We start from the raw sequence: 87933 nt of genomic DNA on the forward strand, positions 1-87933 counted from the left end.
TGCCGAACTCAGCAGTGAAACCGCTCAGCGCCGATGGTAGTGTGGGGTCTCCCCATGCGAGAGTAGGTCATCGTCAGGCACTTCTTCAGAGAAAACCCCGAGCACATCCGTGTTCGGGGTTTTTTCATTTCCGCTCGATGGATTTCCGAGGCTGCACGAGTTCCGATAGAATGTGGACTTTTCCCGTCTGGGGCATGCGCATGACCATCGGTGATCTGATCCGCCTGCTGAGCGATGGCGAGTTCCATTCCGGCGAGCAGCTGGGCGAGCGCCTGGGCGTGTCGCGAGCGGCAGTGTGGAAACAGTTGAGGAAGCTCGAATCGCTGGGGATCCCCATGGAGGCGGTGAAGGGGCAGGGCTATCGCCTGGCGGAGCCGCTGGAGCTGCTCGATGGTGGCGAGATCGTGGCGGGGCTGTCGCGGGATGCGCGACAGCACCTGACGCGCCTGTTCGTCGAGGAAACGCTGCCGTCCAGCAACGCCTTCATCCACGAGCGCTTCGAGCAGGGTGCCGGTCATGGCGAGGTCTGCCTGGTGGAACAGCAGAGTGAGGGCCGCGGGCGTCGCGGGCGCGCCTGGACGACGCCCTGGGGGCGATCGCTGATGCTGTCGTTGGGGTGGCGCTTCGAGTCGGGAGTCGCGGTGCTGGAGGGGCTGAGCCTGGCCATCGGCGTGGTATTGGCCAGGGTGCTGGAAAGCCGCGGGGCAAGGCCGCTGCTGAAGTGGCCCAATGATGTGCTGCTGGAATCGCCGCAGGGGGAGTTAGGCAAGCTGGCCGGCATCCTGGTGGAGATCAGTGGCGATGCGGCCGGCCCCTGTGAGGTGGTGGTCGGCATGGGCATCAATATCGACCTGCCTGCCGACTTCCGGGCCGGCATCGACCAGCCGGTGGCGGCGCTGCGCGACCAGGCGCCACAGGTTTCGCGCAATGCGCTGGCGGTGGAGCTGCTCGAGGGCCTGCTGCCGCTGATGGCGAGCTTCGAGCAGCGGGGCTTCGCCGTCTGGCAGGAGGAGTGGAATGCTCGCCACGCTTTTGCCGGCCACGAGGTGGATATCCTGCGGGGTGGAGGGCGCGAGGCGGCGATCGCCGAGGGGGTCGACGAGTCCGGCAACCTCTGGGTTCGGCAGGGCCAGCAGCGCCTGCGCCTGGCAGGAGGGGAAGTCAGCGTGCGTGGTCGCCCATGATCCTGGATCTCGATATCGGCAATACCCTGTCCAAGTGGCGATTGAAGGATGCCGACAGTAGCGAGATTCGCTCGCGCGGCGCCGTCTGGACCCGCGAGGAGTGGCGCCCCGGCTCGGACATTCCGGACCTGGACGTGGTGGAGGCGGTGCGCATCTCCAGCGTGGCGCGCAAGGTGGTGCTCGAGGAGACCGTGACACTGCTGCGTCGGCGGGTCGGCGCGGTCCATGTGGCGCGCTCCACCCCCGAGGCCCTTGGCGTCACCAATGGCTACGAGGAGCCCGGCCGGCTGGGGGTGGATCGCTGGATGGGGGCGCTGGCCGGCTACCAGCTGGCCGGTGGATGCTGCAGCGTCGACTGCGGTAGCGCCATCACCGTCGACTTCGTGCTGCCGGGTGGGCGGCACCTCGGGGGCTACATCCTTCCCGGGCTGCGCCTGATGAAGGAGAGCCTCAAGCTCGGCACGCGCAACGTGGCCATCGACCCGGACAGCGAGGCCGAGGAGCTGCTGGTGCCGGGTACACGCACGGTGGAAGCTGTTAATCACGGCATCTACATGGCCGCGGTCAGCGCGGTGAATCGTATCTACAGCGAAGTGTGCGACCGGGAGGGGGTGCCCCTGCCCATGTTGCTCACGGGGGGCGATGCGCGGGTGATTTCGCGCGGCATCCAGGTGCCCCATGCGGTCTGGCCGGACATGGTCTACGCCGGGCTCGAGGCCTGTTTCCCTTTGACCGCCGCCGAGCGGGCGGGAAAGCTGTCCGGGGCGCCAGGTGTGCCGTCACCGGTTTCGCTGGAAAAGATACGTGCCGGGCTTGCATTCTCGATGCTGCTTTGACACAATGCGCCGCGTTCCGAAGCGAAGAGGAAGCGCTGAAAGGCTGGGTTCCTCGGTCAGGATAACTGAGAAAACAGTGGCTTGACATCGGGCATGAAGGTGGTAGGATATGCCGCCAGCTGGAGGGGTTCCCGAGTGGCCAAAGGGAGCAGACTGTAAATCTGCCGCGAAAGCTTCGAAGGTTCGAATCCTTCCCCCTCCACCAGAATTCGCCGGCACCGGTTCGATCGGGTGGTGGCAGCAAGAGTGGGTAGGCGGGCATAGTTCAATGGTAGAACCTCAGCCTTCCAAGCTGATGATGCGGGTTCGATCCCCGCTGCCCGCTCCAGGCATCGAGCGTCATGTGATGTCGAAGGGTTGCGCTCATGTAGCTCAGGGGTAGAGCACACCCTTGGTAAGGGTGAGGTCGACGGTTCAAATCCGTCCATGAGCTCCATATCGAAAAGGCGAGCCGCGGCTCGCCTTTTCTCTTTCTTTCCTGTGTCAGCAGGGAAGGGGTTGCCAGGTAGAGCGGCTTTCGCTATCATGGCGCCCGCTGTCGTGCAGGCCGCTCGCAAAGGGCGGTTGCGGAGCAGGTACAGGCCAGTAGCTCAATTGGCAGAGCAGCGGTCTCCAAAACCGCAGGTTGGGGGTTCGATTCCCTCCTGGCCTGCCAGCCTTCCCCAGGCTGGCGTTATTTCATATACTTTCATGTTTCGATTGCCGCGCCCTGAGGAGTCTCGTTTTCATGAAGCATAGCGCCGAGGTGCAGGAGTCGCGCCACGACGGGCTCAAGTGGGCGGTTGTCGTCACTCTGCTGGTCCTGGCCGTTGTCGGCAATACCTACTTCGCCGATCTGGCACTCCTCTACCGCGTGCTGGGTGTCGTCGCCCTGAGCATCGTGGCGGCGCTGGTCGCCCTGACCACGACCCGGGGGCGCGAGCTCACCGAGCTGGCCAAGAGCGCGAAGAAGGAGATCCAGCGCGTGGTATGGCCGACGCGCCCCGAGACCGTGCAGACCACGGGTATCGTGCTGGTGGCCGTGCTGGTGGTCGGTCTGATGCTGTGGCTGATCGACACCCTTCTTGGCTGGGCGATGTCCGGCGTCATTGGTTAGGAGTTTCCATGTCCAAGCGTTGGTACGTCGTGCACGCCTACTCCGGCTTCGAGAAGCATGTCATGCGCTCGCTGATCGAGCGCGTGAAGATGCATGGCATGGAGGAGCGCTTCGGCGAGATCCTGGTGCCGACCGAAGAAGTCGTCGAGATGCGTGATGGCAAGCGCCGCAAGAGCGAGCGCAAGTTCTATCCCGGCTACGTGCTGGTCGAGATGGAGATGGACGATGCGACCTGGCATCTGGTCAACGAGACCCCGCGCGTCATGGGGTTCATCGGTGGGACCAAGGAGAAGCCGGCGCCGATCACCCAGAAGGAGGCCGATGCCATCCTGCGTCGGGTGAAGGACGGCACCGACAAGCCGCGTCCCAAGACCCTGTTCGAGCCGGGTCAGTCCGTGCGCGTGGTCGATGGGCCCTTCGCCGACTTCAACGGCGTGGTGGAAGAGGTCAACTACGACAAGAGTCGCCTGCAGGTCAGCGTGCTGATCTTCGGTCGCGCGACCCCTGTCGAACTGGAATTCGCGCAGGTCGAGAAGGAATAGCCTCTCGGCCTGACGTCTGCGATGCGGCCCCGGGCGGGCCGCGTAACCCGGGGAGCCGCAAGGGGGCGCTGAACAAACTGGCGAGCGGGATGAAGCGCAAGGCGCACGCAGCGCAGACACCGGAGCCTATGCGGTACTAGGTGAGGATGTCGAGCAGCGCGCAACGCAGCGATTCGCCCGCGCAGACATTTGAGCAGTGTTTCCCGAGGCGCTACTACCCAACTGGAGTCAATCATGGCCAAGAAAGTACAGGCTTACATCAAGCTGCAGGTCGCAGCTGGCAAGGCCAATCCGAGTCCCCCCGTGGGCCCCGCGCTGGGTCAGCACGGTGTCAACATCATGGAGTTCTGCAAGGCCTTCAACGCGGCCACCCAGGACATCGAGCCGGGTCTGCCGACTCCCGTGGTCATCACCGTCTACTCCGACCGCAGCTTCACCTTCGTCACCAAGACCCCGCCCGCCGCGGTCCTGCTGAAGAAGGCGGCTGGCATCAAGTCCGGCTCCGGTGAGCCGAACAAGAAGAAGGTCGGTACCGTGACCCGCGAGCAGCTCGAGGAGATCGCCAAGACCAAGGAGCCGGACCTGACGGCTGCCGATCTCGACGCAGCGGTGCGTACCATTGCCGGTAGTGCCCGCAGCATGGGCCTGAACGTGGAGGGTCTCTGATCATGGCCAAGCTTACCAAGCGTGCGAAGATGATTCGCGAGAAGGTCGATCCGACCAAGGCCTACTCCCTGGAAGAGGCCGTGGCGCTGCTCGCCGAGCTGTCCACCGTCAACTTCAAGGAGTCCCTGGACGTCGCCATCAACCTGGGCGTCGATCCGCGCAAGTCCGACCAGGTCGTGCGTGGGGCTACCGTCATGCCCAACGGTACCGGCAAGGACGTGCGTGTCGCCGTCTTCACCCAGGGTGCCAACGCCGATGCCGCCAAGGAAGCCGGTGCCGATATCGTCGGCATGGACGACCTGGCCGAGCAGGTCAAGAAGGGTCAGCTCGACTTCGACGTGGTCATCGCCTCGCCGGACGCCATGCGCGTGGTCGGCCAGCTGGGCCAGATCCTCGGCCCGCGCGGCCTGATGCCGAACCCCAAGGTCGGCACCGTGACCCCGGATGTCGCCACCGCGGTGAAGAACGCCAAGGCCGGCCAGGTGCGCTTCCGTACCGACAAGAACGGCATCATCCACACCACCCTTGGCAAGGTCGACTTCGACGCCGCCGCCATCCAGGGCAACCTGGAAGCGCTGGTCGCCGACCTGAAGCGGCTCAAGCCCAGCACCTCCAAGGGTATCTATTTCAAGAAGATGACCCTGTCCACCACCATGGGGCCGGGCATCACCGTCGACCACTCCGCGCTGGTCTGAGCGGCGGTTCGACGGCAACAGGCAAGAACTTTGCGGTCCCCGTGCATGGTTGCCGAACGTGCCGGCGGGGCACCGTCAAAGACCGCAGGCGCCGCCCCTCCTCGTGAAGGGCGGCTTAATCTTCCACCGGGAGGCCTGCGCAGATGGTGTGCCGCCAGATATCTGGTGAGCACCATCACCCAGGACTCCCGCCCCGACGCTCGAGCGCCGGGGCGGGAGAGATGGTAACCACCGGAGCCCTCGTTCGAGGTTCCGGCACGAAGGAGTGATCACTGTGCCACTAGCACTCGAAGGCAAGAAGGCGATTGTTGCCGAGGTCAGTGCAGCCGCCAAGGACGCTCTCTCCGTCGTAGTTGCCGACTCTCGTGGCGTCGCGGTCAGCGCGATGACCGACCTGCGCAAGCAGGCCCGCGAGAATGGCGTGCAGATCCGTGTTGTCCGCAACACCCTGGCACGCCGCGCCCTGTCCGGAACTCCCTGGGAGATTCTGGACGAGACCTTCTCCGGTCCGACCATGCTGGCCTTCTCCTACGAGCACCCGGGCGCTGCCGCCCGCCTGTTCAAGGAGTTCGCCAAGGGTGAGAAGGACTTTGAAGTCAAGGCGCTGGCCTACGAAGGTGAGCTGATTCCGGCAAGCGACATCGACCGCCTGGCAACGCTGCCGACCTACGATGAGGCGATCGCCAAGCTGATGTCCGTCATGAAGGAAGCTTCTGCCGGCAAGCTGGTTCGTACCCTCGCCGCGCTGCGCGACCAGAAGCAGGAAGCCGCCGCCTGATCAGGCGAACTCCTGCGCGCAGTCCGAATCGAATATTGAATCCTCGAGCTCTCGGCCGACCGAGGCTCCCGCAAAGTTAGGAACCTGAAAATGGCACTGACCAAAGAAGACATCATCAACGCCGTCGCCGACATGTCCGTCATGGAAGTCGTCGACCTGATCGAAGCCATGGAAGAGAAGTTCGGTGTCTCTGCCGCTGCCGCCGTCGTGGCCGGCCCGGGTGGTGGTGAAGCTGAAGCCGCTGAAGAGCAGACCGAGTTCGACCTGGTGCTGACCGCTGTCGGCGAGAAGAAGGTCAACGTGATCAAGGTCGTCCGCGAGATTACCGGCCTGGGCCTGAAGGAAGCCAAGGGTGCCGTCGACGGCGCACCGGCGACCATCAAGGAAGCCCTGTCCAAGGACGATGCCGAAGCGGCCAAGGCCAAGCTGGAAGAAGCCGGCGCGAGCGTGGAGCTCAAGTAATCCTTGTGCCCATGGCTTCACGCGCTGCGTAAGCTTCCACGGCTGGTGGCGGGACACCCGCTGCCGGCCTTTTTCTGTTGTCACTGGCCTCTGCATGAGCAGAGCCGCCAGCCGAATTCCGAAGGCGAGCAACCCGACGCGGTGCTTGCCTTCATCGCCTGACGGAGCCGCTCCCGTCGGGTGGCGCCGACCACGCATCGGTCACCCATGGTGAACAAGCTGGGGAATACAGATGGCTTACTCATACACTGAGAAAAAACGCATCCGCAAGGATTTCGGCAAACTGCCCCAAGTGATGGATGTGCCCTACCTGCTGGCCATCCAGCTTGATTCCTACTACGACTTTCTCCAGCAGGACCGCTCTCCCGAGGAGCGCCTCGAGATCGGTCTGCATGCGGCCTTCAAGTCCGTGTTCCCGATCGAGAGCTTCTCCGGCAACGCCGCCCTGGAGTACGTCAGCTACCGCTTCGGCACCCCGGCTTTCGACGTCAAGGAGTGCCAGCTGCGTGGCGTCACCTATTCGGCTCCGCTGCGTGTCAAGGTTCGCCTGATCATCTACGACAAGGAGTCGGCACACAAGGCCATCAAGGACATCAAGGAGCAGGAAGTCTACATGGGGGAGATCCCCCTGATGACCGAGAACGGCACCTTCGTCGTCAATGGCACCGAGCGGGTCATCGTCTCCCAGCTGCACCGTTCACCCGGCGTGTTCTTCGACCATGACAAGGGCAAGAGCCACTCTTCCGGCAAGCTGCTCTATTCCGCCCGGGTGATCCCCTACCGCGGCTCCTGGCTGGACTTCGAGTTCGACCCCAAGGACAGCGTCTTCGTGCGCATCGACCGTCGCCGCAAGCTGCCGGCCACGGTGCTGATGCGTGCGCTCGGCATGAGCGCCGAGGAGATCCTCGACGAGTTCTTCGAGACCAGCACCTTCCACATCGAGCAGTCCGGCTTCTCCGTGGAGCTGGTGCCGTCGCGGCTGCGTGGCGAGACCGCCACCTTCGACATCAAGGATGGCGAGGGCAACCTGATCGTCGAGGAAGGCCGCCGGATCACCCAGAAGCACATCCGCCAGCTGGAGAAGGCCGGTCTCGAGCGCCTCGAGGTGCCGATGGAGTACCTGTTCGGCAAGACCCTGGGCAAGGACCAGGTCGACCCGAACACCGGCGAGCTGATCTGCTCCTGCAACAGCGAGATCACCCCGGAGCTGCTCGAGAAGCTCGGCCAGGCCGGCATCACTACCCTCGAGACGCTCTACACCAACGATCTCGACTGTGGCCCCTTCATCTCCGACACCCTCAAGCTGGACACCACCGGGTCCCAGCTCGAGGCGCTGGTCGAGATCTACCGCATGATGCGCCCCGGCGAGCCGCCCACCAAGGAAGCCGCCGAGACCCTGTTCCACAACCTGTTCTTCACCGAGGACCGCTACGACCTCTCCGGCGTCGGCCGCATGAAGTTCAACCGTCGCCTGCGCCGCGACGCCGATACCGGCTCCGGCGTGCTCGACCAGCGCGACATCCTCGACGTGCTCAAGGAGCTGATCAACATCCGTAACGGCTTCGGTGAAGTCGACGATATCGATCACCTGGGCAACCGTCGTATCCGCTGCGTCGGCGAGATGGCCGAGAACCAGTTCCGTGTGGGCCTGGTGCGCGTCGAGCGTGCGGTCAAGGAGCGTCTCTCCATGGCCGAGAGCGAGGGCCTGATGCCCCAGGACCTGATCAACGCCAAGCCGGTGGCGGCGGCGGTCAAGGAGTTCTTCGGCTCCAGCCAGCTCTCCCAGTTCATGGACCAGAACAACCCGCTCTCCGAGGTCACCCACAAGCGCCGCGTCTCCGCGCTCGGCCCGGGTGGCCTGACCCGCGAGCGCGCCGGCTTCGAGGTGCGTGACGTCCACGCCACCCACTACGGTCGCCTGTGCCCGATCGAGACCCCGGAGGGGCCGAACATCGGCTTGATCAACTCGCTCGCCACCTACAGCCACACCAACAGCTACGGTTTCCTCGAGACCCCGTACCGCAAGGTGGTGGATCGCCAGGTGACCGACGAGGTGGTGCACCTCTCGGCCATCGAGGAGGGCGACTTCATCATCGCCCAGGCCTCGGCCACCGTGGACGAGTCGGGCAAGCTGGTCGACGACCTGGTGCAGGTCCGCCACAAGGGCGAGACCACCTTCATGCGCCCCGAGCAGGTCACCCTGATGGACGTCTCGCCGCGCCAGGTGGTCTCCGTGGCGGCGGCGCTGATCCCGTTCCTCGAGCACGACGACGCCAACCGCGCCCTGATGGGCTCCAACATGCAGCGTCAGGCGGTGCCGACCCTGCGTGCCGAGAAGCCCCTGGTGGGGACCGGCATGGAGCGCTTCGTGGCGCGTGACTCCGGCGTCTGCGCCGTGGCGCGCCGCGGCGGCGTGATCGACTCGGTCGACGCCAAGCGCATCGTGGTGCGCATCAACGAGGACGAGATCATCGGCGGCGAGGCCGGCGTCGATATCTACAACCTCACCAAGTACGTGCGCTCCAACCAGAACACCTGCATGAACCAGCGCCCCATCGTGCGCCCCGGCGACGAGGTGGCGCGTGGCGATATCCTGGCCGACGGCCCCTCCGTCGACATGGGCGACCTGGCGCTGGGCCAGAACATGCGCATCGCCTTCATGCCCTGGAACGGCTACAACTTCGAGGACTCCATCCTGCTCTCCGAGCGGGTGGTCCAGGAAGACCGCTTCACCACCATCCACATCCAGGAGCTGACCTGCGTGTCCCGCGACACCAAGCTGGGGTCGGAGGAGATCACCTCCGACATCCCCAACGTCGGTGAGTCGGCGCTGGCCAAGCTCGACGAGGCGGGTGTCGTGTATATCGGGGCGGAAGTCGGACCGGGCGATATCCTGGTCGGCAAGGTCACACCCAAGGGCGAGACCCAGCTGACCCCGGAAGAGAAGCTGCTGCGGGCGATCTTCGGCGAGAAGGCCTCCGACGTGAAGGACACCTCGCTGCGCGCCCCGACCGGCATGCGCGGTACCGTCATCGACGTCCAGGTGTTCACCCGCGACGGTGTGGAGAAGGACTCCCGGGCGCTGGCCATCGAGCAGATGCAGCTCGACGAAGTGCGCAAGGACCTGCAGGAGACCTACCGCATAGCCGAGGACGCCACCTTCGAGCGCCTCAAGCGCACCCTGTCCGGCCAGCCGGTCAATGGTGGCCCCGGGCTGAAGAAGGGCGACATCCTCTCCGACGACTACCTCGAGGAGCTGCCGCGCCAGCAGTGGTTCAAGCTGCGCCTGCAGGACGAGGCGCTCAACGAGCTGCTCGCCCAGGCCGACGAACAGCTCGAGAACCGTCGCAAGGAAATGGACGAGCGTTTCGAGGACAAGAAGCGCAAGCTGACCCAGGGCGACGACCTGGCGCCGGGCGTGCTGAAGATCGTCAAGGTCTACATGGCGGTCAAGCGGCGCATCCAGCCGGGTGACAAGATGGCCGGCCGCCACGGCAACAAGGGCGTCATCTCGGCGATCATGCCGATCGAGGACATGCCCTTCGACGACAACGGCGAGCCGGTCGACGTGGTGCTCAACCCGCTGGGCGTGCCGTCGCGGATGAACGTCGGGCAGATCCTCGAGACCCACCTGGGCCTGGCGGCCCGCGGCCTCGGGGTGAAGATCGAGGCCATGCTGCGCGAGGCACGCGACCAGCAGGTCGGCCAGCTCCGCGAGTTCCTGGGGCAGATATACAACACCGAGGGCACCCGCATCGAGGACCTCGACTCGCTGACCGACGACGAGGTGATCGCCCTGGCGAAGAACCTCCAGGGCGGCGTGCCGATGGCCTCGCCGGTCTTCGATGGCGCCAAGGAGGGCGAGATCAAGCATCTGCTCAAGCTGGCGGACCTGCCGGATTCCGGCCAGATGACCCTCTACGACGGCCGCTCCGGCGACGCCTTCGACCGGTCGGTGACCGTCGGCTACATGTACATGCTGAAGCTCAACCACCTGGTGGACGACAAGATGCACGCGCGTTCGACCGGCTCCTACTCGCTGGTCACCCAGCAGCCGCTGGGCGGCAAGGCGCAGTTCGGCGGCCAGCGCTTCGGCGAGATGGAGGTCTGGGCCCTGGAAGCCTACGGCGCGGCCTACACCCTCCAGGAGATGCTCACGGTCAAGTCCGACGACGTGGAAGGGCGTACCAAGATGTACAAGAGCATCGTGGACGGCGACCACACCATGCAGGCGGGCATGCCGGAATCCTTCAACGTGCTGGTGAAGGAGATCCGTTCGCTGGGCATCGATATCGAGTTAGAGAGCTAGGAGCCTCCCAATGAAAGATTTGGTGAAAGTCCTCAAATCGCAGTCTCAGTCCGACGAGTTCGACGCGATCAAGATCACGCTCGCGTCGCCGGACATGATTCGCTCCTGGTCCTTCGGCGAGGTGAAGAAGCCCGAGACCATCAACTACCGCACCTTCAAGCCGGAGCGTGACGGCCTGTTCTGCGCCAAGATCTTCGGTCCGGTGAAGGACTACGAGTGCCTGTGCGGCAAGTACAAGCGCATGAAGCACCGCGGGATCATCTGCGAGAAGTGCGGCGTCGAGGTGACCAAGGCGGCGGTGCGCCGCGAGCGCATGGGCCACATCGAGCTGGCCTCGCCGGTCGCCCACATCTGGTTCCTCAAGTCGCTGCCGTCGCGTATCGGCATGTTCCTGGACATGACCCTGCGCGACATCGAGCGCGTGCTCTACTTCGAGAGCTTCGTGGTCATCGATCCGGGCATGACCACGCTCGAGCGCGGCCAGTTGCTCAACGACGAGCAGTACTTCGAGGCCCTCGAGGAGTTCGGTGACGACTTCGACGCCCGCATGGGGGCCGAGGCCGTCCAGGCGCTGCTCAAGGACATCGACCTCGAGGAGGAGATCGACCGCCTGCGCGAGGAGATCCCCCAGACCAACTCCGAGACCAAGATCAAGAAGCTCTCCAAGCGGCTCAAGCTGCTGGAGGCCTTCTACAACTCGGGCAACGCCCCGGCGTGGATGGTCATGGAGGTGCTGCCGGTGCTGCCGCCGGACCTGCGTCCGCTGGTGCCGCTGGACGGCGGGCGCTTCGCGACCTCCGACCTCAACGACCTCTACCGTCGCGTGATCAACCGCAACAACCGCCTCAAGCGGCTGCTCGACCTCAATGCGCCAGACATCATCGTGCGCAACGAGAAGCGCATGCTGCAGGAGGCGGTGGACGCCCTGCTCGACAATGGCCGCCGCGGCCGGGCCATCACCGGTTCCAACAAGCGCCCGCTGAAGTCGCTCGCCGACATGATCAAGGGCAAGCAGGGGCGCTTCCGTCAGAACCTGCTGGGCAAGCGCGTCGACTACTCCGGGCGCAGCGTGATCACCGTGGGCCCGACCCTGCGCCTGCACCAGTGCGGCCTGCCCAAGAAGATGGCGCTGGAGCTGTTCAAGCCGTTCATCTACTCCAAGCTGCAGAGCCTCGGCCACGCCTCCACCATCAAGGCCGCCAAGAAGATGGTCGAGCGCGAGCTGCCCGAGGTGTGGGACATCCTCGCCGATGTCATCCGCGAGCACCCGGTGCTGCTCAACCGCGCCCCGACCCTGCACCGCCTGGGCATCCAGGCCTTCGAGCCGCTGCTGATCGAGGGCAAGGCGATCCAGTTGCACCCGCTGGTGTGTGCCGCCTACAACGCCGACTTCGACGGTGACCAGATGGCGGTCCACGTGCCGCTGACCCTGGAAGCCCAGCTCGAGGCCCGCGCGCTGATGATGGCCACCAACAACGTGCTGTCACCGGCCAACGGCGAGCCGATCATCGTGCCGTCCCAGGACGTGGTGCTGGGTCTTTACTACATGACCCGCGAGCGCATCAACGCCAAGGGCGAGGGCATGGTGTTCGCCAACCTCAACGAGGTCGAGCGCGCCTTCGGCACCCAGCACGTCGAGCTGCACGCCCGCGTCAAGGTGCGTCTGACCGAGGTTGAGTTCGACGAGGAGACCGGCGAGCGCAGCGAGCATCGCCGGCTGTACGACACCACCGTGGGGCGTGCGCTCCTGTTCCGCATCCTGCCCGAGGGCGTGCCCTTCGAACTGGTCGACCAGTCGATGAAGAAGAAGGCGATCTCGAAGCTGATCAACGAGGTGTATCGCCGTGCCGGCCTCAAGCCGGCGGTGATCTTCGCCGACCAGCTGATGTACACCGGCTTCCGCCTGGCGACCTGGTCCGGTGCCTCCATCGGCGTCAACGACTTCGTCATCCCCGGGGCCAAGGCCGAGATCATCGAGGCCGCCGAGGAGGAAGTGAAGGAGATCGAGGACCAGTTCTCCTCCGGTCTCGTCACCGCCGGCGAGAAGTACAACAAGGTCATCGACATCTGGTCCAAGGCCAACGACAAGGTGGCCAAGGCGATGATGGCGGGCATCTCCAAGGAGACCGTGACCGACCGCGACGGCCAGCAGGTCGAGCAGGACTCGTTCAACAGCGTCTTCATCATGGCTGACTCCGGCGCCCGGGGTAGTGCCGCCCAGATCCGCCAGCTGGCGGGGATGCGGGGCCTGATGGCCAAGCCGGACGGCTCGATCATCGAGACGCCGATCGTCGCCAACTTCCGTGAAGGCCTGAACGTCCTGCAGTACTTCATCTCGACCCACGGCGCGCGGAAGGGCCTCGCGGACACGGCACTCAAGACCGCCAACTCCGGTTACCTGACCCGTCGCCTGGTCGACGTGGCCCAGGACATGGTGATCACCGAGTCGGACTGCGGCACCGAGAACGGCCTGACCCTGCACCCGGTGATCGAGGGTGGCGACATCATCGTCTCCCTGGCGCAGCGCGTGCTGGGCCGCGTGGTGGCCCAGGACGTCATCGATCCGGCCTCCGAGGACGTGCTGATCCCGCGCGGCACCCTGCTCGACGAGGCCTGGTGTGCCGAGCTCGACACCATGGGCGTCGACGAGATCGTGGTGCGCAGTGCGATCAGCTGCGAGACCTCCCACGGCGTCTGCGCGGCCTGTTACGGCCGCGACCTGGCGCGTGGCCATCAGGTCAACATCGGCGAGGCGGTGGGGGTCATCGCCGCCCAGTCGATCGGCGAGCCGGGCACCCAGCTGACCATGCGGACCTTCCACATCGGCGGTGCGGCATCGCGCGCCTCGGCGGTGGACAGCGTCCAGGTCAAGCACGGCGGCCGCGTGCGCCTGCACAACATCAAGCACGTCGAGCGCGCCGACGGCAAGCTGGTGGTGGTGTCCCGCTCCAGCGCCCTGGCGGTGGCCGACGATCATGGCCGCGAGCGCGAGTACTACAAGCTGCCCTACGGTGCCGAGCTCTCGGTCAAGGACGGTGACGTTGTGGAGGCGGGCCAGGCCGTGGCCAAGTGGGACCCGCACACCCACCCGATCGTCGCCGAGGCCGAGGGTACCGTGCAGTACGCCGACATGGACGAGGGCCTGACCATCCACCGCAGCGTGGACGAGATGACCGGCCTCTCCTCCATCGAGGTGATCGAGGCCGCCGCGCGCCCCATGGCCGGCCGCGACAAGCGTCCGATGATCCTGCTGTCCGACGAGGCCGGCAAGTCGGTGACCGTGACCGGCTCCGACACCCCGGTGCAGTACCTGCTGCCGGGCAAGGCGATCGTCACCGCCGACAACGGCTCGAAGATCGGCGTCGGCGAGATCGTCGCGCGGATCCCGGTGGAGGCGTCCGCCAACAAGGACATCACCGGGGGTCTGCCGCGGGTGGCCGACCTGTTCGAGGCGCGCAAGCCGAAGGAGCCGGCGATACTGGCCGAGATCAGCGGCGTGATCAGCTTCGGCAAGGAGACCAAGGGCAAGCGTCGCCTCACCATCACCCCCGAGGGCGGTGGCGACCCGTTCGAGATGCTGATCCCGAAGTGGCGCCAGATCGCGGTCTTCGAGGGCGAGAGCGTCGAGAAGGGCGAGGTGATTTCCGACGGGCCGAGCAACCCCCACGACATCCTGCGCCTGCTGGGCGTGGCGGAGCTGGCCAAGTACATCACCGCCGAGATCCAGGACGTCTACCGGCTGCAGGGCGTGGGCATCAACGACAAGCACATCGAAGTGATCGTTCGTCAGATGCTGCGCAAGGTGGAGATCACCGACTCCGGGGACTCGGACTTCATTCCGGGCGACCAGGTCGAGCTGGTCCGGGTGCTCGAGCAGAACGCCCGTCTCGAGAAGGCGGAGAAATTCCCGGCCAAGTACCAGCGGGTGCTGCTGGGTATCACCAAGGCCAGCCTGGCCACCGAGTCGTTCATCTCCGCGGCCTCCTTCCAGGAGACCACGCGGGTGCTGACCGAGGCGGCGGTCACCGGCAAGCGCGACTACCTGCGCGGCCTGAAGGAAAACGTGGTGGTGGGACGCCTGATCCCGGCCGGTACCGGCCTGACCCACCACGCGGAGCGCAAGCGCAAGCGTGAGGACGCCGACCGCCTGCTCCACCCGTCGGCCTTCGATGTCGAGCAGGAGTTGGGCGCCCAGCTCACTGCGCTCGACTCGGATGACGACGAGATTTGACGACGGGCGATGCCACCTGGCGCCTCCCCCCGGCGGGGGAGGCGCCATGCTTGACGGCCAGCCTCGTCAGCCATTAGAATGCGCAGCCTTTAACAGTGGGGTGGGTGCGCCCGCGCCCGCTGGAAAAGGCAAGGCAACCCATTGGAGTCAGCTACACACCATGGCAACGATCAATCAGCTCGTGCGCAAGCCGCGCAAGCGCCAGGCCGCCAAGAGCGACGTGCCGGCGCTGCAGGCCTGCCCGCAGAAGCGCGGGGTCTGCACCCGCGTCTACACTACTACCCCGAAGAAGCCGAACTCGGCACTGCGGAAAGTCTGCCGCGTGCGCCTGACCAACGGCTACGAGGTCTCCTCGTACATCGGTGGTGAGGGCCACAACCTTCAGGAGCACTCCGTGGTCCTGATCCGCGGCGGCCGTGTCAAGGACCTTCCCGGTGTGCGCTATCACACCGTGCGTGGCGCCCTGGACACCTCCGGCGTGCAGAACCGCAAGCAGGGGCGCTCCAAGTACGGTACCAAGCGTCCCAAGGTGTAATCGGGTGGCTCACGCCAACCCCACTGAATACATGGCATCGGTCTGATAAGAGTAAGGTCGAGCACCGCCGTCGGTGGTCGTCTCGGGTTTACCTGAAGGACCCTTTACAGAGGGCTTATCATGCCTAGAAGAAGAGTTGCGGCTAAGCGCGAGATCCTGCCGGATCCCAAGTTCGGAAGCGAGCGCCTGGCGAAGTTCATGAACCACCTGATGGTCAGCGGCAAGAAGTCCGTAGCTGAGCGCATCGTCTATGGTGCGCTGGACAGGGTTGCCGAGCGTAGCAAGGAAGAGCCGCTGGAGATCTTCGACAAGGCGCTGGAAGCCATCCAGCCCATGGTCGAGGTCAAGTCACGCCGCGTCGGCGGCGCGACCTATCAGGTGCCGGTCGAGGTGCGTCCTTCGCGCCGTCAGGCGCTGGCCATGCGCTGGCTGGTGGATGCCGCCCGCCGTCGTGGCGAGAAGACCATGGTGCAGCGCCTGGCCGGCGAGATGCTGGATGCCGCCGAAGGCAAGGGCTCGGCCGTCAAGAAGCGTGAGGACGTGCATCGCATGGCAGAGGCCAACAAGGCCTTCTCGCACTATCGTTTCTAAGTGCAGCGCTTCTAACGCATCGCCAACCAACGGGGAGTTCCAACGTGGCTCGCAAGACTCCGCTAAATCGTTACCGCAATATCGGTATCGTTGCACACGTCGACGCCGGCAAGACCACCACGACCGAGCGTGTCCTGTTCTACACCGGCCTGTCCCACAAGGTCGGCGAGGTCCATGAGGGCGCCGCCACCATGGACTGGATGGAGCAGGAGCAGGAGCGTGGCATCACCATCACCTCCGCGGCGACCACCTGCTTCTGGCAGGGCATGAACAAGCAGTTCGATGAGCACCGCATCAACATCATCGACACCCCCGGGCACGTCGACTTCACCATCGAGGTCGAGCGTTCCCTGCGCGTGCTCGACGGTGCCGTCGTCGTGCTGTGCGGCTCCTCCGGCGTGCAGCCCCAGACCGAGACCGTCTGGCGTCAGGCCAACAAGTACGAAGTCCCGCGCATGGTGTTCGTCAACAAGATGGACCGTACCGGCGCCGACTTCTTCATGGTGGTCGAGCAGCTCAAGGAGCGTCTCGGCGCCAACGCCGTGCCGATCCAGATCAACTGGGGCACCGAGGACGAGTTCAAGGGCGTCATCGACCTGATCACGATGAAGGCCATCCTCTGGGATGAGGCCAACTTCGGCATGAAGTACGACTTGGTGGACATTCCCGCCGAGCTGCAGGAAACCGCCGAGAAGTATCGCGAGGAGATGGTCGAGGCGGCCGCCGAGGCCTCCGAGGAGCTGATGGACAAGTACCTCGAGGAGGGCGAGCTTACTCCCGAGGAGATCAAGGCCGGCCTGCGTCGTCGTACCCTGGACAACGAGATCGTGCTGGTCACCTGCGGCTCGGCGTTCAAGAACAAGGGCGTGCAGGCGGTGCTGGACGGCGTCATCGAGTACATGCCGTCGCCCACCGAGGTCAAGGCCATCGAGGGTGAGCTGGACGACAAGGACGGCACCATCGCCACGCGCGAGGCGGACGACAGCGCGCCCTTCTCGGCGCTGGCGTTCAAGATCGCCACCGACCCCTTCGTCGGCACCCTGACCTTCATCCGCGTCTATTCGGGTGTGCTGAAGTCGGGCGACAGCGTCTACAACTCGGTCAAGCAGAAGAAGGAGCGCGTGGGGCGTATCGTGCAGATGCACGCCAACTCCCGCGAGGAGATCAAGGAAGTGCTCGCCGGCGACATCGCCGCCTGCATTGGCCTCAAGGACGTCACCACCGGTGACACCCTGTGCGACCTGAACGACAAGATCGTTCTCGAGCGCATGGAGTTCCCGGACCCGGTGATCTCCGTGGCCGTCGAGCCGAAGTCCAAGGCCGACCAGGAGAAGATGGGCGTGGCGCTGGGCAAGCTGGCCCAGGAAGATCCCTCCTTCCAGGTCAAGACCGACGAAGAGACCGGCCAGACCATCATCTCCGGCATGGGCGAGCTGCATCTCGACATCCTCGTCGATCGCATGCGTCGCGAGTTCAAGGTCGAGGCCAACATCGGCAAGCCGCAGGTGGCCTATCGCGAGACCATCCGCAAGAGTGTCGAGCAGGAAGGCAAGTTCGTTCGCCAGTCCGGCGGTCGCGGCCAGTATGGCCACGTCTATCTTCGCATCGAGCCTCTCACCGCAGAGGACAAGGGCGAAGACGAGGACATGCACTTCAAGTTCGCCTCGGAGATCGTTGGCGGCGTGGTTCCCAAGGAATACGTGCCGGCCGTCGAGAAAGGGGCCTACGAGCAGCTGCAGAACGGTGTCATCGCGGGCTACCCGATGATTGACGTCAAGGTCACGCTGTTCGACGGTTCCTACCATGACGTGGACTCGAACGAGACCGCGTTCAAGGTTGCCTCTTCCATGGCGATCAAGGAAGGTGCCAAGAAGGCGAAGGCCGTGCTCCTGGAGCCGGTGATGAAGGTCGAGGTCGTGACCCCCGAGGACTTCATGGGTGACGTCATGGGCGACCTGAACCGCCGTCGTGGCCTCGTTCAGGGCATGGATGACTCCTCTTCCGGCAAGGTCATCCGCGCCACGGTACCGCTGGCTGAGATGTTCGGTTATGCGACCGACCTGCGTTCTCAGACCCAGGGCCGCGCAAGCTACACCATGGAGTTTGCGAGTTACGAAGAGGCGCCGTCCAGCGTCGTTGAAGCCGTCATCAACCAGAACGGTTAACCGTTAGCTAACGTAAAGAGGTTATAGCAGTGGCTAAGGAAAAATTCGAACGTTCCAAACCGCACGTCAACGTCGGCACCATCGGTCACGTCGACCACGGCAAGACCACCCTGACTGCGGCCCTGACCCGTGTCTCCGCCGAGGTGTTCGGTGGCGACTGGCGTGAGTTCGACTCCATCGACAACGCCCCGGAAGAGCGTGAGCGCGGCATCACCATCGCCACCTCTCACGTGGAATACCAGTCCGAGCAGCGCCACTACGCGCACGTCGACTGCCCGGGGCACGCCGACTACGTCAAGAACATGATCACCGGTGCGGCCCAGATGGATGGCGCCATCCTGGTGGTGTCCGCCGCCGACGGTCCCATGCCGCAGACCCGCGAGCACATCCTGCTCTCCCGTCAGGTCGGCGTGCCGTACATCGTCGTGTTCCTGAACAAGGCCGACATGGTCGACGACGAAGAGCTGCTCGAGCTGGTCGAGATGGAAGTGCGTGAACTCCTGAGCGAGTACGACTTCCCGGGTGACGACACCCCGATCATCACCGGGTCCGCCCTGATGGCCCTGGAAGGCAAAGACGACAACGGCATGGGTACCACCGCCGTTGCCAACCTGATCAAGGCCCTGGACGACTACATCCCGGAGCCGGAGCGCGCCATCGACCAGCCGTTCCTGATGCCGATCGAGGACGTCTTCTCCATCTCCGGCCGCGGCACCGTGGTGACCGGGCGTATCGAGCGCGGCATCATCAAGGCCGGCGAAGAGATCGAGATCGTCGGCATCAAGGACACCACCAAGACCGTCGTCACCGGTGTCGAGATGTTCCGCAAGCTGCTCGACGAAGGTCGTGCGGGCGAGAACGTCGGCGCCCTGCTGCGCGGCACCAAGCGCGACGACGTCGAGCGTGGTCAGGTCCTGGCCAAGCCGGGCACCATCACCCCGCACACCGTCTTCGAGGCCGAAGTCTACGTGCTGTCCAAGGAAGAGGGTGGTCGTCATACCCCGTTCTTCAAGGGTTACCGTCCGCAGTTCTACTTCCGTACCACCGACATCACCGGTACCTGTGAACTGCCGGAAGGCGTCGAGATGGTCATGCCGGGCGACAACGTCAAGATGGTTGTCACCCTGATCGCCCCGATCGCCATGGACGAGGGCCTGCGTTTCGCCATCCGCGAAGGCGGTCGTACCGTCGGCGCCGGCGTCGTGGCCAAGATCGTTCAGTAAGTCTCCGGACTGCTGGATCGATCGAAGGGGGCTCCGTGAGGGGCCCCCTTTCTGCGCACCGCGGCGAGTGATTGACACTCGTTGCCGGCGTGCCTATAATGCGCATCCTTTGAATGCGTGGGTGGACGGCTCGCGCCGTCGAGATCCATTGGAGTTTAGGGCAAATGCAGAACCAGAAGATTCGCATTCGGTTGAAGGCTTTCGACCATCGCCTGATCGACCAGTCCGCTGCGGAGATCGTTGAGACCGCCAAGCGTACCGGCGCCCAGGTTCGTGGTCCGATTCCCTTGCCGACCAATCGCGAGCGGTACACCGTGCTGATCTCGCCGCACGTCAACAAGGACGCGCGCGACCAGTACGAGATTCGTACCCACAAGCGTGTGCTCGACATCGTCGAACCCACGGAAAAGACCGTTGATGCCCTGATGAAGCTCGACCTCGCCGCCGGCGTGGACGTGCAGATCAAGCTCGACTGAGACCACACTAGACACTCGCGGCCCAGCGCTCGTCCGCCCCGGAAAGGCCGGCATGAGCAGCAGCCGCCACGCCGTGATGGCGTCACACAACGTGCTAGTGGAATGCTCTGGAAAGGGCAGCCATAGCGGGTGACAGCCCCGTACACTAAAGGAGACTGAGAATGACTATCGGTTTGGTCGGTAGGAAGGCCGGGATGACCCGCGTCTTCACCGAGGATGGCGCATCCGTGCCCGTGACCGTGATCGAGGTTGAGCCCAACCGCGTGACTCGCGTCAAGTCCGTCGAGAGCGACGGCTACTCCGCGGTTCAGGTGACAACCGGCTCCCGCAAGGCCAAGCACCTGTCGAAAGCCCAGGCCGGGCTGTTCGCCAAGGCAGGTGTCGAGGCCGGTCGTTCGCTGATGGAGTTTCGCCTTCCCGAAGGCTTTGATGCTCCGGAAGTGGGCGGCGAACTCACCGTATCCCTCTTCGAAGCTGGTCAGATGATCGACGTGACCGGCACCTCCAAGGGCAAGGGCTTCCAGGGCGCCGTCAAGCGCTGGAACTTCCGCACCCAGGACAACACCCACGGTAACTCCCTGTCGCATCGCGCGCCGGGTTCCATCGGCATGTGCCAGACGCCGGGCCGCGTGTTCAAGGGCAAGAAGATGGCCGGCCAGATGGGCAACGTCCGTTGCACCGTGCAGAGCCTCGAAGTCGTCCGCGTCGACGCCGAACGCAACCTGTTGCTGGTCAAGGGTGCCGTACCCGGCGCCACCGGCAGTGATGTCATCGTGCGCAGCGCCGTCAAAGCAGGCTGAAGGGGAACTTACCGATGAATCTGAATCTTGCAGGTGCAGGCGCCGGTACCGTCGAAGTATCCGATGCCACCTTTGGCAAAGAATTCAATGAAGCGCTCGTGCACCAGGTCGTCACCGCCTATCTGGCCGGTGGTCGCCAGGGCACCCGTGCCCAGAAGAACCGTTCCGACGTGCGCGGCGGCGGCAAGAAGCCGTGGCGTCAGAAGGGCACCGGCCGTGCCCGTGCCGGTACCATTCGCTCGCCGATCTGGCGCAGCGGCGGCGTGACCTTCGCGGCCCGTCCGCAGGACCACTCCCAGAAGGTCAACCGCAAGATGTACCGCGCGGCCATGCGCTCGATCCTCTCCGAGCTGGTGCGTCAGGAGCGTCTGGTCGCCGTCGACGAGATCACCGTCGAGGCGCCCAAGACCAAGCAGCTGGTGGCCAAGCTCAAGGAGCTCGACCTGGAGAAGGTGCTGATCGTCACCGAGGAAGTCGACGAGAAGCTCTACCTCGCCGCCCGCAACATCCCCAATGTGGATGTGGTGGATGTGGCTGCCGCCGACCCGGTGAGCCTGGTCGCCTTCGACAAGGTGCTGGTCACCGTCTCCGCCCTGCGCAAATTCGAGGAGAAGCTGGCATGAACCAAGAGCGTGTATTCAAGGTTCTGCTCGGTCCGCACGTGACCGAGAAGGCCGCCATGGCCGCCGAACGCAACCAGTACGTGTTCAAGGTGGCCAGCGACGCGACCAAGCCCGAGATCAAGAAGGCCGTGCAGGTCCTGTTCGGCAAGAAGGTCGACCGCGTTCAGGTGCTGAACATGAAGGGCAAGACCAAGCGCACCGCGCAGGGTCTGGGTCATCGCCAGGGGTATCGCAAGGCCTACGTGACACTGGCCGCCGGCGAAACCCTTGAAGACTTCTCTGGCGCCGAATAAGGGCAGGAGTACGGATCATGGCAATCGTCAAGACTAAACCCACATCCGCCGGTCGTCGCCACGTCGTCAAGATCGTCGGTGACGAGCTGCACAAGGGCCGGCCCTATGCGCCGCTGCTCGAGAGGCAGACACGCAGCGGTGGGCGCAACAACAACGGCCGCATCACCACCCGTCATGTGGGCGGTGGTCACCGTCAGCACTACCGGCTCATCGACTTCAAGCGTACCAAGGATGGCGTCCCCGCCGTCGTCGAGCGCCTGGAGTACGATCCGAACCGCAGCGCGCACATCGCGTTGCTGAAGTACCTCGACGGCGAGCGTCGCTACATCATCGCGCCCAAGGGCGTGAGCGCGGGCGACCGTCTCGAGTCCGGCGTCAACGCGGCGATCAAGAAGGGTAACGCCCTGCCGCTGCGCAACATTCCGCTGGGTTCCACCGTGCACTGCATCGAGCTCAAGCCCGGCAAGGGCGCCCAGCTTGTCCGCAGCGCCGGCACCAGCGCCCAGCTGGTCGCCCGTGAGGGCAACTACGCCACCCTGCGCCTGCGCTCCGGCGAGATGCGCAAGGTGCTGGCCGAGTGCCGCGCGACCCTGGGTGAAGTGAGCAACTCCGAGCACAGCCTGCGTCAGCTTGGCAAGGCCGGTGCGAAGCGCTGGAGAGGTGTGCGTCCGACCGTTCGCGGCGTGGTCATGAACCCGGTGGACCACCCGCACGGTGGCGGTGAAGGCCGCACCAGCGGTGGTCGTCACCCGGTGACCCCGTGGGGTATCCCCACCAAGGGCCACAAGACCCGCAAGAACAAGCGCACCGACAAGCTGATCGTCCGTCGCCGCAAGGCACGGAACTGAGAACTTACGCCAAGACATTAAGAGGTAACGGCTGTGCCACGTTCACTGAAGAAAGGTCCCTTCATTGACCTTCATCTGCTGAAGAAGGTTGAGGCTGCAGTGGAGAAGAGCGACCGCAAACCGATCAAGACCTGGTCGCGTCGCTCCATGATCCTGCCCAACATGGTCGGGCTCACCATTGCAGTCCATAACGGTCGCCAGCACGTCCCGGTGCATGTCTCCGAGGAAATGGTTGGCCACAAGCTGGGCGAATTCGCTGCCACCCGCACCTATCGCGGTCACGCGGCGGACAAGAAAGCCAAACGGTAAGCCAGAGAGGATTGAGAGATGGAAGTCACAGCTAAGCTGCGTGGCGCTCGTTTATCCGCCCAGAAGGCCCGTTTGGTGGCTGACCAGGTGCGCGATAAGCCGGTCGCCGAAGCGCTGGACCTGCTGACCTTCTCGCCGAAGAAGGCTGCCAAGCTGGTCAAGAAGGTGCTTCAGTCCGCCATCGCGAACGCGGAAGAAAACAACGGCATGGATATCGACGAGCTGCGTGTCTCGACCATCTGCGTCGATGAGGGCATGACGCTCAAGCGCATCCGTCCGCGCGCCAAGGGCCGTGCGGATCGCATTCTGAAGCGCACCTGCCACATCACCGTCAAGGTAGCCGAGAAGTAGGAGTCGACCAGATGGGTCAGAAAGTCAATCCAACAGGCATCCGGCTGGGTATCGTCAAGGACCATACCTCCGTCTGGTATGCCGAGCGCGGCGCCTATGCCGACAAGCTCAACAACGACCTCGAAGTGCGTCGCTTCCTCGAGGAGCGCCTGAAGAACGCTTCCGTGAGCCGCATTCACATCGAGCGTCCGGCCAACAACGCCCGCATCACCATTCACACTGCCCGTCCGGGCATCGTGATCGGCAAGAAGGGCGAGGACGTCGATCGTCTGCGCCGCGAGGTCACCGCGATGATGGGCGTGCCCGTGCACGTCAACATCGAGGAAGTCCGCAAGCCGGAGCTGGATGCCAAGCTCGTCGCGCAGAACATCGCCGGCCAGCTCGAGCGTCGCGTGATGTTCCGTCGCGCCATGAAGCGTGCCGTGCAGAACGCCATGCGTCTGGGCGCCGGCGGCATCAAGGTGCAGCTCTCCGGCCGCCTCGGCGGTGCGGAAATCGCCCGCACCGAGTGGTACCGGGAAGGTCGCGTTCCGCTGCACACCCTGCGTGCGGACATCGACTACGCCACCTACGAAGCCAAGACCACCTACGGCATCATCGGTGTCAAGGTCTGGGTCTTCAAGGGTGAAATCCTCGGGGGCATCGAAGAGGTCCGCGCCAAGGCGAAACAGCCGCAGGCCGCGCCCTCCAAGAAGAAAGGTTCCAGGTAAGGGGAGAGCGAGTCGATGTTACAGCCCAAGCGTATGAAGTTCCGCAAGATGATGAAGGGCCGCAACCGTGGCCTGGCGCATCGCGGAAGCAAGGTGAGCTTCGGGGAATACGGCCTCAAGGCTACCGGTCGCGGCCGCATCACGGCGCGCCAGATCGAAGCCGGCCGTCGTGCGATCACCCGTCACGTCAAGCGTGGCGGCAAGATCTGGATCCGCGTCTTCCCCGACAAGCCGATTTCCAAGAAGCCGCTCGAAGTCCGTATGGGTAAGGGCAAGGGCTCCGTCGAGTACTGGGTCGCGCAGATCCAGCCGGGTCGGGTCCTGTACGAGATCGAAGGCGTTCCCGAGGAGCTGGCCCGTGAAGCCTTCTCCCTGGCCGCCCAGAAGATGCCCCTGTCCACCACCTTTGTGAAACGGACGGTGATGTGATGAAAGCCCAGGAAATTCGTGAAAAATCAGTCGAGCAGCTCCAGGAGCAGCTCTTCGAACTCCTCCGCGAGCAGTTCAACCTGCGCATGCAGAAGGCCACCGGCCAGCTGAGCCAGACTCATCTGCTCAAGCAGGTTCGTCGGGATATCGCCCGGGTGAAGACTGTGCTCAACGAGAAGGCAGGTGACTGAGATGGCCGAAGAAAAGAAAGCCCGTACGCTCACCGGCAAGGTGGTGAGCGACAAGATGGACAAGTCCATCGTCGTGATGATCGAGCGCCGTGAGCGTCACCCGATCTATGGCAAATACGTTAAGCGCTCCACCAAGCTGCACGCCCATGACGAGGCGAACCAGGCGAAGGCCGGCGACACCGTCTCCATCCAGGAGTGCCGTCCGCTGTCCAAGAAGAAGGCCTGGACGCTGGTCGAGGTGGTCGAGCAGGCCAAGGGCTGAGCTCGGCGAGAGCAGTCAGATTAGGTTTGGAGAAAACCGATGATTCAGACTCAGACAATGCTGGATGTCGCCGACAACAGCGGAGCGCGCCGGGTGCAGTGCATCAAGGTGCTCGGCGGTTCACACCGCCGTTACGCCCGCGTCGGTGACATCATCAAGGTCACGGTGAAGGAAGCCATCCCGCGTGGCAAGGTCAAGAAGGGCCAGGTCCTCAAGGCGGTGGTGGTTCGCACCCGCAGTGGCGTTCGTCGTCCCGACGGTTCGCTGATCCGCTTCGACGGAAATGCGGCGGTTCTGTTGAACAACACCAACGAACAGCCGATCGGAACCCGTATCTTCGGGCCGGTAACTCGTGAGCTTCGGAACGAGAAGTTCATGAAGATCATTTCCCTGGCGCCCGAAGTGCTGTAAGGAGCGAGGCGGATATGCAAAAGATCAAACGTGACGATGAAGTGGTCGTCATCGCCGGCAAGGACAAGGGCAAGCGTGGCACGGTCAAGCGCGTCCTCAAGGACGAACGCTTCGTCGTGTCCGGTGTGAACATGATCAAGCGTCACACCAAGCCCAACCCCATGGCGGGTAAGCAGGGCGGTATCGTCGAGCGCGAGGCTCCGATTCACGCGTCCAATGTTGCCATCTTCAATCAGGAGACCGGTAAGGCGGATCGCGTCGGCTTCCAGGTGAAGGAAGACGGTACCAAGGTACGTATCTACAAGTCGACGCAGACGCAGATCGACGCCTAACGCGAGTCGGGTAGCAAAATGGCGAACTTGAAAGAACGTTATCAGAACGAGGTGGTGGCTCAACTCAAAGAGCAGTTCAGCTACGCCAACGTGATGCAGGTGCCGCGGATCACCAAGGTGACTCTGAACATGGGCATCGGCGAAGCGACCAGCGACAAGAAGCTGATCGAGAATGCCATCGGTGACCTGGAGAAGCTCTCCGGTCAGAAGCCGTTGGTGACCAAGGCGCGCAAGTCCATCGCGGGCTTCAAGGTGCGTGAAGGCTGGCCGATCGGGATCAAGGTGACCCTGCGCTCCGCGCGCATGTGGGACTTCCTCGATCGCCTGGTGAATATCGCGATCCCCCGCGTTCGTGACTTCCGTGGTCTCAACCCGAAGTCCTTCGACGGTCGTGGCAACTACTCCATGGGGGTGCGTGAGCAGATCATCTTCCCGGAGATCGAGTATGATAAGATCGATCGGATTCGTGGTCTGGATGTCACCATCACCACCACCGCCAACACCGATGAAGAAGGTCGTGCGCTGCTGAGCGCGCTGAACTTCCCGTTCAAGAAATAAGGGTGGGATCATGGCAAAGAAGAGCATGGTAGAGCGTGAGCTCAAGCGCACCAAGCTGGTGGCGAAGTATGCCGCCAAGCGCGCCGAGCTCAAGGCGGTCATCCAGGACGTCAACGCTTCCGATGAAGAGCGCTTCGAGGCAACGCTGAAGCTGCAGCAGCTGCCGCGCGACTCCAGCCCGGTGCGCCAGCGCAACCGCTGCCGTATCACTGGCCGTCCGCACGGCTTCTACAACAAGTTCGGCCTCGGCCGCAACAAGCTGCGTGAAGCCGCCATGCGTGGCGACGTCCCTGGGCTGAAGAAGTCCAGCTGGTAACGCCACGTAGAAACATCAGGAGCGCAACGTAAATGAGCATGCAAGACACTCTGGCGGATATGTTCACCCGTATCCGCAATGCGCAGATGGCCACCAAGGAGACGGTTTCCATGCCGTCCTCCAAGCTGAAGGTCGAGGTGGCTCGCGTATTGAAGGAAGAGGGCTACATCAACGACTTCGCGGTGTCCGAAGGTGCCAAGCCCGAGCTGGCCGTGACCCTCAAGTATTTCGAGGGCAAGCCGGTCATCGAGCACATCCAGCGGGTTTCCAAGCCGTCCCTTCGCTCCTACAAGGGCAAGGACGCGCTTCCGAAGGTCGCCGATGGCCTGGGTATCGCGATCGTCACCACCTCCAATGGGGTGATGACCGATCGTGCGGCTCGCAAGGCTGGTGTCGGTGGCGAAGTCATCTGCACCGTATTCTAGGAGTTTGGAATGTCCCGCGTAGCCAAATATCCGGTTAAAGTGCCCAGCGGCGTCGACATCAAGTTCGACGGCGACCAGCTGACCGTCAAGGGCGGCCAGGGCACCCTGTCCATGACCGTGCACGCCGATGTGGCGATCGGTCAGGAGGACGGACAGCTGACCTTCGCCCCGAGCGAGTCCGCCAAGAGCTGGGCAATGGTCGGTACCACCCGTGCCCTGGTCCAGAACCTGGTCACCGGTGTCTCCGAGGGCTTCACCAGGACCCTCGAGATCAACGGCGTCGGTTATCGTGCCCAGGCAAAGGGCCAGACGCTCAATCTTACACTGGGCTTCTCGCACCCGGTCGACTACACGCTGCCTGACGGTGTCGTGGCGGAAACGCCCAAGAACACCGTGATCGTGCTGAAGAGCGCGGACAAGCAGAAGCTCGGCCAGGTCGCCGCGGAAATCCGCGCCTTCCGTCCGCCCGAGCCCTACAAGGGCAAGGGTGTCCGGTACGCCGACGAGCAGGTGCGTCGCAAAGAAGCCAAGAAGAAGTAAGGCAGGGTTATGAACGCGAAGAAAGAATCTCGTCTCCGTCGTGCCCGCCGTGCTCGCGCCAAGATCCGCGAGCTGGGCGTGTATCGCCTGTGCGTCAACCGTACCCCCCGCCACATCTACGCGCAGATCATCTCGCCGGATGGTGGCAAGGTCCTGGCCAGTGCTTCCACGCTGGACAAGGCCCTGCGTGAGGGTGCGACCGGCAACGCCGACGCCGCCGCCAAGGTGGGCGCACTGATTGCCGAACGCGCCAAGCAGGCAGGCATCACCCAGGTGGCCTTCGATCGTGCCGGTTTCAAGTACCACGGTCGCGTGAAGGCCCTGGCCGACGCCGCTCGTGAAGGCGGCCTGGAATTCTAAAGGGTTTTTACGATGGCGAAGAACGAACAGCAAAGCGGCGATCTGCAGGAAAAGCTCGTGCAGGTCAACCGTGTCGCCAAGGTGGTCAAGGGTGGCCGGATCTTCGGTTTCACCGCCCTGACCGTCGTGGGCGATGGCAAGGGTCGTGTCGGCTTCGGTCGTGGCAAGGCGCGTGAAGTGCCGGTCGCGATCCAGAAGGCGATGGACCAGGCGCGCCGCAACATGATCAAGGTGAACCTCAGCGGTGGCACCCTGCAGTACCCGGTCAAGGCCCGTCACGGCGCCTCCAAGGTGTACATGCAGCCGGCCTCCGAGGGTACCGGGATCATCGCCGGCGGCGCCATGCGCTCCGTGCTCGAGCTGGCCGGCGTCCACGACGTCCTGGCCAAGTGCTACGGCTCCACCAACCCGGTGAACGTGGTGCGGGCGACCGTCAATGGTCTGGCCTCCATGCAGTCGCCGGATGACATCGCCGCCAAGCGCGGTCTGTCCGTCGAAGCGATCACGGGGTAAATACCATGGCAGCAACACTCAAGGTTACCCAGACCCGCAGCACCATCGGCATCCTGCCCAAGCACAAGGCCACCATGAAGGGCCTCGGGCTGCGCCGCATCGGTCACTCGGTCGAGCTGGAAGACACCCCTGCCGTGCGCGGCATGATCCACAAGGTCAACTACCTTGTGCGCGTTGAGGGAGAGTAATCCATGAAACTCAATAGCCTGAGCCCGGCTCCGGGTTCCAAGCACGCCGAGAAGCGCGTCGGCCGTGGCATCGGCTCCGGTCTGGGCAAGACCGGTGGCCGCGGCCACAAGGGCCAGAAAGCGCGCAGCGGCGGCACGGTGAAGCCCGGTTTCGAGGGTGGCCAGATGCCGTTGCAGCGGCGTCTGCCCAAGTTCGGCTTCACCTCCATGAAGTCGTTGGTCTCCGAGGAGGTCCGCCTGGCCGAACTGGCCAAGGTCGCCGGTGACGAGGTCACCCTGGACAGCCTCAAGCAGGCCAACGTGCTGAAGGACGCCACGCAGCACGCGAAGGTGATCCTTTCCGGCGAACTGAACAAGGCGGTCACGGTTCGCGGCCTCAAGGTCACCAAGGGTGCCCGTGCCGCGATCGAAGCCGCCGGTGGCAAGGTAGAGGACTAAATGGCCAAGTCAGGAAAAATGCCGGCGATGGGCAGCGGTCTGAGTGAACTGTGGGCGCGTCTGCGCTTCGTGCTCCTCGCCATCGTGGTCTACCGTATCGGTGCCCACATCCCCGTTCCCGGTATCAATCCTGACCAGCTTGCTGCCTTGTTCAGGGAGCAGCAGGGCACCATCCTGGGCATGTTCAACATGTTCTCGGGTGGCGCCCTGGAGCGCATGAGCATCATGGCGCTGGGCATCATGCCCTACATCTCGGCGTCGATCATCATGCAGCTGCTGACCGCGGTCTCGCCTCACCTCGAGCAGCTCAAGAAGGAAGGCGAGGCCGGCCGCCGCAAGATCAGCCAGTACACCCGCTACGGCACCGTTGTCCTGGCGCTGGTCCAGGCCACCGGCATGTCGGTGGGCCTGGCCAGCCAGGGCATCGCCTACTCGGCCGACTTCAGCTTCTATTTCACCGCCATCGTCAGTTTCGTGACCGGTGCGGTGTTCCTGATGTGGCTGGGCGAGCAGATCACCGAGAAGGGCATCGGCAACGGCATCTCGCTGCTGATCTTCTCCGGTATCGTCGCCGGCCTGCCCGGCGCCGTCGGCCAGGCCTTCGAGCTGGCCCGCAACGAGGGGGCGTGGAACGTGTTGCCGCTGCTGGCCCTCACCGTGCTGGGTGTCGCGACCGTGGCCTTCGTGGTGTTCATCGAACGCGGCCAGCGCCGCATCACGGTGAACTACCCGCGTCGCCAGGTCGGCAACAAGATGTACGCCGGCCAGAGCAGCTACCTGCCGCTCAAGGTGAACATGGCCGGCGTCATTCCGGCCATCTTCGCCTCCAGCATCCTGCTGTTCCCGGCCTCGCTGGGCCAGTGGGTGGGGGCCGGCGAAGGCATGGAGTGGCTGCAGCGCGCCTCCCAGGCCCTGGGCCCGGGTCAGCCGCTGTATATCTTGCTTTTCGGCGCGGCGGTGGTATTCTTCTGCTTCTTTTACACAGCGCTGGTCTTCAATCCCAAGGATGTCGCTGACAACCTCAAGAAGTCGGGGGCCTTCCTGCCGGGGATTCGCCCGGGCGAGCAGACCGCTCGCTACGTCGACAAGGTCATGACCCGTCTGACCCTGTTCGGTGCCTTGTACATCACTGCGGTTTCCCTGATGCCCCAGTTCCTGATCGTGGCGTGGAACGTGCCGTTCTTCTTCGGCGGTACCTCGCTGCTGATCGTGGTGGTGGTGATCATGGACTTCATGGCCCAGGTGCAGTCGCACCTCATGTCGCACCAGTACGAGTCGGTGATGAAGAAGTCCAACCTGAAAGGCTACGGTAGCGGCGGCATCATGCGCTGAGGCGCGCCGCTGGCGATTTGGCGCGCCGCGAGCCGAAGTGTCGGCTCGGGGCGCGAGCCAACTTTGGAGATGGAACGATGAAAGTTCGAGCTTCCGTAAAGAAAATGTGCCGTAACTGCAAGATCATTCGTCGCAATGGCGCCGTGCGCGTCATCTGCAGCGAACCGCGGCACAAGCAGCGTCAGGGCTGAGCCCCGACCGCTGTGCTGGACCGGGTGCCGGCATGCCCCTTGCCCTCTGGTAGGGAAAGGGGTATGCTGTTGCGCCTTTTGTAGATGACCAATCGAGCAAGCCGCTCAATTTTCGGAGTAAGCTGATGGCCCGTATAGCAGGCGTCAATATCCCGGACAACAAGCATGCGGCGATCTCGCTGACCTATATCTTCGGGATTGGCCGTACTCGCGCTCAGGGGATCTGTGCCGCGACCGGCATCGCGCCGACCACCAAGATCCAGGAGCTGTCCAGCGAAGAGCTGGATGCCCTGCGGTCCGAAGTCGGCAAGTATACCGTTGAAGGTGACCTGCGCCGTGATGTCACGCTGAATATCAAGCGTCTCATGGACCTGGGTTGCTACCGTGGTCTGCGTCATCGTCGTGGTCTTCCGCTGCGTGGTCAGCGTACCAAGACCAATGCGCGTACCCGCAAGGGCCCGCGCAAGCCGATCCGCAAATAACACGCACGTTCTGGCGTAAAGACAGGAATAGACATCAACATGGCTAACCCGCGTAGCAACCGTAAAAAGGTTAAAAAGCAGGTGGTGGATGCCGTTGCGCATATCCACGCCTCTTTTAACAACACGATCGTGACGATCACAGACCGCCAGGGCAACGCTCTTTCCTGGGCGACTGCCGGTGGTTCGGGTTTTCGTGGTTCTCGCAAGAGCACCCCGTTCGCTGCTCAAGTGGCAAGCGAGCGTGCAGCGACTGCTGCAGCCGAGTATGGTGTGAAAAACGTCGACGTGCTGGTCAAGGGCCCCGGTCCTGGCCGTGAATCCGCCGTGCGCGCTCTGAATGCCGCCGGCTTCCGCGTGCAGAGCATCACCGACGCGACGCCCATTCCCCACAATGGCTGCCGTCCGCCGAAGAAACGCCGCGTATAAGGAGACAGATTCATGGCTCGTTACATTGGACCGAAGTGCAAACTGTCTCGTCGTGAGGGGACCGACCTCTTCCTCAAGAGCGGTGTCACTCCCTTCGAGAAGAAGTGCAAATCCGAGCAGATTCCGGGTGTGCACGGCCAGCGCCGTCAGCGTCTTTCCGACTACGGCTTGCAGCTTCGCGAGAAGCAGAAAGTGCGCCGCATGTACGGCGTGCTCGAGAAGCAGTTCCGCAACTACTACAAGGAAGCGGCCCGTCTCAAGGGCGCGACCGGCGAGGTGTTGCTGCAGCTTCTCGAATCCCGACTGGACAACGTCGTCTATCGCATGGGCTTCGGCTCGACCCGTTCCGAGGCGCGTCAGCTGGTCAGTCACAAGGCGATCGCCGTGAACGGTCGCGCCGTCAACGTGGCGTCCTACCAGGTCAAGCCCGGGGACGTGGTGTCCGTGCGCGAAAAGGCGAAGAACCAGGCGCGTATCCAGAATGCCCTGGCGATCTCCGCCAACCGCGGCGATGTGGCCTGGGTCGAAATCGATGCCAAGAAGATGGAAGGCACTTTCAAGGCTCTGCCTGAACGCGGTGACCTGACTGCCGACATCAACGAAAACCTGATCGTCGAGCTGTACTCGAAGTAATCGCCTCCGGGTGATGCCGGGCCCGCGGTGCGGGCCCGGTGACGAGTACCGAGTATCCGTTTGGCAGCCTGAAAGGTGTTCATATGCAGCGTTCAGTGACAGAGTTTCTCCGGCCTCGCGACATCAAGGTCGAAGAAATCAGCGCACACCACGCGAAGATCGTGCTCGAGCCCTTCGAGCGTGGTTTCGGCCACACTCTGGGCAATGCACTGCGTCGCATCCTGCTCTCGTCCATGCCCGGCTGTGCCGTGGTGGAAGCCGAGATCGCCGGAGTCGATCACGAGTACAGCGCGATCGAGGGCGTCCAGGAAGATGTCATCGAAATCCTCCTGAACCTCAAGGACGTGGCGATCAAGATGCACAGCCGCGACGAGGCGGTGCTCTCGCTGAACAAGCAGGGCCCGGCCGTGGTGACCGCGGGTGACATCGCGCTCGACCATGACGTCGAGATCGTCAATCCCGAGCACGTCATCGCTCACGTCAACGAAGGCGCCGAGCTGAAGATGCAGCTCAAGGTGGCGCGCGGCCGCGGCTATGAGCCGGCAGATGCCCGTCTCGGTGCCGACGACGAGTCTCGTGGCATCGGTCGCCTGCAGCTGGATGCGACCTTCAGCCCCGTGCGCCGGGTTTCCTACGCCGTGGAGGCCGCGCGTGTCGAACAGCGCACCGACCTCGACAAGCTGATCATCAGCCTGGAGACCGACGGCACCCTGGATCCGGAAGAGGCGATCCGTCGCAGCGCGACCATCCTGCAGGAGCAGCTGGCCGCGTTCGTCGACCTGGAAGCCGACAAGGAACAGGAAGTGGAGGAGGAGGAGGATCACATCGATCCGATCCTGCTGCGCCCCGTAGACGATCTCGAGTTGACCGTCCGCAGTGCCAACTGCCTGAAGGCCGAGAATATCTACTACATCGGCGATCTGATCCAGCGCACCGAGGTGGAGCTGCTGAAGACCCCGAACCTCGGCAAGAAGTCCCTGAACGAGATCAAGGACGTTCTGGCAGCCCGTGGTCTGTCCCTGGGCATGCGGCTGGAGAACTGGCCGCCGGCAAGCCTGAAGGACGACAAGGCCTCCGCGTGAGCGTCGACTCGAGTCCCAGTTTGGTAAGGAATCACAACCATGCGTCATCGTAAGAGTGGTCGTCACCTGAATCGCACGAGCTCGCACCGCCAGGCCATGTTCAAGAACATGAGCGTGTCGTTGATCGAGCACGAAGTGATCAAGACAACCCTGCCCAAGGCCAAGGAGCTGCGTCGCGTCATCGAGCCGCTGATCACCCTGGCCAAGCAGGACAGCGTCGCCAACCGCCGTCTGGCCTTCAGCCGTACCCGCTCGAAGGAAGCGGTCGGCAAGCTCTTCAATGAGCTGGGCCCGCGTTACGTCGAGCGTCCGGGCGGTTACGTCCGTATCCTCAAGTGCGGCTTCCGCACCGGCGACAACGCCCCCATGGCCTTCGTCGAACTCGTCGATCGCCCGATCGTCGAGGACGAGGACGTCGCCGTCGAGGAGTGATCCCCGGCAGCGGGCTTCGGCCTGGCAGCGCAAGAGAAAAACCGGCTCCCGAAAGGGGCCGGTTTTTTTTGAGCTTGCTCAGCTCTCCGCCGCGCTCGCGGCCCGTGGCTCGCGGCTCGTCGCCTGTTTCTCCAGCAGCGGCTTGAGGAAGCGCCCGGTGTGCGAGGCCTCCATGCGGGCGACCTGTTCCGGGGTGCCCTCGGCGATGATGCGCCCGCCGCCGGAGCCGCCCTCGGGGCCGAGATCGATGAGCCAGTCGGCGGTCTTGATCACGTCCAGGTTGTGCTCGATCACCACGATGGTGTTGCCGTGGTCGCGCAGCCGGTGCAGCACGGTGAGCAGCTGGCGGATGTCCTCGAAGTGCAGGCCGGTGGTCGGCTCGTCGAGGATGTAGAGGGTCTTGCCGGTGTCGCGCTTGGCCAGTTCGCGGGCCAGCTTGACCCGCTGGGCCTCGCCGCCGGACAGCGTCGTGGCGCTCTGGCCCAGGCGGATGTAGGAGAGCCCCACGTCCATCAGCGTCTGCAGGCGGCGGGCGATGGCCGGCACCGGGCTGAAGAACGCCAGCGCCTCCTCGACGGTCATCTCCAGCACCTCGTGGATGCTCTTGCCCTTGTAGGCGATCTCCAGGGTCTCGCGGTTGTAGCGCTTGCCCTTGCAGACGTCGCAGGGCACGTAGATGTCGGGCAGGAAGTGCATCTCGACCTTGATCATGCCCTCGCCCTGGCACGCCTCGCAGCGCCCGCCCTTGACGTTGAAGGAGAAGCGCCCCGGCTTGTAGCCCCGCGAGCGGGCCTCCTGGGTGCCGGCGAAGAGCTCGCGGATCGGCGTGAAGATGCCGGTGTAGGTGGCGGGGTTGGAGCGCGGCGTACGCCCGATGGGGCTCTGGTCGATGTCGATCACCTTGTCGAGCAGCCCGAGCCCCTCGATGTGGTCGTGGGCCTCCGGCGTCAGGCTGGTGGCCTTGTTGAGCTCGCGGGCGGCGATCGGCATCAGGGTGCCGTTGATCAGCGTCGACTTGCCGGAGCCGGAGACGCCGGTGACGCAGATCAGCAGCCCGAGCGGCAGCTCCAGGGTGACGTCCCGCAGGTTGTTGCCGGTGGCGCCGACCAGGCGCAGCACCTTCTCCGGGTTGCCGGGAATGCGCCAGGGCGGGACCTCGATGCGGCGTGAGCCCGCCAGGTACTGGCCGGTCAGCGACTCCGGCGTGGCCATGATCTCTTCGGGCGTACCCTGGGCGACGATGCGGCCGCCATGGACCCCGGCGCCGGGGCCGATGTCGAGCACGTGGTCGGCGGCACGGATGGCCTCCTCGTCGTGCTCGACCACGATCACGGTATTGCCCAGGTCACGCAGGTGCTCGAGGGTCTTGAGCAGGCGGTCGTTGTCGCGCTGGTGCAGGCCGATGGAGGGCTCGTCGAGGATGTACATCACCCCCACCAGGCCGGCGCCGATCTGGCTGGCCAGGCGGATGCGCTGGGCCTCGCCGCCGGAGAGGGTGTCGGCGCTGCGCTCCAGGTTGAGGTAGTCGAGGCCGACGTTGACCAGGAACTCCAGGCGAGCATGGATCTCGTTGATGATCTTGATGGCGATCTCGCCCTTGCGGCCGGGCAGCGTGAGCTCCCTGAAGTAGCGCAGGGCCTCGCCGATCGGCAGGTGGACGATAGCCGGCAGGGGGCGGTCGTCGATGTAGACGTGGCGCGCCTCCTTGCGCAGGCGCGAGCCGTGACAGGTGGGGCAGGGCTGTACGGCTACGAAGCGCGCCAGCTCCTCGCGCACCATGCTCGACTCCGTCTCGCGGTAGCGGCGCTGCATGTTGGGCAGCACCCCCTCGAAGGGGTGCTCGCGGGTCACCTTGCGTCCGCGGTCGTTGACGTAGCTGAAGGCGATGTCGTCGCCGCCGCTGCCGTGGAGGATGATCTCGCGCTCGTGGCGGGCCAGCTCCTGCCAGGGGGTCTCCAGGGTGAAGCGATAGTGGTCGGCCACCGCCTGGAGCTGGTTGAAATAGTAGACGCTGCGACGGTCCCAGCCCTTGATCACGCCCTCGGCAAGCGACAGCTCCGGGTGGCTGATCAGCTTGGCGGGGTCGAAGAACTGCTGTACCCCCAGGCCATCGCAGGTGGGGCAGGCCCCGGCCGGATTGTTGAAGGAGAACATGCGTGGCTCGAGCTCGGCGATGGAGTAGCCGCACACCGGGCAGGCGAAGCGCGCCGAGAAGGGGATGTCGGCCTGTTCGCCGTCCATGAAGTGGACCACGGCGATGCCGTCGGAGAGCGCCAGCGCCGTCTCGAAGGACTCGGCCAGGCGCTGGGCCAGGCCGTCGCGGACCTTGATGCGGTCGACCACCACGCTGATGTCGTGCTTGCGATTCTTGTCCAGGGGGGCGATGTCGTCGAGCTCCAGCGCCTGGCCGTCGACCATGGCGCGCACGAAGCCCTGGGCGCGGAGTTCGGCGAGCAATTGCAGGTGCTCGCCCTTGCGGCCCTTGACCACCGGCGCCAGCAGCATCAGCTTGCTGCCCTCCGGCAGCGCCAGCACCTGGTCGACCATCTGCGAGATGGTCTGGGCCTCGAGGTCCTCGCCGTGCTCCGGGCAGCGCGGGGTGCCGGCGCGGGCGAACAGCAGGCGCAGGTAGTCGTAGATCTCGGTGATGGTGCCCACCGTGGAGCGCGGGTTGTGGGAGGTGGACTTCTGCTCGATGGAGATCGCCGGCGAGAGCCCCTCGATGTGGTCGACGTCGGGCTTCTCCATCATCGACAGGAACTGCCGGGCATAGGTGGAGAGCGACTCCACGTAGCGCCGCTGGCCCTCGGCGTAGAGGGTGTCGAAGGCCAGCGACGACTTTCCGGAACCGGAGAGCCCGGTGACCACGATCAGGGCGTCGCGTGGCAGCTCCACATCGATCTGCTTGAGGTTGTGGGTGCGGGCACCCCTGACCAGAATCCTGTCCATTCCCACCTCGAGACGCACGGCAAAGGCTCGATTATACGTCCGCCGCCGCATCGCCGGCAAAAGCGTTGCCGGTGAGTGGCTTTCCCTGGGGGGTGGCGAGCCGCTAGAATGTGCGGTCCACCAACGGGCAGACGATGCCCGCTCACGGAATGCCGAAAACCCTATGCGAAAGGTCTCTGGACTGCTGTTAGCCACCGAGCGGCGTGCCATCGCCGGCCTCGCCGGCCTCTATGCCACGCGCATGCTGGGGTTGTTCATGGTGTTGCCGGTGCTGGCGCTCTATGCCGACGAGCTGAGCGGCGCCACGCCGTTGCTGGTGGGCCTGGCGCTGGGCGTCTACGGGCTCACCCAGGCGATCCTGCAGATCCCCTTCGGGTTGCTCTCCGATCGCCTCGGCCGCAAGCCGGTGATCGCCGCCGGTCTGCTGCTGTTCCTGCTCGGCAGCGTCGTGGCCGCCCAGGCGGACTCCATCGGCGGTGTGATCCTGGGGCGCTGCCTGCAGGGCAGCGGGGCGGTGGCCGCGGCGATCATGGCGCTGCTCGCCGACCAGACCCGGGAGCAGGTGCGCACTGCGGCCATGGCCACCATCGGCTTGTCGATCGGGGTGGCATTCGCCGTGGCCATGGTGCTGGGCCCCTGGCTGGCGGCCTGGCTCGGCCTGTCGGCGGTGTTCTGGTTCACCGCCTTGCTCGCCATGCTGGGGCTCGCGGTCCTGTGGAAGCTGGTGCCGCCGGCGCCGCGTCGCCTGCGCCACCGCGACGTGGGGATCGACCGCGACCAGTGGCGGGCGATCATCGCACGCAGCGACCTGTGGCGAATGGACCTGTCGATCTTCGCCCTGCACCTGATCCTGATGGCGATCTTCGTCGCCGTGCCCTTCCGGCTGCTGGAGGTAGGCATCGACCTCGAGCGCCATGGGCTAGCCTACCTGGGGATCATGGTGCTGGCCTTCGCCATCATGGTGCCGCTGGTGATCGTCGCCGAGAAGCAGCGACGCATGAAGACCATGTGCCTGCTGGCGATCGCCGCCATCACCCTGAGCCTGGGGGGGCTGGCGGGGCTCGCCGCGGGTCGCTGGGGGCTGTTCGGCTGGCTGCTGCTGTTCTTCGTCGCCTTCAACCTGCTCGAGGCCACCCTGCCATCGATGCTCAGCAAGCTGGCCCCGGCCGGGGCCAAGGGCACCGCCATGGGCATCTACTCCACCAGCCAGTTCCTCGGCGCCTTCCTGGGCGGTGTGCTGGGCGGGCTCCTGGCCCAGCAGTGGGGGCTGTCGGCGGTCTTTCTCGGCTGTGCCCTGCTCGGCCTGGGGTGGCTGACGCTGATGGCCGGCATGACGCCGCCACGCCACCTCTCCAGCGAAGTGGTGGCGCTGGAGGGTGAGCACCATGGTGATGCGCTGGAGACGCTGATGGCACATCTCGCCGAGGTGGCCGGGGTCGAGGACGTGCTGGTGGTGCCCGAGGAGCGGCTGGCCTACCTCAAGGTGGATCGCCAGCGCCTCGACGAGGAGGCGTTGGCAAGGTTGATCGATACACGCAGGGATCACAGCGGCGTATGATCTGACACAGGGCGCCCCGTCGCGCCACCGATATCGCAGCATCACGAATTCACGACAGCAAGGAGTCCCTCATGGCCCGTGGCGTCAACAAGGTCATTCTCATCGGCAACCTGGGGCAGGACCCGGAAGTGCGCTTCATGCCTTCCGGCAACCCGGTCGCCAACCTGCGTCTCGCCACCACCGACACCTGGACGGACCGCCAGAGCGGCCAGCGCCAGGAGCGCACCGAATGGCACACGGTGGTGATGTTCAACAAGCTGGCCGAGATCGCCCAGCAGTACCTCAAGAAGGGGTCGCGCATCTACATCGAGGGACGGCTGCAGACCCGCAAGTGGCAGGGCCAGGACGGCCAGGATCGCTACAGCACCGAGATCGTCGCCAATGACATGCAGATGCTCGATTCCCGCGGCGGCGGTGACGCCCAGGGTGGCGGCATGGCCCAGCAGGGCGGTGGCATGGCCCAGCAGGGCGGCGGTTATCCGGGGGGGCAGCAGCAGCCCCAGGGTGGCTACGGCAATGCGGCCCAGCAGGGTGGCGGCTTCGGCGGCGGCCAGCCCCAGCAGCGACCGGCCCCGCAGCCGGCACCGGCCCCGCAGCAGGGCGGCGGCCAGCAGGGCGGCAACTATGGTGCCCCCGATCCGGGCAGCTTCGATGACTTCGACGACGAGATCCCGTTCTGAGCGAGCCGGACCTGACGCCCGGGCGGCGCCGGAACCCGAAGGAGACGCCGTGAAGCTGCTGATACTCGATGCCGGCCACTGCCTGAGCCTGGCGCTGGCCCGGGAAGCCAACCGGCGTAGCGATACCGAACTGGTCATCGATGCCGGCCTCGCGCTCGACGCGGGCCGGCTCGAGGAGATCGCCCCCGATGCGCTGGTGATTCCGCCCCTGGCGCGGCCGATCAGCGCCGAGCCGGCCGCCGTCACGGCCCATGCCGAGGCGGTGGAGACGTGCCTGGAGGCCTGCCTGGCGGCCGGCGTGCCCCTGGTGTGGTGTGTCTCCGACCAGCTCTACGAGGATGGCTTCGAGGCGCCGATCGACGAGCATGTCATCCCCGCCCCGCGCGACGAGAGCCTGCGCCGGCTGATCGTCACCGGCGACCGGATCCGTGCCGAGCACCCCCACCATCTGATCGTGCGGCTCGGGCCGCTGTTCGCCCTGGAGGGCAGCAACGCCTGGCTGAATGAACTGATCGATACCCTGGTGGCCGGCGGGGAGGTGCGCGGCGAGTCCGACGTGACCTTCTGTCCGACCTCGGCGGATGCCGTGGCCATGGCGCTGATCGGCATGCTCCAGCAGCAGCACTGCGGTGCCGGTGCCTGGGGCAGCTACCACCTGGCCGGCACCGAGCCGGTCAGTGCCTACACCTTCATCTCCATGGTGCGCACCCAACTGGCGACCCGGCTGGAGGGGCGTGGCGAATGCCTCGAGCTGGGCAGCGTCAAGGCGCTCCACCACCACCATGACCAGCCGTTGCGCCGGGTGCTCAACTGCCGCCGGGTCCTGGAGGTGTTCGGCGTACACCAGAAACCCTGGCGGCTGGAACTGGGCCGCATGCTGGATGCCTGGTTCCGGGGCTATGACCGCTGCCGCCCCGACACGGAGGTCGACGAGAGGCCATGAACGTCCTGCGCAGCCTGCTGTTCTATGCCGGCTACTTCCTGGCCATGCTGGTCTGCGGGGTGCTGTTCGTGCCGGTGGCGCCGCTGCTGCCGCTGTCGCGGCGCTACCGGCTGCTCAACCTCTACAACCACTTCATCATCGCCTGGTTCCAGGTGACCTGCGGGGTGCGCTACGACATTCGCGGGCGCGAGCGGTTGCCCGAGGGGCCCTGCGTGATCCTGGCCAATCACCAGTGCGAGTGGGAAACCGTCTACCTGCAGTTGCTCAAGCCGCCGGTATGCACGGTACTCAAGCAGGAACTGCTGCGTATTCCCCTGTTCGGCTGGGGGCTGCGCCTGCTGCATCCCATTGCCCTGGATCGCTCCAAGCCGGCCCGGGCCATGCGGCAGGTGCTCAGCCAGGGCAAGTCGCGCCTGGAGGAGGGCCTCTCGGTACTGATCTTCCCGGAGGGGACACGGGTGCCCCCGGGCAGGCGCCGCCGCTACAACAAGAGCGGCGCGGTGATTGCCTGTCGCGCGGGGCGGCCGGTGGTGCCGGTGGCCCACAATGCCGGCGAGCGCTGGCCGGGCCGGTACTGGGTGAAGAACCCGGGGCGGCTCTCGCTGGTGGTGGGTGAGCCCATCGAGACCCTGGGGCGGACGCCCGAGGAGGTGCTGGTCGAGGTGGAGGCCTGGATCGAGGCGCGGCTGGCGGAGATCTCCGAGATTCCCCGGCCGACGGCGCCGGAGACGGCCACGGCCACCGAGAAACCGACGGCGTGACGGACCGGTCGCTGCCCGCCTGACGCAAGAGGCGCCCCGATGGGGCGCCTCTTGCGTGTCGGCCCGCTCCGCCGGGTGTCAGTCGCGGAACTTCTCCAGCACCAGGCAGGCGTTGGTGCCGCCGAAGCCGAAGCTGTTGGTGAGCACGCGTTCGACCTTCACGCCGTCGCGCCGGGTGGTGACGATGTCGAAGCCGTCGGCCTGTGCGTCGAGGGTCTCGACGTTGGCGGAGGCGGTGATGAAAGCGTTCTCCATCATCAGCAGCGAATAGATCGCCTCCTGCACGCCGGTGGCCCCCAGGGAGTGGCCGGTCAATGACTTGGTGGAGCTCATCGCCGGGGTGCTGTCGCCGAACACCTCGCGGATCGCCTTGAGCTCGGCGACATCGCCCACCGGGGTGGAGGTGCCGTGGGTGTTGATGTAGTCGATCTCGCCATCCACGGTGGCCAGCGCCTGGCGCATGCAGCGTGCCGCGCCCTCGCCGGAGGGCGCCACCATGTCGTGGCCGTCTGAAGTGGCACCGTAGCCGGTGACCTCGGCGTAGATCCTGGCGCCGCGGGCACGAGCGTGCTCGAGTTCCTCGAGCACCAGCATGCCGCCACCACCGGCGATGACGAAGCCGTCGCGGCCCTTGTCGTAGGGCCGCGAGGCCTTGTCGGGAGTGTCATTGTAGTGGGTCGACAGCGCCCCCATGGCGTCGAACAGGCATGACAGGGTCCAGTGCTCCTCTTCGCCGCCGCCGGCGAAGACCACGTCCTGCTTGCCCATCTGGATCTGCTCCATGGCGCTGCCGATGCAGTGGGCCGAGGTGGCGCAGGCCGAGGAGATCGAGTAGTTGACCCCCTTGATCCTGAACGGCGTGGCCAGGCAGGCGGAAACGGTGCTGCCCATGGTGCGGGTGACCCGATAGGGGCCGACCCGGCGCAGGCCCTTCTCGCGCATCACGTCGGCGGCCTCGACCTGGTTGGCGCTGGAGGCGCCGCCGGAACCGGCGATCAGGCCGGTGCGCTCGCTGGAGACCTGCTCCGGGGCGAGGCCCGCATCCTCGATGGCCTGGGCCATGGAGACATAGGCGTAGGCCGCCGCATCGCCCATGAAGCGGAGAAGCTTGCGGTCGATCAGGGCGTCGAGATCGATGTCGACGACGCCGGCCACCTGACTGCGAAAGCCGCGCTCGGCGTACTCCTCCTTGAAGCGAATACCGGAGCGCCCGGCCTTGAGCGCCTCGAGAACCTGTTGCCGGTCGTTGCCCAGGCAGGACACGATGCCCAGGCCGGTGACTACCACTCGTCGCATGGAAGCCTCCTGATCAGAAGTTCGCAGTGGAGGTGAACAGGCCGACGCGCAGGTCATTGGCCTGATAGATGTCGCGGCCATCGACGCACACGGTGCCGTCGGCCATGCCGAGGATCAAGCGCCGGGTGATGATGCGCTTGATGTTGATCCGGTAGGTGACCTTCTGTGCATCGGGCAGGATCTGGCCGGTGAACTTGACCTCGCCGCAGCCCAGTGCCCGGCCACGCCCCGGGTGGCCCAGCCAGCCCAGGTAGAAGCCGACCAGCTGCCACATGGCATCGAGGCCCAGACAGCCGGGCATCACCGGGTCGCCGGGGAAGTGGCAGTCGAAGAACCACAGGTCGGGGCGGATATCCAGCTCGGCGATCAGCTCGCCCTTGCCGTGATCGCCGCCGTCTTCGTAGATGCGCGTGATGCGGTCGAGCATCAGCATGTTGGGAGCCGGCAACTGGGCGTTGCCCGGGCCGAACAGCTCGCCGCGTGAGCAGGCCAGCAGTTCTTCGCGATCAAAGGAGTGTTGCTTGGTCACTGAGTCATTCCGAGAGTCGACATTGTTGTCTGCCGCGAGCGGCATGCTGCCGCCGAGCGGCCCCGACTAGTCTACTGTCCGTGGCCCGGGAATGCACGTCGGGCCGCTGGCGTTGAAAGTTGCCTGCCGATGCCGGGTTACAGTTATGCGGCAGACGGCCGATATCGGGGGAACGAAACCGCCCGCGCCAGACGCGATGCCCCTCACCTGCCCGAGCCGAGCCTTCTGCCATGTGGCCAGCCTTCTCGCTCAATCGCCCGCTGCTCTGGATCGGCCTGGCCGCCTTGTCGGCGAGCGTCTGGTTGCCCGGCGTCGCCCTTCGCCTGGCGGCCGCCTCCCTGGTGGCGCTGGGCCTGATGGACGCCTGGCGGCAGGTCCGCCTGGAGCACCAGCGGGCCCGCCTGGGCCAGGATGCCCTGGCGCTGTCGGAAGACGGGGTGATCATCACCGACGCCGACAATCGCATCCAGGCGGTCAACCCCGCCTTCACCCGCATCACCGGCTATACCGCCGAGGAAGTGCGCGGGCGCAACGCCACCACACTCTCCGCGCCGCGTCACGACAAGGCCTTCTTCGAGCGCTACTGGCAGACGCTGCGCACTACCGGACGCTGGGAGGGGGAGATCTGGAACCGACGCAAGCACGGCGACGAGTACCCCGAGTGGCTGAGGGTCCGAGCGGTCAGCGATGACCGGGGCCGGACCACCCACCATGTCTGCCTGTTCACCGACATCTCGATGCACAAGGCCCGGGAGCGGGACCTGCGACGCATCGGCTTCGAGGACCCGCTCACCGGCCTGCCCAACCGCCGTCGCCTGCACGACCTGCTCGACTCCCGGCTGCGCCACCTGCGGGCCGGCGAGAGCCTGGACATGGCGATGATCGACATCGATGGCTTCAAGTCGATCAACGATGGGCTGGGGGTGGAGATGGGCGACCGCCTGCTGGCGCGCTTCGGCCAGCGGCTCGCCGGCCATGTGGCCGGCGGCGTGGTGGGTCGCCTTGGCGGCGACGAGTTCCTGGTGATCCGCACCACCACCTTCGATGATCATGACCACTGGATTGCCGGCCTCCAGGCCCACCTGGGCGAACCCTTCGAGATCGAGGGGCACTCGCTGCGCTTCGGCCTGACCATCGGCAGCTGCCGGGCGCCCGAGGACGGTCGCGAGTCCGGCGTGCTCTTCCAGCGGCTGGAGTCGGCCCTCTATGCCGCCAAGCGCCATGGCCGCAACCACAGCCAGCGCTTCCGGCCGTCGCTGGACATGCAGGACAGTCCGCAGCTGGGGCTGGTCAACGAGCTGCGCCATGCCCTGGCCACCGGTACCCAGCTGGAACTCCACTACCAGGGGCAGCACCACCTGGCGGATGGCGCCCTGGTGGGGCTCGAGGCGCTGCTGCGCTGGCGACATCCACGGGACGGGATGATCTCGCCGGCGGACTTCATCCCACTGGCCGAGCGTCACGGCCTGATGGCCTCGCTGGGCAACTGGGTGATCGACCAGGCGCTGGCGCAACTGGCCCGCTGGCGGCGTCTCGGCATGCCCGAGGTGCCGGTGTGGGTCAATGTCTCGGCGCTGCAGATGTTCCAGGGCGAGCTGGAGACGGCGCTCGCCGCCGGGCTTGCCCGTCACGGCATCCCCCCGGGGCTGCTCGGCCTGGAGATCACCGAGTCGGTGCTGCTCGACGAGCGGGCCGGCGATATCGCCCCGCGCCTAGGCGTGTTGCGCGAGCGTGGCCACCCCATCGCCATCGATGACTTCGGCACCGGCTATTCGTCGCTGGGCTACCTGAAGAAGCTGCCGCTGGACAAGCTCAAGCTCGACCGCGCCTTCATCAAGGCCCTGCCCGACGATCGGGCCGATGCGGCCATCGTCGGCGCGGTGCTGGCCATGGCCCGGGGGCTCGAGCTCCAGGTGATAGCCGAGGGGGTGGAAACGATCGCCCAGCGCGACTTCCTGCAGGCGGCGGGCTGCTCGCTGGTGCAGGGCTTTCTCTATGCCCGCCCCTTGCCGGCAGAGCTGCTCGAGGCGCAGTGGCAGGAGCATGACTCGGCCGGGGGGCCGCCCGGCGGGGCGCGGGTGGCGGCGGAAGCGACCGCCTAGCCTGGGCGGGCCCGGTGCATGGCGATGTCCTCCCGGTGGAGTGAGCGGGGTTCAGGCCGGCCTGAGGGCCTTGAAGGCGTCCAGGGCGCGGGCCCGGGCGGCCTTGTGGTCGACGATGGGGGGCGGGTAGTCGAGGCCGCCGACCGGGTCCCGGGGCGGTGCATGGCGGGCCCGGGCCGGCAAGGCGGCGAGCTCGGGCAGCCACTCGGCGAGGAAGGCGCCGTCCGGGTCGAAGCGCTGCGACTGGGTGGTGGGGTTGAAGATGCGGAAGTAGGGGGCGGCATCGGTGCCGGTGGAGGCCGCCCACTGCCAGCCGCCGTTGTTGGCGCAGAACTCGCCGTCGACCAGGTGGCGCAGGAAGAAGGCCTCGCCGCGACGCCAGTCGATCAGCAGGTGCTTGGCCAGGAACATGGCGGTGATCATGCGCAGGCGGTTGTGCATCCAGCCGGTGGCCACCAGCTGGCGCATGGCCGCATCGACGATGGGATAGCCGGTGCGCCCCTCGCACCAGGCACGAAAGCCGGCGTCGTCGTCGCGCCAGGCGAGGGCCTCGGTGTGAGCCTGGAAGGCGCGACGGCGACAGACCCGGGGAAAGCCGAAGGCGACGTGCCGGTAGAACTCCCGCCACACCAGTTCGTTGACCCAGGCCGTGAGCCCCGCATCGCCCTCGGCGAGGCGGCCGGCGTTCTCGGCCAGCACCGCCTGCAGGCACTGGCGGTGGGAGAGCATCCCCAGCGCCAGGTAGGGCGACAGCTCGCTGGTGCCGCGGATCGCCGGGACGTCGCGCTGGCGGGCATAGTGGCGGCCGCGAAAGCACAGGAAGCGCTCGAGCCGGTCGGCGGCGGGGCCCTCGCCGGCGGGCCAGAGCCGGTCATCGACCGGGGTGTCGTCGAGTGCCGGCAGCTCGGGCAGCGGGTCCGGGGCGATGGGCAGGCGTGCCTGGGGCGCCGGCGCCTCGTGCAGGGCGATGCGCTCTGCGCTAAGCCGGTGGTGCCAGGCCTTGGCGAAGGGGGTGAAGACGCCGTAGACGTCGCCCTTGCCGGTGAGCAGTTCACCGGGAGCAAAGGCGACGCTGTCGTGATGGCCCCGGGCCGCCAGGCCGGCGGCCGCGAAGGCGCCGATCACGGCTTCGTCGCGGCGCCTCTCGTCGAGGGGGTACTCATGGTTGAAGTGCAGTGTCCGGGCGCCGGTGTCCCGGGCGACGGCCAGCAGCGCCGCCGGGGCCTCGGCGAAGTCGTCGAGCTCCCGGTGGAGCAGCGGAATGTGGAGGCCCTCGAGGGAGACCTTGAGGGCCGCCACCCCGCGGGCCCAGAAGTCGAGCTTGTTGGCGCCGTGGCCGTGGCGCTGCCAGTGGGGCAGGCAGCGCAGGAAGACCGCGACCACCGGCCCCTGGCGGGCGGCAGCGGCCAGGGCGCGGTTGTCGTGGACGCGCAGGTCGCTGCGGAACCAGATCAGGATGGGGGCAGGCATGGGGGCTCCAGCGGTCGTTCAGCTATCCCGGATCAGCGAACCCAGGCGGGTGATGGCCTCGGGCAGGTCGTCGCCGAGCACTTCGACCCGGCTCGGGTCCAGCTCGGCGGCCCGGATGCGAGCCACCGGGCCGCACAGGGCGAGGGGAGCATCGAGCTGCTCGGCCAGGCGCGGCAGCTGGCGGCGGATCAGGTCGGCGCGCTCGGCCTTGCCGCTGGCGAGCAGCAGGGCCGCGGCGTGGAAGCGCTCCATGGCCAGCGGCAGCTCGGTGAACGGCAGGGGGGCATCGAACAGCTGCACCCGATAGCCCTGGTCGCTGGCGGTCAGCGCCGCCAGCAGCATCCACAGCGGACCGGGGTCGTCCGGCAACTGGCCGATCAGCACCAGCGGGCCGGCGGCGCTCTGGTTGGCATGATAGAGCCGCGTGCCGATACGGGTGCGCAGGAAGGCCTCGAGGGTGCGGCGCTGGAGCAGGGCCCCGAGCTGGTCGTCCCAGCGCTCCTCCAGCTCGCGGACAACCGGCTGCCAGAATTCGGCGATGCAGGTCGTCACCGGGTAGAGCGCCAGGCTCTGGTTGAACAGGGTCTCCAGCCGGATCAGGTCGCAGGCTTCCAGGGCAGCGACCAGCTGGTGTCGCTGGCTCTGCCAGTCGCCGGCGGAGGGCGTCGGCGACTCGGCCGGCTCGGGTTGCTCGAGCAGCTCGCGGACCTGGCTGACCGGCACGCCGCGGCTCAGCCACTGGAGGATGCGTTCGATGCGCTCGATGTCGTCACGGGCGTAGAGGCGGTGGCCCTTGGGTGTGCGGCGGGGCCTGATCAGGCCGTAACGGCGCTCCCAGGCCCGCAGGGTGACCGAATTGACGCCGGTCAGCCGGGAGACCTCCCGGATCGGGTAGAGCGGTGTGTCGGCCGGGTGGGTCGCCTTGTCACTCATGGGCGGCTGTGCCTCTTGCTGATCCCTTGCCCCGCCGGTGTCGAGGCGGCCGGCGTTCAGGGGCTGATTTTGTACAAGTCACTGTCAATGTACAACATGGTGCCGGGTATCCGCCCCGACCTTTCAGCCGGAGGAGGCTTCCCCGGCCTGTTCGGCGATCACGGCGGCCAGGGCCTCGACGAAGGCCGGGTGCTCGCCCACCGGTGGCAGCAGGCGCAGGTCGATGCCGGGGTGGGCCTCGGCGAGGACCTCGACCTGCCCGGGGACGTCCTGGCGCAGGTGGCGCCCCGCGGCGAAGAACAGCGGCAGGATCTCGGCGCGCTCGACCCCCGCCGCGGCCAGCTCGGCCACGGTGGTTTCCAGGGAGGGCTCGCTGAGTTCCATGTAGGCGAGTTGCAAGGGGGTCTCCAGGCGGCGGGCGAGTGCCTCGGCCAAGTGCTCGAAGGGGGCCCGCCAGCGAGGGTCGCTGGAGCCGTGGGCGAGCAGGATCAGGGCGTAGCGCATGCCGGTGGATCTCCTCTGTCGTGGGTCGGGATTCGGTAGTGCCCGGGGGAGGAACCGGGCGTCCAGGCCCGCAGGGGCGAGGCGGGCAGTGCCGTGGACACCGCAGGCTCGCGCAGCTGAAGGCTTTTCAGCTAGACTAGCAGAAGTGTACAACGACTGTATAACTCATTGGCGCAGAGGAGGGATCCACGATGCGAGTGCTGATCACGGGGGGGAGCGGCTTCGTCGGGCAGCGGCTGTGTCGGCGGCTCAAGGAGGCCGGGCATCGCCTGCTGGTGGTCTCCCGGGAGCCGGACCGGGTGCGTGACCGCTTGCCGAGCGGCACCGACATCCGCCGTTCGGTGCTGGATTTCGTCGACACTCCGCCGGACGCCATCGTCAACCTGGCCGGCGAGTCCATCGCCGCCCGGCGCTGGAGCGACGACCAGAAGAAGCGGCTCATCGACTCGCGGGTCAATATCACCCGCGACCTGGTGATGCTCTGCGAACAGCTCGCCGCGACCGGCGGGCGCGCGCCCGCCGTGATGGTGTCGGCCTCGGCCATGGGCTACTACGGCGACCAGGGCGACCGGGAGGTGACCGAGGAGACCCCGCCCCATGACGAGTTCGCCTATCGCCTGTGCAAGCGCTGGGAGGATGCCGCCAGGGAGGCGGCGGACTTCGGCACCCGCGTGGCGATCCTGCGCATCGGCCTGGTGCTCGACGCCGGCGGCGGCAGCCTGCAGAAGATGCTGCCGCCGTTCAAGCTGGGCCTGGGGGGGCGGTTCGGTGACGGCACCCAGTTCATGCCCTGGGTGCACCGGGAGGACCTGGTGCGGGCGATCCTCTTCCTGCTCGACGGCGAGGAGCTCGAGGGGCCCTTCAACGGCAGTGCGCCGCATCCGGTGACCAATGCGGAGTTCACCCGGGTGCTGGCGAAGCAGCTGGGCCGCCCGGCGATCTTCCCGGTGCCCGCCATCGTGCTCGAGACCGCCTTCGGCGAGATGTCGCGGCTGTTGCTGACCGGGGCCGACATGCGCCCGCAACGCCTGCTCGACGCCGGCTTCGAGTTCAAGTTCCCGACGCTCGAGCAGGCCCTGGCCGATATCCTGGGTTGATGTCCTGAGCCGTATCGCCGGATCAGCCCCGAGGCATTTTCCGGGCTAGATGGCCTCAGCGCGTCTCCTCGCCCACCGTGACGATGACCCGCACGGCGTCCAGGCGCAGGCGGGTGCCCTCGATGGCGGCGTCCAGGGCGCTGCGCTCCTCGCGCAGGGCCTGGAGCTCGTCGTCGCGCACCGCCGGGTTGTGGAGGGCCAGCGCCTCCAGGCGGTTGAGTTCACCGTCCAGTTCGGCACGCATGCGCCGCTGGGCCGCCTCGACGATGGAGGAGAGCTCCCGCTCGGCTTCCGTCTCGCCGCGGTCGATCAGCTCGCGCAGCTGGTCGTGGCGGCTGCGGATCAGGTCGCGGGCCATGGCTTTCTTGACCTTCTGCAGGTTCTTCGACAGCCCGGTGAAGGAGACCTTGTCGGTGAGGCTGGCGCCGGACTCGTCGAGCAGTATCCGCACCGCGGTGGGTGGCAGGAAGCGGTTGAGGTGCAATCGCTTGGGCGCCGGGCAGTGGGTGCGGAAGACCAGTTCGGCCATCAGCCGGCCGGCGGGAATCGACGGATGCTTGAGCAGCGCCAGGGCCGTATTGCCCATGGTGCCGTCGAGGATGCGCCCCATCATCTCGCGCAGCAGGGGGTGCTCCCAGGAAAGGCGCTGGACGTCGTCACGGGCCAGGGCGAGCCGCCGGGAGAAGGTGGCCGAGAAGCCCTCCTCGCCCTTCACCAGCCCCGGCAGGCCGTCGAGCATCTGCGGGCTCGGTCGCAGGTGGAGGATGCCGCCACCGAGCTCTTGGCTGTCGACGCCGAAGATGTCCAGCGCCTGGTCCAGGTAGCGCGGCAGGGCGCGATCCTCGTCGAGCTCGCGGATCGCCGCGGCGACCGTCTCGGCGCGATCGAAGCGGCAGGCGTTGAGCTCCAGCAGGCGATTACGGCCGGCGTCGCGCTCGGCCAGGCGGCTCTCGAACAGCGCCCGGGTCTCCTCGATCACCTCCGCGAGGCTCTCGTCGTCGAGCAGGGCGTCGGCCAGGGCGTCGCCGAAGGCGGCGAAGATCTCGCTGCCCACCCCATGGGGGCTGCTGAAGGCGTCCATGCCCTGATGGTACCAACGCAGCAGCTTCTCGCCGGGGCTCTGCTCGAACACCGGCACGTGGAGTTCGATGGCATGGCGCTGGCCGATGCGGTCGAGCCGCCCGATGCGCTGCTCGAGCTGGTCCGGATGCAGCGGCAGGTCGAACATCACCAGGTGGCGGCAGAACTGGAAGTTGCGCCCCTCGGAGCCGATCTCCGAGCAGACCAGCACCTGGCAGCCCTCCTCCTCGTCGGCGAAGGCGGCGGCGGCGCGGTCGCGCTCCACCAGCGAGAGGCCTTCGTGGAACACCGGGGCATGGTAGCCGCCCAGCACGCGCAGACCCTCGGCCAGGCCCTGGGCGGTCTCGCGGTCATGGGCGATCACCAGCACCTTGTCGTCGGCGAAGCCGCCCTCAGCGGTGTCGGCGAGCCGCTCCAGCAGCCAGGTGACGCGGGGGTCGAACTGCCACCAGGGCTCGGTGTTGAGCGGGTCGTCGGCCAGCGCCCGGTACATGGTGTCCAGGTAGACCAGCACCTCCGGATGGTCGAGGCCGGTCTCGATCAGCAGCTCGTCCAGGTAGTCCTCGTCGCGCTCCAGACGGCGCAGTACCCGACGGTAGGATGACGGCAGCTCGAGGCGGGCGACATGCAGGCGGCGCTCGGGAAAGCCGCCCACGTGACGACGGCTGTTGCGGAACATCACCCGGCCGGTGCCGTGGCGGTCGAGCAGCTGGTCGCGCAGCTGGTCGCGGGCGGCGGCCTGCCGGGCCGCGTCGCTCTCGTGATCGGCCAGGGCCTCGAGCAGCGCCAGGCTGTCCGGCTCGTCGATCACCGCGGTGACCCGCTGGCGATCGTCGTCCCCGCGGTCGGTCGTCCCGCCGGGCAGGCGGTCGAGGGCATCGATCGCCTCGGCCACCTCGACGTAGTGGGCCTCCTCCTCGCGGAAGCGCTCGAGGCTGTGGTAGCGGTCCGGGTCGAGTAGCCGCAGCCGGGCGAAGTGGCTTTCCAGTCCCATCTGCTCCGGGGTCGCGGTGAGCAGCAGCAGGCCCGGCACCGCCGTCGCCAGCCGCTCCACGCAGGCATAGCCCGGCCCCACCATCTCGGCGGACCACTCGAGGTGGTGGGCCTCGTCGACGATCAGCAGGTCCCAGTCGCAGGCCTCGGCCTGGGTCTGGCGGTGAGGGTTGGCGAACAACCAGTCCTGGCTGGCCAGCACCAGCTGGCCGGTCTCGAAGGGGTTGGCCTCGCCGTGGGCCTGGCTCTGCTGTTCGTCGAGCAGGGTCACCTCGAGGGCGAAGCGGCGCAGCAGCTCCACCAGCCACTGGTGGGTGAGGCTCGCCGGCACCAGGATCAGCGCCCGATCGGCGCGGCCGGTGAGCAGCAGCCGGTGCAGGATCAGGCCCGCCTCGATGGTCTTGCCCAGGCCCACCTCATCGGCGAGCAGCACCCGCGGGGCGTGACGGCGGGCCACCTCGTCGGCGATGTAGAGCTGGTGGGGAATCAGGTCGATGCGCGGCCCCGCCAGGCCCAGCGCCGGGTTCTGTTCGATGCGGTGGAAGTGGTGCAGGGTGCGAAAGCGCAGGTCGAACCAGTCGTTGCGGTCGATCTGGCCGGTGAGCAGGCGATCGCGGGCCTGGTCGAACTGCATGGTGTCGGCGAGTTGGGCCTCGGGCAGTTCGCGCAGCTCGCCCTGGTCATCCTCGCCGATGTAGACGATCAGGCCGTCGACCTCCTTGCTGTCGTCGACGGTCAGGTTCCAGCCCTCGGCGGCCTGGATGCGGTCGCCGCTGCCGAACGCCACCCGGGTGAGCGGGGCCTGACGGCTGCTGTAGGTGCGGGTTTCCTGGCTGGCGCCGAAGAGCACGGTGACGCTGCGGAAGTCGCAGCCGAGAATGGTGCCCAGGCCGAGTTCGGCTTCGCCGTCGCTGATCCAGCGCTGGCCGGGTGAATAGTCGCTCATGATGCCTCGGAGGATGCTGAAACGGTGCGCTCGTTCGCCGCCAACGCCGGGATGGCGGCAACAGGGCGCGGTATCTTACAGCAAAGGCCGGCGCGGCTTAAGTGGTGACGAGCGGCGACCAGGGCTATCGCAGATAGCAGCATTGCTCGGGGCTGATCCGTCGGCAGGCCTGCGAGGAGGCGCTGTGAACCCTTCCCTGGGCGCTACCTTTTCCATCCCTGGAAAAGGACCTCCTCTTCGGCCTGCCCCCGGCGCCCCTCGCTACAGTCAACTGTGATAGCCCTGGAGCGGCGTCAGTGCTTCCGCAGCCAGCCGTCGAGCTGGGCGCGACTGAGCTCACCCACGTGGCGCTCCACGGCACGCCCCTCGGCGTCGAACAGCACCGTGGTGGGTAGCCCGGGAGACTCCGTCAATACCATCAGCTCCTGGCTCGGGTCGAGCAGCGGGTAGCGGAACGCCAGCTCCTGTTCGTCGAGATAGCGAACGACCTGCAGCAGGTCCTCGCCCTGGTTGGCCACCACGACCGTCACGCCGTCGCGGGTGTCGGCCTCGGCCAGCAGCGGCATCTCGCGCAGGCAGGGGGGGCACCAGGTGGCCCAGAGGTTGACCACCACCAGCTCGCCGCGCAGCGAGCGCAGCTCGACTGGGTTGCCGTCGAGATCCTCGAGGGCCAGTTCGGGTAGCTCCCCGAGCGGCATGTCGTCGCCCAGCGGGGCCAGGGTCACCAGCACCAGCCACAGGCTCGAGCTGCCCACCACCAGGGCCATGGCACCGATCAGGCGCAGCAGGTGGGCGCGCAGGGCCCAGCCGGTCCAGATCAGTGCCGCCACCATGCCCCACAGGCCGTGAAAGCCCGGCTGCCAGAGCTTGACGATATCCAGCGGCGCGGCGACGTAGGCGTCCAGGTTCAGGGCCACATGGCCGAGGCGGGCGCCAACCAGCCAGGCCAGCACCAGGCCGTTGAACCAGCGGATGTGTTCGCGCCGTGGCAGGCCGAGCAGACAGGCGCTGGCCAGCAGCAGGAGCAGGGCAGCGGCGAAGGCATAGAGACGGGGCACGGAGATCAGCACGGGGCCCAGGGCGATGGCATCCATGGCGGGGCGAAGCTCCAGGAGAGAGGGTCGGCGTCCGCGAGCAGGCGCGTTACAATGACGAGTTCGACGGCTAGCCTACTGCCAGCGTGCGAGGCTGTCACTCATACTCGTGCGGGAGCATCCATGGCCAAGCCTGCCTTCGACACCCTGCGCGCCCTGGCCATTGCCAGCCAGGCGCTCGGCTTCATCCTCATCATCACCCTCGAGACCGTAATGGGCGATGCCGCCCGGCCCTGGCAGGGACTGACCCTGGCGGCAATGGTCACGGCCGCGCTGTGGATCGCCCTGGTGCGCCTGTATCGGCGCAACCGGTCGCGCAAGGCCCTGGCGCGACGACTCGCCGCCGACGACGACGATGCCGCCTGAGCGCCGCCGGCGACCTGGCTGGCTGTAGGGCAGGACGGTCCGAGCGACAGGGCGGTCCGACCGACAGGATTCGGCGAGGGCTGTCAGGTACCCTCGTGCTCGGCATACTGCGGGCTGTCCGGGGCGCAGCGGCTGGGGTCGATGGCCACGACCTGCAGGTGATGGCCCTCCGGCATCCGGCAGTGCAGGACCCGCCAGGCACAGCCCCGGGCGGCGCTGCCCTCGCTCTCGAAGAGCCGGGCGCCGTGGGCCAGCAGTTGCGCGCAGGTGGCGGGAAACTCCTCGCCGCTGACCTCCAGGGTCAGCCGGCGCGGCGGGCTGGGCGTCTCGGCGGCGATCAGCATCATCACCTGGACATTGCCGCCGGCGTCCCTGCCCAGTTCGAAGGTGGCGCCGGTGGCCGAGCGTACCAGGCGTGGCAGGCGCAGGACCTCCTCGCAGAAGCGCTGCATGGCATCGAGGTCGCGTACCTCCAGGACCGCGCGGTCCAGCGAGAGTCGTTGCATGGCGTACTCCCGGCATGAAGCCTTCCGAAGGTCGAGTGGGCCGCCTCCCTGGGCGTCTGCCTACAGTCTGGCGCAGCTTCGCCGGCCCTGCCCCCTTGACCCTCCCGATGGCGGCCATCGGTGCAGGCTATCGACGCATCGGCCGGCTCGTCGTTCTCGCCGGAATGGCCCGGCAGGCTGTGGCGCACAAGAAAAAGGCCTCGCGATTTCTCGCAAGGCCTTGAAATTCTGGTCGGAGTAGCAGGATTCGAACCTACGACCTCTGCCTCCCGAAGGCAGCGCTCTACCAAGCTGAGCTATACTCCGATCTTTCGTCGCGGGGCTCGTCGCCCACCGACGGAAGCGCATTATACGCAAACGCCGTCGCCGTGCAAGCCCCCGGGCGGGTATCCCGTTGTCAGGCCTGGCGATCCACCGCCATGCGGGCCAGGTCGGCCATGCTGTCGCGGTAGTCGCTGGCCGGCAGCCGCTCGAGCTGTTCCAGGGCCTTGGCGGCCATCTCCTCGGCCCGGGCGCGGGTGTAGTCCAGGGCGCCGGTCTCGCGGACGATGGCCAGCACCTCGTCGAGCCGGCTGAGACCGCCCTCGCGGATCGCCTGGCGTACCAGGCGGGTCTGGTCGGGGGTGCCGGCGGCCATGGCCTGGATCAGCGGCAGGGTCGGCTTGCCCTCGGCCAGGTCGTCGCCGACGTTCTTGCCCATGGCCTCGGCATCGCCCTGGTAGTCGAGCAGGTCGTCGATCAACTGGAAGGCCAGCCCCAGGTAACGGCCGTAGTACTGCAGCGCGGTTTCCTGCTCGGGAGTGGCGTCGGCGAGGATGGCGCCGCTGTGCGAGGCCGCCTCGAACAGCATGGCCGTCTTGCCCTGGATGGTCTCGAAGTAGGCGGTCTCGTCGGTGTCCGGGTTGCCCACGTTGGTGAGCTGCTGCACCTCGCCCTCGGCGATGGTGCAGGTGGCCGCCGACAGCACATCCATGATCCGCATGGAGCCCACCCCGATCATCATCTGGAAGGAGCGGGAGTAGAGGAAATCGCCCACCAGCACCGACGGTGCGTTGCCCCAGGCGTCGTTGGCGGTGGCCTTGCCGCGGCGCAGGTGCGACTCGTCGACCACGTCGTCGTGCAGCAGGGTCGAGGTGTGCATGAACTCGATCAGGGTGGCGAGCGTCACGTGCTTGTCGCCCTGGTAGCCCAGCGAGCGGGCAGCCAGCAGCACCAGCAGTGGGCGCAACCGCTTGCCGCCGCTCTGGATGATGTACTGGCCGATGGTCTCGACCAGCGGGATCCGCGAGGCGAGCTGGGCGACGATGGTGCGGTCGACGGCGGCGAAATCCTCGGCGACCACGGTATGGATGGACGAGGGGGCGGAGGCGACGGTGGGCGGCGAGGCGTTGGCAGGCATGTGGGCGTAATCGACAGTAAAGGAGGGGCCTTGGGTTGTCGGCCATGCTATGGGCCCCCCATGGGGGCGTCAAGGCGAAGCGGTCGGGGGGAGGCGAGGCGGCCGGCGGGTTGTATGGCGTCACGGGCATGGTTATAATGCGCGGCCCACTCATCACGCTCCCTGTCAGATGGCTGCCGGAAGGGGCGCCACTCGAAGCAGGTCGATGAAGAGCCAACCCAGGATGAGTTCCGGAGAGAGAAGCATGTACGCAGTTATCAAGAGCGGTGGCAAGCAGTACCGCGTTCAGGAAGGCCAGACCCTCAAGCTCGAGAAGCTGGAAGTGCCGACCGGCGAAGCCGTCGAGTTCGACGAAGTGCTGCTGGTGGCCGATGGCGACGACGTCAAGGTCGGCGCGCCGCTGGTCGAGGGTGCCAAGGTGGCCGCCGAGGTCGTCTCCCACGGCCGTGGCGACAAGGTGACCATCATCAAGTTCCGCCGCCGCAAGCATCACATGAAGCGTCAGGGCCACCGTCAGTGGTTCACTGAAGTCAAGATCACCGGGATCTCCGCGTAAGCGGCAACTCCCCTGAACGAGCGAGGTATTTGCAATGGCTCACAAGAAGGCAGCGGGCTCCACACGTAACGGCCGCGATTCCGAATCCAAACGCCTTGGCGTCAAGCTCTATGGTGGCCAGGCGGTAACCGCCGGCAACATCATCGTGCGTCAGCGCGGCACCAAGTTCCACGCCGGCACCGGCGTCGGCCTCGGCCGCGATCACACCCTGTTCGCCCTGAGCGACGGCGTGATCAAGTTCGAGACCAAGGGTCCGAAGAACCGCAAGTTCGTCAGCGTCGTCTCTGCCTGAGCGCGCGCGGATTTGCAGCAGGAAGGCCCCGCTCAGGCGGGGCCTTCTTGTATCATGGTGGCAGGTTGCCGCCTGGAGAGTGACAGATGCAGTTCGTCGACGAAGCCTCGATCATCGTGGAAGCCGGCAATGGCGGTAACGGCTGCCTGAGCTTCCGCCGCGAGAAGTACGTGCCCAAGGGGGGGCCCGACGGGGGCGACGGGGGGCATGGCGGCAGCGTCTACCTGATCGGTGACGATGCGCTCAACACCCTGATCGACTTCAAGTACCAGCGCTTCTACAAGGCCCAGAACGGCCAGCCCGGCATGGGGCGGCAGATGAGCGGCAAGGCCGGCGAGGACCTGCACGTCAAGGTGCCGGTGGGCACCACGGTGATCGACGAGGATACCCTCGAGGTGATCGCTGACGTCACCGAGATCGGCCAGGTGGTGCTGGTGGCCCAGGGCGGTCGGCGCGGGCTCGGCAACATCCACTTCAAGTCGTCGACCAATCGCGCGCCGCGGCGCACCACGCCGGGCACCGAGGGCGAGCGTCGCAACCTGCGCTTCGAGATGAAGGTGATGGCCGACGTGGGCCTGCTGGGCATGCCCAACGCCGGCAAGTCGACGCTGATCCGAGCCGTCTCCGCGGCCAAGCCCAAGGTCGCCAACTACCCCTTCACCACCCTGGTGCCGAACCTCGGCGTGGTGAAGCTCGGGACCCACGAGCACTTCGTGATGGCCGATGTGCCGGGGCTGATCGAGGGCGCCTCCGACGGCGCCGGCCTGGGGTTGCGCTTCCTCAAGCACCTGACCCGCACCCGGCTGCTGTTCCATGTGGTCGACGTGGCGCCCTTCGACGAGTCCGACCCGGTGGAGGCCGCCGAGGCGATCATCCACGAACTGGGTCAGTTCTCGCCGGCGCTCGCCGAACTGCCTCGCTGGCTGGTGATCAACAAGCTCGACCTGCTCCCTCCGGAGGCGCGCGAGGCGCGGGTCGACGAGATCGTCCGTCGCCTCGGTTGGGAGGGGCCGGTGTTCCGTATCTCCGCCATCTCCAGTGACGGCACCGACGCCCTGGTCCAGGTCGCCCATCGCTGGCTCACCGAGCAGCGTCGGCTGGAGAACGAGGACGAGGAAGCCGCCGAGCGAGCCCGCGAGATGCGCACCCGCATGGAGGAGGAGACGGTGGCCCGCACCGAGGCGCGCCTGGGCCGCCGGCGCAAGCGGGACGACGAGGATGACGACGACTTCGATGATGATGACTACGACGTCGAGGTCGAATACGCGCCGTGAGGAGCCGGTGGCCGGTCGCCTGCGCTGGTGCATCCTATGGGGTCAGACCCCGGCGGTGGCGCCATTCGCTGGCGAAGTGCACGAAGACGGTCCGGGCAGTTTGGCTGGGGTCTGACCCCATAGGGGCGACCTCGCTTCCTGCTCCGGACTAGCGGATATCACGTCTGGGTTGAGGAGCGAATGGAAAGCATCGAGCAGGTGGCGGGTCGCGAGGCGCTGAGCGGCGCCCGCCGGGTGGTGGTGAAGATCGGCAGTGCGCTGCTGACCAACGACGGCCGCGGCCTCGACGAGGCGGCCATCGGTGGCTGGGTCGACCAGATCGCCGAGCTGCACCGTCGCGGCGTCGAGGTGGTGCTGGTCTCCTCCGGCGCCGTGGCCGCCGGCATGGTGCGCCTCGGCTGGCAGGCCCGGCCCTCGGCGGTCCACGAGCTCCAGGCCGCCGCGGCGGTGGGCCAGAACGGCCTGACCCAGTGCTACGAGCACCACTTCGCCCGCCACGGCCTGCTCACCGCCCAGGTGCTGCTGACCCACGACGACCTCTCCAATCGCAAGCGTTACCTCAATGCCCGCTCGGCGCTGCGCACCCTGGTCGGCCTGCGCGTGGTGCCGGTGGTCAACGAGAACGATACCGTGGTCACCGACGAGATCCGCTTCGGCGACAACGACACCCTGGGCGCCCTGGTGGCCAACCTGCTGGAGGCCGACGCCCTGGTCATCCTCACCGACCAGGAGGGGCTGTTCGATGCCGACCCGCGCCACGACCCCGTGGCCCGGCTGATCCGCGAGGGGCGCGCCGACGACCCGAGCCTGGCCGCGGTGGCCGGGGGCGGCGGCGCCCTGGGGCGCGGTGGCATGACCACCAAGGTCCAGGCGGCGCGGCTCGCGGCGCGCTCCGGGGCCTATACCGCCATCGCCAGCGGCCGTCAGCCTGAGGTGCTCACTCGGCTGGCCGCGGGTGAGCGGCTGGGCACCCTGCTCAGCCCGGAGCAGGCCCCGATGGCGGCGCGCAAGCGCTGGCTGGCCGGCCAGCTGCAGGTGCGCGGCACCCTGACCCTGGACGCCGGCGCGGTGAAGGTGCTGCGTGGCAGCGGCTCCAGCCTGCTGGCGGTCGGCGTCAAGGCGGTGTCGGGCAGCTTCGTCCGCGGCGACATGGTGCTCTGTGTCGACGAGCAGGGGCACCGGGTCGCCAAGGGGCTGGTCAACTATGGCGCCGAGGACGCCGGCCGGATCCTCGGCAAGCCGAGCCACCAGATCGCGGAGATCCTCGGCTTCATGGAAGCGCCGGAGCTGATCCACCGGGACAACCTGGTGGTGCTTTAGCAGATGGCCCTACCAGCTCGGGGCTGATCCGTCGGCAGGCCTGCGAGGAGGCAGCAACTATAGAAAGCGCATCACGGGCTGTGGTAGGATGCGCCATCCTCTCAGACACGGCCCGTGAGCGATCGCTGATGTCAAGCGGTCGGCCAGATGGCCAAGCCGGCGGAAAGGCTCAACCCTTCCTGCCGGATCAATACGTTATCGAAGCCGTCAAGAATCCGGCGGCGACAGAATCTCCAAGGAGACAGTTCAGTGGCAAACAGCAAGCAAGCCCGCAAGCGTGCCCGCCAGGCGGAAGGTCGTCGTGTCCTGAAGGCGAGCCAGCGCTCCATGGTGCGCACCTACATCAAGCGCGTCATCAAGGCCATCAACGGTGGTGACCACGCCGAGGCCATGACCGCCTTCCAGAAGGCGCAGCCGGTCATCGATCGCATCGCCGACAAGGACGTGCTCTCCAAGAAGAAGGCCGCGCGCCTGAAGAGCCGCCTGAACAAGCGTATCAAGGCCCTGGCTGCCTGAGACTCGTCTGCTCCCTCCGGATGCAGGATGATTCTTTCGGCCGGATAGGCACTTGAACAGAAAAACCGGCTGTGGCCGGTTTTTTTGTGCCCGTTACCCCGAGGTCTCCCAAGGAAGAGAGCCGTGAGCGACCGCGAACAGGATCGACAGCCCCCCGCCCCGGCCCGCGACACGCCCGTCGTGCCGGCCGACGACGACCGCGTGGTGGCGCCCAAGGGCGGTGGCCTGATGCGCTCGGGGCTGGTGGTCAGCGTCATGACCCTGCTCTCGCGGGTCATGGGGCTGATGCGCGACGTGGTGGTGGCGACCCTGTTCGGTGCCGGCAGCGGCGCCGACGCCTTCTTCGTCGCCTTCAAGATCCCCAACTTCATGCGTCGCCTGTTCGCCGAGGGGGCCTTCAACCAGGCCTTCGTGCCGGTGCTCTCGGAGTACGCCACCCGCGGCAGCAAGCGCGAGGTGCGCGAACTGCTCGATGCGGTGGCCGGCAGTCTCGCCGCGGTGCTGGTGCTGATCACCGCCGTCTTCATGCTGGCGGCGCCCTGGCTGGTATGGGTCTTCGCCCCCGGCTTCGGCCGCGACCCGGCCAAGCTGGCGCTCACCGCCGACATGCTGCAGCTGACCTTCCCCTACCTGCTGCTGGTCTCGCTGACCGCCTTCGCCGGCAGCGTGCTCAATACCTGGAACCGCTTCGCGGTGCCGGCCTTCACCCCGGTGCTGCTCAACCTCTCGCTGATCGGGGCGGCGCTGCTGCTCACGCCCTTGATGGACGAGCCGGCCATGGCGCTGGCCTGGGGGGTGCTGATCGCGGGGGGCGCCCAGCTCGCCTTCCAGGTGCCCTTCCTGGTGCGGCTGGGGCTGATGCCGAGGCCCTGGCCCGATTTCGCCCACAGCGGGGTGAGGCGCATCCTGGTGTTGATGGCACCGGCGCTGTTCGGCGTCTCGGTCTCCCAGATCAACCTGCTGCTGGACACAGTGCTGGCCTCGCTGCTGGCGCCGGGCAGCGTCTCCTGGCTCTACTACTCCGACCGCCTGGTGGAGCTGCCGCTGGGGGTGTTCGGCATCGCCATCGGTACCGTGATCCTGCCGGCGCTCTCCAAGCGCCATGCCGAGCAGTCCGGTGAGCACTTCGCCGCCATGCTCGACTGGGCGATCCGTGCCGTGCTGCTGCTGGGGCTCCCCGCGGCGCTGGCCCTGGCGGTGCTCGCCGAGCCGCTACTGATCTCTCTGTTCCACTATGGCGCCATGACCGAGCGCGACATCGCCATGGCGGCCATGAGCCTGCGTGCCTATTCGCTGGGCCTGGTCGCCTTCATGCTGATCAAGGTGCTGGCGCCGGGCTTCTTCGCCCGCCAGAACACCAGGACTCCGGTGAAGATCGGCATCATCGCCATGGTCGCCAACATGGTGCTCAACCTGATCCTGATCTGGCCGCTGGCCCACGCCGGCCTGGCCCTGGCCACGGCGCTCTCGGCCTTCCTCAACGCCGGCCTGCTGGGCTGGTTGCTGAGGAAGGAGGGCGTGCTGGTGTTCCAGCCCGGCTGGGGGCGCTACGCCGTGCAACTGCTGGGTGGCTGTACGGTGATGGGGGTGGGCCTCGCGTGGCTCGCACCCGACTGGCAGCAGTGGCTGGGCTGGGGCGTCTGGGCCCGGGTGCAGTGGCTGGCGGCGCTGGTGGTGGCCGGCGCGGCGGTCTATTTTGCCTGGCTGGCGGCGTTCGGCGTGCGGGTCCGGCATTTCCGGATGAAGGGCTAGGAGCTCCTGCAGTCGGCGTCGGCCGACGCTACTATCATGGGATGGTACATCGCAAAGATCGGGAGAGTCCGGCATGGACGCAGGGAACGGGAAGCGCAGGGTCGATGGTGGGGTCGTGCGGCTGCTGATCATCGTGCTGCTGGGGGTGGGGCTGATCAGCGTGCCCTGGCTGACCCATAATCGGCTGGTGACGGGTGAAGAGGCGGTCGACGCGGCCTGGGCCGATGTCGAGAGCAACCTGCAGCGGCGCGCCGACCTGGTGCCCAACCTGGTGCGCAGCCTGCAGGAATACATGACGCACGAGAGCGAGACCCTGGTGCGCCTGGTCCGGGAGCGTGCCGAGGCGTTGAGCGAGGCGCTGGGGGAGACCCGCGAGATCGAGACCTCCCGGATCGCCGGGCTGGATGCGGCCCTGTCGCAGGATCTCGGCCGGCTGATGCGGCATGCCGGCGAGCACCCCGAACTGCGCTCCGGCGACCAGTTCCTGCGTTTCCAGGCGCAGCTCGAAGGCAGCGAGAATCGCCTCAATGTGGCGCGCATGCGCTACAACGAGGCGGTGCGGGAGTACAACGCCGGCCTGCGCGGTTTCGTGGGCCGCTGGGTCGCCGAGCCGATGGGGCTGCGGTCGCGAGACTACTTCGAGGCGAGCCCTGCCGCCACCGAGCCCTTCGCGGTGGAGTTCTAGCCGTGGCCGTCGAGCCGGTGGTCGGGGCCGGGCTGTTGATCCTGGCGCTGCTGCTGGCCGGGCGTGGGTGGCGCTTCCCCTGGTGGGGGAGCCTGGGGCTGGCGGCGCTGGTGCTGCTCGGCTCGCCCTGGTGGCCGCGGACGCCCGAACTGGTGGAGGATCGGGGCGGGCTGCTGGCGGATGCCGAGCGAGCGCGCCTGGGTGACCACCATGCGCTGCTGCGGGCCGATCACGGCATCGACTACCGGGTGGTGATCGGGCGCGAGCTCGGCGACCTGGACCGCTTCGCCGTCGACTATTTCCGCCGCCACGACCTGGGCGCGAACGGGGGCGCCGGCCGGGGCCTGCTGCTGGTGCTGGACGTGGCGGCCAACGAGGTGCGCCTCGAGGTGGGGCACGGGCTGGAGGCGGTCTTCGTCGATGCCTTCGTCGCCTACCTCGAGGCGCGCCAGATGACCGAGTTCTTCGCCGTGGGCCGGGTGGCCGACGGCATCCTGGCCAGTACGGAGCTGATCGTGACGCAGGCCGAGGCGGCCGAGGGCGAGGTGCTGCCGGCCCTCGCGGGCAGTGGGGGGGCCGGGGCGCGGATGCCGGCGCGCCTGGGGGAGGGGGCCGCGGCTCCCGGCGAGGCACAGGTGGCGGTCGGCGAGGGTGCCGTGCCGCGCGATGTGCTGGCGGCCTATCGCCGTGCCATGCAGCAGCGCAACGACAACCCCGAGCTGGCGATCTACGGCCGCGAGACGCGACGCATGCTGGCCGACTGGGTGATGACCCCGGCGCAGATGGACAACATGGCACGTAGCCTGGCGACCTGCCCGGTCGCCCGTGAGCTGACCGCCGCCGACGGCCGGCGCGTGGTGCTGCTCGCCCCCCTGGCCGAGCGCCGCTGCCCGCCGTACTTCTTCATTCGCGAGGAGGGCGTCTGGCGCCTGGACCTGGCCGGCATGATGCAGGCCGTGCGTTTCGGCCGCGACAATCGCTGGCGCCTGGAGGTCGAGGCCCTCGGCCCCTATGGCTTCGGCTTCGAGGCCCTGGCGCTCGATGCCAACGGCTATCCGCGCGCTCCCTGAGCCCTTGCGCGCCAAGGACCAAGCCGGGCCGGCTGTCAAGGGGGCGGCTGTCCGGTATAATCCAGCACTTTACATGTTCAAACCTCTACGGGGCCCGTGGCGATTCCCATGCGAGTGATTCGAGGACTGCACAATCTGCGCGAGGAGCACCGCGGCTGCGTGGCCACCATCGGCAATTTCGATGGGGTGCACCGCGGCCACCAGGCGATCCTCGACCAGTGTCGCGAACAGGCCGCCGCGCTCGGCCTGCCGGTCGCCGTGGTGGTCTTCGAACCCCAGCCCCGCGAGTTCTTCGCCGGCGACCAGGCCCCGCCACGGCTGACCCGGCTGCGCGAGAAGGTGCGCCTGCTGGTCGAGGCCGGCGTCGAGCGCATCCTCTGCCTGCCGTTCAACGACGCCCTGCGCAGCCTGACCGCCGAGGAGTTCATCGACCGGGTGCTGGTCGATGGCCTGGGCGTGCGCCATCTGGTGGTGGGCGACGACTTCCGCTTCGGCTGCGACCGCCGCGGCGACTTCCACCTGCTCACCGAGGTGGGCGAGCGGCGGGGCTTCAGCGTCGAGCACACCCGCACCTTCACCCTCGACGACGAGCGCGTCTCCAGCACCCGGGTGCGCACCCTGCTGGCCAGCGGCAACTTCTCCGGCGCGGCGCGCATGCTGGGGCGCCCCTACCGACTGGGCGGCCGGGTAGTGCCCGACCAGCAGCTCGGCCGCACCATCGGCGTGCCCACCGCCAACCTGCCCCAGCCGCCCAGGCCACTGGCGCTGCAGGGCGTCTACGCGGTGATCTGCGAGCTGCCCGACGGCCGCCGCCTGCCCGGCGTGGGCAACATCGGCTGGCGCCCCACCCTGGGCAGTCGGCGCCCCGTGCTGGAGGTGCACCTGTTCGATTTCGATGGCGACCTCTACGGCCAGCGGCTGACGGTCTTCCCCTGCGCCAAGCTGCGCGGCGAGGTGAAGTTCGACGATTTCGACGCCCTCAAGCGCCAGATCGGCGCCGACCAGCGGCGCGCGCGGGGGTACTTTCTCGAACGCGCCGCCGGTACCGGCGGGTACACGGCGGACGACACCCTTCCTCTGGCATCGGCGCCGCTGGCGCGCGAGGCCGTGACTTCCGATTCCTCGGCGGGCCTGCCCGCCGACCACGACGACGGCTGATCCCCAGGATATGAGCGACTACAAGCACACACTGAACCTGCCAGAAACCGACTTTCCCATGCGCGGCATGCTGCCCAAGCGTGAGCCCGAGCGGCTGGCCCAGTGGGACAGGCTGGATCTCTACCATCGCCTGCGCGAGGAGCGCCGGGGACGGGAGTTGTTCGTGCTGCACGACGGCCCTCCCTATGCCAACGGCAGCATCCATATCGGTCACGCCGTCAACAAGATCCTCAAGGACATCATCGTCAAGTCGAAGAACCTGGCCGGCTTCGATGCCCCCTACGTGCCCGGCTGGGACTGCCACGGCCTGCCCATCGAGCACAAGGTCGAGACCACCCACGGCAAGCACCTGCCCGCCGAGCGCGCCCGCGCGCTGTGCCGCGAGTACGCCGGCGAACAGATCCAGGAACAGCTGAGCGACTTCGTGCGCCTGGGGGTGATCGGCGACTGGGGCAACCCCTACCGCTCCATGGACTTCGCCAACGAGGCCGGCGAGATCCGCGCCCTGGCCGACATGGTCGAGGGCGGCTATGTATTCAAGGGGCTCAAGCCGGTGAACTGGTGCTTCGACTGTGGCTCGGCCCTGGCCGAGGCGGAGGTCGAGTATGCCGACAAGCAGTCCGATGCCATCGACGTGGCCTTCCCGGCCGCCGACGAGGCCGGGCTGGCTGCCGCCTTCGGCCTGGAGGCGCTGCCCAAGCCGGCCGCCATCGTCATCTGGACCACCACCCCCTGGACCGTGCCCGCCAACCAGGCGCTGAACGTCCACCCCGAGTTCACCTACGCCCTGGTCGATGCCGGCGAACGCCTGCTGGTGCTGGCCGAGGAACTGGTGGAGTCGTGCCTCGAGCGCTTCGGGCTGGAGGGCGAGATCATCGCCACCGCCACCGGCGAGCGGCTCGACGGCGTCACCTTTCGCCACCCCCTCTATGACCGCCTGTCGCCGGTCTACCTGGCCGACTACGTCGAGTCCGAGGTCGGCAGCACCGGCATCGTCCACTCGGCCCCGGCCTACGGCGTCGACGACTTCGTCACCTGCCGCGCCCACGGCATGGACTTCAGCGAGATCCTGAGTCCGGTGCAGGGCGATGGCATCTACGCCGACGATCTCCCGTACTTCGGCGGCCAGCTGATCTGGAAGGCCAACCCGCAGATCGTCGACAAGCTCGAGGAGGTCGGGGCGCTGCTGGCCCACAAGCGCATCACCCACAGCTACATGCACTGCTGGCGCCACAAGACCCCGGTGATCTACCGGGCCACCGCCCAGTGGTTCGTGGGCATGGATCTGGTAGGCAAGGACGGCAAGACCCTGCGGGAGAAGGCGCTGGAAGGCATCGAGGCGACCCGCTTCACCCCGGCCTGGGGCCAGGCGCGCCTGCACGCCATGATCGCCAACCGCCCCGACTGGTGCATCTCGCGCCAGCGCAACTGGGGCGTGCCGATCCCCTTCTTCCTGCACAAGGCGACCGGCGAGCTGCATCCGCGCACCGTCGAGCTGATGGAGCAGGCCGCCCAGCGCGTCGAGGCCGAGGGCATCGACGCCTGGTTCCGTCTCGACCCGGCCGAGCTGCTGGGCGACGAGGCCGCCGACTTTGAGAAGGTCACCGACACCCTGGACGTCTGGTTCGACTCCGGCACCACCCATCGCCACGTGCTGCGCGGCTCCCACCCCCATGGCCATGACCAGGGGCCGCGGGCCGACCTCTACCTGGAAGGCTCCGACCAGCACCGCGGCTGGTTCCACTCCTCGCTGCTGACCGGCTGCGCCATCGACGGCCACCCGCCGTATCGCGGCCTGCTGACCCACGGCTTCACCGTGGACGCCCATGGCCGCAAGATGTCCAAGTCGGTGGGCAACGTGGTGGCCCCCCAGGAGGTGATGGACAAGCTCGGCGCCGATATCCTGCGCCTGTGGGTCGCCTCCACCGACTACGCCGGCGAGATGGCGGTCTCCGACGAGATCCTCAAGCGCACCGCCGACGTCTACCGCCGCATCCGCAACACCTCACGCTTCCTGCTCGCCAACCTCCACGGTTTCGAGCCCGAGCGCGACGCCCTGGCCTTCGACGAGATGCTGGCGCTGGACCAGTGGGTGGTCGACCGCGCCGCCCAGCTTCAGGCGCGCATCGAGAAGGCCTATGACGACTATCGCTTCCTCGACGTCTACCAGCAGGTGCACGGCTTCTGTGCCCGCGAGCTGGGCGGCTTCTACCTGGACGTGATCAAGGACCGCCAGTACACCACCCAGGCCGACTCGGTGGCGCGCCGCAGCGCCCAGACCGCGCTCTATCACGTGGTGGAGGCGCTGTCGCGCTGGGTGGCGCCGATCCTCTCGTTCACCGCCGAGGAGATCTTCGAGAACATCCCCGGCAAGCGCGGCGACAGCGTGCTGCTCGAGACCTACTATGGGGGGCTCTCGACCCTGGCGGACGGCGCCGAACTGGGCCGCGACTTCTGGGAGCAGGTGCTCGAGGTCAAGCAGGCGGTGAACAAGTGCCTGGAGGACGCCCGCAACGCCAAGACCATCAAGGGCAGCCTGGCCGCCGAGGTGACGCTGTTCGTCGACGACGGGCTGCGCGCGACCCTGGCCAAGCTGGGCGACGAGCTGCGCTTCGTGATGCTGACCAGCGAGGTGCGCCTGGCACCGCTCGCCGACGGCGGCGAGGCCGAGGCCACCGAGCTCGACGGCCTGCGGGTGGCGGTGGCGGCGAGCGGCCACACCAAGTGCGAGCGCTGCTGGCACCATCGCGAGGAGGTGGGGTCGTACAGCGAGCATCCCGACCTGTGCGGCCGCTGCATCAGCAACCTGCCGGACGGCCCCGGCGAAACCCGCCGTTTTGCATGAGTCGATGAGATGGCCGAGAGAGGCGAGGTGCGCGTGAGCGGTAAGCGAGAGCCCCGGAGGGCTACCCAGGTGGAACCCATGCGCCGCCCGCAGCGCTGGCTGTGGCTGGCCGCGGCGGTGATCGTGCTCGACCTGGGCACCAAGGCGCTGGCCTCGGGCCTGCTGGGCTATGCCCAGCCGGTGGAGGTGCTGCCGTTCTTCAACCTGACGCTGCTGCACAACACCGGCGCGGCCTTCAGCTTCCTGGCCGGCCACCCCGGCTGGCAGCGCTGGTTCTTCGCCGTGATCGCGGTGGGTGCCAGCATCGGCCTGACGATCTGGTTGACGCGCCTCAAGGCCGACGAGACGCTGCTCGCCGGGTCGCTGGCGCTGATCATCGGCGGGGCCCTGGGCAATCTCTACGATCGCCTGGTACACGGCTATGTGGTCGACTTCCTCTCCTTCCACGTCGCCGGCTGGTACTACCCGGCCTTCAACGTGGCGGACATCGGCATCACCCTGGGCGCCATCGGGCTGATCTGGGAATCGACCATCGGCGAGCGGCGCCGGGCACGGCGGCGCCAGGGGTAGTCGGCGGCCACGACACGCCCCGCGGAATGAATTCATTCACGGTTGCGCCGTCCCACGAGCAGGGAGCAGGCGGCAACCACCGAGTTTCGAGAGAGCGCAATGAGCGATTATCGTATCGACGAGGGCATGGAAGTGACCCTGCACTTCACCCTCAAGCTGGAAGACGGCACCGTGGTGGATTCCACCCGCGACAAGGAGCCCGCCACCTTCCAGGTCGGCGACGGCAACCTGCCGCCGGGCTTCGAGGCGCCGCTCAAGGGGCTGGCCGACGGCGACACCGGCAGCTTCGAGATCACTCCGGAGCACGCCTTCGGCCAGCACAATCCGCAGAACATCCAACTGCTCAAGCGCGACGACTTCGAGAGCGATGAGCCGGAAGTGGGGATGGTGATGTCATTCGCCGATGCCGCCGGCGGCGAACTGCCCGGCGTGATCACCAGCATCGACGACGACCAGGTGGAAGTGGACTTCAATCACCCGCTGGCGGGGCGTACCCTGACCTTCGAGGTGGAAGTGATCGACGTGAAGCCCGCCACGACTCATTAAGGCGGTGCCCCGCTGTCGGAGGCCGGCTCCGCTGAGCGACAGGGGCGGCTTGCCGCCTTTGGGGTCAGACCCCGGCGGTGGTGAAAACGCTTATTTCGTGCACACAGACAGGTCTGGCACATGGGCTGGGGTCTGACCCCCAAGGCTCCACCAGCGCCGGCAATCAGATACCGATGCTCGAGCATCAAGGCAAGGCAACCATGCAAGCTAACTCCGTGCAGATCAGGCTGGCCAATCCCCGTGGCTTCTGCGCCGGCGTCGACCGCGCCATCGAGATCGTCAACCGGGCGCTCGATGTCTTCGGGCCGCCGATCTACGTGCGCCACGAGGTGGTCCACAACCGCTTCGTGGTCGACACCCTGCGCGAACGTGGTGCCGTCTTCGTCGAGGAGCTCCATGAAGTGCCCGACGACGTCATCGTGATCTTCTCGGCCCATGGCGTCTCCCGCGCCGTGCAGGAGGAGGCCGACCGCCGCGGGCTGCGCGTCTTCGACGCCACCTGCCCGCTGGTCACCAAGGTGCACCTGGAGGTGCTGCGCTACGCCCGCCGCGGCCAGGAGTGCATCCTGATCGGCCACGCGGGCCACCCCGAGGTGGAGGGCACCATGGGGCGCTACGATACCTCCCACGGTGGGCACATCTACCTGGTGGAGGACGAGGCCGATGTGGCAGCCCTCGAGGTCAAGGACCCGAGCCGGCTGGCCTTCGTCACCCAGACCACGCTCTCCATGGACGACACGGCCAGGGTGATCGACGCCCTGCGCGCCAAGTTTCCCGCGATCGAGGGGCCGCGAAAGGACGACATCTGCTACGCCACCCAGAACCGCCAGGACGCCGTGCGCGAACTGGCCGCCGGCAGCGACCTGGTGCTGGTGGTGGGCAGCCCCAACAGCTCCAACTCCAACCGCCTGCGCGAGCTCTCCGAGCGGGTCGGCACCCCGGCGTACCTGATCGACAGCGCCGAGCAGATCGACGGCGCCTGGCTGGAGGGCGTGAGCAACGTCGGCGTGACCGCCGGGGCCAGCGCCCCCGAGGTGCTGGTGCAGGGGGTGATCGAGCGCCTCCAGGCACTGGGGGCCACGGCCCCGCAGGAGCTCGATGGCCGCGCCGAGACCATCACCTTCTCGATGCCGCGGGAGCTGCGTGAGCGAGTGATCGCCAGCGACTAGACTGAGGTGATGCGAGTGGCCGCTAACCGGCTGTCGCCGGTGCCTCAAGAACCGCAAGGAAGGAAGCCGGGCTCGCGCCCGGCTTTTTTGGTCCCAGGCCCTATCGAGAACGAGATTCTTGATACATACTGAAACCAAATGTAACGACATCGTGGAGAAGCGCCGCGTGACCCAGCAGAGCACCCGACGCAGGCCCCAGGGCCCTTCAGGCACCACCCGGCGAGCCGCCGGCTTCACGCTCATCGAACTGATGATTGCGGTAGCCGTGATCGCGATTCTCGCGGCGATCGCGTATCCGAGTTATACGCGGTATGTGCAGGAGGCGCGGCGGACGGACGCCATGTCGGCGCTGACCAGCATCGCCGGGCAGCTCGAGCGGTGCTATACGGTATCCAGCGACTACACGGGTTGCGTCACTTTTCCCGTTGACTCGGAGGAGGGGTTTTACAGTGTCACAGCTACGCTAACGGCTTCGACGTACACATTGCAAGCCGCCCCCCAGGGAGCCCAGTCTGGGGATTCTTGTGGCAACTTTACGCTGAACCACCAAGGCGTGAGGGGGGCGGGTGGAACCGACTGCTGGTAATGATAAAAAACGTGCCGGCTTCACTCTGATCGAGTTGTTGGTGACGCTCGCCGTGGTGGTAATCCTGGCGACCGTGGCCGTGCCTAATTTTCAGGGTCTGTTGGAGCGGAATCAATTCGCCATCGAGTATAACGAGGTGCTTTCTGGTTTCTATTATGCTCGAAGCGAGGCCATCAAGCGCCGTGAGAACGTTACCGCGACCATTTCCCAGTCCGATGGAACCTGGAGGCTTGTGGTGACTGACTCCGCCTCGCCTGCCAACGAGCTCATGGTGAGGGAAGGGGAGGATGGAGACGTGAGTGTTCCGTCAGGCTCCGTTACCTTCAATAGTCTCGGGCGGCGTGATAGCTGTAGTGGTAGTGACTGGGCGGGCTGCTCTGTGACTGTCAGCACTGTCAACAGCGCGTCGCTATCAGGGGTCATAGAAATCAATGTGACGGGAAGGGTGGCAAAGTAAACGTTTGCGTATACTCGATTGGCGGCTGATCATGAATAATAGGTCAATGAATGGTTTTACTTTGCTCGAGGTGCTGGTAGCCCTCTTGGTGCTCAGTTTTGGTTTTCTGGGGGTTGCTGCCATGCACATTAAATCCATGCAGGCGGCTCACTTATCCTATCAGCGCTCAATTGCCACCTTGGCGGCTCAGGATGCGGGAGAAAGGCTATGGAAAGAATTGGCCGAGAATCCTCCCGTTTGTCCGACAGCGAATACCGGCGATACATGGTCGGTGGAGTGGTATGGCGAATGGAGTCAGCACCTACCCGGGCTGGTTCATGATGGCAGCACTATTTCAAAGAATGATTGTACCTACACCATAACCGTCGAATGGCAAGATGACAGATTTGGTGGAGAGAGTGTGTCGAATCTGGTGTATGTGATTCGTTTGCCTGGAGATGTGTCATGATGGCTCTGAATCGGGGGCTGGCAAGGCAGCGAGGCTTTACACTCGTCGAGTTGATGGTGGCTTTGGTGATAGGGCTTCTTGTGATACTGGGAGCGACTCAATTGTTCGTGTCGGGGAGGCAGGCACTAAACCGCGTAGAAGAACTGACGTGGCGGCAGAGCAATCTTGACTATGTTGCTGAAACGCTTTTTCGAGAGATTCGCATTGCCAATGGCCAAGTGGCTCCAGTCTCTGGGGGGGGCAAGGTGTCGAGTTCTGCGAATCTGCTTATCGAATTTGATGAGTCCTCGTCTGGTTATGATCCCTATTGTGGTGGAGATCGACTCGTGGGGGTGGAGTACTTCAAGCTGACAGATAGTGATTCATTGAGAATGCAGGTGAAATGTTCTTCGGCGTCAGAGTATGACCTTTACTCAGCGGAAGGGGTCGAGGTTATAGAAGGAGTGAGGTCGCTAGAGTTTCGCGGAGATATCACTTCGGGAGGCTCACCCTATATTGAGGTTGATATCGGGTTTTCTTTGATGTCCGGAGAGAGCTCTACGACAGCCGATGTGAGTTATGTCGTGACGAATAGAAAAAAGGTCATAGAAAGCCTCAACTAAACAATGTGAATGTAGCGCAGGAGGAGGTATGAGAAGACGGCAGCGAGGTTCCGCTCTAATAGTCAGCTTGGTGCTGGTGACCGCGGCCTTGATGGTTGGGGTATCAGGAATGCAGTCCGCGCAGATCGAGGAGTCAGCCTCGGGAAACCGGAGAGCAGGTGCCAGTGCCTATATGGCGGCAGAGTATGGTGGTGATGAAGCACTGAATACCGTCAACTTTGCTTCGTTGGGAAAAGGTGCATGTACAAGCGGCTCAGGCAACGTTGGTAACGCCCAGGCTGTCGTGTCATACAACTATGATGCCTGCAAGAGCACGGGGGGAGGGGTCGCGACGATCAATGCGCAAGGGAGTGTAGGAGGTGTGGCCAGAGAGGTCGTGATAGAATACATCCTGTCATCAGGATTTCTTGGGCTATCACCCATTAATCTCCCTACGCCGTTGTCTGCGTTCAATGCGGCAAACTCAAATGCCTTTGTCGTCGAAGGGCAGATATCAAGTGGAGGGGATGGTGGCCACCTCCCGGCTATTTCAACTGCAGGCAACAGGGACTATATCTTGGGGGAAATCGGTGATAGAGAGGATAATTATACTGGTGGGATTTCTGACTCGATTAGTGAGAGTATTTTGCAGGACCCAGTCGAGTTTGACAGCTTTATTGCTGAGGTGAAGAATGTTGCCGACAGCTCGGGGCGGACCTTCTCTGCGCCGTCAGATGTCGATACTTATGGTACAACCACGCTGGATGGTTCTCCGGATGCCAAGTTGACTTACATAGATGGTGACTTCACGATGACCGGCAATTGGTCGGGTAGAGGGCTTCTGGTTGTCAATGGCGATTTCGATGTTAGCGGCACCCCCTATTTCGAAGGGATGGTGATCGTGCTCGGGAATAACTATAGTCTGAGTGGTGGTGGTGATGGTGGCATCAATGGAGCGATGATAACGGCGCCTATCGATTCGAGTGCTTCGCCTCTGGTTTATGATAGTGCCAACGTGACCGTTTCGGGTGGCGGTAATGCTGACTATGTCCATGATGCTAAGGCACTGGATGATGCTTTCGAGTTGCTTTCGGGAACCTCGGCTGAGACAGAGTGGAATACCCAGAATGTTAGCACTCACAGTGCTGCCTTCGTCAGCAGCTGGCGCGAAGTGGTTGATTAATGGTTTCGGTTTTCTGGTTAGGCATTAGCAACTGGGGGGAGCCGCCGTTGCGCGAACCCTTCCAGTATTGTTTAGCACAATTGATGTGCTTGACCCATGTCCTCCGCACACATTGAAAGTGCCGTTGTAACCTTGTGACCAGCCCATGGCGGAGAACCGTACCGGGCGGTCATCCCTATTGAAGTTGACTTGGACCTTGTCCGAGGCTTCCAGCACACGCAGGACGGTAACTCCCGCCAGACTGCTTCCCGTGACTTCACCTTCCACGATCACCCAGTCGTGATCCCAGTCGTCGAAGGCGCAGGTGTCGTAGGTCGGCCCCGGGCTGGCGCAGATCGAAATGGCCGTTCCCCGTGTCACGGCGGTATTCCTGGCCACCGCCAGCGCCGTCTTGAGGCGCAGCACCTCGGCGGCGACCTCGTTGCGGGCGGTGAGGCTCTGGAAGCCGGGGATGGCCCAGGTGACCAGGATGGCGAGCACGGCGATGGCGACGACCAGCTCGATCAGGGTCAGGCCCCGCTGACGCGACTTTGCCAGCCGGCCGGGCCTGCCGGTATGGTACAGGGCGCGCGCGGTGACGGGGCGCATGGCTCCCTCCTGGAGAGATTTCTTCCCTGGGGTGGTCACTTCACCCTAGTCAAGCTACCGCGCCTCTCTGTAAGCCATTTCGGACAATGCCTGTGAGTGAATTCCTTGTCGTGGGTGGCGGCGTCATCGGCATGATGACGACGCTGCAACTGGCCGATGCCGGCCATTCGGTGACCCTTCTCGAGCGTGGCGACTGCGGCCGCGAGGCCTCCTGGGCCGGCGGCGGCATCGTGTCGCCGCTCTACCCCTGGCGCTACAGCGCGCCGATCTCGCGGCTCTCCACCTGGTCGGAGGGCTTCTACCCGGAACTGGCGCTGCGCCTGCTGGAGGAGACCGGCATCGACCCGGAGTACCGCCAGAAGGGGCTGCTCTACCTGCGTGTCGATGACGAGGCGAAGGCCATGGCCTGGGCGCGGGAAGTGGGCAAGCCGCTCGAGCGGGTCGAGGCGGACTTCCTCTATGCCAAGGAGCCCCAGGCGGCCCCGGGCCTGTCCGAGGCGCTGTGGATGCCGACCCTGGGCAGCATCCGCAACCCGCGCCTGGTGCGCGCGCAGCGCGCGCGGCTGGCCAGCATGCCCCGGGTCACCCTGCGCGAGCAGTGCGAGGTCACCGGTTTCGAGCAGGCAGGCGGGCGGATTGCCGCGGTGCGTACCGCGTCGGGGCCTGTCTCGGGGGAGCAGGTGGTCGTCTGCGGCGGCGCCTGGGCGGCAGGCCTGCTCGAGCGGGTCGATGTCCGGCTGCCGGTGCGCCCGGTGAAGGGGCAGATGATCCTGTTCAAGGCGCCGCCGGGACTGGTGCGGCGGGTGGTCCTGATGGACGGGCGCTACGTGATTCCCCGGGCCGATGGCCGGGTGCTGGCCGGCTCCACGCTGGAAGAGTGTGGCTTCGACACGAGCACGACGAGCGAGGCCCGGGAATCCCTCTGGCAGAGCGCGGTGAGCATCATCCCGGCACTGGCCGACTGCGAGGTGGAACACCACTGGGCGGGGCTGCGTCCCGGTTCGCCGGACGGGGTTCCCTTCATCGGCCGGGTGCCGGGCGTGGATAACCTCAGCGTCAACGCCGGGCACTACCGCAACGGCCTGGTGCTGGCCCCGGCCTCGACCCGGCTGCTGGTGGACCAGCTATTGGGGCGCGAGCCGATCATCGATCCGGCGCCCTATCGGCTGGAGCGATAGCGCTACTCGGACTTCTGCTCCTCGAGATACTTGTCACGGTGGGCGCTGCAGCAGAACCATTCCTCCTTCTCGCGCAGCGCCTCGTTTTCCGGCACATGGACCTTGCACCAGGTGCAGCGCACCATCTGGCTACCCTCCTGGCGTTCGTCGCCCTCGAGCAGTTCCTCGCGTTCGAGCTTCCACTCCCGGTACATGCGGTAGAGCTTGAGGCCGGCGAAGAACAGCACGGCGAAGATGATCAGGCGAATGAGCAACAGGTTCATCCTTTGTGAGACTCCCTGGTGAAGGGCGGCCACCTTTGCCACTCGGCCGCCCTTGCGGGACAATGAAGGGTATCCATGGATTCTCGAGAGATTTCTACGCCCATGCAAGATCTGACGCTGGTGATGGCTCAGCTGGACCCGCTGGTCGGGGACATTCCCGGCAATACCGACCGTGCCATCGAGGCGGTGCGCGAGGCCCGCATCGAGCATGGGGCCGACATCGTGGTGCTGCCCGAGCTGTTCCTGACCGGCTACCCGCCGGAAGACCTGCTGCTGCGGCCCGCCATGGAGAGCCGCCTGCGCCATGCCCGTACCCGCATGGCCGAGAAGGTGGTGCGTGACGTCCTGGTGATCGTCGGCTACCCCGGCCGTCGCGAGGGACAGACCTGGAACCTGGCCGGCGTGCTCTACAACGGCGAATGGCTCGGCGAGTACGCCAAGCAGGCGCTACCCAACTACCAGGTGTTCGACGAGCAGCGCTACTTCGCCGCGGGCACCCGGCCGCTGGTGATTGACCACCAGGGGGCGAAGCTGGGCATCCTGATCTGCGAGGATATCTGGAAGGAAGCGCCGGTGCGCCAGGCCCATGATGCCGGTGCCGATATCCTGATCAGCCTCAACGCCTCGCCCTTCCACCAGGACAAGCCCGAAGAGCGCCTGCATCTGCTCAAGGAGCGTGCCGCCGAGGCGGGGCGACCGCTGGTCTACGTCAACATGATCGGTGGCCAGGACGAGCTGGTGTTCGATGGTGGTTCGGCCTGCGTGGATGCCAAGGGCAAGCTGATGGTGCAGGCACCCCACTGGGCGGTGGGCCTGATGCCGGTGCAGTTCGTGCACCAGAAGGGCCAGTGGGTACCCCGGCCGGGCGAGACCGATCCCGAAGTGGAGCCGGAAGAGAACCTCTACTGCGCGCTGGTCACGGGGCTTCGCGACTACGTCAACAAGAGCGGTTTCGAGGGCGTGGTGCTGGGGCTTTCCGGCGGCATCGACTCGGCCCTGTCGCTGGCCATTGCCGTGGATGCCCTGGGCCCGCAGCGCGTGCATGCGGTGATGATGCCCTATCGCTACACGGCGGACATCTCGAAGGAGGACGCCGCCGAACAGGCGAAACTGCTCGGCGTCGGCTACGAGGTGCTGCCCATCGAGCCGATGGTCGAGGCCTTCATGGACACGCTTGCCGAGAGCTTCGCCGGCACCGAGCGGGATACCACCGAGGAGAACCTGCAGTCGCGCTGCCGTGGTGTGCTGCTGATGGCGATCTCCAACAAGAAGGGCCTGATGGTGCTGAGCACCGGCAACAAGAGCGAGATGGCAGTGGGCTACGCGACCCTCTACGGCGACATGGTGGGCGGCTACAACGCCATCAAGGACGTCTACAAGACCTGGGTCTACCGCCTGGCCCGCTGGCGCAACAGCCAGTCGCCGGCGATCCCACAGCGGGTCATCGAGCGGCCGCCCTCCGCCGAGCTGGCCCCGGACCAGAAGGACAGCGACTCGCTGCCCGGCTACGACGTGCTCGATGCCATCCTGGTGCGCTACATCGAGGGCGACATGAGCGCCGAGGCGATCATCGCGGCGGGCTTCGACCGCGGCGACGTCTACAAGGTGGTCAAGCTGGTCGATCGCTGCGAGTACAAGCGCCGTCAGGCCCCGGTGGGCGTGCGTGTCACGCCGCGGGGCTTCGGCCGCGATCGCCGCTATCCCATCGTCAACGGCTGGCAGCCGGGGGAATGAGAGCTGGAAGCCTGAAGCTGTAAGCTTGAAGAAAAGACCGGCGCTGCGATGGCAGCGCCGGTCTTTTCATCCTATGGATCAGTGTGAGCCGTGCTGTTCCAGGCGCTCGGCTAGCCAGATCTTGATGATCGACTGACGAGTGACGCCGAGGCGAGCGGCTTCACGGTCCAGGGAGTCGAGCATCCAGGCCGGGAAGTCGACATTGACACGTTTCTGCTTCCTGAGCGGGCGCTTGGCTTGCGTCAGGTCGAGTTCATCGATGATGTCGTCGCCTTCATCAAAGCGTGAATCGAGCTCATGGGCCTTCATAGAGTGTTACCTCGCTGCTGCGTGAACGTCTGACCGAGATCAGGCGAATCCGTTTGCCTCTGTAGGTGATGATGCCGGACCAGTGCTTCCCGTCGATCCTGCCAATGACCACGGAGCGTGGCTCGTCGGTGGCCTTTGCTGGAATCTCCAGCAAGTCCGGATCTTCCCAGAGCCGCTGGGCATCGACAAAGTCGATACCGTGCTTGAGCCGGTTCGACTCGCTCTTCCGGGGATCGAATTCGAAGGCGCTCATGAGTAAAAAATATACCTTTTTTATGCCACGGGGAAGGCATGTGTTGCGAAGCTGGCCACAAAAAACCGGCGCCGCCCGAGGGGGCGGCGCCGGTTTTTTCCGTCTGGGCGGGCGTCAGGCCGAGAGCGACTGCGCCCTGACATGCTTCGGCTGGAAGGTGCGGCCGCGCAGCTGTTCGTGGTGCGGTGCGTTCTCGAGCAGCACGGCCAGCACTTCGCGGGCCCGGTCGCGCATCTCCAGGCCCAGGTAGCCTTCCACCATCACCGCCAGGGCGTCGCGGGTGGCCTCGGACTCCGGGTAGTTCTCGACCACCCAGCGGCCGCGCTCCACGGCGGCCAGATAGGCGCCCTTGCGCAGGTAGAAGTCGGCCACGTTCAGCTCGTGCCGGGCCATCAGGTTGCGCAAGTAGACGATGCGCTGCTTGGCATCCGGAGCGTACTCGCTGTCGGGATAGAGGTTGATCAGCTCGCGGAAGTCGGTATAGGCCTCCCGCGAGGCACCGAGGTCACGCTTGGAGATGTCGATCAGCCGCAGCCGCTCGAGGCTGAAGCGGCCGGCCTGCCAGGCGGCCAGACCGCGCATGTAGAGGGCGTAGTCGGCCTGGGGGTGGCTGGGGTGCAGGCGGATGAAGCGGCTGGCGGCGGCGCGGGTGGCCTCCCAGTCGTCGGTCTCGTAGTAGGCGTAGATCAGCTCCAGCTGGGCCTGCTCGGCATGGTTGCCGAAGGGGAAGCGGGTGTCGATGGCCTCCAGCCGGGAGATCGCCGTGGGGTAGCGGCCGCGATCCAGGGCCTCACGGGCCTCTTCGTAGAGCTCGCGCTCGGCGACGCCGGCAAACTCGTCTTCCTCTTCTTCCTGGGAGCCGTTGCTGGCACAGCCCGCCAGCAGGGTAGTGGCCAACACCAGGGCCGCAAGGCGTGCAGGGGTGGTGAAAACGCGCATCGTGATCCTCGTATCAAACAACCCGGATCGGCCGTGGTAGAATCGGCCGCAAACCCGCTCACTATAAAGCACCGTGCGGCAAAACGCAGTCATCCTGCGCCGGATGCGCCGCCGGAAACCCCTCTCCGATATCTGCATACGGGGCTCTCACTCGCTTATGTCCCAGACCCTGGAAGCACAGCAACGCGTTCCCGATGCCATGGCCGGCCTGCGTCTGGACCAGGCCGCCGCCGAACTGTTCGCCGATTTCTCCCGGGAGCGCCTCAAGGGCTGGATCAAGGCCGGGGCCCTGACCGTCGACGGCACTCCCGCCAGGCCGAGGGACAAGGTCTACGGCGGCGAGCGGCTGCAGCTGCAGGCCGAGCTCGAGGACGATGCCCGCTTCGAGCCCGAGGCGATCCCGCTGGACGTGGTCTTCGAGGACGACGAGGTGCTGGTGATCGACAAGCCGGCGGGGCTGGTGGTTCACCCGGCCGCGGGAAACCCCGACGGCACCCTGCTCAATGCCCTGCTGCACCACTGCCCGGCGCTGGCCGCGGTGCCGCGGGCGGGCATCGTGCATCGGCTCGACAAGGACACCTCCGGGCTGATGGTGGTGGCCAAGACCCTGATGGCCCAGACCTCGCTGGTCGAACAGCTCCAGGCGCGCAGTGTCTCCCGTGAGTACGATGCGGTGTCGGTCGGGGTGATGACCGCCGGTGGCACCCTCGATGCACCCATCGGCCGCCACCCCAGGGATCGCAAGCGCCAGGCGGTGAATGCCTCCGGCAAGCCGGCGGTGACCCACTACCGGGTGGTGGAGCGCTTCCGTGCCCATACCCATGTGCGCTGCCGGCTCGAGACCGGCCGCACGCACCAGATCCGCGTGCACCTGGCGCATCTGCGCTATCCGCTGGTGGGCGACCCCGTCTATGGCGGACGGCTCAAGCTGCCGAGGGGGGGCGGCGAAGCGCTGAAGGCGCTGCTGCGCGAGTTTCCCCGCCAGGCGCTGCACGCCCGCAAGCTGGCCTTCGTCCATCCCGGTTCCGGCGAGACCCTGACCTTCCGCGCGCCGCTGCCGGATGACATCCTGTTGCTGCTCGACTACCTCCGCGACGACGTCGAGACCCTGCGTTGAGGACCCCGCAATGAGCGATGCCCCGGACCTGCGCCCGACCCTGATCCTGCCCGACTGGCCGGCCCCCGTCACCGTGGGGGCCTTCGTCACCACCCGGGAGACCGGCCCCAGCCAGGAGGACTTCGCCGCCTTCAACCCGGCCGAGCACGTCGGCGACAACGCGGCTCACGTCACCCTGTGTCGACGCCTGCTGCAGAAGGAGCTCACCGACGAGCGGCCGCTGCTGTGGCTGAACCAGGTCCACGGCGCCCGGGTGCAGCAGCGCTATACGGACGAGCCACCCGAGGCCGATGCCGCGGTGGCCTTCGACGAGGGCCACGCCTGCGTGGTGCTCACCGCCGACTGCCTGCCGGTGCTGTTCTGCGATCGCCGCGGACAGCGGGTGGGGGTGGCCCATGCCGGCTGGCGCGGGCTGGCCGGCGGCGTGCTCGAGGCCTCGGTGGCCGCCCTCGGTGTGCCGGCGGAGGAGGTGCTGGCGTGGCTTGGCCCGGCGATCTCCAATGCCCAGTTCGAGGTCGGCCCCGAGGTGCAGAAGGCCTTCGTCGGCGTGCATCCCGAGGCGACCGAGGCCTTCGAGCCCAGCCCCTACCGGCTCGGCCACTACATGGCCGATCTCTACAAGCTGGCGCGCCTGCGCCTCGAGCGGCTGGGGGTCTCGCACATCAGTGGCGGGCACTTCTGTACCGCCTGCGAACCGCGCTTCTACTCCCACCGCCGCGACGACGGCAAGACCGGGCGGATGGCCAGCGTGATCTGGCTCAGGTAGCACCGGGCCACGGGCTTCGAGCGTCGAGCCAAACTACCGCCCGCCGCCCGCCGCCCGCCGCCCGCCGCCCGCCGCCCGCCGCCCGCCGCCCGCAGCCCGCAGCCTTGACCCGCGTCAATCCGCGCGTGCCTTTCCCTGGTGGCCGACTTGAAAGCGGTCCACGCTGGCTCCATTGAGTGTGTCAAGATGAATCGACAGGGACGAGCGGCGTGTCCGAATGCGTCGCCACCCCGATGGAGGAAAGCGCATGCGTTTCGACAAGTTCACCGCCAAGCTGCAGAACGCCGTGGCGGATGCCCAGTCCCTGGCCGTGGGGCGTGGTCATAACCAGCTCGAGCCGGGCCACCTGCTGCTGGCGCTGCTGGACGCCCGCGATACCGGCGTCAAGGCACTGGTCCAGAAGGCCGGCGGCGATGCCGCCCGGCTGCGCGACGGCCTGGTGGGCCACCTCGACGACCTGCCCAGGGTCGCCCAGTTCGATGGCGAGGTGCAGCCCTCCCGCGACCTGGTCAAGCTGTTCAACCTCACCGATCGCGAGGCCCAGAAGCGGGGCGACCAGTACATCGCCAGCGAGCTGGTGCTGCTGGCGGCGCTGGAGATGGGCCATGCGGTGACCAAGCTGCTGACCCAGGCCGGGGTGACCCGCAAGGCGCTCGAGACCGCCGTCGACAGCGTGCGCGGTGGCGAGCGGGTCGACGACCCCAACGCCGAGGACCAGCGCGAGGCGCTGGAGAAGTACACCCTGGACCTCAACGAGCGGGCAGCCAGCGGCAAGCTCGACCCGGTGATCGGCCGTGACGACGAGATCCGCCGCACCATCCAGGTGCTGCAGCGGCGCACCAAGAACAACCCGGTGCTGATCGGCGAGCCCGGCGTGGGCAAGACCGCCATCGTCGAGGGCCTGGCCCAGCGCATCGTCGACGGCGAGGTGCCGGAAGGGCTCAAGGACAAGCGCGTGCTGTCGCTGGACATGGGTGCGCTGCTGGCCGGGGCCAAGTTCCGCGGCGAGTTCGAGGAACGCCTCAAGTCTGTGCTCAAGGAGCTGGCCCAGGAGGAGGGCCGGGTGATCCTGTTCATCGACGAGCTGCATACCATGGTCGGCGCCGGCAAGGCCGAGGGCTCCATGGATGCCGGCAACATGCTCAAGCCGGCGCTGGCCCGCGGCGAGCTGCACTGCGTGGGCGCCACCACCCTGGACGAGTACCGCAAGTACATCGAGAAGGACGCCGCCCTGGAGCGCCGCTTCCAGAAGGTGCTGGTGGACGAGCCCTCCGAGGAGGACACCGTGGCGATCCTGCGCGGCCTCAAGGAGCGCTACGAGGTGCACCACGGCGTCGACATCACCGACGGCGCCATCATCGCCGCGGCCAAGCTGTCGACCCGCTACATCACCGACCGCCAGCTGCCCGACAAGGCAATCGACCTGATCGACGAGGCGTCGTCACGGATCCGCATGGAGCTCGATTCCAAGCCCGAGGAGATGGACCGCCTCGACCGCCGGCTGATCCAGTTGAAGATGGAGCGCGAGCACCTCAAGAAGGAGACCGACGAGGCCTCGAAGAAGCGCCTCGAGAGCCTGGAGGAGCAGATCGGCGAGCTCGAGCGCGAGTATGCCGACCTCGACGAGATCTGGAAGGCCGAGAAGGCCAGCATCCAGGGCGCGGCCCAGTTCAAGGACGAGCTCGACCGGGCGCGCATCGACCTGGAGCAGGCGCGTCGCCAGGGCGACCTGGCGCGGATGTCCGAGATCCAGTACGGGGTGATCCCCGCGCTGGAGAAGAAGATCGCCGAGGCCGGCGAGGCCGAGGCCGATACCGCCAGGCACCAGCTGCTGCGCTCCAACGTCACCGAGGAGGAGATCGCCGAGGTGGTGTCGCGCTGGACCGGCATCCCGGTGGCCAAGATGCTCGAGGGCGAGCGCGACAAGCTGCTGCGCATGGAGGCGGCGCTGCACGAGCGGGTGATCGGCCAGGACGAGGCGGTCACCGCCGTGGCCAACGCCGTGCGGCGCTCGCGCGCCGGCCTGGCCGACCCCAATCGGCCCAACGGCTCCTTCCTGTTCCTCGGCCCCACCGGGGTGGGCAAGACGGAGCTCTGCAAGGCGCTGGCCAACTTCCTCTTCGACACCGAGGAGGCCATGGTGCGCATCGACATGTCGGAGTTCATGGAGAAGCACTCCGTGGCGCGGCTGATCGGGGCGCCCCCCGGCTATGTCGGCTATGAGGAGGGCGGCTACCTGACCGAGGCGGTGCGCCGCAAGCCCTACTCGGTACTGCTGCTCGACGAGGTGGAGAAGGCCCACCACGACGTCTTCAACATCCTGCTGCAGGTACTGGAGGATGGCCGCCTGACCGACGGCCAGGGGCGTACCGTGGACTTCCGCAACACCGTGATTGTCATGACCTCCAACATGGGCTCGGACATCATCCAGCGCATGGGAGGCGACGACGCGGACTACGCGCAGATGAAGGAGATGGTGATGGCGGTGGTGGGCGACCACTTCCGGCCGGAGCTGATCAACCGCATCGACGAGGTGGTGGTGTTCCACGCCCTGGGCCAGGAGCAGATCCAGGCCATCGCCGGCATCCAGCTCGACCGCCTGCGGTCACGCCTGGCCGAGCACGACCTGTCGCTCGAGGTCAGCGACGCCGCCCTGGCCCAGTTGGCCGTGGTGGGCTTCGACCCGGTGTTCGGGGCGCGACCGCTCAAGCGGGCGATCCAGAGCCGCATCGAGAACCCGCTGGCCCAGGACCTGCTGGCCGGGAAGTTCTCCCCGGGCGACGTCATCCATGTCGACGTGGAGGAGGATCACCTGGTGTTTCATCACTGATACACAAAGCGTTACGTTGTCGCTCGGGCCCCCGGTCGACGACTGGCTACACTGAAACCAGGTTGCGTCCTGTAACCGTTTGCCCGCCGGTTCCCCATGCCGGCGGGTTTTTTTATGCCGTTCGGCGGGCGCTTTCCTGTCGCTATCCGGGCGAAAGTGCCTTGCCGAAATTCCGTTCATGGGCTACCCGAGCGTCCTCGGCGGTTGACACCTTCGTGATGCTAATGGAATCTTGACCGTTCCTGATTGCGGGCGCGGACTCCTGCGGGTGACCCCCCACTGCCGCGCGAAGGGTAGGCCACCTGGCCTCTACCCGCCGAAGGACTACCGACATCGGCCAACCGCCGGTGGCGGCCAACGCCCCGACGCGGCGATCCGCCGTGAAAGGGAGCTGCTGATTTATGTCGCGAGCGACGATAGGTTGACCGTCGCCGGAACGGAAAAGCCGGAGTTTACAAGGCAGTAAATGAGGACTTTGAGTACCGCCGGCGGTCAAGATATCGAGCGCAGCAATAAATCGGCGTTCCCGAATGAGAGTGCAGGCCCCAACAGGGCCCATTAAGCCAGGGTTTGGCATCAGGTGCCGGCGTGTCCGGCAGCGGCATACCGCCGCACTCGAACCCGTGACCCGATCAGCGGGCACGGATCGCACTCGAGACCTCCAGGGGAGAAACATCTGTGGAACTGCTTTCCGGCGCGGATATGATCGCCCGCTTCCTCCAGGATGAGGGCGTCGAATACATCTATGGCTATCCAGGTGGCGCGGCGCTGCACATCTATGACGCCCTGTTCCGCCAGGACAAGGTCAAGCACATCCTGGTGCGCCATGAACAGGCCGCGACCCATGCGGCCGACGGTTATGCCCGGGCCTCGGGCAAGCCGGGGACGGTGCTGGTCACCTCCGGTCCCGGTGCCACCAATGCGGTCACCGGCATCGCCACCGCCTACATGGACTCGATTCCGATGGTGGTGCTGTGCGGTCAGGTGATGAGCCACCTGATCGGTGACGACGCCTTCCAGGAAACCGACATCATCGGCGTGACCCGCCCGATCGTGAAGCACAGCTTCTCGATCAAGCACCCGACCGAGATTCCGGAAGTCCTCAAGAAGGCCTACTACCTGGCCTCGACCGGGCGTCCCGGTCCGGTGGTGGTGGACATTCCCAAGGACATGACCGCCCCCACCGAGCGCTACGAGTACGTCTACCCGAAGAAGGTGAAGATGCGCTCGTACAATCCGGTCACCCGCGGGCATACCGGCCAGATCAGGAAGGCCGTGGAGATGATGCTCAAGGCCAAGCGCCCGGTGTTCTACACCGGCGGCGGCGTGGTCACCGGCCGGGCCTGCGAGGGGCTGACCGACCTGGTCAAGCGGCTGGGCTTCCCGATCACCACCACCCTGATGGGGATCGGCTCCTACCCGCAGAGCGACCGCCAGTGTCTCGGCTGGCTCGGCATGCACGGCTCCTATGAGTCGAACATGGCGATGCACCATGCCGACCTGATCATCGCCATCGGTGCGCGCTTCGACGATCGGGTGACCAACAACACCTCCAAGTTCTGTCCCACCGCCAAGATCATCCATGTGGACATCGATCCCAGCTCGGTCTCCAAGACCGTGCGGGCCGACGTGCCCATCGTCGGCCCCGCGGCCAGCGTGATCGACGAGATGATCAGCCTGGTGCAAGGCAAGGAGATCGCCAATCCCGAGGCCCTGGCCGAGTGGTGGCAGAAGATCGACGGCTGGCGCGAGGAGCGCCACGGCAAGCTCTATGAGCCGTCGCAGCCCGGCGAGCCGATCAAGCCGCAGGAGGTGATCGAGGCGCTGTGCCGGATCACCCGCGGCGAGGCGTACGTGACCACCGACGTAGGCCAGCACCAGATGTTCGCGGCCCAGTACTACAAGTTCGACAAGCCCAACCGCTTCATCACCTCCGGGGGGCTCGGCACCATGGGCTTCGGCTTCCCGGCGGCCATGGGCATCAAGCAGAACTTCCCCGAGGAGCAGGTAATCTGCGTCACCGGCGAGGGCAGCTTCCAGATGATGATGCAGGAGCTGTCGACCTGTAAGCAGTTCGGTGGCGGCGTGAAGATCGTCAACCTCAACAATGCCTCGCTGGGCATGGTGCGCCAGTGGCAGGACCTCAACTACAAGTCCCGCCATGCGCACTCCTACATGGAGTCGCTGCCCGACTTCCAGAAACTGATCGAGTCGTATGGCTTCACCGCCCTGAAGGTCGAGACGCTCGAGGAGCTCGAGCCGGCACTGGAGAGAGCCTTTGCCGACAAGCACGAGCTGGTGTTCCTCGACGTCGCCGTGGACCCGCACGAGCACGTCTATCCGATGCAGGTGCCCCTGGGCTCCATGCGCGACATGCTGCTTTCGAAGACGGAGCGGACCTGATGCGTCATATCATCTCGATCCTGATGGAAAACGAACCGGGCGCCCTGTCACGTGTGGTGGGGCTGTTCTCTCAGCGCAACTTCAACATCGAGACGTTGAACGTGGCGCCCACCGAGGACCCGAGCCTGTCACGCCTCACGGTCACCACCGTGGGCGACGACCGGGTGATCGAGCAGATCACCAAGCACCTCAACAAGCTGATCGACGTGGTCAAGCTGGTCGACCTCACCGAGGGCAACCACATCGAGCGCGAGTTGATGCTGATCAAGGTCAAGGCGCTGGGCGCGGCCCGCGACGAGGTCAAGCGCACCGTGGACATCTTCCGTGCGCAGATCGTCGACGTCTCGCCGAGCCTCTACACGGTGCAGATCACCGGGGACGCCGGCAAGCTGGATGCCTTCCTGCAGGCCATGGGGCCGGTGGGCATCCTCGAGGTGGCGCGTACCGGAGTGTCGGGCATTGCCCGCGGCGACAAGGTGTTGTCCCTTTGATTTACGACTGCGTTCACTCGTGACGTAAATCAGTCTTCTACATGCCTTGTTGCTGAATCCAGAGGCCGCCCTTCGGGGCGGCTTTTTTGTGCCTCACCGTTCGACCACCTCGTCCCAGAGCGCCTGGATCAGCGGGCTCCTGAGGCGACGCTCGAGCACGCAGAGCCCGACGTCGTAATGGGGCAGCTCCGGCTTCACCGGCAGTACCCGCACGCGCTCGCGCAGCGGGCTGTTGTCGAGCACGATTTTCGGCACCACCCCGACCCCGAAGCCCAGCCCCACCATGCTGACGATCGCCTCGTGGCCGGCCACCTGGGCGTAGATCCGCGGGGCGATCCCCAGCGCCCGGAACCAGGTGTTGCTGTACTCCCGCGACAGGCCCGCCTCGGAGAGGATCATCGGCACCTCTCGCCACTGCTCGGCGGAGGGCGACTCGGGGGTGGAGGGTATCCAGCCGTGGCTGTCATAGGGGGCAATGAACACCAGCGGTGAGCGGGTCAGCGACTTGAAGGCCAGCGCCTCGGGCACCTGGCGGGGACGCGAGGTGATCGCCATGTCCTCGTCGCCGCTCAGCACCCGCGCCATGGCCTCGGCCGGGTCGCCGGTATGCAGCTTGAGCTCGATGCCGGGATAGCGGGCCCGGAATTCGCTGAGCAGTTCGTAGAGGAAGCTGTAGCTAGCGGTCACCGAGCAGTAGATGCTGATCTCGCCGGTGAGGGTGCGTGCCTCGCTCATCAGCGACAGGCGCAGCTGCTCCCACTGTTCCAGGGTCTCGCGGGCATAGCCCTGGAAGGTCTGTCCCTGGCGGGTCAGGCTGACGTGGCGGTTGTCGCGATCGAACAGACGCACGCCGAGGCTCTCCTCGAGCTGGCGGATCGAGCGGGAAAGCGTCGAGGGGCTGACGTGACAGGCATCGCTGGCGCGGCCGAAATGCAGGGTGTCGGCGAGGGCCAGGAAGTGTTTCAGGGGGCGCATGTCCATCCGGGGAGTATTGCATATTTCGGCATGCGGCGTTGCAAATATCGCGTTTTACGCAATGGGGCGGCTGGCGTAAGGTATCGACATCGGTCGTCAGACCCCCAGCGCCGCGACAGACGGCGCGGGTGGCCATCAACGCTGACATCGTTACCAACCCCTTCCTCTCAGGAGCACAGCATGCGCGTTTACTACGACAAGGACTGCGACCTCTCCCTCATCCAGGGCAAGAAGGTCACCATCGTGGGGTACGGTTCCCAGGGCCATGCCCACGCCAACAACCTGAAGGAGTCCGGCGTCGACGTCACCGTCGGCCTGCGTTCCGGCTCCTCCTCCGTCGCCAAGGCCGAGGCCGCCGGCCTAAAGGTCGCCAGCGTGCCGGAAGCCTGCAAGACCGCCGACGTGGTGATGATCCTGGCGCCGGACGAGAACCAGAAGGCGATCTACGAGCAGGAGGTCGAGCCGAACCTGAAGCAGGGCGCCACCCTGGCCTTCGCCCATGGCTTCAACATCCACTACAACCAGATCGAGCCGCGCAAGGACCTGGACGTGATCATGATCGCGCCCAAGGCACCGGGTCACACCGTGCGCTCCGAATTCGTCAAGGGCGGCGGCATTCCCGACCTGATCGCCATCCACCAGGATGCCTCCGGCACCGCCAAGGAGCTGGCGCTCTCCTATGCCGCCGGCGTCGGCGGTGGCCGTAGCGGCATCATCGAGACCACCTTCAAGGACGAGACCGAGACCGACCTGTTCGGCGAGCAGGCCGTGCTGTGCGGCGGTGCGGTGGAGCTGGTCAAGGCCGGCTTCGAGACCCTGACCGAGGCCGGTTATGCCCCGGAGATGGCCTACTTCGAGTGCCTGCACGAGCTCAAGCTGATCGTCGACCTGATGTACGAGGGCGGCATCGCCAACATGAACTACTCCATCTCCAACAACGCGGAGTATGGCGAGTACGTGACCGGCACCGAGGTGATCAACGAGCAGTCTCGCGCCGCCATGCGCAACGCGCTCAAGCGCATCCAGACCGGCGAATACGCCAAGATGTTCATCAACGAGGGCAACAGCAACTACCCGTCGATGACCGCGCGTCGCCGCCTGAATGCCGAGCACGAGATCGAGATCGTGGGCGCCAAGCTGCGCGGCATGATGCCGTGGATCGCCGCCAACCAGCTGGTCGACAAGTCCAAGAACTGATCGCCGGCCGCGGTGCGGCCAGCCACGAGGGCGCGGGTTTCCGCGCCCTCGTGGCGTTTCGGGGGCCGACGGCAGGCATGGTTCCCTCGACGCCACCGTGTAGAATGGCAGTCATTCACCAGCGCGTGAATCCATTCTGGTAACGGACGAGGCGAATGAGTCAGGATCCCCACAATACCGAACATGATGCCGGTCGCCCCGGTGCCGAACAGGGCAGGGCCGAGCGCGAGACGGCTTCCCCCGCCGAGGAAGACCTGGCCGCTACCTTCGTGCGCGAGACGGAGGTCATCGAGGAGTCCATCGAGGACGGCAAGAAGGTGCGTCGCAAGGGCATCTACCTGCTGCCCAACCTCTTCACTACCTCGGCGCTGTTTGCCGGTTTCTTCGCCGTGGTGGCCGGCATCAACGGCGACTTCACCGCGGCCGCCGTGGCGATCTTCATCGCCATGGTGCTCGACGGCCTGGATGGCCGGGTGGCGCGGATGACCAATACCCAGAGCGCCTTCGGTGCCGAGTATGACAGCCTCTCCGACATGCTCTCCTTCGGCGTGGCGCCGGCGCTGGTCGCCTTCACCTGGATACTGCAGGACATCGGCAAGACCGGCTGGGTGGTGGCCTTCCTCTATGTGGCCTGCGCCGCACTGCGTCTGGCACGCTTCAATGTGCAGATCGGCAGCGTCGACAAGAAGTGGTTCATCGGCCTGCCCAGCCCGTCGGCCGCGGCCTTCGTCGCCGCCAGCGTCTGGACCTTCCACAGCTTCGATGCCGACGCGGTCGGCTTCAAGTTGTTGATGCTGTTGGTCGTCGCCGCCGCCGGGGTGCTGATGGTCAGCAACATCCGCTACTACAGCTTCAAGGATATCGACCTCAAGGGGCCGGTACCCTTCGTGGTGCTGCTGGCCATCGTGCTGGGCTTCGTGGTGATCTCGGTGGAGCCTTCGGTGATGCTGCTGCTGCTGTTCGGTAGCTATGTGGCGTCGGGGCCGGCGATGGCGATCATGCGCAAGATGAAGCGCTCGCCGCCCGCCAGTTGAGCGCTTGATGCCTCGCTGCAGCGCCCGCCTCGAGCGGGCGTTGTCGTCTCTCGGCCAGGGGGCGGCTTGTCCACAGGCGGTCTGCCCGAACCGCCTGTGGACGACGGCGGCTCGCCGGCTTGGAATTTTTCCCGAAAAGGCCTTGCGGGGCATCGGGGAAATCCGTAAAGTACGCATCCGCTGCCGGCGACGGGCAACGTTGCAGGCGGTGATGAGTGGCAGAAGTGTTTGTTATTTATGAGGTTTTTCGCAGCTTTCGAAAAGCTCTCACTTGACAGGCGCGGCGGATTCGGTAGAATGCGCACCACTCGTGACAGAGACCCGCTGAGGGCTCTATCGGCGACCAGCGAGGCTGGCGCGTCGAGGTTTCCCACCCGA

At 66.1% G+C, this 87933-nt stretch carries 92 protein-coding genes, 5 tRNA genes and 1 rRNA gene; 81 read left to right on the top strand and 17 right to left on the bottom strand.

The genetic code is table 11. The features are described from left to right. The 47 genes from rrf to rplQ form a co-directional block, all read left to right on the top strand. Positions 1–79: ribosomal RNA gene (rrf, locus tag MKP05_RS22145) — 5S ribosomal RNA — on the top strand; the annotation flags it as partial. Between the two features lie 121 nt (positions 80–200). Beyond that, positions 201–1184 (top strand): biotin--[acetyl-CoA-carboxylase] ligase, encoded by a 984-nt coding sequence (locus MKP05_RS15010; RefSeq protein ID WP_240569150.1) that lies wholly within the window; start codon positions 201–203, stop codon positions 1182–1184. Further along, positions 1181–2020 (top strand): type III pantothenate kinase, encoded by an 840-nt coding sequence (locus tag MKP05_RS15015; RefSeq protein WP_240569093.1) that lies wholly within the window; start codon positions 1181–1183, stop codon positions 2018–2020. Before MKP05_RS15010 ends, MKP05_RS15015 begins: the two co-directional genes overlap by 4 nt. A 121-nt stretch (positions 2021–2141) precedes the next feature. Continuing rightward, positions 2142–2225: transfer RNA gene (locus tag MKP05_RS15020), tRNA-Tyr, on the top strand. Positions 2226–2274: 49 nt separating this feature from the next. Further along, positions 2275–2348, top strand: a tRNA-Gly gene (locus MKP05_RS15025). Positions 2349–2381: 33 nt separating this feature from the next. After that, positions 2382–2456 (top strand) — tRNA-Thr (locus MKP05_RS15030). A 143-nt stretch (positions 2457–2599) separates the two neighbouring features. Then, positions 2600–2675, top strand: a tRNA-Trp gene (locus tag MKP05_RS15035). Between the two features lie 72 nt (positions 2676–2747). Further along, positions 2748–3116, top strand: coding sequence for a preprotein translocase subunit SecE (gene secE / locus MKP05_RS15040; protein WP_240569095.1), 369 nt, complete (start codon positions 2748–2750; stop codon positions 3114–3116). Positions 3117–3124: 8 nt separating this feature from the next. After that, complete coding sequence (gene nusG, locus MKP05_RS15045) at positions 3125–3658, top strand: transcription termination/antitermination protein NusG (RefSeq protein WP_110285376.1); 534 nt, start codon at positions 3125–3127, stop codon at positions 3656–3658. A 234-nt stretch (positions 3659–3892) separates the two neighbouring features. Further along, positions 3893–4324 (top strand): 50S ribosomal protein L11, encoded by a 432-nt coding sequence (gene rplK / locus MKP05_RS15050; RefSeq protein WP_102626767.1) that lies wholly within the window; start codon positions 3893–3895, stop codon positions 4322–4324. Between the two features lie 2 nt (positions 4325–4326). Then, positions 4327–5019, top strand: a complete 693-nt coding sequence (gene rplA / locus MKP05_RS15055) for a 50S ribosomal protein L1 (RefSeq protein ID WP_240569096.1) — start codon at positions 4327–4329, stop codon at positions 5017–5019. 274 nt (positions 5020–5293) lie between these two features. Further along, entirely contained in the window at positions 5294–5797 is a 504-nt protein-coding gene (gene rplJ, locus MKP05_RS15060; RefSeq protein ID WP_110285374.1) for a 50S ribosomal protein L10, read from the top strand. A 90-nt stretch (positions 5798–5887) separates the two neighbouring features. Then, entirely contained in the window at positions 5888–6259 is a 372-nt protein-coding gene (rplL, locus tag MKP05_RS15065; RefSeq protein ID WP_110285373.1) for a 50S ribosomal protein L7/L12, read from the top strand. A 232-nt stretch (positions 6260–6491) separates the two neighbouring features. Then, the gene (gene rpoB, locus MKP05_RS15070) at positions 6492–10568 is read left to right on the top strand and encodes a DNA-directed RNA polymerase subunit beta (RefSeq protein WP_240569097.1); all 4077 of its coding nucleotides are present in this window, start codon (positions 6492–6494) and stop codon (positions 10566–10568) included. 10 nt (positions 10569–10578) lie between these two features. Beyond that, complete coding sequence (gene rpoC / locus MKP05_RS15075; RefSeq protein ID WP_240569098.1) at positions 10579–14799, top strand: DNA-directed RNA polymerase subunit beta'; 4221 nt, start codon at positions 10579–10581, stop codon at positions 14797–14799. 160 nt (positions 14800–14959) lie between these two features. Next, positions 14960–15334, top strand: a complete 375-nt coding sequence (gene rpsL / locus MKP05_RS15080; protein WP_071943783.1) for a 30S ribosomal protein S12 — start codon at positions 14960–14962, stop codon at positions 15332–15334. Positions 15335–15454: 120 nt separating this feature from the next. Then, entirely contained in the window at positions 15455–15925 is a 471-nt protein-coding gene (gene rpsG / locus MKP05_RS15085; protein ID WP_102626760.1) for a 30S ribosomal protein S7, read from the top strand. Positions 15926–15969: 44 nt separating this feature from the next. Beyond that, the gene (gene fusA / locus MKP05_RS15090) at positions 15970–18090 is read left to right on the top strand and encodes an elongation factor G (RefSeq protein ID WP_240569099.1); all 2121 of its coding nucleotides are present in this window, start codon (positions 15970–15972) and stop codon (positions 18088–18090) included. A gap of 29 nt (positions 18091–18119) precedes the next feature. Then, positions 18120–19313, top strand: coding sequence for an elongation factor Tu (gene tuf / locus MKP05_RS15095; RefSeq protein ID WP_240569100.1), 1194 nt, complete (start codon positions 18120–18122; stop codon positions 19311–19313). A 164-nt stretch (positions 19314–19477) separates the two neighbouring features. Continuing rightward, positions 19478–19789 carry a 30S ribosomal protein S10 gene (gene rpsJ / locus MKP05_RS15100; RefSeq protein ID WP_021819602.1) on the top strand — a complete coding sequence of 104 codons (312 nt, stop codon included), beginning with the start codon at positions 19478–19480 and terminating at the stop codon, positions 19787–19789. Between the two features lie 161 nt (positions 19790–19950). Further along, a complete protein-coding gene (rplC, locus tag MKP05_RS15105; protein WP_240569101.1) occupies positions 19951–20589 on the top strand; it encodes a 50S ribosomal protein L3 in 639 nt (212 codons plus the stop codon). 14 nt (positions 20590–20603) lie between these two features. Then, a complete protein-coding gene (gene rplD, locus MKP05_RS15110) occupies positions 20604–21212 on the top strand; it encodes a 50S ribosomal protein L4 (protein ID WP_110285367.1) in 609 nt (202 codons plus the stop codon). Then, positions 21209–21505 carry a 50S ribosomal protein L23 gene (gene rplW / locus MKP05_RS15115; protein WP_110285366.1) on the top strand — a complete coding sequence of 99 codons (297 nt, stop codon included), beginning with the start codon at positions 21209–21211 and terminating at the stop codon, positions 21503–21505. Before rplD ends, rplW begins: the two co-directional genes overlap by 4 nt. Before the next feature lie 17 nt (positions 21506–21522). Further along, a complete protein-coding gene (rplB, locus tag MKP05_RS15120) occupies positions 21523–22353 on the top strand; it encodes a 50S ribosomal protein L2 (RefSeq protein WP_110285365.1) in 831 nt (276 codons plus the stop codon). 33 nt (positions 22354–22386) lie between these two features. Then, positions 22387–22662: a 30S ribosomal protein S19 gene (rpsS, locus tag MKP05_RS15125; protein ID WP_008959165.1), complete on the top strand. Its 276-nt coding sequence runs from the start codon at positions 22387–22389 to the stop codon at positions 22660–22662. Between the two features lie 18 nt (positions 22663–22680). After that, positions 22681–23013, top strand: coding sequence for a 50S ribosomal protein L22 (gene rplV / locus MKP05_RS15130; RefSeq protein ID WP_089848247.1), 333 nt, complete (start codon positions 22681–22683; stop codon positions 23011–23013). 11 nt (positions 23014–23024) lie between these two features. Continuing rightward, positions 23025–23723, top strand: coding sequence for a 30S ribosomal protein S3 (gene rpsC / locus MKP05_RS15135; RefSeq protein ID WP_110285364.1), 699 nt, complete (start codon positions 23025–23027; stop codon positions 23721–23723). 15 nt (positions 23724–23738) lie between these two features. After that, positions 23739–24152, top strand: a complete 414-nt coding sequence (rplP, locus tag MKP05_RS15140; protein WP_110285363.1) for a 50S ribosomal protein L16 — start codon at positions 23739–23741, stop codon at positions 24150–24152. After that, entirely contained in the window at positions 24152–24343 is a 192-nt protein-coding gene (rpmC, locus tag MKP05_RS15145; protein ID WP_010626474.1) for a 50S ribosomal protein L29, read from the top strand. The genes rplP and rpmC overlap by 1 nt, the downstream gene beginning before the upstream one ends. A gap of 1 nt (position 24344) precedes the next feature. Continuing rightward, a complete protein-coding gene (gene rpsQ / locus MKP05_RS15150; protein WP_009099001.1) occupies positions 24345–24605 on the top strand; it encodes a 30S ribosomal protein S17 in 261 nt (86 codons plus the stop codon). Positions 24606–24644: 39 nt separating this feature from the next. Then, on the top strand, positions 24645–25016 hold the full coding sequence (rplN, locus tag MKP05_RS15155) for a 50S ribosomal protein L14 (protein ID WP_008959163.1): 372 nt from the start codon (positions 24645–24647) through the stop codon (positions 25014–25016). 14 nt (positions 25017–25030) lie between these two features. After that, positions 25031–25348 (top strand): 50S ribosomal protein L24, encoded by a 318-nt coding sequence (gene rplX / locus MKP05_RS15160; RefSeq protein ID WP_102626751.1) that lies wholly within the window; start codon positions 25031–25033, stop codon positions 25346–25348. A gap of 18 nt (positions 25349–25366) precedes the next feature. Further along, positions 25367–25906 carry a 50S ribosomal protein L5 gene (rplE, locus tag MKP05_RS15165; RefSeq protein ID WP_110285362.1) on the top strand — a complete coding sequence of 180 codons (540 nt, stop codon included), beginning with the start codon at positions 25367–25369 and terminating at the stop codon, positions 25904–25906. A gap of 10 nt (positions 25907–25916) precedes the next feature. Further along, on the top strand, positions 25917–26222 hold the full coding sequence (rpsN, locus tag MKP05_RS15170) for a 30S ribosomal protein S14 (protein WP_110285361.1): 306 nt from the start codon (positions 25917–25919) through the stop codon (positions 26220–26222). A gap of 32 nt (positions 26223–26254) precedes the next feature. Then, positions 26255–26647, top strand: coding sequence for a 30S ribosomal protein S8 (gene rpsH / locus MKP05_RS15175; RefSeq protein WP_110285360.1), 393 nt, complete (start codon positions 26255–26257; stop codon positions 26645–26647). Between the two features lie 9 nt (positions 26648–26656). Next, a complete protein-coding gene (gene rplF, locus MKP05_RS15180) occupies positions 26657–27187 on the top strand; it encodes a 50S ribosomal protein L6 (RefSeq protein WP_110285359.1) in 531 nt (176 codons plus the stop codon). Between the two features lie 9 nt (positions 27188–27196). Then, positions 27197–27547 (top strand): 50S ribosomal protein L18, encoded by a 351-nt coding sequence (gene rplR, locus MKP05_RS15185; protein ID WP_102626746.1) that lies wholly within the window; start codon positions 27197–27199, stop codon positions 27545–27547. A gap of 12 nt (positions 27548–27559) precedes the next feature. Continuing rightward, entirely contained in the window at positions 27560–28060 is a 501-nt protein-coding gene (rpsE, locus tag MKP05_RS15190; protein ID WP_102626745.1) for a 30S ribosomal protein S5, read from the top strand. A 5-nt stretch (positions 28061–28065) separates the two neighbouring features. Further along, on the top strand, positions 28066–28248 hold the full coding sequence (gene rpmD / locus MKP05_RS15195) for a 50S ribosomal protein L30 (RefSeq protein ID WP_110285358.1): 183 nt from the start codon (positions 28066–28068) through the stop codon (positions 28246–28248). 3 nt (positions 28249–28251) lie between these two features. Next, on the top strand, positions 28252–28686 hold the full coding sequence (rplO, locus tag MKP05_RS15200; protein WP_110285357.1) for a 50S ribosomal protein L15: 435 nt from the start codon (positions 28252–28254) through the stop codon (positions 28684–28686). Next, entirely contained in the window at positions 28687–30018 is a 1332-nt protein-coding gene (gene secY, locus MKP05_RS15205) for a preprotein translocase subunit SecY (RefSeq protein WP_110285356.1), read from the top strand. It abuts the gene before it with no gap. Positions 30019–30095: 77 nt separating this feature from the next. After that, a complete protein-coding gene (gene rpmJ, locus MKP05_RS15210; RefSeq protein WP_008959154.1) occupies positions 30096–30209 on the top strand; it encodes a 50S ribosomal protein L36 in 114 nt (37 codons plus the stop codon). A gap of 125 nt (positions 30210–30334) precedes the next feature. Continuing rightward, positions 30335–30691, top strand: coding sequence for a 30S ribosomal protein S13 (gene rpsM / locus MKP05_RS15215; protein ID WP_110285355.1), 357 nt, complete (start codon positions 30335–30337; stop codon positions 30689–30691). A gap of 39 nt (positions 30692–30730) precedes the next feature. After that, positions 30731–31117 (top strand): 30S ribosomal protein S11, encoded by a 387-nt coding sequence (rpsK, locus tag MKP05_RS15220; protein ID WP_009723883.1) that lies wholly within the window; start codon positions 30731–30733, stop codon positions 31115–31117. Between the two features lie 12 nt (positions 31118–31129). Next, positions 31130–31750, top strand: a complete 621-nt coding sequence (gene rpsD / locus MKP05_RS15225; RefSeq protein WP_110285354.1) for a 30S ribosomal protein S4 — start codon at positions 31130–31132, stop codon at positions 31748–31750. Between the two features lie 83 nt (positions 31751–31833). Continuing rightward, positions 31834–32832: a DNA-directed RNA polymerase subunit alpha gene (locus tag MKP05_RS15230; protein ID WP_110285353.1), complete on the top strand. Its 999-nt coding sequence runs from the start codon at positions 31834–31836 to the stop codon at positions 32830–32832. A gap of 39 nt (positions 32833–32871) precedes the next feature. Continuing rightward, complete coding sequence (gene rplQ / locus MKP05_RS15235; RefSeq protein WP_102626739.1) at positions 32872–33264, top strand: 50S ribosomal protein L17; 393 nt, start codon at positions 32872–32874, stop codon at positions 33262–33264. Between the two features lie 78 nt (positions 33265–33342). Here rplQ and uvrA read toward each other — a convergent pair whose 3' ends face one another. Then, the gene (gene uvrA, locus MKP05_RS15240; protein ID WP_240569102.1) at positions 33343–36213 is read right to left on the bottom strand and encodes an excinuclease ABC subunit UvrA; all 2871 of its coding nucleotides are present in this window, start codon (positions 36211–36213) and stop codon (positions 33343–33345) included. Between the two features lie 163 nt (positions 36214–36376). On the opposite strand from uvrA, the gene MKP05_RS15245 reads away from it, so the two are divergent. The 4 genes from MKP05_RS15245 to MKP05_RS15260 all read left to right on the top strand — a co-directional run bounded on the left by MKP05_RS15245 (position 36377) and on the right by MKP05_RS15260 (position 40155). Continuing rightward, positions 36377–37771 carry an MFS transporter gene (locus MKP05_RS15245; RefSeq protein ID WP_240569104.1) on the top strand — a complete coding sequence of 465 codons (1395 nt, stop codon included), beginning with the start codon at positions 36377–36379 and terminating at the stop codon, positions 37769–37771. Positions 37772–37842: 71 nt separating this feature from the next. Further along, positions 37843–38451: a single-stranded DNA-binding protein gene (gene ssb / locus MKP05_RS15250; RefSeq protein WP_110285350.1), complete on the top strand. Its 609-nt coding sequence runs from the start codon at positions 37843–37845 to the stop codon at positions 38449–38451. A gap of 49 nt (positions 38452–38500) precedes the next feature. Continuing rightward, entirely contained in the window at positions 38501–39394 is an 894-nt protein-coding gene (locus MKP05_RS15255) for a sugar nucleotide-binding protein (RefSeq protein ID WP_240569107.1), read from the top strand. Beyond that, positions 39391–40155 carry a lysophospholipid acyltransferase family protein gene (locus MKP05_RS15260; RefSeq protein ID WP_240569109.1) on the top strand — a complete coding sequence of 255 codons (765 nt, stop codon included), beginning with the start codon at positions 39391–39393 and terminating at the stop codon, positions 40153–40155. The genes MKP05_RS15255 and MKP05_RS15260 overlap by 4 nt, the downstream gene beginning before the upstream one ends. A gap of 78 nt (positions 40156–40233) precedes the next feature. Here MKP05_RS15260 and fabB read toward each other — a convergent pair whose 3' ends face one another. After that, positions 40234–41451, bottom strand: coding sequence for a beta-ketoacyl-ACP synthase I (gene fabB, locus MKP05_RS15265; RefSeq protein WP_240569111.1), 1218 nt, complete (start codon positions 41449–41451; stop codon positions 40234–40236). A 13-nt stretch (positions 41452–41464) separates the two neighbouring features. After that, entirely contained in the window at positions 41465–41980 is a 516-nt protein-coding gene (fabA, locus tag MKP05_RS15270) for a 3-hydroxyacyl-[acyl-carrier-protein] dehydratase FabA (protein WP_240569113.1), read from the bottom strand. Between the two features lie 230 nt (positions 41981–42210). Here fabA and MKP05_RS15275 point away from each other — a divergent pair, with 230 nt between their 5' ends. Further along, positions 42211–44082, top strand: a complete 1872-nt coding sequence (locus tag MKP05_RS15275) for a putative bifunctional diguanylate cyclase/phosphodiesterase (protein WP_240569115.1) — start codon at positions 42211–42213, stop codon at positions 44080–44082. 51 nt (positions 44083–44133) lie between these two features. Here MKP05_RS15275 and phrB read toward each other — a convergent pair whose 3' ends face one another. The 3 genes from phrB to MKP05_RS15290 all read right to left on the bottom strand — a co-directional run bounded on the left by phrB (position 44134) and on the right by MKP05_RS15290 (position 46989). Beyond that, on the bottom strand, positions 44134–45552 hold the full coding sequence (gene phrB, locus MKP05_RS15280; RefSeq protein ID WP_240569117.1) for a deoxyribodipyrimidine photo-lyase: 1419 nt from the start codon (positions 45550–45552) through the stop codon (positions 44134–44136). Positions 45553–45570: 18 nt separating this feature from the next. Further along, entirely contained in the window at positions 45571–46485 is a 915-nt protein-coding gene (locus MKP05_RS15285) for a MerR family transcriptional regulator (protein WP_240569118.1), read from the bottom strand. A 123-nt stretch (positions 46486–46608) separates the two neighbouring features. Beyond that, positions 46609–46989 (bottom strand): sirohydrochlorin chelatase, encoded by a 381-nt coding sequence (locus tag MKP05_RS15290; RefSeq protein WP_110285342.1) that lies wholly within the window; start codon positions 46987–46989, stop codon positions 46609–46611. 191 nt (positions 46990–47180) lie between these two features. Between MKP05_RS15290 and MKP05_RS15295 the strand changes: the two genes are divergently transcribed. Continuing rightward, a complete protein-coding gene (locus MKP05_RS15295; RefSeq protein WP_240569119.1) occupies positions 47181–48086 on the top strand; it encodes a TIGR01777 family oxidoreductase in 906 nt (301 codons plus the stop codon). A gap of 55 nt (positions 48087–48141) precedes the next feature. Here MKP05_RS15295 and rapA read toward each other — a convergent pair whose 3' ends face one another. Next, positions 48142–51105 (bottom strand): RNA polymerase-associated protein RapA, encoded by a 2964-nt coding sequence (rapA, locus tag MKP05_RS15300; protein WP_240569120.1) that lies wholly within the window; start codon positions 51103–51105, stop codon positions 48142–48144. 293 nt (positions 51106–51398) lie between these two features. After that, positions 51399–52199: a TlpA disulfide reductase family protein gene (locus tag MKP05_RS15305; protein ID WP_240569121.1), complete on the bottom strand. Its 801-nt coding sequence runs from the start codon at positions 52197–52199 to the stop codon at positions 51399–51401. A gap of 123 nt (positions 52200–52322) precedes the next feature. Here MKP05_RS15305 and MKP05_RS15310 point away from each other — a divergent pair, with 123 nt between their 5' ends. Beyond that, entirely contained in the window at positions 52323–52565 is a 243-nt protein-coding gene (locus MKP05_RS15310) for a hypothetical protein (RefSeq protein ID WP_240569122.1), read from the top strand. An 83-nt stretch (positions 52566–52648) separates the two neighbouring features. Here the strand turns inward: MKP05_RS15310 and MKP05_RS15315 are convergent, their stop codons facing one another. From MKP05_RS15315 to ispB, 3 genes are all read right to left on the bottom strand, one after another. Then, positions 52649–53071, bottom strand: coding sequence for a VOC family protein (locus tag MKP05_RS15315; RefSeq protein ID WP_110285337.1), 423 nt, complete (start codon positions 53069–53071; stop codon positions 52649–52651). A 229-nt stretch (positions 53072–53300) separates the two neighbouring features. Continuing rightward, positions 53301–53377: transfer RNA gene (locus MKP05_RS15320), tRNA-Pro, on the bottom strand. Positions 53378–53468: 91 nt separating this feature from the next. After that, positions 53469–54470, bottom strand: a complete 1002-nt coding sequence (ispB, locus tag MKP05_RS15325; protein WP_240569125.1) for an octaprenyl diphosphate synthase — start codon at positions 54468–54470, stop codon at positions 53469–53471. A gap of 244 nt (positions 54471–54714) precedes the next feature. Between ispB and rplU the strand changes: the two genes are divergently transcribed. From rplU to MKP05_RS15420, 18 genes are all read left to right on the top strand, one after another. Then, the gene (gene rplU, locus MKP05_RS15330) at positions 54715–55026 is read left to right on the top strand and encodes a 50S ribosomal protein L21 (protein ID WP_110285335.1); all 312 of its coding nucleotides are present in this window, start codon (positions 54715–54717) and stop codon (positions 55024–55026) included. A gap of 34 nt (positions 55027–55060) precedes the next feature. Next, complete coding sequence (gene rpmA, locus MKP05_RS15335; RefSeq protein WP_110285334.1) at positions 55061–55318, top strand: 50S ribosomal protein L27; 258 nt, start codon at positions 55061–55063, stop codon at positions 55316–55318. Positions 55319–55404: 86 nt separating this feature from the next. Then, entirely contained in the window at positions 55405–56592 is a 1188-nt protein-coding gene (gene cgtA / locus MKP05_RS15340) for an Obg family GTPase CgtA (RefSeq protein WP_240569127.1), read from the top strand. A gap of 180 nt (positions 56593–56772) precedes the next feature. Continuing rightward, positions 56773–57912 (top strand): glutamate 5-kinase, encoded by a 1140-nt coding sequence (proB, locus tag MKP05_RS15345; protein WP_240569129.1) that lies wholly within the window; start codon positions 56773–56775, stop codon positions 57910–57912. A 249-nt stretch (positions 57913–58161) separates the two neighbouring features. Next, positions 58162–58428 carry a 30S ribosomal protein S20 gene (gene rpsT, locus MKP05_RS15350; protein ID WP_102626712.1) on the top strand — a complete coding sequence of 89 codons (267 nt, stop codon included), beginning with the start codon at positions 58162–58164 and terminating at the stop codon, positions 58426–58428. Between the two features lie 228 nt (positions 58429–58656). Then, positions 58657–60180 carry a murein biosynthesis integral membrane protein MurJ gene (gene murJ, locus MKP05_RS15355; RefSeq protein WP_240569151.1) on the top strand — a complete coding sequence of 508 codons (1524 nt, stop codon included), beginning with the start codon at positions 58657–58659 and terminating at the stop codon, positions 60178–60180. Between the two features lie 73 nt (positions 60181–60253). Next, positions 60254–60865 carry a LemA family protein gene (locus MKP05_RS15360; RefSeq protein ID WP_240569131.1) on the top strand — a complete coding sequence of 204 codons (612 nt, stop codon included), beginning with the start codon at positions 60254–60256 and terminating at the stop codon, positions 60863–60865. A gap of 2 nt (positions 60866–60867) precedes the next feature. Next, positions 60868–61935: a TPM domain-containing protein gene (locus MKP05_RS15365; RefSeq protein WP_240569132.1), complete on the top strand. Its 1068-nt coding sequence runs from the start codon at positions 60868–60870 to the stop codon at positions 61933–61935. A gap of 108 nt (positions 61936–62043) precedes the next feature. Further along, a complete protein-coding gene (gene ribF / locus MKP05_RS15370) occupies positions 62044–63093 on the top strand; it encodes a bifunctional riboflavin kinase/FAD synthetase (protein WP_110285328.1) in 1050 nt (349 codons plus the stop codon). 10 nt (positions 63094–63103) lie between these two features. Continuing rightward, positions 63104–65938 carry an isoleucine--tRNA ligase gene (ileS, locus tag MKP05_RS15375; RefSeq protein ID WP_240569133.1) on the top strand — a complete coding sequence of 945 codons (2835 nt, stop codon included), beginning with the start codon at positions 63104–63106 and terminating at the stop codon, positions 65936–65938. A gap of 78 nt (positions 65939–66016) precedes the next feature. After that, positions 66017–66508, top strand: a complete 492-nt coding sequence (lspA, locus tag MKP05_RS15380; RefSeq protein WP_240569134.1) for a signal peptidase II — start codon at positions 66017–66019, stop codon at positions 66506–66508. 99 nt (positions 66509–66607) lie between these two features. Continuing rightward, a complete protein-coding gene (fkpB, locus tag MKP05_RS15385; protein WP_110285325.1) occupies positions 66608–67054 on the top strand; it encodes an FKBP-type peptidyl-prolyl cis-trans isomerase in 447 nt (148 codons plus the stop codon). 200 nt (positions 67055–67254) lie between these two features. After that, entirely contained in the window at positions 67255–68223 is a 969-nt protein-coding gene (ispH, locus tag MKP05_RS15390) for a 4-hydroxy-3-methylbut-2-enyl diphosphate reductase (protein ID WP_240569135.1), read from the top strand. 166 nt (positions 68224–68389) lie between these two features. After that, positions 68390–68809, top strand: coding sequence for a type IV pilin protein (locus MKP05_RS21805; protein ID WP_338072359.1), 420 nt, complete (start codon positions 68390–68392; stop codon positions 68807–68809). Next, positions 68790–69266 carry a GspH/FimT family pseudopilin gene (locus MKP05_RS15405; RefSeq protein WP_240569136.1) on the top strand — a complete coding sequence of 159 codons (477 nt, stop codon included), beginning with the start codon at positions 68790–68792 and terminating at the stop codon, positions 69264–69266. Before MKP05_RS21805 ends, MKP05_RS15405 begins: the two co-directional genes overlap by 20 nt. Before the next feature lie 31 nt (positions 69267–69297). Then, positions 69298–69714: a type IV pilus modification PilV family protein gene (locus MKP05_RS15410; protein WP_240569137.1), complete on the top strand. Its 417-nt coding sequence runs from the start codon at positions 69298–69300 to the stop codon at positions 69712–69714. Continuing rightward, complete coding sequence (locus MKP05_RS15415) at positions 69711–70316, top strand: PilW family protein (protein ID WP_240569138.1); 606 nt, start codon at positions 69711–69713, stop codon at positions 70314–70316. The genes MKP05_RS15410 and MKP05_RS15415 overlap by 4 nt, the downstream gene beginning before the upstream one ends. A 28-nt stretch (positions 70317–70344) precedes the next feature. After that, positions 70345–71478 carry a pilus assembly PilX family protein gene (locus tag MKP05_RS15420; protein WP_240569139.1) on the top strand — a complete coding sequence of 378 codons (1134 nt, stop codon included), beginning with the start codon at positions 70345–70347 and terminating at the stop codon, positions 71476–71478. Between the two features lie 24 nt (positions 71479–71502). Here the strand turns inward: MKP05_RS15420 and MKP05_RS15425 are convergent, their stop codons facing one another. Further along, positions 71503–72066, bottom strand: coding sequence for a GspH/FimT family pseudopilin (locus MKP05_RS15425; protein WP_240569140.1), 564 nt, complete (start codon positions 72064–72066; stop codon positions 71503–71505). A gap of 92 nt (positions 72067–72158) precedes the next feature. Here MKP05_RS15425 and thiO point away from each other — a divergent pair, with 92 nt between their 5' ends. Beyond that, the gene (gene thiO / locus MKP05_RS15430) at positions 72159–73244 is read left to right on the top strand and encodes a glycine oxidase ThiO (RefSeq protein WP_240569141.1); all 1086 of its coding nucleotides are present in this window, start codon (positions 72159–72161) and stop codon (positions 73242–73244) included. Positions 73245–73246: 2 nt separating this feature from the next. Here thiO and MKP05_RS15435 read toward each other — a convergent pair whose 3' ends face one another. Continuing rightward, complete coding sequence (locus tag MKP05_RS15435; protein ID WP_240569142.1) at positions 73247–73507, bottom strand: PP0621 family protein; 261 nt, start codon at positions 73505–73507, stop codon at positions 73247–73249. A gap of 102 nt (positions 73508–73609) precedes the next feature. On the opposite strand from MKP05_RS15435, the gene MKP05_RS15440 reads away from it, so the two are divergent. Continuing rightward, positions 73610–75241 (top strand): NAD+ synthase, encoded by a 1632-nt coding sequence (locus MKP05_RS15440; RefSeq protein ID WP_240569143.1) that lies wholly within the window; start codon positions 73610–73612, stop codon positions 75239–75241. A 78-nt stretch (positions 75242–75319) separates the two neighbouring features. On the opposite strand, the gene brnA is transcribed toward MKP05_RS15440, so the two are convergent. The 3 genes from brnA to MKP05_RS15455 all read right to left on the bottom strand — a co-directional run bounded on the left by brnA (position 75320) and on the right by MKP05_RS15455 (position 76742). Further along, positions 75320–75550, bottom strand: coding sequence for a type II toxin-antitoxin system BrnA family antitoxin (brnA, locus tag MKP05_RS15445; RefSeq protein ID WP_240569144.1), 231 nt, complete (start codon positions 75548–75550; stop codon positions 75320–75322). Further along, a complete protein-coding gene (locus MKP05_RS15450) occupies positions 75537–75803 on the bottom strand; it encodes a BrnT family toxin (RefSeq protein ID WP_240569145.1) in 267 nt (88 codons plus the stop codon). The genes brnA and MKP05_RS15450 overlap by 14 nt, the downstream gene beginning before the upstream one ends. Before the next feature lie 114 nt (positions 75804–75917). Further along, on the bottom strand, positions 75918–76742 hold the full coding sequence (locus MKP05_RS15455) for an outer membrane protein assembly factor BamD (RefSeq protein ID WP_240569146.1): 825 nt from the start codon (positions 76740–76742) through the stop codon (positions 75918–75920). Between the two features lie 157 nt (positions 76743–76899). On the opposite strand from MKP05_RS15455, the gene rluD reads away from it, so the two are divergent. The 5 genes from rluD to ilvN all read left to right on the top strand — a co-directional run bounded on the left by rluD (position 76900) and on the right by ilvN (position 84349). Further along, positions 76900–77859, top strand: a complete 960-nt coding sequence (rluD, locus tag MKP05_RS15460; protein WP_240569147.1) for a 23S rRNA pseudouridine(1911/1915/1917) synthase RluD — start codon at positions 76900–76902, stop codon at positions 77857–77859. A gap of 10 nt (positions 77860–77869) precedes the next feature. Next, a complete protein-coding gene (pgeF, locus tag MKP05_RS15465; protein ID WP_240569148.1) occupies positions 77870–78625 on the top strand; it encodes a peptidoglycan editing factor PgeF in 756 nt (251 codons plus the stop codon). Positions 78626–78872: 247 nt separating this feature from the next. Further along, on the top strand, positions 78873–81455 hold the full coding sequence (gene clpB / locus MKP05_RS15470) for an ATP-dependent chaperone ClpB (RefSeq protein WP_240569149.1): 2583 nt from the start codon (positions 78873–78875) through the stop codon (positions 81453–81455). A gap of 678 nt (positions 81456–82133) precedes the next feature. After that, positions 82134–83858 carry an acetolactate synthase 3 large subunit gene (locus MKP05_RS15475; protein ID WP_110285310.1) on the top strand — a complete coding sequence of 575 codons (1725 nt, stop codon included), beginning with the start codon at positions 82134–82136 and terminating at the stop codon, positions 83856–83858. Next, a complete protein-coding gene (gene ilvN, locus MKP05_RS15480; RefSeq protein ID WP_102626691.1) occupies positions 83858–84349 on the top strand; it encodes an acetolactate synthase small subunit in 492 nt (163 codons plus the stop codon). The genes MKP05_RS15475 and ilvN overlap by 1 nt, the downstream gene beginning before the upstream one ends. Positions 84350–84442: 93 nt before the next feature. Here the strand turns inward: ilvN and ilvY are convergent, their stop codons facing one another. Continuing rightward, complete coding sequence (gene ilvY, locus MKP05_RS15485; RefSeq protein ID WP_110285309.1) at positions 84443–85330, bottom strand: HTH-type transcriptional activator IlvY; 888 nt, start codon at positions 85328–85330, stop codon at positions 84443–84445. A 174-nt stretch (positions 85331–85504) separates the two neighbouring features. Here ilvY and ilvC point away from each other — a divergent pair, with 174 nt between their 5' ends. Both ilvC and pssA read left to right on the top strand, forming a co-directional pair. Continuing rightward, the gene (gene ilvC / locus MKP05_RS15490; protein WP_110285308.1) at positions 85505–86521 is read left to right on the top strand and encodes a ketol-acid reductoisomerase; all 1017 of its coding nucleotides are present in this window, start codon (positions 85505–85507) and stop codon (positions 86519–86521) included. 155 nt (positions 86522–86676) lie between these two features. Further along, the gene (pssA, locus tag MKP05_RS15495) at positions 86677–87555 is read left to right on the top strand and encodes a CDP-diacylglycerol--serine O-phosphatidyltransferase (RefSeq protein ID WP_110285307.1); all 879 of its coding nucleotides are present in this window, start codon (positions 86677–86679) and stop codon (positions 87553–87555) included. Positions 87556–87933: the final 378 nt, after the last annotated feature.

The organism is Halomonas flagellata (assembly GCF_022487945.1).
GTDB lineage: Bacteria > Pseudomonadota > Gammaproteobacteria > Pseudomonadales > Halomonadaceae > Halomonas > Halomonas flagellata.

Coding starts and splice junctions, on each gene's coding strand:
- ileS (WP_240569133.1), top strand. CDS start 63,104: ATGAGCGACTACAAGCACACACTGAACCTGCCAGAAACCGACTTTCCC.
- MKP05_RS15420 (WP_240569139.1), top strand. CDS start 70,345: ATGAGAAGACGGCAGCGAGGTTCCGCTCTAATAGTCAGCTTGGTGCTG.
- MKP05_RS15260 (WP_240569109.1), top strand. CDS start 39,391: ATGAACGTCCTGCGCAGCCTGCTGTTCTATGCCGGCTACTTCCTGGCC.
- rpmA (WP_110285334.1), top strand. CDS start 55,061: ATGGCTCACAAGAAGGCAGCGGGCTCCACACGTAACGGCCGCGATTCC.
- MKP05_RS15015 (WP_240569093.1), top strand. CDS start 1,181: ATGATCCTGGATCTCGATATCGGCAATACCCTGTCCAAGTGGCGATTG.
- ilvC (WP_110285308.1), top strand. CDS start 85,505: ATGCGCGTTTACTACGACAAGGACTGCGACCTCTCCCTCATCCAGGGC.
- rpsK (WP_009723883.1), top strand. CDS start 30,731: ATGGCTAACCCGCGTAGCAACCGTAAAAAGGTTAAAAAGCAGGTGGTG.
- MKP05_RS15450 (WP_240569145.1), bottom strand. CDS start 75,803: ATGAGCGCCTTCGAATTCGATCCCCGGAAGAGCGAGTCGAACCGGCTC.
- rplR (WP_102626746.1), top strand. CDS start 27,197: ATGAACGCGAAGAAAGAATCTCGTCTCCGTCGTGCCCGCCGTGCTCGC.
- ilvY (WP_110285309.1), bottom strand. CDS start 85,330: ATGGACATGCGCCCCCTGAAACACTTCCTGGCCCTCGCCGACACCCTG.
- ispH (WP_240569135.1), top strand. CDS start 67,255: ATGCAAGCTAACTCCGTGCAGATCAGGCTGGCCAATCCCCGTGGCTTC.
- ispB (WP_240569125.1), bottom strand. CDS start 54,470: ATGCCTGCCAACGCCTCGCCGCCCACCGTCGCCTCCGCCCCCTCGTCC.
- rplP (WP_110285363.1), top strand. CDS start 23,739: ATGTTACAGCCCAAGCGTATGAAGTTCCGCAAGATGATGAAGGGCCGC.
- rplQ (WP_102626739.1), top strand. CDS start 32,872: ATGCGTCATCGTAAGAGTGGTCGTCACCTGAATCGCACGAGCTCGCAC.
- rpsL (WP_071943783.1), top strand. CDS start 14,960: ATGGCAACGATCAATCAGCTCGTGCGCAAGCCGCGCAAGCGCCAGGCC.
- rplX (WP_102626751.1), top strand. CDS start 25,031: ATGCAAAAGATCAAACGTGACGATGAAGTGGTCGTCATCGCCGGCAAG.
- rplV (WP_089848247.1), top strand. CDS start 22,681: ATGGAAGTCACAGCTAAGCTGCGTGGCGCTCGTTTATCCGCCCAGAAG.
- rpsG (WP_102626760.1), top strand. CDS start 15,455: ATGCCTAGAAGAAGAGTTGCGGCTAAGCGCGAGATCCTGCCGGATCCC.
- rplN (WP_008959163.1), top strand. CDS start 24,645: ATGATTCAGACTCAGACAATGCTGGATGTCGCCGACAACAGCGGAGCG.
- rplO (WP_110285357.1), top strand. CDS start 28,252: ATGAAACTCAATAGCCTGAGCCCGGCTCCGGGTTCCAAGCACGCCGAG.
- rpsD (WP_110285354.1), top strand. CDS start 31,130: ATGGCTCGTTACATTGGACCGAAGTGCAAACTGTCTCGTCGTGAGGGG.
- rpmD (WP_110285358.1), top strand. CDS start 28,066: ATGGCAGCAACACTCAAGGTTACCCAGACCCGCAGCACCATCGGCATC.
- rplK (WP_102626767.1), top strand. CDS start 3,893: ATGGCCAAGAAAGTACAGGCTTACATCAAGCTGCAGGTCGCAGCTGGC.
- MKP05_RS15285 (WP_240569118.1), bottom strand. CDS start 46,485: ATGAGTGACAAGGCGACCCACCCGGCCGACACACCGCTCTACCCGATC.
- rpsN (WP_110285361.1), top strand. CDS start 25,917: ATGGCAAAGAAGAGCATGGTAGAGCGTGAGCTCAAGCGCACCAAGCTG.
- secY (WP_110285356.1), top strand. CDS start 28,687: ATGGCCAAGTCAGGAAAAATGCCGGCGATGGGCAGCGGTCTGAGTGAA.
- MKP05_RS15305 (WP_240569121.1), bottom strand. CDS start 52,199: ATGGATGCCATCGCCCTGGGCCCCGTGCTGATCTCCGTGCCCCGTCTC.
- MKP05_RS15415 (WP_240569138.1), top strand. CDS start 69,711: ATGATGGCTCTGAATCGGGGGCTGGCAAGGCAGCGAGGCTTTACACTC.
- MKP05_RS15010 (WP_240569150.1), top strand. CDS start 201: ATGACCATCGGTGATCTGATCCGCCTGCTGAGCGATGGCGAGTTCCAT.
- secE (WP_240569095.1), top strand. CDS start 2,748: ATGAAGCATAGCGCCGAGGTGCAGGAGTCGCGCCACGACGGGCTCAAG.
- proB (WP_240569129.1), top strand. CDS start 56,773: ATGGAAAGCATCGAGCAGGTGGCGGGTCGCGAGGCGCTGAGCGGCGCC.
- phrB (WP_240569117.1), bottom strand. CDS start 45,552: ATGCCTGCCCCCATCCTGATCTGGTTCCGCAGCGACCTGCGCGTCCAC.
- rplB (WP_110285365.1), top strand. CDS start 21,523: ATGGCAATCGTCAAGACTAAACCCACATCCGCCGGTCGTCGCCACGTC.
- rplC (WP_240569101.1), top strand. CDS start 19,951: ATGACTATCGGTTTGGTCGGTAGGAAGGCCGGGATGACCCGCGTCTTC.
- uvrA (WP_240569102.1), bottom strand. CDS start 36,213: ATGGACAGGATTCTGGTCAGGGGTGCCCGCACCCACAACCTCAAGCAG.
- rplF (WP_110285359.1), top strand. CDS start 26,657: ATGTCCCGCGTAGCCAAATATCCGGTTAAAGTGCCCAGCGGCGTCGAC.
- pssA (WP_110285307.1), top strand. CDS start 86,677: ATGAGTCAGGATCCCCACAATACCGAACATGATGCCGGTCGCCCCGGT.
- rpsE (WP_102626745.1), top strand. CDS start 27,560: ATGGCGAAGAACGAACAGCAAAGCGGCGATCTGCAGGAAAAGCTCGTG.
- rpsJ (WP_021819602.1), top strand. CDS start 19,478: ATGCAGAACCAGAAGATTCGCATTCGGTTGAAGGCTTTCGACCATCGC.
- rplA (WP_240569096.1), top strand. CDS start 4,327: ATGGCCAAGCTTACCAAGCGTGCGAAGATGATTCGCGAGAAGGTCGAT.
- rpoC (WP_240569098.1), top strand. CDS start 10,579: ATGAAAGATTTGGTGAAAGTCCTCAAATCGCAGTCTCAGTCCGACGAG.
- MKP05_RS15295 (WP_240569119.1), top strand. CDS start 47,181: ATGCGAGTGCTGATCACGGGGGGGAGCGGCTTCGTCGGGCAGCGGCTG.
- MKP05_RS15290 (WP_110285342.1), bottom strand. CDS start 46,989: ATGCGCTACGCCCTGATCCTGCTCGCCCACGGCTCCAGCGACCCTCGC.
- rpmJ (WP_008959154.1), top strand. CDS start 30,096: ATGAAAGTTCGAGCTTCCGTAAAGAAAATGTGCCGTAACTGCAAGATC.
- MKP05_RS15440 (WP_240569143.1), top strand. CDS start 73,610: ATGCAAGATCTGACGCTGGTGATGGCTCAGCTGGACCCGCTGGTCGGG.
- clpB (WP_240569149.1), top strand. CDS start 78,873: ATGCGTTTCGACAAGTTCACCGCCAAGCTGCAGAACGCCGTGGCGGAT.
- rpsM (WP_110285355.1), top strand. CDS start 30,335: ATGGCCCGTATAGCAGGCGTCAATATCCCGGACAACAAGCATGCGGCG.
- MKP05_RS15435 (WP_240569142.1), bottom strand. CDS start 73,507: ATGAACCTGTTGCTCATTCGCCTGATCATCTTCGCCGTGCTGTTCTTC.
- brnA (WP_240569144.1), bottom strand. CDS start 75,550: ATGAAGGCCCATGAGCTCGATTCACGCTTTGATGAAGGCGACGACATC.
- rplD (WP_110285367.1), top strand. CDS start 20,604: ATGAATCTGAATCTTGCAGGTGCAGGCGCCGGTACCGTCGAAGTATCC.
- rplW (WP_110285366.1), top strand. CDS start 21,209: ATGAACCAAGAGCGTGTATTCAAGGTTCTGCTCGGTCCGCACGTGACC.
- MKP05_RS15410 (WP_240569137.1), top strand. CDS start 69,298: ATGAATAATAGGTCAATGAATGGTTTTACTTTGCTCGAGGTGCTGGTA.
- rplL (WP_110285373.1), top strand. CDS start 5,888: ATGGCACTGACCAAAGAAGACATCATCAACGCCGTCGCCGACATGTCC.
- fabB (WP_240569111.1), bottom strand. CDS start 41,451: ATGCGACGAGTGGTAGTCACCGGCCTGGGCATCGTGTCCTGCCTGGGC.
- rplE (WP_110285362.1), top strand. CDS start 25,367: ATGGCGAACTTGAAAGAACGTTATCAGAACGAGGTGGTGGCTCAACTC.
- ribF (WP_110285328.1), top strand. CDS start 62,044: ATGCGAGTGATTCGAGGACTGCACAATCTGCGCGAGGAGCACCGCGGC.
- rpsC (WP_110285364.1), top strand. CDS start 23,025: ATGGGTCAGAAAGTCAATCCAACAGGCATCCGGCTGGGTATCGTCAAG.
- rapA (WP_240569120.1), bottom strand. CDS start 51,105: ATGAGCGACTATTCACCCGGCCAGCGCTGGATCAGCGACGGCGAAGCC.
- MKP05_RS15245 (WP_240569104.1), top strand. CDS start 36,377: ATGCGAAAGGTCTCTGGACTGCTGTTAGCCACCGAGCGGCGTGCCATC.
- pgeF (WP_240569148.1), top strand. CDS start 77,870: ATGAGCGATGCCCCGGACCTGCGCCCGACCCTGATCCTGCCCGACTGG.
- fkpB (WP_110285325.1), top strand. CDS start 66,608: ATGAGCGATTATCGTATCGACGAGGGCATGGAAGTGACCCTGCACTTC.
- MKP05_RS15360 (WP_240569131.1), top strand. CDS start 60,254: ATGGACGCAGGGAACGGGAAGCGCAGGGTCGATGGTGGGGTCGTGCGG.
- rpoB (WP_240569097.1), top strand. CDS start 6,492: ATGGCTTACTCATACACTGAGAAAAAACGCATCCGCAAGGATTTCGGC.
- MKP05_RS15275 (WP_240569115.1), top strand. CDS start 42,211: ATGTGGCCAGCCTTCTCGCTCAATCGCCCGCTGCTCTGGATCGGCCTG.
- murJ (WP_240569151.1), top strand. CDS start 58,657: ATGCGCTCGGGGCTGGTGGTCAGCGTCATGACCCTGCTCTCGCGGGTC.
- MKP05_RS15425 (WP_240569140.1), bottom strand. CDS start 72,066: ATGCGCCCCGTCACCGCGCGCGCCCTGTACCATACCGGCAGGCCCGGC.
- MKP05_RS15315 (WP_110285337.1), bottom strand. CDS start 53,071: ATGCAACGACTCTCGCTGGACCGCGCGGTCCTGGAGGTACGCGACCTC.
- ssb (WP_110285350.1), top strand. CDS start 37,843: ATGGCCCGTGGCGTCAACAAGGTCATTCTCATCGGCAACCTGGGGCAG.
- nusG (WP_110285376.1), top strand. CDS start 3,125: ATGTCCAAGCGTTGGTACGTCGTGCACGCCTACTCCGGCTTCGAGAAG.
- rpmC (WP_010626474.1), top strand. CDS start 24,152: ATGAAAGCCCAGGAAATTCGTGAAAAATCAGTCGAGCAGCTCCAGGAG.
- MKP05_RS15310 (WP_240569122.1), top strand. CDS start 52,323: ATGGCCAAGCCTGCCTTCGACACCCTGCGCGCCCTGGCCATTGCCAGC.
- rplU (WP_110285335.1), top strand. CDS start 54,715: ATGTACGCAGTTATCAAGAGCGGTGGCAAGCAGTACCGCGTTCAGGAA.
- rpsQ (WP_009099001.1), top strand. CDS start 24,345: ATGGCCGAAGAAAAGAAAGCCCGTACGCTCACCGGCAAGGTGGTGAGC.
- rluD (WP_240569147.1), top strand. CDS start 76,900: ATGTCCCAGACCCTGGAAGCACAGCAACGCGTTCCCGATGCCATGGCC.
- rpsH (WP_110285360.1), top strand. CDS start 26,255: ATGAGCATGCAAGACACTCTGGCGGATATGTTCACCCGTATCCGCAAT.
- cgtA (WP_240569127.1), top strand. CDS start 55,405: ATGCAGTTCGTCGACGAAGCCTCGATCATCGTGGAAGCCGGCAATGGC.
- ilvN (WP_102626691.1), top strand. CDS start 83,858: ATGCGTCATATCATCTCGATCCTGATGGAAAACGAACCGGGCGCCCTG.
- MKP05_RS15455 (WP_240569146.1), bottom strand. CDS start 76,742: ATGCGCGTTTTCACCACCCCTGCACGCCTTGCGGCCCTGGTGTTGGCC.
- MKP05_RS15230 (WP_110285353.1), top strand. CDS start 31,834: ATGCAGCGTTCAGTGACAGAGTTTCTCCGGCCTCGCGACATCAAGGTC.
- lspA (WP_240569134.1), top strand. CDS start 66,017: ATGCGCCGCCCGCAGCGCTGGCTGTGGCTGGCCGCGGCGGTGATCGTG.